100 protein-coding genes and 3 pseudogenes are annotated in these 113,538 nt (G+C 73.3%); 63 read left to right on the top strand and 40 right to left on the bottom strand.

The features are described 5' to 3' along the window. Positions 1-334 precede the first annotated feature (334 nt). The 4 genes and pseudogenes from ABFX46_RS33325 to ABFX46_RS33315 all read left to right on the top strand — a co-directional run bounded on the left by ABFX46_RS33325 (position 335) and on the right by ABFX46_RS33315 (position 3,950). Positions 335-964 carry a hypothetical protein gene (locus ABFX46_RS33325; protein ID WP_346047900.1) on the top strand — a complete coding sequence of 210 codons (630 nt, stop codon included), beginning with the start codon at positions 335-337 and terminating at the stop codon, positions 962-964. After that, a pseudogene (gene bufB / locus ABFX46_RS43625) lies at positions 961-1,793 on the top strand (MNIO family bufferin maturase). Before ABFX46_RS33325 ends, bufB begins: the two are co-directional and overlap by 4 nt. Beyond that, entirely contained in the window at positions 1,786-2,583 is a 798-nt protein-coding gene (locus tag ABFX46_RS43620; protein WP_428831336.1) for an HvfC/BufC family peptide modification chaperone, read from the top strand. Before bufB ends, ABFX46_RS43620 begins: the two are co-directional and overlap by 8 nt. Then, a pseudogene (locus ABFX46_RS33315) lies at positions 2,469-3,950 on the top strand (ferritin-like domain-containing protein). The gene ABFX46_RS43620 and the pseudogene ABFX46_RS33315 overlap by 115 nt, the downstream one beginning before the upstream one ends. A gap of 39 nt (positions 3,951-3,989) precedes the next feature. Here ABFX46_RS33315 and ABFX46_RS33310 read toward each other — a convergent pair. After that, positions 3,990-5,579: a DEAD/DEAH box helicase gene (locus ABFX46_RS33310; RefSeq protein ID WP_428831335.1), complete on the bottom strand. Its 1,590-nt coding sequence runs from the start codon at positions 5,577-5,579 to the stop codon at positions 3,990-3,992. Between the two features lie 195 nt (positions 5,580-5,774). Next, positions 5,775-5,978 carry a cold-shock protein gene (locus tag ABFX46_RS33305; RefSeq protein WP_067460243.1) on the bottom strand — a complete coding sequence of 68 codons (204 nt, stop codon included), beginning with the start codon at positions 5,976-5,978 and terminating at the stop codon, positions 5,775-5,777. Positions 5,979-6,244: 266 nt separating this feature from the next. On the opposite strand from ABFX46_RS33305, the gene ABFX46_RS33300 reads away from it, so the two are divergent. After that, positions 6,245-6,472, top strand: coding sequence for a hypothetical protein (locus ABFX46_RS33300; RefSeq protein ID WP_131944141.1), 228 nt, complete (start codon positions 6,245-6,247; stop codon positions 6,470-6,472). A gap of 65 nt (positions 6,473-6,537) precedes the next feature. Here the strand turns inward: ABFX46_RS33300 and ABFX46_RS33295 are convergent, their stop codons facing one another. Continuing rightward, positions 6,538-6,693 (bottom strand): hypothetical protein, encoded by a 156-nt coding sequence (locus ABFX46_RS33295; RefSeq protein ID WP_346047898.1) that lies wholly within the window; start codon positions 6,691-6,693, stop codon positions 6,538-6,540. Between the two features lie 520 nt (positions 6,694-7,213). Between ABFX46_RS33295 and ABFX46_RS33290 the strand changes: the two genes are divergently transcribed. The 3 genes from ABFX46_RS33290 (at position 7,214) to ABFX46_RS33280 (ending at position 10,429) form a co-directional block, all read left to right on the top strand. After that, positions 7,214-7,741, top strand: coding sequence for a dihydrofolate reductase family protein (locus tag ABFX46_RS33290; RefSeq protein WP_346047897.1), 528 nt, complete (start codon positions 7,214-7,216; stop codon positions 7,739-7,741). A gap of 163 nt (positions 7,742-7,904) precedes the next feature. Next, on the top strand, positions 7,905-9,245 hold the full coding sequence (locus ABFX46_RS33285) for a hypothetical protein (protein ID WP_346047896.1): 1,341 nt from the start codon (positions 7,905-7,907) through the stop codon (positions 9,243-9,245). Then, a complete protein-coding gene (locus ABFX46_RS33280) occupies positions 9,242-10,429 on the top strand; it encodes a hypothetical protein (protein ID WP_346047895.1) in 1,188 nt (395 codons plus the stop codon). Before ABFX46_RS33285 ends, ABFX46_RS33280 begins: the two co-directional genes overlap by 4 nt. Positions 10,430-10,904: 475 nt before the next feature. Here ABFX46_RS33280 and ABFX46_RS33275 read toward each other — a convergent pair whose 3' ends face one another. After that, positions 10,905-11,441 (bottom strand): hypothetical protein, encoded by a 537-nt coding sequence (locus ABFX46_RS33275; RefSeq protein ID WP_346047894.1) that lies wholly within the window; start codon positions 11,439-11,441, stop codon positions 10,905-10,907. Positions 11,442-11,763: 322 nt separating this feature from the next. Here ABFX46_RS33275 and ABFX46_RS33270 point away from each other — a divergent pair, with 322 nt between their 5' ends. The 4 genes from ABFX46_RS33270 to ABFX46_RS33255 all read left to right on the top strand — a co-directional run bounded on the left by ABFX46_RS33270 (position 11,764) and on the right by ABFX46_RS33255 (position 14,638). Continuing rightward, entirely contained in the window at positions 11,764-12,756 is a 993-nt protein-coding gene (locus tag ABFX46_RS33270; protein ID WP_346047893.1) for an AraC family transcriptional regulator, read from the top strand. 105 nt (positions 12,757-12,861) lie between these two features. Then, positions 12,862-13,005 carry a hypothetical protein gene (locus tag ABFX46_RS33265; RefSeq protein WP_346047892.1) on the top strand — a complete coding sequence of 48 codons (144 nt, stop codon included), beginning with the start codon at positions 12,862-12,864 and terminating at the stop codon, positions 13,003-13,005. Continuing rightward, entirely contained in the window at positions 13,006-13,917 is a 912-nt protein-coding gene (locus ABFX46_RS33260; protein ID WP_346047891.1) for an alpha/beta fold hydrolase, read from the top strand. It begins immediately after the preceding gene. A gap of 76 nt (positions 13,918-13,993) precedes the next feature. Beyond that, the gene (locus tag ABFX46_RS33255) at positions 13,994-14,638 is read left to right on the top strand and encodes a dihydrofolate reductase family protein (protein ID WP_346047890.1); all 645 of its coding nucleotides are present in this window, start codon (positions 13,994-13,996) and stop codon (positions 14,636-14,638) included. A gap of 135 nt (positions 14,639-14,773) precedes the next feature. Here the strand turns inward: ABFX46_RS33255 and ABFX46_RS33250 are convergent, their stop codons facing one another. The 5 genes from ABFX46_RS33250 to ABFX46_RS33230 form a co-directional block, all read right to left on the bottom strand. Then, entirely contained in the window at positions 14,774-15,430 is a 657-nt protein-coding gene (locus ABFX46_RS33250) for a hypothetical protein (RefSeq protein WP_346047889.1), read from the bottom strand. After that, a complete protein-coding gene (locus ABFX46_RS33245) occupies positions 15,427-15,777 on the bottom strand; it encodes a hypothetical protein (protein ID WP_346047888.1) in 351 nt (116 codons plus the stop codon). Before ABFX46_RS33245 ends, ABFX46_RS33250 begins: the two co-directional genes overlap by 4 nt. Continuing rightward, positions 15,774-18,284: a tetratricopeptide repeat protein gene (locus tag ABFX46_RS33240; protein ID WP_346047887.1), complete on the bottom strand. Its 2,511-nt coding sequence runs from the start codon at positions 18,282-18,284 to the stop codon at positions 15,774-15,776. Before ABFX46_RS33240 ends, ABFX46_RS33245 begins: the two co-directional genes overlap by 4 nt. 64 nt (positions 18,285-18,348) lie before the next feature. Beyond that, the gene (locus ABFX46_RS33235; protein ID WP_346047885.1) at positions 18,349-19,200 is read right to left on the bottom strand and encodes an SAM-dependent methyltransferase; all 852 of its coding nucleotides are present in this window, start codon (positions 19,198-19,200) and stop codon (positions 18,349-18,351) included. A 191-nt stretch (positions 19,201-19,391) separates the two neighbouring features. After that, positions 19,392-19,520 carry a hypothetical protein gene (locus tag ABFX46_RS33230; protein WP_346047884.1) on the bottom strand — a complete coding sequence of 43 codons (129 nt, stop codon included), beginning with the start codon at positions 19,518-19,520 and terminating at the stop codon, positions 19,392-19,394. A gap of 39 nt (positions 19,521-19,559) precedes the next feature. On the opposite strand from ABFX46_RS33230, the gene ABFX46_RS33225 reads away from it, so the two are divergent. The 6 genes and pseudogenes from ABFX46_RS33225 (at position 19,560) to ABFX46_RS33200 (ending at position 23,515) form a co-directional block, all read left to right on the top strand. After that, positions 19,560-20,297 carry a cyclase family protein gene (locus tag ABFX46_RS33225; RefSeq protein ID WP_346047883.1) on the top strand — a complete coding sequence of 246 codons (738 nt, stop codon included), beginning with the start codon at positions 19,560-19,562 and terminating at the stop codon, positions 20,295-20,297. A 7-nt stretch (positions 20,298-20,304) separates the two neighbouring features. Next, positions 20,305-20,793 (top strand): annotated as a pseudogene (locus ABFX46_RS43615) (FAD-dependent monooxygenase); the annotation flags it as partial. A gap of 197 nt (positions 20,794-20,990) precedes the next feature. Further along, on the top strand, positions 20,991-21,269 hold the full coding sequence (locus ABFX46_RS33215; RefSeq protein ID WP_346047881.1) for an FAD-dependent monooxygenase: 279 nt from the start codon (positions 20,991-20,993) through the stop codon (positions 21,267-21,269). Then, a complete protein-coding gene (locus ABFX46_RS33210; RefSeq protein ID WP_346047880.1) occupies positions 21,266-22,078 on the top strand; it encodes an amidohydrolase family protein in 813 nt (270 codons plus the stop codon). The genes ABFX46_RS33215 and ABFX46_RS33210 overlap by 4 nt, the downstream gene beginning before the upstream one ends. A gap of 1 nt (position 22,079) precedes the next feature. Next, the gene (locus ABFX46_RS33205; protein WP_346047879.1) at positions 22,080-22,949 is read left to right on the top strand and encodes a VOC family protein; all 870 of its coding nucleotides are present in this window, start codon (positions 22,080-22,082) and stop codon (positions 22,947-22,949) included. Between the two features lie 182 nt (positions 22,950-23,131). Next, complete coding sequence (locus ABFX46_RS33200; protein ID WP_346047878.1) at positions 23,132-23,515, top strand: fumarylacetoacetate hydrolase family protein; 384 nt, start codon at positions 23,132-23,134, stop codon at positions 23,513-23,515. 10 nt (positions 23,516-23,525) lie between these two features. Here the strand turns inward: ABFX46_RS33200 and fdxA are convergent, their stop codons facing one another. Continuing rightward, positions 23,526-23,882: a ferredoxin gene (gene fdxA, locus ABFX46_RS33195; protein ID WP_346047877.1), complete on the bottom strand. Its 357-nt coding sequence runs from the start codon at positions 23,880-23,882 to the stop codon at positions 23,526-23,528. Between the two features lie 91 nt (positions 23,883-23,973). Here fdxA and ABFX46_RS33190 point away from each other — a divergent pair, with 91 nt between their 5' ends. Next, positions 23,974-24,471: a DUF2249 domain-containing protein gene (locus ABFX46_RS33190; protein ID WP_346047876.1), complete on the top strand. Its 498-nt coding sequence runs from the start codon at positions 23,974-23,976 to the stop codon at positions 24,469-24,471. A gap of 50 nt (positions 24,472-24,521) precedes the next feature. Here the strand turns inward: ABFX46_RS33190 and ABFX46_RS33185 are convergent, their stop codons facing one another. Then, positions 24,522-24,974, bottom strand: coding sequence for a hemerythrin domain-containing protein (locus ABFX46_RS33185; protein ID WP_346047875.1), 453 nt, complete (start codon positions 24,972-24,974; stop codon positions 24,522-24,524). Between the two features lie 84 nt (positions 24,975-25,058). Here ABFX46_RS33185 and ABFX46_RS33180 point away from each other — a divergent pair, with 84 nt between their 5' ends. From ABFX46_RS33180 to ABFX46_RS33170, 3 genes are all read left to right on the top strand, one after another. Beyond that, positions 25,059-25,412 carry a metal-sulfur cluster assembly factor gene (locus tag ABFX46_RS33180; protein ID WP_346047874.1) on the top strand — a complete coding sequence of 118 codons (354 nt, stop codon included), beginning with the start codon at positions 25,059-25,061 and terminating at the stop codon, positions 25,410-25,412. 32 nt (positions 25,413-25,444) lie between these two features. After that, entirely contained in the window at positions 25,445-26,551 is a 1,107-nt protein-coding gene (locus ABFX46_RS33175) for an NAD(P)/FAD-dependent oxidoreductase (RefSeq protein ID WP_346047873.1), read from the top strand. Between the two features lie 152 nt (positions 26,552-26,703). Next, complete coding sequence (locus ABFX46_RS33170; protein ID WP_346047872.1) at positions 26,704-27,114, top strand: cold-shock protein; 411 nt, start codon at positions 26,704-26,706, stop codon at positions 27,112-27,114. A gap of 18 nt (positions 27,115-27,132) precedes the next feature. Here the strand turns inward: ABFX46_RS33170 and ABFX46_RS33165 are convergent, their stop codons facing one another. The 7 genes from ABFX46_RS33165 to mftG form a co-directional block, all read right to left on the bottom strand. Further along, positions 27,133-27,849, bottom strand: a complete 717-nt coding sequence (locus ABFX46_RS33165) for a TVP38/TMEM64 family protein (RefSeq protein ID WP_346047871.1) — start codon at positions 27,847-27,849, stop codon at positions 27,133-27,135. A gap of 158 nt (positions 27,850-28,007) precedes the next feature. Further along, complete coding sequence (locus ABFX46_RS33160) at positions 28,008-28,790, bottom strand: class I SAM-dependent methyltransferase (protein ID WP_346047870.1); 783 nt, start codon at positions 28,788-28,790, stop codon at positions 28,008-28,010. Positions 28,791-28,814: 24 nt separating this feature from the next. Further along, on the bottom strand, positions 28,815-29,570 hold the full coding sequence (locus ABFX46_RS33155) for an SDR family oxidoreductase (protein WP_346047869.1): 756 nt from the start codon (positions 29,568-29,570) through the stop codon (positions 28,815-28,817). A 236-nt stretch (positions 29,571-29,806) separates the two neighbouring features. Continuing rightward, entirely contained in the window at positions 29,807-30,331 is a 525-nt protein-coding gene (locus tag ABFX46_RS33150; protein ID WP_346047867.1) for a DUF488 domain-containing protein, read from the bottom strand. A gap of 93 nt (positions 30,332-30,424) precedes the next feature. Next, positions 30,425-32,878, bottom strand: coding sequence for a M4 family metallopeptidase (locus tag ABFX46_RS33145; protein ID WP_346047866.1), 2,454 nt, complete (start codon positions 32,876-32,878; stop codon positions 30,425-30,427). Between the two features lie 155 nt (positions 32,879-33,033). Further along, positions 33,034-35,838 (bottom strand): LuxR C-terminal-related transcriptional regulator, encoded by a 2,805-nt coding sequence (locus ABFX46_RS33140; RefSeq protein WP_346047865.1) that lies wholly within the window; start codon positions 35,836-35,838, stop codon positions 33,034-33,036. Positions 35,839-35,906: 68 nt separating this feature from the next. Beyond that, positions 35,907-37,475 carry a mycofactocin dehydrogenase MftG gene (gene mftG / locus ABFX46_RS33135; protein ID WP_346047864.1) on the bottom strand — a complete coding sequence of 523 codons (1,569 nt, stop codon included), beginning with the start codon at positions 37,473-37,475 and terminating at the stop codon, positions 35,907-35,909. 138 nt (positions 37,476-37,613) lie between these two features. On the opposite strand from mftG, the gene ABFX46_RS33130 reads away from it, so the two are divergent. Both ABFX46_RS33130 and ABFX46_RS33125 read left to right on the top strand, forming a co-directional pair. Beyond that, positions 37,614-39,647 carry a SpoIIE family protein phosphatase gene (locus ABFX46_RS33130; RefSeq protein ID WP_346047863.1) on the top strand — a complete coding sequence of 678 codons (2,034 nt, stop codon included), beginning with the start codon at positions 37,614-37,616 and terminating at the stop codon, positions 39,645-39,647. A 138-nt stretch (positions 39,648-39,785) separates the two neighbouring features. Then, positions 39,786-45,248, top strand: coding sequence for an ATP-binding protein (locus tag ABFX46_RS33125; RefSeq protein WP_346047862.1), 5,463 nt, complete (start codon positions 39,786-39,788; stop codon positions 45,246-45,248). 47 nt (positions 45,249-45,295) lie between these two features. On the opposite strand, the gene ABFX46_RS33120 is transcribed toward ABFX46_RS33125, so the two are convergent. Genes ABFX46_RS33120 through ABFX46_RS33110 form a run of 3 tightly spaced genes read right to left on the bottom strand, consistent with a single transcriptional unit; the run spans position 45,296 to position 49,194 of the window. After that, positions 45,296-47,242, bottom strand: a complete 1,947-nt coding sequence (locus ABFX46_RS33120; RefSeq protein ID WP_346047861.1) for a DUF6807 family protein — start codon at positions 47,240-47,242, stop codon at positions 45,296-45,298. A gap of 5 nt (positions 47,243-47,247) precedes the next feature. Further along, entirely contained in the window at positions 47,248-48,294 is a 1,047-nt protein-coding gene (locus tag ABFX46_RS33115; protein ID WP_346047859.1) for a mandelate racemase/muconate lactonizing enzyme family protein, read from the bottom strand. Between the two features lie 12 nt (positions 48,295-48,306). Further along, positions 48,307-49,194, bottom strand: coding sequence for an NAD-dependent epimerase/dehydratase family protein (locus tag ABFX46_RS33110; RefSeq protein ID WP_346047858.1), 888 nt, complete (start codon positions 49,192-49,194; stop codon positions 48,307-48,309). A 145-nt stretch (positions 49,195-49,339) separates the two neighbouring features. Here ABFX46_RS33110 and ABFX46_RS33105 point away from each other — a divergent pair, with 145 nt between their 5' ends. From ABFX46_RS33105 to ABFX46_RS33065, 9 genes are all read left to right on the top strand, one after another. Further along, positions 49,340-50,302 carry a LacI family DNA-binding transcriptional regulator gene (locus ABFX46_RS33105; RefSeq protein ID WP_346047857.1) on the top strand — a complete coding sequence of 321 codons (963 nt, stop codon included), beginning with the start codon at positions 49,340-49,342 and terminating at the stop codon, positions 50,300-50,302. Then, complete coding sequence (locus ABFX46_RS33100; protein ID WP_346047856.1) at positions 50,299-51,261, top strand: aldose epimerase family protein; 963 nt, start codon at positions 50,299-50,301, stop codon at positions 51,259-51,261. The genes ABFX46_RS33105 and ABFX46_RS33100 overlap by 4 nt, the downstream gene beginning before the upstream one ends. Before the next feature lie 208 nt (positions 51,262-51,469). Continuing rightward, the gene (locus tag ABFX46_RS33095) at positions 51,470-52,477 is read left to right on the top strand and encodes a carbohydrate ABC transporter permease (protein WP_346047855.1); all 1,008 of its coding nucleotides are present in this window, start codon (positions 51,470-51,472) and stop codon (positions 52,475-52,477) included. Further along, the gene (locus ABFX46_RS33090) at positions 52,461-53,336 is read left to right on the top strand and encodes a carbohydrate ABC transporter permease (RefSeq protein WP_428831334.1); all 876 of its coding nucleotides are present in this window, start codon (positions 52,461-52,463) and stop codon (positions 53,334-53,336) included. The genes ABFX46_RS33095 and ABFX46_RS33090 overlap by 17 nt, the downstream gene beginning before the upstream one ends. A 40-nt stretch (positions 53,337-53,376) precedes the next feature. After that, on the top strand, positions 53,377-54,639 hold the full coding sequence (locus tag ABFX46_RS33085) for an ABC transporter substrate-binding protein (protein WP_346047854.1): 1,263 nt from the start codon (positions 53,377-53,379) through the stop codon (positions 54,637-54,639). Between the two features lie 26 nt (positions 54,640-54,665). Then, on the top strand, positions 54,666-56,021 hold the full coding sequence (locus tag ABFX46_RS33080; protein WP_346047853.1) for a Gfo/Idh/MocA family protein: 1,356 nt from the start codon (positions 54,666-54,668) through the stop codon (positions 56,019-56,021). After that, positions 56,021-57,079 (top strand): dienelactone hydrolase family protein, encoded by a 1,059-nt coding sequence (locus ABFX46_RS33075; protein ID WP_346047852.1) that lies wholly within the window; start codon positions 56,021-56,023, stop codon positions 57,077-57,079. The genes ABFX46_RS33080 and ABFX46_RS33075 overlap by 1 nt, the downstream gene beginning before the upstream one ends. 325 nt (positions 57,080-57,404) lie before the next feature. Continuing rightward, positions 57,405-58,988: a carbohydrate-binding protein gene (locus ABFX46_RS33070; RefSeq protein ID WP_346047851.1), complete on the top strand. Its 1,584-nt coding sequence runs from the start codon at positions 57,405-57,407 to the stop codon at positions 58,986-58,988. Positions 58,989-59,020: 32 nt separating this feature from the next. Next, complete coding sequence (locus tag ABFX46_RS33065; protein ID WP_346047850.1) at positions 59,021-60,580, top strand: pectate lyase family protein; 1,560 nt, start codon at positions 59,021-59,023, stop codon at positions 60,578-60,580. A 35-nt stretch (positions 60,581-60,615) separates the two neighbouring features. On the opposite strand, the gene ABFX46_RS33060 is transcribed toward ABFX46_RS33065, so the two are convergent. The 3 genes from ABFX46_RS33060 to ABFX46_RS33050 form a co-directional block, all read right to left on the bottom strand. Next, positions 60,616-62,106, bottom strand: a complete 1,491-nt coding sequence (locus ABFX46_RS33060; protein WP_346047849.1) for a serine/threonine-protein kinase — start codon at positions 62,104-62,106, stop codon at positions 60,616-60,618. Between the two features lie 122 nt (positions 62,107-62,228). Beyond that, entirely contained in the window at positions 62,229-62,966 is a 738-nt protein-coding gene (locus ABFX46_RS33055) for a glucose 1-dehydrogenase (RefSeq protein WP_346047848.1), read from the bottom strand. Between the two features lie 24 nt (positions 62,967-62,990). Next, on the bottom strand, positions 62,991-64,076 hold the full coding sequence (locus ABFX46_RS33050; RefSeq protein ID WP_346047847.1) for an NAD(P)H-dependent amine dehydrogenase family protein: 1,086 nt from the start codon (positions 64,074-64,076) through the stop codon (positions 62,991-62,993). A gap of 108 nt (positions 64,077-64,184) precedes the next feature. Between ABFX46_RS33050 and ABFX46_RS33045 the strand changes: the two genes are divergently transcribed. Further along, entirely contained in the window at positions 64,185-65,444 is a 1,260-nt protein-coding gene (locus ABFX46_RS33045) for a hypothetical protein (protein ID WP_346047846.1), read from the top strand. 5 nt (positions 65,445-65,449) lie between these two features. Here the strand turns inward: ABFX46_RS33045 and ABFX46_RS33040 are convergent, their stop codons facing one another. After that, entirely contained in the window at positions 65,450-66,280 is an 831-nt protein-coding gene (locus ABFX46_RS33040; protein ID WP_346047845.1) for a M20/M25/M40 family metallo-hydrolase, read from the bottom strand. An 18-nt stretch (positions 66,281-66,298) separates the two neighbouring features. On the opposite strand from ABFX46_RS33040, the gene ABFX46_RS33035 reads away from it, so the two are divergent. From ABFX46_RS33035 to ABFX46_RS33020, 4 genes are all read left to right on the top strand, one after another. Beyond that, on the top strand, positions 66,299-66,523 hold the full coding sequence (locus ABFX46_RS33035; protein WP_346047844.1) for an IclR family transcriptional regulator domain-containing protein: 225 nt from the start codon (positions 66,299-66,301) through the stop codon (positions 66,521-66,523). Positions 66,524-66,651: 128 nt separating this feature from the next. Then, positions 66,652-67,716 (top strand): agmatinase, encoded by a 1,065-nt coding sequence (speB, locus tag ABFX46_RS33030; protein WP_346047843.1) that lies wholly within the window; start codon positions 66,652-66,654, stop codon positions 67,714-67,716. 116 nt (positions 67,717-67,832) lie between these two features. Beyond that, complete coding sequence (locus ABFX46_RS33025; RefSeq protein ID WP_346047842.1) at positions 67,833-69,662, top strand: glycoside hydrolase family 15 protein; 1,830 nt, start codon at positions 67,833-67,835, stop codon at positions 69,660-69,662. Beyond that, entirely contained in the window at positions 69,659-71,062 is a 1,404-nt protein-coding gene (locus ABFX46_RS33020; protein WP_346047841.1) for a glucose-6-phosphate dehydrogenase, read from the top strand. Before ABFX46_RS33025 ends, ABFX46_RS33020 begins: the two co-directional genes overlap by 4 nt. 1 nt (position 71,063) lies before the next feature. Here ABFX46_RS33020 and ABFX46_RS33015 read toward each other — a convergent pair whose 3' ends face one another. From ABFX46_RS33015 to ABFX46_RS32995, 5 genes are all read right to left on the bottom strand, one after another. Continuing rightward, complete coding sequence (locus ABFX46_RS33015) at positions 71,064-71,864, bottom strand: enoyl-CoA hydratase/isomerase family protein (RefSeq protein WP_346047840.1); 801 nt, start codon at positions 71,862-71,864, stop codon at positions 71,064-71,066. Continuing rightward, on the bottom strand, positions 71,861-73,495 hold the full coding sequence (locus ABFX46_RS33010) for a GMC family oxidoreductase (protein WP_346047839.1): 1,635 nt from the start codon (positions 73,493-73,495) through the stop codon (positions 71,861-71,863). Before ABFX46_RS33010 ends, ABFX46_RS33015 begins: the two co-directional genes overlap by 4 nt. Positions 73,496-73,665: 170 nt before the next feature. Beyond that, a complete protein-coding gene (locus ABFX46_RS33005) occupies positions 73,666-74,532 on the bottom strand; it encodes an LLM class flavin-dependent oxidoreductase (RefSeq protein ID WP_346047838.1) in 867 nt (288 codons plus the stop codon). 166 nt (positions 74,533-74,698) lie between these two features. After that, entirely contained in the window at positions 74,699-76,690 is a 1,992-nt protein-coding gene (gene ligA / locus ABFX46_RS33000) for an NAD-dependent DNA ligase LigA (protein WP_346047837.1), read from the bottom strand. Between the two features lie 79 nt (positions 76,691-76,769). After that, on the bottom strand, positions 76,770-77,459 hold the full coding sequence (locus ABFX46_RS32995; RefSeq protein ID WP_346047836.1) for a TetR/AcrR family transcriptional regulator: 690 nt from the start codon (positions 77,457-77,459) through the stop codon (positions 76,770-76,772). Positions 77,460-77,572: 113 nt separating this feature from the next. Between ABFX46_RS32995 and ABFX46_RS32990 the strand changes: the two genes are divergently transcribed. Further along, positions 77,573-78,259, top strand: coding sequence for a PaaI family thioesterase (locus tag ABFX46_RS32990; protein ID WP_346047835.1), 687 nt, complete (start codon positions 77,573-77,575; stop codon positions 78,257-78,259). 88 nt (positions 78,260-78,347) lie between these two features. After that, the gene (locus ABFX46_RS32985) at positions 78,348-79,226 is read left to right on the top strand and encodes an SDR family NAD(P)-dependent oxidoreductase (RefSeq protein WP_346047834.1); all 879 of its coding nucleotides are present in this window, start codon (positions 78,348-78,350) and stop codon (positions 79,224-79,226) included. Positions 79,227-79,395: 169 nt separating this feature from the next. On the opposite strand, the gene ABFX46_RS32980 is transcribed toward ABFX46_RS32985, so the two are convergent. Continuing rightward, entirely contained in the window at positions 79,396-80,139 is a 744-nt protein-coding gene (locus ABFX46_RS32980) for a class I SAM-dependent methyltransferase (RefSeq protein WP_346047832.1), read from the bottom strand. A gap of 104 nt (positions 80,140-80,243) precedes the next feature. Between ABFX46_RS32980 and ABFX46_RS32975 the strand changes: the two genes are divergently transcribed. Beyond that, the gene (locus ABFX46_RS32975) at positions 80,244-81,179 is read left to right on the top strand and encodes an AraC family transcriptional regulator (RefSeq protein WP_346047830.1); all 936 of its coding nucleotides are present in this window, start codon (positions 80,244-80,246) and stop codon (positions 81,177-81,179) included. Positions 81,180-81,209: 30 nt separating this feature from the next. Here the strand turns inward: ABFX46_RS32975 and ABFX46_RS32970 are convergent, their stop codons facing one another. Both ABFX46_RS32970 and ABFX46_RS32965 read right to left on the bottom strand, forming a co-directional pair. After that, positions 81,210-82,172 carry a YihY/virulence factor BrkB family protein gene (locus ABFX46_RS32970; RefSeq protein ID WP_346047829.1) on the bottom strand — a complete coding sequence of 321 codons (963 nt, stop codon included), beginning with the start codon at positions 82,170-82,172 and terminating at the stop codon, positions 81,210-81,212. A 115-nt stretch (positions 82,173-82,287) separates the two neighbouring features. Further along, a complete protein-coding gene (locus ABFX46_RS32965) occupies positions 82,288-83,268 on the bottom strand; it encodes an arginase family protein (protein ID WP_346047828.1) in 981 nt (326 codons plus the stop codon). A gap of 224 nt (positions 83,269-83,492) precedes the next feature. Here ABFX46_RS32965 and ABFX46_RS32960 point away from each other — a divergent pair, with 224 nt between their 5' ends. From ABFX46_RS32960 to ABFX46_RS32910, 11 genes are all read left to right on the top strand, one after another. Next, positions 83,493-84,695 carry a Rieske 2Fe-2S domain-containing protein gene (locus tag ABFX46_RS32960; protein WP_346047827.1) on the top strand — a complete coding sequence of 401 codons (1,203 nt, stop codon included), beginning with the start codon at positions 83,493-83,495 and terminating at the stop codon, positions 84,693-84,695. 5 nt (positions 84,696-84,700) lie between these two features. After that, a complete protein-coding gene (locus ABFX46_RS32955) occupies positions 84,701-85,723 on the top strand; it encodes an FAD-binding oxidoreductase (RefSeq protein ID WP_346047826.1) in 1,023 nt (340 codons plus the stop codon). A 40-nt stretch (positions 85,724-85,763) separates the two neighbouring features. Then, the gene (locus ABFX46_RS32950; protein ID WP_346047825.1) at positions 85,764-86,678 is read left to right on the top strand and encodes a VOC family protein; all 915 of its coding nucleotides are present in this window, start codon (positions 85,764-85,766) and stop codon (positions 86,676-86,678) included. A 65-nt stretch (positions 86,679-86,743) separates the two neighbouring features. Next, positions 86,744-87,598 carry an alpha/beta fold hydrolase gene (locus ABFX46_RS32945; RefSeq protein ID WP_346047824.1) on the top strand — a complete coding sequence of 285 codons (855 nt, stop codon included), beginning with the start codon at positions 86,744-86,746 and terminating at the stop codon, positions 87,596-87,598. A 109-nt stretch (positions 87,599-87,707) separates the two neighbouring features. Continuing rightward, a complete protein-coding gene (locus ABFX46_RS32940; RefSeq protein ID WP_346047823.1) occupies positions 87,708-88,880 on the top strand; it encodes an ABC transporter substrate-binding protein in 1,173 nt (390 codons plus the stop codon). Further along, positions 88,858-89,607, top strand: coding sequence for an ABC transporter ATP-binding protein (locus tag ABFX46_RS32935; RefSeq protein ID WP_346047822.1), 750 nt, complete (start codon positions 88,858-88,860; stop codon positions 89,605-89,607). The genes ABFX46_RS32940 and ABFX46_RS32935 overlap by 23 nt, the downstream gene beginning before the upstream one ends. After that, complete coding sequence (locus ABFX46_RS32930; protein WP_346047821.1) at positions 89,604-90,374, top strand: ABC transporter ATP-binding protein; 771 nt, start codon at positions 89,604-89,606, stop codon at positions 90,372-90,374. Before ABFX46_RS32935 ends, ABFX46_RS32930 begins: the two co-directional genes overlap by 4 nt. After that, positions 90,362-91,246, top strand: coding sequence for a branched-chain amino acid ABC transporter permease (locus ABFX46_RS32925; RefSeq protein ID WP_346047820.1), 885 nt, complete (start codon positions 90,362-90,364; stop codon positions 91,244-91,246). The genes ABFX46_RS32930 and ABFX46_RS32925 overlap by 13 nt, the downstream gene beginning before the upstream one ends. A 5-nt stretch (positions 91,247-91,251) precedes the next feature. Continuing rightward, complete coding sequence (locus ABFX46_RS32920) at positions 91,252-92,358, top strand: branched-chain amino acid ABC transporter permease (RefSeq protein WP_346047819.1); 1,107 nt, start codon at positions 91,252-91,254, stop codon at positions 92,356-92,358. Next, positions 92,355-93,257 (top strand): NAD-dependent epimerase/dehydratase family protein, encoded by a 903-nt coding sequence (locus ABFX46_RS32915; RefSeq protein ID WP_346047818.1) that lies wholly within the window; start codon positions 92,355-92,357, stop codon positions 93,255-93,257. Before ABFX46_RS32920 ends, ABFX46_RS32915 begins: the two co-directional genes overlap by 4 nt. Positions 93,258-93,425: 168 nt before the next feature. Beyond that, positions 93,426-94,082, top strand: a complete 657-nt coding sequence (locus tag ABFX46_RS32910) for a response regulator (protein ID WP_346047817.1) — start codon at positions 93,426-93,428, stop codon at positions 94,080-94,082. 23 nt (positions 94,083-94,105) lie between these two features. Here the strand turns inward: ABFX46_RS32910 and ABFX46_RS32905 are convergent, their stop codons facing one another. Further along, positions 94,106-95,659 carry a GAF domain-containing sensor histidine kinase gene (locus tag ABFX46_RS32905; protein WP_346047816.1) on the bottom strand — a complete coding sequence of 518 codons (1,554 nt, stop codon included), beginning with the start codon at positions 95,657-95,659 and terminating at the stop codon, positions 94,106-94,108. 270 nt (positions 95,660-95,929) lie between these two features. Here ABFX46_RS32905 and ABFX46_RS32900 point away from each other — a divergent pair, with 270 nt between their 5' ends. Further along, entirely contained in the window at positions 95,930-97,147 is a 1,218-nt protein-coding gene (locus ABFX46_RS32900) for a PP2C family protein-serine/threonine phosphatase (RefSeq protein ID WP_346047815.1), read from the top strand. Positions 97,148-97,175: 28 nt separating this feature from the next. Here the strand turns inward: ABFX46_RS32900 and ABFX46_RS32895 are convergent, their stop codons facing one another. Continuing rightward, positions 97,176-98,387, bottom strand: coding sequence for an agmatinase family protein (locus ABFX46_RS32895; protein ID WP_346047814.1), 1,212 nt, complete (start codon positions 98,385-98,387; stop codon positions 97,176-97,178). Between the two features lie 251 nt (positions 98,388-98,638). Between ABFX46_RS32895 and ABFX46_RS32890 the strand changes: the two genes are divergently transcribed. From ABFX46_RS32890 to ABFX46_RS32880, 3 genes are all read left to right on the top strand, one after another. Then, on the top strand, positions 98,639-100,063 hold the full coding sequence (locus ABFX46_RS32890) for an aldehyde dehydrogenase family protein (protein ID WP_346047813.1): 1,425 nt from the start codon (positions 98,639-98,641) through the stop codon (positions 100,061-100,063). Positions 100,064-100,219: 156 nt separating this feature from the next. Beyond that, positions 100,220-100,771 (top strand): TetR/AcrR family transcriptional regulator, encoded by a 552-nt coding sequence (locus ABFX46_RS32885; protein ID WP_346047812.1) that lies wholly within the window; start codon positions 100,220-100,222, stop codon positions 100,769-100,771. Further along, positions 100,768-102,297 carry an MFS transporter gene (locus ABFX46_RS32880; RefSeq protein ID WP_346047811.1) on the top strand — a complete coding sequence of 510 codons (1,530 nt, stop codon included), beginning with the start codon at positions 100,768-100,770 and terminating at the stop codon, positions 102,295-102,297. Before ABFX46_RS32885 ends, ABFX46_RS32880 begins: the two co-directional genes overlap by 4 nt. A gap of 4 nt (positions 102,298-102,301) precedes the next feature. On the opposite strand, the gene ABFX46_RS32875 is transcribed toward ABFX46_RS32880, so the two are convergent. After that, entirely contained in the window at positions 102,302-102,934 is a 633-nt protein-coding gene (locus tag ABFX46_RS32875) for an enoyl-CoA hydratase/isomerase family protein (protein WP_428831337.1), read from the bottom strand. A 91-nt stretch (positions 102,935-103,025) separates the two neighbouring features. Beyond that, entirely contained in the window at positions 103,026-103,796 is a 771-nt protein-coding gene (locus ABFX46_RS32870) for an SDR family NAD(P)-dependent oxidoreductase (RefSeq protein WP_346047810.1), read from the bottom strand. Positions 103,797-103,952: 156 nt separating this feature from the next. On the opposite strand from ABFX46_RS32870, the gene ABFX46_RS32865 reads away from it, so the two are divergent. The 5 genes from ABFX46_RS32865 (at position 103,953) to ABFX46_RS32845 (ending at position 110,337) form a co-directional block, all read left to right on the top strand. Further along, positions 103,953-104,561, top strand: coding sequence for a TetR family transcriptional regulator (locus ABFX46_RS32865; protein ID WP_346047809.1), 609 nt, complete (start codon positions 103,953-103,955; stop codon positions 104,559-104,561). 99 nt (positions 104,562-104,660) lie between these two features. Then, a complete protein-coding gene (locus ABFX46_RS32860) occupies positions 104,661-105,890 on the top strand; it encodes a sensor histidine kinase (RefSeq protein ID WP_346047808.1) in 1,230 nt (409 codons plus the stop codon). A gap of 391 nt (positions 105,891-106,281) precedes the next feature. Continuing rightward, positions 106,282-106,617 (top strand): hypothetical protein, encoded by a 336-nt coding sequence (locus ABFX46_RS32855; protein ID WP_346047807.1) that lies wholly within the window; start codon positions 106,282-106,284, stop codon positions 106,615-106,617. A gap of 143 nt (positions 106,618-106,760) precedes the next feature. Next, entirely contained in the window at positions 106,761-108,812 is a 2,052-nt protein-coding gene (locus ABFX46_RS32850) for a right-handed parallel beta-helix repeat-containing protein (RefSeq protein ID WP_346047806.1), read from the top strand. 160 nt (positions 108,813-108,972) lie between these two features. Further along, positions 108,973-110,337 carry a wax ester/triacylglycerol synthase family O-acyltransferase gene (locus tag ABFX46_RS32845; RefSeq protein WP_346047805.1) on the top strand — a complete coding sequence of 455 codons (1,365 nt, stop codon included), beginning with the start codon at positions 108,973-108,975 and terminating at the stop codon, positions 110,335-110,337. Between the two features lie 15 nt (positions 110,338-110,352). Here ABFX46_RS32845 and ppk2 read toward each other — a convergent pair whose 3' ends face one another. Together ppk2 and ABFX46_RS32835 are read right to left on the bottom strand one after the other, a co-directional pair. After that, the gene (ppk2, locus tag ABFX46_RS32840) at positions 110,353-111,156 is read right to left on the bottom strand and encodes a polyphosphate kinase 2 (protein WP_346047804.1); all 804 of its coding nucleotides are present in this window, start codon (positions 111,154-111,156) and stop codon (positions 110,353-110,355) included. Positions 111,157-111,210: 54 nt separating this feature from the next. Beyond that, positions 111,211-112,089: a universal stress protein gene (locus ABFX46_RS32835; RefSeq protein WP_346047803.1), complete on the bottom strand. Its 879-nt coding sequence runs from the start codon at positions 112,087-112,089 to the stop codon at positions 111,211-111,213. A gap of 212 nt (positions 112,090-112,301) precedes the next feature. On the opposite strand from ABFX46_RS32835, the gene ABFX46_RS32830 reads away from it, so the two are divergent. Further along, positions 112,302-112,754, top strand: a complete 453-nt coding sequence (locus ABFX46_RS32830; protein ID WP_346047802.1) for a pyridoxamine 5'-phosphate oxidase family protein — start codon at positions 112,302-112,304, stop codon at positions 112,752-112,754. 76 nt (positions 112,755-112,830) lie between these two features. Here ABFX46_RS32830 and ABFX46_RS32825 read toward each other — a convergent pair whose 3' ends face one another. Next, on the bottom strand, positions 112,831-113,073 hold the full coding sequence (locus ABFX46_RS32825) for a universal stress protein (RefSeq protein ID WP_346047801.1): 243 nt from the start codon (positions 113,071-113,073) through the stop codon (positions 112,831-112,833). A gap of 113 nt (positions 113,074-113,186) precedes the next feature. On the opposite strand from ABFX46_RS32825, the gene ABFX46_RS32820 reads away from it, so the two are divergent. Further along, positions 113,187-113,381: a universal stress protein gene (locus ABFX46_RS32820; RefSeq protein ID WP_346047800.1), complete on the top strand. Its 195-nt coding sequence runs from the start codon at positions 113,187-113,189 to the stop codon at positions 113,379-113,381. The last annotated feature ends 157 nt before the right edge of the window (positions 113,382-113,538 follow it).

Below are 113,538 nucleotides of genomic sequence, written 5' to 3'. Positions count from 1 at the left end.
GAGGTGGAATCTAGTCTGGACAACTGTCCACAATCAAGGGGGCCACACGACCTGGGCGAACCCCCGCATCCGGTCGCGAGCCGCTCATGGTCGACACCGTCGGAAGCCGGAAGAACCGCTCGCACCCGCAGACGAGGATCCCGAACCCGTTCACGGCCCCAACCCGTCCGACTGATGTGACCAATCAGCGCCCGGCGCGGGCGCGGCCGGGTCGCCTTCCGGCACTGATTCGGCCATGCCCGCGCCAACGCGCCCGCCCGCCGGCTTATCGATCTTGCCTTTCGGCAAGGGTGACCTGCGAAAACGCGTCGGTCCGGAGAATTCGGGGGCAGGCATGGGCAGCAAGGGGCAGCGGTACGACGGGCATGGGGAGGACGCGGGAACGGAGGTGCTGTCCGCGCCGGAGTACGCGGAGGCGCTGAGATACGACATGAGCGGAGTGAGCCCCGGCACACCCGCGGCGAGTTCCGGCGAGAGCTCGTGCGGCTCGCCGGTCAAAGGACTCGAGCAGCACGTCTGCATGGGCCTCAACTCGTGCGGCGGCTTCGACATCGACCGGAGCGCCCGCATGGCCGGGGCCGGCAACTGCGCGACCGTGCGGCACGTCTGCCACGGCGAGGGGAACTGCCGCGGCCAGGGCGGCTGCGGCTACGCCGGCAGCGACGAGCAGCAGTGGCGGCCCGGTGAGCAGGCGTGCCGGTACAACGGCAGCTGCGCCGTCCCGATCAACGTCAGCCGGGTCTTCAGCAACGGGCCGATGAAGGGCAAGAGCGTCTGGGAGCAGGCGCGGCGGCTGATGGAGGACCGCATGTACCGGGCCGGGCTGGCGTTCGCGCCGTCCCCGGGCGAGGGCATACCGGACGGCATGATCCCGCATTACGACATCGACGACGAGAAGATACCGCCGCCGCCGCAGTCCACCGCGAAGAAGCGGGGCGACGGCACGACGCAGTCCAAGAAATGACGGCCGCCCGCTCACTCGGATTCGGCATCGGACTTCGTTCACCGCATATCGGATATGTACTGCGGCACACCCCGCCGGTGGGATTCTTCGAGGCGGTCTCGGAGAACTATATGGACTCCGCGGGGCGGCGCCGCCGCGACCTCGCCGAGGTCGCCGAGCGGTACCCGGTCGTGCTGCACGGCATCTCGCTGTCGATCGGCGGCACCGACCCGCTCGACTTCGGCTACCTCGCGCGGCTGCGGGCGCTCGCCCGCGACGTGCGGGCCGTGCTGGTGTCGGACCACCTGTGCTGGACGGGCGTCCTCGGCCGCAACACCCACGACCTGCTCCCGCTGCCGTTCACCGAGGAGGCGCTGGCGCACGTCACGGCGCGGGTCCGGGTCGTCCAGGAGTTCCTGGGCCGCCGGCTGCTGCTGGAGAATCCGAGCACCTACGCCGGGTTCACCGCGTCCACGATGCCCGAGCAGGAGTTCCTGTCCCGGCTGGCCGAGGACGCCGACTGCGGGCTGCTGCTGGACGTCAACAACGTCTACGTGTCGGCGGTGAACCACGGCTTCGATCCGGTGGAGTACCTGCGCGCGCTGCCGTTCGACCGCGTCGGGCAGATCCACCTGGCCGGGCACACCGACTACGGCACCCACCTCATCGACAGCCACGACGCGCCCGTCGCCGACCCGGTGTGGGCCTGTACCGGACGGCGGTGCAGGCCGCGGGGGACGTCCCGACCCTGCTGGAGTGGGACGACCGGCTCCCCGCCTTCCCCGTGCTGGAGGCCGAACTCGGCAAGGCGCGGCGGATCGCCGCGGCGGCCCCGGCGCACCATGGGTGAGCTGGCGGAACTCCAGGCGTGGATGCACGCCGCGATCCTCGACCCGGACGGCCCGGCCGAAGACGCCGCCGGCGTCGTCACCGCGTCGGCGCGGCTGACCGCGCGGGAGCGGCTCGCGATCTACTGGCGCGGCTACCGGCTGCGGCTCCTGGAGTGCATGCGCGGCCTGCATCCGGGCCTGGTGCACCTGCTGGGCCGGGACGTCTTCGACGGGTTCGCGCTGGATTTCCTGGACGCCCACCCGCCCCGCGCCTACACCCTCTTCCGGCTGGACGAGGGCTTCGCCGCCCACCTGGCGGAGACCCGTCCGGACGGCGCCGAGCACTGGCCCGACATGATCATCGACCTGGCCCGGCTCGAGCGGGCCGTCACCGAGGCCACCGAGGCCCCGGGGACCGAAGACGCCGGCCCGCCGGGGACGCGGGACGCCGCCCCGCCGGAGGCGCCCCTGCGGGCCGCGCCCTGCCTGCGCCTGCTGCGGCTGACCTGGCCGGCCCACGAGTACCTGGCGGCCGTCCAGGACGGCGCGGACCCGCCGCTGCCCGCACCGCGACCCGTCCACCTGGCCGTCTCCCGGCGCGACTACGCGCTCGTGGTGCGCGAGCTCGGCCCGCGCCCCTTCGCGGCCCTGGACGCCCTCGCCGGGGGCGGGGCCGCCGGCCCCGTGCCCGCCGGATGGCTTCGGGAGTGGACCGCGCTTGGCTTCCTGACCCGCGCCGAACGGCTCGGCGCGGCGCACGACCCGGCCGGGGCCGTCCCGGCTCCGATGGAAAGGAACACCGCACGATGAACGCCATGAGCACGGCCGAGGGCACGCGGCAGGACCCGTCGATCGCCCCGGTCGACGCGCAGCGGGGGATCGAGACCGTCAAGGACCTGATCGACCACCTGCACGCCGCGGCGCAGGTGGAGATGTCCACGATCCCGCTGTACCTGTTCTCGCTCTACTCCCTCAAGGTCGGCGGCCACTCCCAGTGGTCGGCGCCGCGCGGCGTGCTGCGCTCGCTGACCGGCATCGCCATCGAGGAGATGCTGCATCTCGCGCTGGTGCGCAACCTCATGGTCGCGATCGGGGCCGGGGACCGGATCACCTTCTACGACCGCAAGTTCCTCCCCGGCTACCCCGGCACCATGCTCCACCGGTACAACGACAAGGACCCCGACGGGCGGGAGATCGAACTCGCCCTGAAGCGCCTGTCCAAGAGCCACGTGAAGACGTTCCGCCGGATCTAGATGCCCGACGACGTCAACGTGAAGGCGAAGTCGTTCAAGGGCCATCCCGAGCGTCCCGGGCAGTACGCCAGCCTCGGCGAGTTCTACCGCGCGATCGAGCTCGGCTTCGTGCTGCTCGACGACCAGATCAAGTGGGACATCGCCAACGTCCGCAAGCAGTACAGCCGCGGCTTCTGGAACGAGTACGGCCACGGCAAGCCGATCCGCGTCTACAACCTGGAGACGGCGCTCCAGGCCCTGGAACTGATCATCGTGCAGGGCGAGGGGTCGGCCGAGAACCGCGAGCGGACCCCGACCGGCGTGGGGATGGAGGACTTCACCCACTACGAGAAGTTCCTCCGGATCGAGCAGGGTGAGGAGGGCATCGGCGCCGGCAACGGCAGTCCCGAGCACGAGCTCAGCATCGACGACCCGGCGGTCACCTGGCCCGTCATCGCCAACCCGAAGATCGCGGCGTTCAAGACGGGCCACCCCGGCATCCACAGCCTGATGGAGCTGTTCAACGCCGCCTACTGCTACACGCTGTGCCTGCTGGACGAGACCTACAAGCACTCGACCGACGACCTGGAGGAGAGGGTGGTCTACACTCCCCCGGCCCACCAGGGGGACGAGGCCGGGAAGAAGGCGGAGAAGAGGGTGCCCCGCACGGAGCGGTTCAGCCATCGCTACCGGCTGGAGCGCAACGACATCGCCGCCATGCAGGGGATCCTCTACCCGATCGCGCAGTGCCTCGTCAGCACCCCGATCGACCCGCGCGACCCCGCCTCGCCGCACGCCGCGCCGTCCTTCGAGTTCTACGACTTCGGCGCCGCACCGAAGAAGCGGCAGCTCGAGCAGCTGTGCGACAAGGCGATCCAGCACTTCCCATCGCTGGGCGGCCCCGACGGCGTCCGCCGCCAGATCTCCCTGCTCGCGGAGGTCTGACCCGGCCCGCCGGCAGCACCGCGGGGCGCGTGCGCGACGTCAGGTGTTCAGGGAGGAGCGGCGGCGGCGCGGGCCGCGTTCGCGGGACGTCCGCGGCGTGCCCGCCTGCCCCTCCGCGCTCTGAGACCTGCCGCCCTGGGCCCGCGCGGACTCGGACCCGCCGGACTGGGACCGCGCGGACTCGGACCGCACCGACCGGGTCTGCGCGGACCGGGTCTTGGCGGCCCGGGGCGCGTCCCCCTGCGGCTTCGCGGTCTGGGACCTGCCGCTCTGGGACTGCGCGGACTGGGACCGCGCGGAGCGGGTCTTCGCGGACCGGGTCTTGGCGGCCCGGGGCGCGTCCCCCCGCGGCTTCGCGGCCTGCGGCCTCCCGGCCTGGGCGGCGGCGGGCGCGGCGGGGGTACGGGCGCCGGTGATGCGGGTCAGTTCGGGGTCGCCGGGGCGGACCTGCGTGGTGTGCGGGGTGATGCCCGCCTTGTTCATCAGGTCCTTCATCTCGCGGCGCTGCTCGGGCAGGACGAGGGTGACCACGGTGCCCGTGCGTCCGGCGCGGGCGGTGCGGCCGCCGCGGTGGAGGTAGTCCTTGTGGTCGGCCGGCGGGTCGACGTTGACGACGAGGTCGAGGTCGTCGATGTGGATGCCGCGGGCGGCGACGTTGGTGGCGACGAGGACGGTGACGTCCTCGCTGTGGAAGCCGTTCAGCGCGCGGTTGCGCTGCGACTGCGTCTTGCCGCCGTGCAGGGCGGCGGCCCGCACGCCGCGGGCCGTCAGCTTGCGGACCAGGCGGTCGGCGACGTGCTTCTTGCCGACGAACATGATCACGCGGCCGGCGCGGGACGCGATGTGCGCGGTCGTCTCCTGCTTGTCGGTCTCGGTGACGTGCAGCAGGTGGTGCTCCATCGTGGCGACGGCACCGGCCGACGGGTCGACCGAGTGGGTGACCGGGTCGCTGAGGAAGCGGCGGACGAGCTGGTCGACGTTGCGGTCGAGCGTCGCGGAGAACAGCATCCGCTGGCCGCCGGGCGGGGTCTGCTCCAGCAGCCGGGTGACCTGCGGCAGGAATCCCATGTCGGTCATCTGGTCGGCCTCGTCCAGCACGGTGATCCGCACCTCGCCGAGCCGGCAGTCGCCGCGCTCGATCAAGTCGGCGAGCCGTCCGGGGGTGGCGATCAGGACGTCGGCACCGCTGCGGAGCGCGTTCGCCTGGCGGGAGAGCGACAGGCCGCCGACGACGGTGGCGAGCCGCAGCCGCACGGCGTCCGCGTACGGGGTGAGCGCCTCGGTGACCTGCTGGGCGAGTTCCCGCGTGGGGACGAGGACCAGGGCGAGCGGGGCGCGCGGCTCCGCCCGGCGGCCGGCGGTGCGCGACAGCACGGCCAGGCCGAAGGCGAGGGTCTTGCCGGAGCCGGTGCGTCCCCGGCCGAGGACGTCCCGTCCGGCGAGGGCGTTCGGCAGGCTCGCGGCCTGGATGGGGAACGGGGCCGTCACCCCCTGGCGGGCCAGCTCCGCGAGGAGCGGCGCCGGCATCCGCAGGTCGGAGAACGACTCGACCGCGGGGAGCGGCGGCGTGGACGGCCTCGGCGGGCCGGCCTCGGACCGCTTCGCGGTACCGGCGTCAGACCGCTTCACGGGGCGGCGACGGCGGTGTTCTCGTGCTGCGGGCGGGGCGGTGCGAGGCATGGGAGGCCTTCCTCGAAAGCGGTGCGTGTCGAGGAAAGTGCTCTCAAGACGAACCGGAATGAAGCCGGCGGCACGGACGCGGCCGGCGGGGGCGCGAACGCGCGGCGGGCGTGCCCGGAGGGCCGCCCACCGCGCTGCGTGCCACTAGGCGGGGACGATGTTCTCCGCCTGCAGGCCCTTCTGGCCCTGGGTGACGTCGAACGACACCTTCTGGCCCTCCTGGAGCTCACGGAAGCCCTGGGCCGCGATGTTGGAGTAGTGGGCGAAGACGTCGGCGCCGCCGCCGTCCTGCTCGATGAAGCCGAAGCCCTTTTCCGCGTTGAACCACTTCACGGTACCGGTGGCCATGGTCGTTCTCCTTCTGGTCGGTCCCGGACGCACACCGTGTGCGGCCGGGGCGCCGCGATGGCCCATCCGGAAATTCCAGAGCAACAAAAAATGCGCCTGCCGAAGTAGATCCGCAGGCGCATGCACATGTCTTGGGAACCGCAACTACGTCGACGCTACCACACGGTTCGGACGACGGCGCCGGAACCCGGGTTTTACTGTGATGAATTCCATATCACCTGCTGAACACGGTCCGCGAGGGCCCCCGGAGAGCGCATACTGCAAAGGTGAAGTCCACTGAACCCAGCAGACGGCGACACCTGCCCACCAGCCCGTTCAAGCCGCCGCCCGCCGCTCCGCCGGCCAAGATCTTCGCGCTCGACGAACGCGTGACGCACGACAAGTACGGCCTCGGCCGCATCGTGGAGGTCCACGAGGGCCGGTCCGTCCTGGTCGACTTCGGGACGCAGAAGGTCAAGATCCTCGCTCCTTTCGCCAAGCTCTTCAAGCTCTGACACCCGCCTGAGCCGCGGGCGGTTCCCGCCTTCCACATGGCCGGCAGGGCCGTGAGTGCTGCCCATCAGCAGCCCGGCCACTGGTCGCGCACGAGAGCGGGCAGGTCGTTCATGCCGCAGTAGTCCTGCCCTTCGTCCGGCGTGCGCCACTCGCCGCCCTCGAAGCAGATGACGAAGGTGAACGGGACGCCGGGCGATGGAGTTGCGCATCGCTCGGGCATGACGGGGCCTCCGCCACGACGGTCACGCGCGGTGTGTCGGTCAGTGTGAGCCGGATGCCGTTCCAAGCGCGCTCCAGCGTGGTCTTCAGCCGGCCGCCCAGGTCCCACTCCGCCCGGGCGCGGTGCCAGAGATCGAACGCCTTGGCCGCCTCATCGGCGCCTTCGCCGATGAACACGGCGGACATGACGTTGAGGGACGCCCGGTTCACTGTCGCCGCCGAACAGCAGATCGGCCCGTCCCCTCCAGGCTTCGGCGGGGGCGATGAGCGTGACCACCCTGCTGTCCATGGAGCGGAGCCTGGGTCTCATGGCCCGGGCCATCGCACAGAGCGGCGGGGCGCTGCCGCTTCCCCTCCCCGACCTTCATCGAGCCCTTCGTCTTCTCCGACCTCATCGCGGGCAACGACCCGGCGGTCGGCGCACTTCTGCGGCACGGCGCATCCGCGGGCGCTGAAGCCGAGACGATGAATTCCGGGGCCGGGCGTGGTCTCCTTGCCGGGAGACCCCGAGAGGAGAATCCGTGGCGAAGCTTCTGTACTCGGCGACGATGTCGCTCGACGGCTTCATCGCGGGGCCGGGCGGAGACATGTCCTGGCTCACCGAGCACCTGAGTGAACCGAACCCGACCGCCGATCGCCTGCTCGCGCAGATCGGCGCCCTTCTCGTCGGCAACCGCACGTTCGGCGGCGGCGACCCGAACAAGGGCACCGACAAGGAGGGCGCGTTCGGCGGCCAGTACGAGGGGCCGGTGATCGTCCTGACGCACCGGCCGCCGGCCGAGCCCGTGCGGGGCGTCACGTTCGCCGGCGACCTCGAGACGGCGGTCGCGGAGGCCGAGGCCGCCGCCGGAGACCGCTATGTCAACGTCTTGGGCGCGGACGTCGCCCGGCAGTGCATCGAAGCGAAGGTCCTGGACGAGGTGCTCGTCTTCATCGCCCCGGTGCTCCTCGGGGACGGGGTGCCGCTGTTCGACGCCCCCGGCGGCGAGCGGGTGCGGCTGGAGCCGCTCGCGGGCGAGTCCGCGCACTGGTACCGCGTCGCGTACTGACCCGGCGCCGCTGCTTCGCGGCGAGGCCGCGCGGCGCGAGTGAGGGTCGGCGCCGCGGTTCCCGGGAATTCGGCGTGGCCGAAACCGGACAAGGGGCCGTGGAACCGTTCCCTGCCCCGTGGGGTCCAAGCGCGTCAGCACTCGCCCCCGGCCTGGAGTTCGTATGCCCGCTCCCGATACCGATCCCGAATCCACCGGTCTCGCGCACCGGTTGCGGACAGACCGCAAGTGGCGGCGCGGGGCGGTGGCCGCGGCGCTCGCCCTCGTCCTCGGCGTCGCTGCCGTCGTCGTGGTCGTCGCGGCCGCCGCGCAGCGGTCCGGACCGGGCGGGATCTCCGACGGGCCGCTGACCGCCGCGCCCGCGACCACCGATCCCGTTCCGGCGGGCCGGATCGTGACGAAGGTGCCCGCCAACTGCGGCGTCTCGAAGGGCACGGCCGCCAGGCTCGCCCCCGGCTCCGACCCCGACGCCGAGAAGCGCGGCCTCTTCCGGAAGGGCGGCCCCGGCAGCTGCATGTGGTACTCGCTGGACGACGGCAAGACCACATGCGGCTTCTGCATCGGCGACTTCCGCAACGAGCGCGTGCTCAACGTCGACATCGCCCTCGCCGGAAACCGCCTCCAGTCGCCGATCAGCGACGCGCTGCGGCAGATGGACGAGACGACGGGCGTCACACGGAACTCCGTCCCGCCCGAGATCGTGGAGGGGCTGGGCGAGGAGGCCACCGCCCGCTACTCGGCGGAGACCGAGACCGAGGGCGCGATCGTCAAGTTCCGCGTCGGCAACGCCGTCGCGACGATCCGCTACCGGGGCTGGGACGCCCCGGGCGGCGAGCGCAGGACGATCCCGAAGAAGACCGCGCTGGACGGCGCCTTCGCGGCGGCGTCCGAGACGGCGAAGAGCCTGGGAACGGCGGCGCGGCCCGTGCTGAGCCGGGTGAAGCGTCCGGTCACGCCGCCGGTGCGGCACGTCCCGAAGCCCTGCGACGCCGTCCCGGCGGCCACGGTCGAGAAGGTGGCGCGCGGCGCGTACCGGAGGCGGGCCACCTCGTCCCTGTTCCCCGCCCTCAACTGGCCGGGGACGTCCACCGATGCCTGCGCTTGGAAGGCGCGGACGTCCCGGTACTCCGGCGAGGGGCGGTCGCGCACCCTCACGGTCGCGATCACCGCCGAGGAGGACCGCCTGCCGGGTGTCGGGGCCTTCACGGCGACGCGCCGGTACCTGGGCCTCTACGAGAACCTGCGGGCCGGCAACACCCCGGGATCGGACCGGTTCAGCGGGTTCAGGCCCCTGGCCGGGCCCGGCGACCGGGCGTTCGCGGTCACGCGGGGCGCGCGGACGTCGTCGAGCGGCGACGAGGGATTCGTGGTCTTCCAGAAACGCAACCTACTGGTCGAGGTGTCCTACCAGGGCGCCGATGAGGAGACGCCCTTGAGCGGGAGCCGGCTGGTCGACAGCGCCTACACGGTCGCCGTCGCGGTGGAGAGGTCGTTGCGGTCATGACGGGAACGCCGCGGTTCGCCGCATCGCCGAAGGGGACCGGCGGAGCCGTCCTGTTCGCCGCCGTCGTCGTCCTCGTGCTCAGCGTCGTCCTGGTGAAGGCGCTGCCGTCGCCCGGGAGCCTCGACCGGCTGCCCGACCCGCCGGCCGGGCCCGACCGGGTGCCGGCGGGGACGATCGTCGACGCGTATCCGGAGCGCTGCGGGATCTCCGCCGCCACTCTCGCCCGGCTGGTGCCCGGCGCGCGGACCGCGAGGGACGGCGGCCAGGGCACCTGCACGTGGTCGTCGCAGAAGGACGACCGGAAGTCCGAGCGGCACCTGTCGGTCGGCTTCACCCTGTTCCCCGGCAGCGCGCTGCGGCCGGGGATGCCGCAGACCGGCCGGGCGCCCGTCGCGGCGGCCATGAAGTCGCTGGGCCCGAAGTGGTCGAACGTGCCCGGCAGGGCCGTGACGGGCCTGGGCGACGAGGCGTTCATGCAGGTCTCGCCGGCCACCGGCGCGACGGTGGTGATGCGGGTGGGGAACGCGAACGTCTCCGTCCAGTACCGCTCGCTGTTCTGGCCGATCCCGGAGGCGACGGCGCGGGACGGCGCCTTCGCCGCCGCGTCCGAGGTCGCCGCCGCCCTGGGCGCGCGCACACCCGCGCGCCCCGCGGTCGCCCCGGCGCCGCAGCCGACCCCTGCCCGGAAGGTCCCCGACCTGTGCGCCGCCGTGTCCGAGCGGACCCGGCAGCGGCTGGTGGAGGGCGACTCGGTCACCGGCGAACCCGCGTCGCGCGGCGGCGCCCTCGCCATCAAGGACGCCAAGGTCGGCAACTGCTCGTGGACGTCGACGGACCGCGAACTCGCGGTCTCCGCGGCGGTCGTGCCGGGCTCGGGCCTGTTCGACGGCGCCCTGCTCGCCACCCGCGAGTACGTGATGCGGCACGACGACGCCCGCGCGGAGAAGACGCTCAGCGTCCATGACGAGAAGTACTTCCGCGCCGTGACCGGCTTGGGCGATCAGGCGTTCGCCATCCAGGTGCCCGAGGTCATCCCCGGCGAGGTCGTCTTCCGGGACGGGAACGTGCTGGTCCGGGTGACCTACGAGGCGGCGGACGAGCGCCACCCGCTCAGCAGGAAGCATGCCGTGCGGGGCGCGTACGCGGCAGCCCAGGAGGTGGCCCAGGCGCTCGCCGCACACTGACCGCTCGCCCGGTCCGGACGTCCCCCGCCCGACCTCTCACGGCACTGCCGCGTGGCGTCCGGTCCGTGCTACCTGCCACCCGCCATTGCCGCGCCTGACCGGCCCATGCCCGTGGCCAGTCCAAGCGCGTCCCTCACACTGGCTCGGACGCGGTGGAGGGGGCCGCCCCGTGGAGGGGCGGCACCCAGTCGTGCGGGACGGCGGACGCGCAGGCGGCACGGCGAGGCGGCGCAAGGCGGTGCGGGGTGGCGCCGGAGCACGAGGTTGCGCGCGTCGCGCGGGGCGGCGTGGGTGGCACAGCGCAGCATGGCGCGGTTGCAACTGCGGAGGGCACGCATCCTGCTAGGGGCGGCGCAGGGTTGGCGTGCGTGGCCAAGGTGGCACGAGATGGCATGGGACGGCGTGGGCGTGCGTAGTGAACCGGTTGGCCTGGCGGGGGTTACGGGCGCGGGGCAGTTGGAGGTTCTGGGACGGGTCAGGGGGTGTCGTGTTTTGCGAGGAGGTCGATCATCGCGGTCCTGATCGCCTCGACGGTGTGGCCGAGGGTGGGGTTGGGGCGGGTGACGGGTGCGTCCATGCAGACGAAATCGCCGGATGGCCAGTAGCCCCGGAGCTTTCCCCGCCTGCGGCGGCTCAACGAGTTGGGCATGACGGCTCGGGCGAGCGTGGCGCCGTCGCTCATCAGCACCAGCCAGTTCCAGGGGTTGTCGTCCTTGGAGGTGTTGAACAGCCAGCCCTCCCCCAAGACCTTCCGGGTCGGGTACCTGGACGTGTTGGCCCACCTGGGCCCCAGGTCTTTGTGGACGACCTTCATCTCGTGGACGGGGAGGAGGGGAACCGACCGCTTGCGAAGCGCGGCGGCGGACTCCTCCAGGAGGGGCGGCAGCTCGGCCGCCATCCGCTCTTCCTCCAGCCGCTCGCGGTCCTGTTCCGCGGCACGCGCACGGTTCTCTTCACGCGCCCGCTCGGCGTTGCGCCGTTTGAGCCGCTCAACGTCGTCCTCCAGACCCATGCGCGGATGCTACACGGGCTGGTCGTCCCGGCCTGGGCGGGCAGGCCAGGTCGAGGGTGCCGGTCTTGACCCGCGTCGCGAACGCCGGTCCCGGTGCTGCGACTGCTTTTCTGCCACTGCGCGGCCGCGACCGACGCGAAGGGGCCAACTTCCACGCAGGAGCCCCCAGAAGAGTCGCGCCAGCGGGTGACGTCAACGTCCCACATCTTCACAGCTCCTCGATAACTCTTCTGATGAGGCGCTCGGACTCTTCGGCCGACAATATCGCCGACCTGCAAGGGCCTTTTATGCTCGCCATCATGGCGAGTTTCGTGGGCCGGGCATGACGCAGGGCACCGTCTCGACGGCGTTGGTGCGGTTCGTCCTCGGTTCGCTGCGCGGGCTTGGCGCCGACTCCGACAGGCTGGCCGGGCAGGCCGGGCTACCGGTCTGGGCCCTCGGCGACGACAGGGCGCGGGTTCCGACGCTGCACCTGTCCCGGCTGTGGCGGCTCGCCTCGGTCGAACTGGACGACCCCCGCCTCGGCCTGCGCATGGCCCGCCAATGGAGCCACGGGCGCCTCCACCTGAACGACTACCTGTTCGAGACGGCGTCGACCCTTGGGGAGGGTCTCAGCACGGCCGTGCGCTACGGCTACATCGTCAGCGACAGCACCGGCGCCAACGACGTCGGCGTCCTGGACGAGGACGACCGGGTGACGTTCCGCTACCAGGTCCGGACGCCCTTCCCCGAAGTGGACGCCCTGGGAAGCGAATTCTCGCTGGGAGTCCTGCTCTACAGGGCCCGGCGGACGCTCGGCATCGCGGTGTCGCCGTCGCACGTCGGCTTCACCACCGGCGCACCGCGCAGCCGCCGGGATCGGTCCGAGGCGTTCGGGACCGATCGCGTCGACTTCGGCCAGGAGCAGACCACGATGACCTTCGCCCGGAGGGATCTGGCGCTGCCTCTGCCGGGGGCCGATCCCGGGCTCGCCGCCGTGCTGCGTGCCCATGCCGACTCGATCATCACCGCGCCCCCGCGCGCCGTCCGGTGGCGTGAGCTGCTCCGGCGGTCCGTGGCGGTCCGCCTTCAGGACCGGGACGTGTCGGTGGCGGCGGTGGCGCGCGAGCTGGCGATGAGCCCCCGGTCCCTGCAGCGCCGCCTGGAGGAGGAGGGCACCAACTGGCGGGCGGAGGTCGACGCCGTGCGCCGGGAGGAGGCCGTCCGGATGCTGCGCGAAGGGATCTCCCGATCGGCCATGGCGGCGCGGCTGGGCTATTCGGACACTCGTGCCCTGCGCCGCGCCTTCACCCGCTGGAACCTCCGGGGCGCCTGACATCTGGCGTGCGCCGTCCCCTGGTCGGCGTGTGCGGTCCTCCCCTGCGGACACGTCCCGGGACGAGGCTTTCCTGTGCATCCCAGCAGCCGGAGGAGCAGGAAGATGGCATACCAGTGGCCGATCGACCCCCAAGACCTGTTCGAAGAGCGCTCACCCCAGATGGTCGGCCTCGGCCTTCCCGGGCCGGACGTCGACGCCGTGCGCGGCGCCATCACCGACATGTGGCCGGACGCGCCGGGCGGCTGAGTGCACGAATGGTCCGTCCTCGCCGAGCGCTACGCCGCGCAGGGGCGGCACGACCTGGCCTACCTCGCATATGGATGGGCCAAGTTCCCCGCGCTGTCAGACGGCGCCAAGCGGAGGGCGCTGGCCGCGCAGATCCGGGAGTACGAACTGGCGTCCCCGGCCTTCCCGGTCTCCTTCGAGCGCCGCGTCCTGGACGTCCCCTACCGGGGCGGCACCACACGGGTCCCCGTCCACCTCCTGGGCGACTCCGGACGTCCCGTACTGATCGCCAGTGGCGGCGTGGACTCCTGGAAGATGGACATCCACCCGCTCCTCGTGCAGTTGGTGCTCAACGGCGGTGTCCGGGTCCTGGCCTTCGACCACGCCGGCACCGGCGAGTCCGCCGTCCCGATGACGGCCGCCGGCGGCATCGAGATCGTCCAGGGCCTGATCGCCGCCGCACGGGCCCTGGGCGACGGCGGGGTCGGCCACTTCGGCTTTTCCATGGGCGGCTACTTCGCGGCCCACTCGGGCCTGGCGGGCCTGGTCGACGGCGCCGTGGTCCTCGGCGGGCCGGTTCAGGACTCCTTCACCGAGGACAACATCGACGGGCTGCTGTTCGGCATGGCCGACATCGTCGGCAACGCCCTCGGCATGGACCACCGGCCCACGGTCGACGAGATCTCCCAGGAGATGAGCGACTTTCCCCTGACCGCACTCCTGGACCAGGACATCAACGCCCCCATGCTGGTGATCAACGGCGCCGACGACGTCCACCTTCCCGCCGCCGACACCCTCGTCTTCACCGGCCGCCGCGACACCACGGTCGACCTGGTCCCCGGCACCGGCCACGTGGCCGCCTCCAAACTGCCCCAGGTCATCCCGGTCATCACCGCCTGGCTGGCGCAGCACTTCGGAACGGGACCTTTGTGACCGGTCGAGCGATGAGTCTCCGGGCGCCGGGCAGTCCATCCCCTGACGGAGACAACCGACTCACCGGGAGTAGATCATGGGCCTCATCCACATCGAGATGTTCGCGACCCTCGACATGGTCGCGCAGGCGCCCGGCGGCCCCGACGAGGACCCGGTGGGGTTCCCGTTCGGCGGCTGGCAGGCGCCCCTGATCGACGAGGTCGCCGGTGCGCAGATCGGCGCGGCGTACGAGGGGACCGACGCGCTGCTGCTCGGCCGCCGCACGTACGACATCTTCGCCGCCTACTGGCCGCACCAGGAGGGCGGCCAGGACGACGACATCGCCACGCTCTTCAACAGCGTCCCCAAGTACGTGGCCTCGCGCGGCAGGCCCGACCTCTCGTGGGCCGGGTCCACCCAGCTCGGCCCTGACCTGGGCGACGCGATCCGCGAGATCCGCGACCGGCACGAGCACATCAAGGTCGTCGGCAGCCTGAACCTGGTGCAGACCCTCCTGCGCGAGAGGCTCTTCGACCGCCTCGACCTGTGGGTGCACCCGATCGTCCTCGGCGTCGGGAAGAAGGTGTTCGACGGCGGCGCGGTCCCGGCGAACGTCACGCTCCTCGAACCGCCGGCCGCCAGCCCGAAGGGGACGGTGTACCTCCGCTACGGACTCGCCGAGGGCACGCCCGGCACGGGAGACATGAGCGCACCCGACCGCGGTACCGAGCGCGACGGCTGAACCATCCCCTACGGGTCGCCCAGGGCGGCTCACCGAAGCCCGCCGTCGCGAAGCCCGCGGTCGCTGAGATCGCGATGCCCGCGCCGATGCGGTACCAGCGAGGTGAGCCCCCCATGAGCGACGACGTCCTGCCGCTCACGGGCAGGTGGTGGGGACGCGCATGTTCTCTATCCGGGCAAAGGGAATCGTGGTGGGACGGGACGTCCCCGGCTGCTTCACGACGGCCGCCTGAGCGTCGGCGGAGGACAGTTCGCCGCAGACGGTCTTCGTGCCGGACGCGCCCGGCGGGCGGTATTCGATGCTGATCAGCGACTTCGCCGGGTTCGCGGGCGCCCACCACCAGGTGAGCATCCCGGCCACCAGCAGGCTCAGGGCCGGGACGAGGAGCCGGCGGGCGTGCGTGAGCTGGACGGCGGCGCGCTGCGCCTGGGCCACGCGGAACGCGGTGACGGTGCCGTGGCGGGCGCGGATGTCGGCCAGCCGCACGAGGCCGGGCTCGCCGGCGGCGGCCTGCAGGGCGCGCCACAGCGCGGCGATGGCCAGCACCAGGCCGAGACCGAGCAGGACCGTCAGCGCGAGGCGCCAGCGGACCGGCAGGTCGGCGGCCTTCTCCGGCCCCTTCAGCAGGAGCGCGGTCGTGACGAGGGTGACCAGGGCGGCCATGCCGGTGCGCCAGCGCTCGGCGCTCTCCCTGACGTTCCGCACGGACTCGGCGGTCAGCGCCGCGAACTCGTCGGCGTCGCGCATCGCGGCCGGGTCGGGGCCGCGGGCGGGCTTCGGCGGCGTCGTCATGGCGTCCGGACGGCCGCCGGGACCCGGTAGGCGACGCCGCAGCCCTTGCCGTTCTCGGGACGGTCGGGGTGCTCCCGGCCGCAGTCGCACCGCAGGTCGATCTCCTTGAACGCGGACTCGACCTCGTCGGCGCCGAGCGTGCCCCGCTCGGTGACGGCCGTGTGGACCTGGTCGTCGGTGAAGTCGTGCTCGCACCGCGGGCAGGGGCCCGTGATGACGCTGACCTCGACACCGTCGACGACCTTCACCTCCGCCTTGATGCGGCCGGCGAGGAGGAGGTCGTACGCCTTCTCGGTCCAGGTGTAGTCGTACGCGTCGTCGGCGCTCCAGGGCATGGGCGCGGTCATCGGGCGTCCCCCTCGGTGTAGGCGCCCAGGCACACCAGCGGAGCCCAGTGGTAGAGGGCCTGGGCGCGCAGGGCCGGGTGCTTGAACAGGTTCTCGGACGCGTCCCGCACCGCTTCGGGCAGGGGCAGGCGGTCGAGGCGGTGCAGGATCCGGTTGACGAGCATGGTCGCCTCGGCGGTGTCGGCCAGCTCGTCCAGGCAGGACAGCACCTCGTGGCTGCCGCGCAGCAGCGCCACCAGGCCGAACGAGACGGGGTCGGCGGGGATGTCGCCGGGCGGGGCGCCGCCCCAGCAGCACACCAGGGCGAGCCGCCGGGGCGGGCGGGCCGCCAGCATGTCGGCGAGCGGCAGCACCTCCCCGGGCGCGAGCTCCAGGTAGACGGCGCCGCCGTCGTGGCGGCCGTGCGCGACGACGGCGAGCAGGTCGGGGCCGCCCTCCAGCAGCGCCGTCCGGACGTCGGACGGGCCGGACGCCGACCGCCAGGCCGCCGCGGCCGCGAGCTGGTGAGCGGAGAGGTCCGGGTTCCGCCAGGACATCCGCTCGCCCGTGGCCACCGCTCCCCCGGCCGTCCGGCGGACGAGGGCGCGGTGCACGGTCAGCGACGGGCAGAGCCTGAGCCGGGCGTGCCCGGCCAGGACGCGCCCGGACGGCAGCCGGACGGCGGGCCACGGCAGCCGCCACAGCGCGCCGATCGGCAGGACGACGAGGTCGGCGGGTTCGGTGACGTCGAGCGCCTCGGCCAGGCCGGGTGGCAGGACGTCCCTCCAGGAGGGGCCGCGCACGGACGGGCCGAGGCGTTCGGCCACGGTCGGGGCGGCGGCGCGGTCGATCAGCGACCGCAGATGCGCGGTCGCGGGGGCCCGGCCGCAGCTGGTGGCCCCGGACGGGTCGCGCCACAGCCAGGCCAGTTCCGGCTCCGGCGTGCCGGTCAGGCCGTACCCGCAGAACAGGACGTGGCAGCCGGGCGGCACCGCGCCGAGCAGGTCGCTCGCCTCGGCGGGGTCGGCGGGCAGGTACAGGGCGGCGGCCGCGTCGTCGGCCGCCGCCGCGGCCTGATCGGTGAGGCCCTCGCGCAGGGCGGTGGCGTCCAGCAGCCGCTTCACGCGCTCCCGCCGGGACGTGCCGTCCGCCTGCGGCAGGCTGCCGAGGAGGCGCTGGTCGGCGCGGGCCAGCATGTGGGCGGCGAGCCCGTCGTCCGGGGCCCGGGCGTCCTCTTCCACCATCCCGGCCAGGCGCCGTCCGGCGAGGCATTCCAGCAGGTAGACGGCGGCGTCCAGGTCGGCGAGGTCGACCGCGCAGCGCAGCGCCGCCCCGTACATCCCGGTGAACCGGCTCCGGTACTCCACCTGGACGTCGTGGCGGTCGCCGCCCGCCCGCAGCCGCTCCAGCTCCTGGACCGACCGGACGCGTTCGGCCAGCTCCGCCGCCGGCCCGGCGTTGGCCCCGCGGCTCAGCGCGAGCCCGTCGAAGGCGCGGACGGTGCCGACGACGTCCTCCATGCCGCGGTACCCGTCCAGGGCCTCGCGGTAGAGGGCCTCGGCCTCCGTCCACGCGCCCTGCTCCCTGGCCGTCCGGGCGAGGCCCTCCAGCGCGTTGAGCCGGCCGCGCCGGTACCCGTGCCGCGCGGCCTCCCGCTCGGCCCGCCGGTACGCCTCCTCCGCCTCGCCGTACCGGGCGCGGGCGGCCGCGACATCGCCGAGCTGCTCCAGGACGTTGACCCGTCCGATGACGGTTCCCGCCGCCTCGAAGCCGACCTCGGCCTCGCGCAGCATGTCGGCGGCGTCCCGCAGGCGCCCTTCGCTCTTGAACACCGAGGCGAGCCGCTCGTGGACGTTGCCGAGGCCGATGGGCGAGCCGAGCCGCGCGAAGGCGCGCCGGGCCGCCCACATGTGCCGCCGCGCGGCGGGCAGGTCCCGCTGCCGCATCCGCGTCTCGCCGAGGCCGAGCAGCGCGTTGGCCCGGTAGGTCCGGTCGTCCAGCTCCGCCGCGAGCCGGGCCGCCTCCTCGAAGTGCGCGCCGGCCTCCACCAGCGCGGCCTTCACCATCAGCGCGTAGCCGCACGAGACGAGGGCGCGGACCAGGCCGGGGCGGTAGCCGTCCGCGCGGGCGATGGCGATCGCCTCGCCGAACAGGTCGAGGCACCTGTCGTCGTCCAGCTGCCTGGCGGCGTCGCCCAGGCCGAACAGCGCGTGGACGGTGACGACCCTCAGCCGCGCGGAGTACTCCAGGCCGGCCAGGTCGCGGAACGGCCCGGCGGCCTCGTTCGGGGAGCGGCCGAGAGCGACGTCGCCCTCGTGCTCCAGCCGGATGATCTCCTCCCACCGCACCTCGTCGAGCGGCTCGCCGAGGGCCGCGGGCGGGACGGCCGACGCGTCGCGCAGATGCAGGTACCTCGAACGGAGCTCGACCCGCCCGGGGACCGGGAGGCCGTCGAGCGCGCGGTGGACGTCCGCGCGCTCCGCCGCCCCCGTCCAGGCCCGGTAGAGGATCTTCGACACGTGGTCCATGCGCCCATCCTGGCCGCCGCGCACCGGCGGCAGGGGGTGGAACCGGCAGGTGTGCCGGACCCGGTCAGGCGGGTTTGACGGCGACGCCGCCGAAGGCGCCGGCCTGGGCCTGGGTGAGGGCGGCGTCGTGGGGGTTGCCGTCGGGGCGCCAGTCGGTGACCGGGACGACGCCCGGGTCGAGGAGATCCCACCCGGCGAAGAACCCGGTGACGCGGTCGCGGCCGCGCGGGGTCAGGTTCACCCCGCCGGCCCGGTAGGTGGCGACGACGCGTGCGGCCTCCTCCGGGTCGTCGACGAGGTCGGTGGTGGAGTGGGAGAAGATCATGACGCTGCCGGGGGGCAGGGCGGCCTTGTAGCGCTCCAGGATGCCGCCCGGCTCGTCCTCGTCCGGGACGAAGTGCAGGAGGGCCACGGTCAGCAGCGCGACGGGCCGAGTGAAGTCGATCAGCTCGCGCGTCTCCGGCGCACCGAGGATCTTCTCGTGGTCGCAGAAATCGGCGTCCAGGTAGGCGGTGCGGCCCTCGGCCGTCCCGGCGAGGAGGGCGCGGGCGTGCGTCAGGACGATCGGGTCGTTGTCGACATAGACGACGCGGGAGTCGGGGGCGACGCCCTGGGCGACCTCGTGGGTGTTGTCGGACGCCGGGATGCCGGTGCCGATGTCGAGGTACTGCCGGATGCCCATACCGGCCGCGAGCCGGACCGCGCGGCCGAGGAAGCGGCGGTTCGCGCGGGCGCCGGTCGCCACGTCCGGGAAGATCTCCAGGACCTGCTCGGCGGCGGCGCGGTCGGCGGCGTAGTTGTCCTTGCCGCCGAGGTAGTAGTCGTACATGCGGGCCGAGTGCGGGACGTCGGTCCGCAGGTCGAGGGACGGTGCGCGGTCGCCCGGCCACTCGGATCGTGGATCGTTCTCCGCCACCGCAACCCCACCCGATTCATATGTTGTCCGACATAACCGATCTTCACCGACATGCTATCCCGGCTCCCCCCGCCCCGCCGGGATCGCCGAGCCGTGGGAACGACGAGGGGAAGGAGTAACGTCGTGGCGGGGGCGGTCGCCGTCGTCTTCGGCGCCGCCGCGATGGGCCCGGCGGTCATGCGCAGGAACGCCTAGACCGCGCGCGTCCGATCGGGTCCGGGGAGACCGGCGGCGACGCGGGCGGCGGTCTCGCGGAGCCAGATGTGGGCCGCGTCGCGGGTGTGGACGGGGTGCCACCACAGCGCCTCCTGGACGGGCACCGCCTCGAACGGGCAACGGTGCGTGGCGGAGGACGCCTGATGCCCGACCGCACCGACCCCGAGGGCGCCATCACCGAGGCCGCCGCCGCGTACTCCAACTGGGGGCGCTGGGGCGAGGACGACGTCATCGCCATGCCGCTCCAGTGGTCCACCCAGTGGGACGGCCTCGGCCACATCTTCGACCACGCGAAGGCGTGGAACGGGCGTCCGGCGGAGAAGGTCGTCACGTCCGAGGGCGACCTCGTCACCGGCATCGAGCATCTCGCGCCGCACGTCGCCGGGCGCGGCGTCCTGCTGGACGTCGGCCGCGTCATCGGGGACGGCGGCGAACTGCCCGACGGGTTCGCCATCACCGAGGAGCACTTGCAGGCCGCCATCGACGCGCACGGTGTCGCGGTGGGGCGCGGCGACATCGTCTGCGTCCGGACAGGGCAGTTCTCGCGCGCGCGCCGCGACGGCTGGGGCGACTACGCGGGCGGCCCCGCACCCGGCCTGTCGTTCACCACGGCCGGATGGCTCCACCGGACGGAGATCGCGGCCATCGCCACCGACACGTGGGGCTTCGAGGTGCGCCCGAACGAGTTCGACGCGGCGTTCCAGCCGCTGCACCAGGTCGTCATCCCCCACCTCGGCCTGCTCGTCGGCGAGATGTGGGACCTGGACGTCCTCGCGGGCGACTGCGCCGGCGACGGCGTCCACGAGTTCTGGCTCACCGCCGCGCCGCTGCCCGTCACCGGCGCGGTCGGCTCCCCCGTCAACCCCATCGCGGTGAAGTGAGGTCGGCATGCCATCGGTAGGCAGGGTTCTCATCGTGGGCGGCGGCACGGCCGGGTCGGCGCTCGCCGTCCTGCTGGCGCGGGGCGGGGTCGAGGTCGACGTCGCGGAGGCGGCGCCGGGGCCGGTCGCGCTCGGGTCCGGGATCACGCTGCAGGGCAACGCGCTGCGCGTCCTGCGCGACCTCTGGGTCTGGGACCGGGTCGAGGCAGCCGGGTTCGGGGTCGACGTGCTCGGGCTGCGGGCGCCGGACGGCGCGCTGATCGCCGAGATCCCCGACGCCCGGACGGGCGGCCCCGATCTGCCGGCGACGCTCGGGATGAACCGCCCCGAGCTGGCCGCGATCCTGGCGGACGCGGTGCGGGACGCGGGCGCGCGGGTCCGGTACGGGCTCACCGCGGACGCGCTCGCGGACGGCGGCTCCTCGGTCACCGCGCACCTGTCCGACGGGACGTCCGCCGAGTACGACCTGGTCGTGGGCGCCGACGGCATCCGCTCCGCCGTGCGCGGCCTGATCGGCATCGAGGACGTGCCGAAGCCGACCGGGATGGGCATCTGGCGCGTCCACACCCAGCGGCCGAGGGATACGGCGGGGCGTGGGAGGAGATCCGCGCCGACATCACCGACCCCGGCCGGATCAACTACACGTGGTTCGAGTCGCTGCTCGTCGACCGTCCCGGGAACCGGGGGCGCGTCGTGCTCGTCGGCGACGCGGCGCACGCCTGCCCGCCCACGCTCGCGCAGGGCGCGGCGCAGTGCCTGGAGGACGCGTCCGTCCTCGCCGAGCTGCTGCTGGCCGCCGGCGCCGTCGACCAGGCGCTGTTCGACGCGTTCATGGACCGGCGGTTCGCGCGGGCGAAGGCGGTCGTCGAGGCGTCGGTGCAGCTCGGCGAGTGGCAGCTGGACCCGTCCCCCGGCGCGGACGTCCCCGGCCTCATGGGGCGGATCGCGGCGATGGCCGCGGAGCGGCCGTGAAGACCAACATGGACGCCGCCGGCGTGGACGTGCAGATCGTCAGCCCCTCCCCGTCCCAGTACCACTACTGGGCCGGGCCCGGCCTGGCCCGGACGGTGTTCCGGCTCGCGAACGAGGGCGTCGCCGGGCACATCGCGCGGGCGCCCGAGCGGCTGTACGGGCTCGGGCTCGTCCCGCTCCAGCACCCCGGCCTGGCCGTCGAGGCGCTCGACCACGCGCTCGGCCTCGGGCTGCGCGGCGTGGAGGTCTCCTCGCACGCGCCGGGGCTCGAACTGTCGGACGCCGCGCTGGAGCCGTTCTGGGCGCGGGCCGAGGAGTCCGGCGCCGTGGTGTTCCTGCACCCGTTCGGCTGCACGCTGGACGAGCGGCTCGACCGCTTCTACCTGTCCAACATCGTCGGGCAGCCGGCGGAGAACGCGGCCGCGCTGTCGCACCTCGTCTTCTCCGGCGTCCTGGACCGCCATCCGGGGCTGCGCGTCCTGGCGGCGCACGGCGGCGGCTACCTGCCCACCTGCCTGGGGCGGTCCGACCACGGGTGGCGCATGCGTCCCGAGGCGCGCGGCTGCGCCGAGCCGCCGAGCACCTACCTGCGGCGGCTCTGGTTCGACTCGCTCGTCTACGAGCCGGCCGCGCTGCGCGCGCTGATCGGCGCGGTCGGCGCGTCCCGGGTCGTCCTGGGGTCGGACCACCCGTTCGACATGGGCGTCCCCGACCCCCTCGCCCGGCTGCGCGCCGCCCTCCCGCCCGGCCCGGACCTGGACGCCGTGCGCGGCGGGAACGCCGCCGCCCTCTTCGACATCGAGGAGTGACATGCCCGACCGGCTCATCACCCATCTGCGGCACGTGGACCTCGCCGTCCCCGACTACGCGAGGCAGCGCGAGTTCTACGCCGGCGTGTGGGGCCTCACGGAGGTCGCCGGCGACACCGGCATCTCGTTCCCGGCCGCCGAGGGGTCGCCGGAGCAGTACATCGTCCGGCTCCGGAAGGCCGGGGAGAAGCGCCTCGGCCTCGTCTCGTTCGGCGCCGCCTCCGCCGCCGACGTGGACGCGCTCGCCGAACGCCTCGGGGCGGCGGGCGTCCGCCTGGTCGGCGAGCCCGGGGGGCTGGCCACGCCCGGCGGCGGGTACGGGTTCCGGTTCTTCGACATCGACGGGCGGACGGTCGAGGTGTCGTCCGACGTCGCCGTCCGCCCGCACCGGAGGCTGGAGGAGCGCGAGGCGGTGCCGGTGCGGCTGTCGCACGTCGTGCTGAACTCCCCCGGCCTCGGCGCGACCCGCGCCTGGTACGAGCGGCACCTGGGCTTCGCGCTGTCGGACACGCCGGCGTCCCCGCACATGGGCGAGGTCATGCACTTCATGCGCTGCAACCCGCAGCACCACAGCATGGCGATCGCGGTGGGGCCGCACACGTCGCTGCACCACATCTCCTTCGAGATGCGCGGCCTGGACGAGTACATGTACGGGACGGGGCGGCTGCTGCGCGCCGGCGTCCGCATGATCTGGGGGCCGGGGCGCCACAAGGCGGGGACAACACCTTCTCCTACTTCCTCGACCCGCACGGCAACACCGTCGAGTACACGACCGAACTGGAGCTTCTGGACGAGGACGCCTGGCACCCGCACCTGTACGACTTCTCCGACCTCGACGTCACCGACCAGTGGGGCACCGCCAACCCGATGAACGAACTCATCGCGAAGGAGTCGTTCAACGACCCCGACCGCGGCGTCTTCGTCGCGCCCCCGGTGTGACCGTGAGACTCGCCGCATACCTGCACGGCGGGACGCGCCGGAGCGGGCTGGTCGACGGCGACCGCCTGCTGCCGTTCCCCGCCGGGACCGGTCTCCTCGACGTCGCCGTGTCCGGTGCCCCGCCGCCCACCCGGGAGGCGGTGGCGCTGCGAGGACGGGTTCCTGCGCCTCGCGCTGACCGCCGAGGTCAACGGCGAGGTCGTCGGGCGCGACCTGCTCTCCAACATGGGCCGGCCGTTCGAGGACCTCGCCGCCTACGCCTCGCGCGGCGCCGCGCTGCGGTCCGGCGACGTCCTCGGGTCCGGGACGTGCGGGAACGGCGGCTGCCTCGCCGAACTCTGGGGGCGCGGAGACGGCCGGGAGCCGCCGCCGCTGAAGCCCGGCGACACCGTCACCCTCACGGTCGAGGGCATCGGGACGGTCTCCAACACGGTCGTTCCCGGCCGTCCGCCCGTCCCGCTGCCGCGCGCCCGCACGCGGCCGCGCGAGCGCCCGTGACGCACGGGGGTCAGGGGCGGCCCGCCTCTTCGCGCTTCGGCTGGGACGCGACCAGGGGCGTGTCGACGCCGATCGCGCCCAGCTTCGTGGCGCCGCCGGGCGTGTCGAGCGGCGCGTCGCGGCCGGGCAGCGTCTCGCTGAAGAACCGCGCGTTGTCCTCGCGGTAGGGCTCCAGGGCGGCGGGCAGGTCGTCCTCGTAGTAGATCGCCTCGACCGGGCAGACCGGCTCGCAGGCGCCGCAGTCGACGCACTCGTCCGGGTGGATGTAGAGCGAGCGCTCGCCCTCGTAGATGCAGTCGACGGGGCATTCGTCCACGCAGGCGCGGTCCATCACATCGATGCACGGCTCACCGATCACGTAGGTCACGGCTGGTCTCCTCGGCGACGTTGATAGCGGAACCTATTTTGCACTACTGTCCTTGTATAAACAATTCAGGGTTGGACAAACCCGGAGGGAGGTGGGTCCGACGACCACGGCCGACCGCCCCGCCGCGGCCCCGGAGCCGGTGGCGGCGCTCACCCGGCTGCTCTCGCGCGCGGTCCGCGCGCTCGGGCAGGCGGGGCGTCCCGACCAGGCCAGCCGGCTCGCCGCCGACGCCTGGTCGGCGCTGCGCCGCGAGCATCCCGCCGAGGCCGAGCGCATCAACGGCGTCATGCACTACCTGGCCCGCCTGCCCGAGGGCGAACGACACGACACCGCGAAGGAGACCGCCATGACCGCCGAGGACCGTCCGCTCGACGTCCGCTCCGAGGCCCCCGCGCGCCGCCACACGCTCATCTTCGAGACGTGGACGGGCCTCGGCGCCGGGGAGGGCTTCGTGCTCATCAACGACCACGACCCGAAGCCGCTGTACTACCAGTTCGCCGCCGAGCACGACGGCGAGTTCACCTGGGACTACCTGGAGGAGGGGCCGGAGACCTGGCGGGTCCGCATCGGCCGCACCGCCGCCGCCTGAGCAGCGGAAAGAGGGGCCCGGTCATTGCGACCGGGCCCCTTCGCCGTGCCTCACACGCCGGCGCCCTGGCAGACCCAGCCCTCGGGGGTGCGGCCGGAGGCGAGGAACCCGCGCAGGCGGTCGGCCGCCTCGGGCGTCAGCACCGCGTCGGCCTGCGGGTAGAGGATCGGCTCCTCCTTGGAGTTGTGCCGCTCCAGGACGGCGAGCAGCTCGCGCGCGGCGGCCTGCCCGGCCTCGCCGCCGAGCGCGCCCTCCAGCCGGTCCATCGCATGCCAGATCTCGCCGTGCTCGCGCAGCATGACGAACACCGGGGCCATCAGGCCGCCCTCCCGCAGCGGCGGGAACAGGAACTCCTCTTCGAGGTAGATGTGGCGGCGCAGCGCGTCCAGTGCGCGCTTGAGCGGCCCGGTCTCCTGCCCGCCGCTCGCCGTGAACGCCTCGATCCCCTCGTCGATCTCGCGGTGCTCGCGCTCCAGCGCCGCCGCCAGCGTCTCGCTCGCCATGTGGCCTCTCCCTCACTCCTCGGCTCTCCCTTGTTTTTATACAACAGGCTCTGTAAAAACTAGGTGTGGAGAGGACGTGATGACATGAGCGAGCCCGCGACCACGGGACGGCCGATGACGGCATGGCTCGCCGGCACCCCCGACGAGCAGTTGCTCCGGGAGATGCTGCGCGAGGTCCTGGACCCCGAGCTCGGGGTCAACATCATCGACCTCGGCCTCGTCTACGGCGTCGGCGTGGCCGACGGCGTGGCGCGCATCCGGATGACTATGACCACCCCGGCCTGCCCGCTCAACGACTACTTCGAGGACACGATCCGCACCACGCTGTGGGGCGCGCCCGGCGTCGACGACGTCGAGACCGAGTTCGTGTGGGACCCGGTCTGGGAGCCCGGCATGATGTCCGACGCCGCCAAGGAAATGCTCGGCTGGCGCGGCTGACGATCCGGTCCGCAGATGCGACGCTGGAGGGCGTGCGCATCCTCATCGTCGGCGGCGGGATCATCGGGGCCGCGCTCGCCGACCGGCTCACCGGCGGGGCGAACGCCGCCGAGGTGACGCTGGTCGAGCAGGACCGGCCCGCCGCGGGCGCCTCCGGAGCGAGCTTCTCCTGGCTCAACGCCAACGACCCGGAAGACCCCGCCTACCATTCGCTGCGCGTCGCCGCCCTCGGCGCCTGGCGCCGCCTCGCGGGCGAGTTCGGCGACCCCGGCTGGTTCCGCGTCTCCGGCAACACCGCCTGGGCCGCCGCGGCCCCGGACCGGGACCGGCTCGCCGAGCGGGTCGCCCGGCTGTCCGCCCTCGGCTACCCGGCCGCGCTGGTCACGGCCGACCGGCTGCGCGGCCTCGAACCGTCCCTGCGCCCGGCGGCCGGGGCGGTCATCGCCCACTTCCCCGGGGAGGGCTGGGCGCACGGCCCCGACGCCGTCGCGGCCCTCACCGCACGGGCCCGCGAGGGCGGAGCGCGGCTGGTCACCGGGGCCCCGGCGACCCGGCTCACCCTGCGCGGCGAGCGCGTCACCGGCGTCCGGCTCGGCACCGGCGAGGACCTGGACGCCGACCTCACGATCTGCGCGGCGGGCCGGCACAGCCCCGCCCTCCTCGCCACCGCCGGCCTCACCCTCCCCGTGGTGGACGCCGAGGCGCCCGGGTCGTCCGCGCCGGGCCTCACAGCCACCACCACCCCGGCGCCGGGCCTGGTCAACGGGGTCGTCCACTCCCCCGGCCTCGACTTGCGCCCGACACCGTCGCAGGGCCTCGTCCTGGAGGCCGCCGACCTGGACGACGCCACCGACCTCGCCACCCCGGCGGCCGAGCTCGACGCCCGCGGCGCCGAACTCCTCCGCCGCGCCCGCGCGCTCCTGCCCGGGTTCACCGCCCGCCTGGAGGCGGTGCGGCGCTGCGTCCGGCCGCTCCCGCTGGACGGGCGCCCCCTGGCCGGCCCCCACCTGCCCGGCCTCTACACCGCCGTCACCCACAGCGGCATGACGCTCGGCCCCCACCTGGCCGACCTGATCGCCGCCGACCTCGACCACGGCGAGCCGGCCCTGGCCGCCTACCGCCCGGACCGGTCCGGCTAGGACGCCGGGGCCGCCCGGCATCGGCCTCCCGCACGCCGGACGGCTCCTTGGCTACTCTGGGGGCAGACGGCCGGAACGACGTGGCGCGACCGGGGAGCCCACCGCGCATTCCGGTGCAGACGGTGCAGATGCGTTCGGTGAAGGATGTCGTCGTGGTACATGTGGGCAGGATCGCGCGGTTCGACGAGGTTCGCGGGTACGGGTTCATCACCCCCGACGAGGGCGGTCCCGACGTCTTCGTCCACGTGAACGACCTGAACGACGACAAGAGCCTCATCACCACCGGGACGTCGGTCGAGTACGAGCTGATCGACGGTGAGCGGGGCCTGAAGGCGTTCGACGTCAGCGTCATCGGCGACCGCCTCGTCCCCGGCGGCGGTGGCGGGCGCGTCTCCTCCGCCGACGACGAGGCCCTCTGCGACGTCCTCACCACGACGGAACTCCGCATCGAGCTGACCGAGCTGATCCTCGACACCGTCCCGGACCTCACCGGCGCCCACCTCGTCAAGCTCCGCGAGAGCCTCCTGTCCTTCGCCCGCAAACACGGCTGGAGCGAAGACTGACCGCCTGCCCGGCGCCCGTCAGGCGGCGGGGGTGTTCTCGGGGGTCGGGTGGTCTTGGGTTGTGCGGGAGCGGACCAGGCGGGCCAGCCACCAGCTGAAGGCGCTGAGGGCGATGAGGCCCGCCGGGGCGATCCAGACCAGGGGGGAGCCGGGTTCGCGCAGGGCGTCGCCGAGGCCCGTGTAGACGAGTGTGCCGGGCACGATGCCGAGCGCGGTTCCGGCGAGGTACGGGGCGAAGCGCACGCCGGCCACGCCGGCGCCGTAGTTCACCGCGCCGAACGGGAACACCCCCGCCACCCGCAGGACCAGGACGGACTCGAAGGCACGCCGCGACAGGAGCGCGTCCAGGCGGGCGATCCGGCCGGTCCCGAGGTACCGGGACATCGCCGGGCGGCCGAGGGCCCTGGCGAGGCCGAAGGAGAGCGCCGCGCCCGCGGTGGCGCCCGCGAGCACCGCCAGGCTGCCGACGCCGACCCCGAACAGCGCTCCGGCGGAGGCGTTCAGCACCGAGCCGGGCACCAGCGCCGCCACCGCCAGGACGTAGCAGAGCGCGAACACCAGCGGCCCCCACAGGCCGAGCGACTCGACCCAGGCGCTGACGTCGTCCCACAGCGCGCCGCCGGTCAGCGCCGCCAGCACCCCCAGGCCCAGCAGGATCGCGGCCAGCACCAGCAGCCGCACGAGCGCTCCCCGCGATCGTGCGGACGCGGCCGGCGCGGCGGGGTCGGGGCTCATGCGGGGCTCCTGCCGGGGACGGGTCTGGTGTGCCTCCCCATTTCATCGGAACCGCCGCCGCATCCCAAGCACCGCCCCCCGCCCCTGGCCGCGGCGAGGGCGGGGTAGGACGGCGGCCCGTCGGAGACGGGTACGGGCACCGGTTACCGCGCGTGCTGTCACGGTTCACGCTCGTCTCCCCTCGCGGGGCCTCGGCCGGCGGCGTGGATCAGCTGCATCGACAGCTGCCCGGAGGCGAGCAGCCGGGAGAAGCGCTCGCCCTGGTGGACGGCCAGCGCGTACGCGCGGTCGCCGCCGTGCCGGGCGGCCACGACCGCGGCCACCCGCTCGGCGCGGCGGGACCAGGCCAGCGGCGCGCCGTCGGGCCGGTCGATCTGCTCGACGAGGTCGAAGCCCGCGCCGTCCAGCAGCCCGGCGAGCTCGCGCTGGGTGGGGAAGTGGTTGCCCGCGGGGGCGGCGAGCGCGAGCGGGGTCCGCGCGACGGCCACCAGCAGCCCGAGTGGCGCGCCCGGCGCCACGACGCGCCGGATCTCGCCGAGCAGCGCGGCCTTGTCCCGGACGGTGTCCAGCACGCCGAGGCACCAGGCGGCGTCCACCGACCCGGTCCGCAGCGGGATCCGGGTGCCGTCGGCGGTGATCACCGGGAGCCCGAACAGCCGGGCGGCGGCCCGGCACGCGGCCGGCATCCGCTCCAGCAGCACCGGCCGGACCCCGAACCGCCGGGCCGCCCAGGCCGCCGGGCCGCCCGCCCCGGCGCCGACGTCCAGCAGCGTCGCCCCGGGCGAGAGCTCGCACGCCTCGCCCAGCCAGGCCAGCGCCGCCGGGCTCGCGCTGCCGCGGCAGGCGGCCGGGATCGCGTGCCGCTGCCCGAGCAGCTCGACCGCCTCCGCCGTCCAGCGGGCGACGTCGTCGAACTCGGCGGTCATCGCGGCCACGGTCACGGCGCTCCCCCCGTCCTCCCGGCGCTACGTGGCGGCCGGGACGCGCCCCGGCCACTCGCTGTAGCGGATCGAGCCGAGGACGGCGTCGCCGAGCGGGACGAGGCTCCGCTCCTCGACCTCGGCGCCGAAGTAGTGCGCGTGCGGGTCGGTGACCACCTCGCGGGGGTCGTTCCAGAAGGCCAGCGCGTCGCGGAAGAACTCGTCCATGCGGAACCGTTCCGGCCCCGCGATCTCGACCCGGCCGTTCAGCGGCGCGGCCGCGGCGACCTTCCCGACCTGCGCGGCGACGTCGTCGCCGGCCATCGGCTGGTACAGGACCGGCGCCATCCGGACGGTGCTCCCGTCCGTGGCGTCGTCGGCGATGCCCCGGGTGAACTCGAAGAACTGCGTGGCGTGCACGATCGAGTACGGGACCGGCGACGCCGCGATCAGGTTCTCCTGGACGTTCTTCGCCCGGAAGTAGCCGCGGACCGGCGGCCGGTCGGTGCCCACGATCGACAGCCCGACATGGTGCCCGACGCCCGCCTTCTCCTCGGCGGCGAGCAGGTTGCCGGTCGAGGTCTCGAAGAACTCCAGCACGGCGGCGTCCTCGAACGACGGCGAGTTCGCCACGTCGATCACCACCGACGCCCCGGTCAGGACGTCCGCCAGCCCCTCGCCGGTCAGGGTGTTCACCCCGGTGTTCGGCGACGCCGCGACCGCCTCGTGGCCCTGCTCGCCGAGGTTCGCCACGAGCTTGGAGCCGATCAGGCCGGTACCGCCGATGACCACGATCTTCATCTCTGTTCCCTCCTGTGTCCGCCGGGGCGCCCCTGCCGCCCGGTCGCCATCAAGGACAGGGCGGCCGGGCGCCCTGTGACGGCTCCGCCGAACTTCTTCCCGGAGGCCCCGTCCGCCGCGAGCCGATACCGACCACTGTCACGGCCCCGGGCCGCGGGGGCACCAGGGTCGGGCACTGGCCGGCCCCCTGGACTCCCGTGCCCCGGGAGTCCGCGGGCCCGCCGGGGCGCCGGGCGTCACTCTCCGTCATAGACGAGCAACCCGTCGTCGCGCAGCCGCGCCCCCGGGGTCGGCGGATGCTCGGTGAGGCGGCCGTCATGGGCGAGGTGGAGGACCGGACGGCCGCGCGCCAGCACGGCGAAGTCGGCGATGAGCCGGCGGTGGCAGCGCCACCACACCGATTCGCTGCACATGACGGCCGTGCGGGTCCCCTCGGCCTCGGGCAGGAGATCGTCCATGGCGGCCGCGAAGTCGGGGTCGCGGGTGTGACCGGCGTATCCGCGGAAGGAGTCGTTGCGCCAGAACGTGTCGGGCGAGTCGGGCGCGGCCCGGCGGAAGCCGCCGAGCCGCTTGTCCCACCGGTAGCCGATGCCCGCGGCCGGGAGCCACTCCTCCAGGGCGTCGCGCCGCACGTCCGGGTTGCGGCGGCTGCCGGGCGCGGTGCGCACGTCGACCACGGACCGCACCCCGGCGCCGCCGAGGAGGGCGGCCAGTTCCTCCCGGCCCGCGGTCCCGTGCCCGAACGTCAGCAGCGGCTCCATTCCGTCCAGGCTGCCCGGCAGGGGCGGTGCCACACCTGCGGGAACACGGCCGCCGCCGGCCCCCGGGTGAGGGCCGGCGGCGGGGTGTGTCCGTCAGCTCGCGTTCACGGCGACGTCGTCGACGACGAAGCTCGTGTACAGGGCCGCGTCCTCCGTGCCGGAGAACGAGAGCGTGACGGTCCTGCCCGCATAGGCGGACGCGTCGACGCTCTTCTGGACGTACCCGGAGTTGGCGTCGAGGTTGGAGTAGGTCGCGACGGTGCTACCGCCGATCTTCACGGTGAGGTTGTCGTAGGCCGTGACACCGGTGGTCTCCGCGGTGTCGATGTGCACGTAGAAGGTGAGGGTCGCCTTGCATCCGGCGGGGATCGTCACCGACTGGGTCGCGGAGTCCGTGTGCGACCTGCCGTAGCCGTCGAGCCAGGCGTAGTGCGTCCCGGAGTGGGCGCTTTCACCGTCGCTGTTGGACGACACCACACCGGACGTCGTCGTCCACGGCGACGTGCCGCTCTCGAACCCGCCGTTGGAGACCTTGTTGCCCGGCGAGGAGCAGCCTCCGCCGGGCGGGTTGACCGTCCAGGTGAAGGTGGCCGTGCCGGAGAGGCCGGAGGTGTTCGTCGCGGTGACCGTGACGGTGCTCGTGCCCGCCGTGGTCGGCGTGCCGGAGATCACACCGCTGGACGCGTTGATCGACAGCCCGGCCGGCAGCCCGGTCGCACCGTAGGACAACGTCTGCCCGTTCGGGTCGCTGGCGTAGACGGGCAGGTTGACCGCCGTCCCGACCGTGGTGCTCTGGTTGCCGGGGCTGGTGACGACCGGGGCGCCGCCCTGGCCGGGGCAGGTTCCCGGCACCGGGTCCGAGCCGGTGACGCTGACGGCCGCCCACGCGGCCATCACGGTGTTGTACTCGGTGCAGTGGGTGCCGTACAGGTCGGCCGCCGCCTTCAGCGAGTCGACGCGCGCGTCGGCGTAGTCCTCGTTGCTGTTGGCGTAGGACGCGAGGGCCTTGAACCAGATCTTGGCGGCCTTGTCGTTGCCGATCCCGGTGACCATGGAGTTGTTGCAGGTCGGGCTGTTGCCGTACCCGTGGTCGCCGCTGCCGACCGCGGTCAGGAAGAACCAGTGGTTCAGCGGGCCCATGGAGTAGTGCGGGTCCAGGCCGCCGTTGCCGCTGTCCCAGCAGTTCGGCGACTGGCCGTCCAGCGACGGGTTGTACATGTAGCGCAGCGGGTCGCCGTTGCCGAAGATGTCGATCAGCTCGCCCATGGTGTAGTCGGGCGTGTCGACCGGATTGTTGGCGTAGAACTCCACCATCGTCCCGAAGATGTCGCTCGTGCCCTCGTTCATCCCGCCGGTCTCGCCGTTCTCGCCCCAGCCGACGATGGCGCCGCTCACGCCGTGGCTCATCTCGTGCCCGGCGACGTCGATCTCGACCAGCGGCCTGGCGTTGTTCTCACCGTCGCCGTAGGTCATCTGGGAGCCGTCCCAGAAGGCGTTGACGTAGGCGTTGCCGTAGTGCGTGCGGGACGGGACGCCCTGGCCGTCGCCGAAGATGCCGTTCCGGTCGTGGACGTTCTTGAAGTAGTCGTACGTCATGGCGGCGCCGTAGTGGGCGTCCACCCCGGCCGAGGCGGGATCGGAGTTGCTGCCGTTCCCGAAAACGCCGGTGGAGTTGCTGAAGACGGTGCCTGTCCCGGACGTGGCGTGGTTCAGGTTGGTGGTGTACCCGTTGCCGTGCGACGGGTCCCGCATCGTCCAGGTGCTGCCGGACTGCGTCAGGTCCAGGTTGACGGTGCCGACGTAGATGCCGTGGCCGCTGCCCTGGGTCAGCGCGGTCCGCGTGGCGGCCGCGGTGGCGGGGGCCGACCGGACTCCGGACGGCACGAACGTGTGGACTTCGTCATTGCTCTGGACGACGCTGCCCTTCCGCGCGTCCACCATCACGTGCAGCTTGCTGGGCGTCCGGTCGGCGCGGACGCCGGTCACGACGGTCTGCCACACGAGCGTGGCCGACCGGCCCCGCACCGTGATCGCCAGCTTCGGCTTCGACACGGACGACACCGTGCCCTTCAGCTGCTTGCGGGCGAGTCTCGCGGCGGCCGAGGCGCGCACCGACGGCGTCGTCCCGATCGCGCCGGAGGTCTCGGACGCGGTCTCCAGCCCCTGGTAGGAGCCGTTCGGCTTGAGGTGGACGACGAGGTCCCCGCCGTAGACGGGAAGCCCGCGGTAGGTGCGGTCGAACCGGACGTCGGCCGAGCCGTCGCGGTCGACGGCGACCGACCGGACCGTGAACTCCTGCCCGCCGGCGCGGTGCGCGCGCCCGGGATGCGCGGCGAGGGCCTCCTTGGCCTTGCCGACGGCCCGCTTGCGGACGGACGGCGACGGATCGAGCGTGAAGGGCGCGTCCGTGAACGCGGAGTGCCCGGCGGGTAGGCGGGGATGGGGCGGGGCCTGCGGGGTGGCCGCGGCCGGCTGGGCGAGGGCGACGCCGGTCAGCGCGACGACTGCCGCCGCCGACGTGGCGATCGCGAGGGTCCGTTGGGACATGGGGATGGATGTCCTTTCACCACTGAGAAGGGGAGCCCGTGGTGACGGGGGTGGATATGCGCGAGTCTGAGGAGGTACCGGCCGCCGAAAAAGCCTGCTGAGGAATGCATAGGGATATCCCTATGCGTGGGGGTATGTGTGGGGGTTCGCGGGCCTCAGCGGCCGGAGACGGCGAGCCGCGCGACGTCCACCCGGGAGCGGACGCCGAGCTTGCGGAACGTCCGGGTGAGGGCGGCCTCCACCGTCTTGGTGCTGAGGAACAGGCGCGCGGCGATCTCCCGGTTGGTGGCGCCCTCGGCGACCAGGACGGCGACCCTGCGCTCGACGTCGGACAGCACGCCCAGCGCGTCGTCGCCGGACGCCCGCCGGAGCGGTGCCTCGCGGTCGAGCCGCTGGAGTTCGGCCTGGGTGCGGGCCAGCCAGGGCTTGGCCTCGGCCTTGGCGAAGACGCGGCGCGCGCGCAGCAGGTCGGCGCGGCCGTGCGCCGGGTCGTCCCGCCGGGCGCGGAGCATGCCGAGCTCCAGCCAGGCCCGGCCCTCCTCCAGCCGGTAGGGCAGGGCCTGGAGCAGGTCCGCCGCGCGGACCAGGCCGTCCTCGGCGGCGCCGGGGTCGCCCTCGGCCGCGCGCACGAGCGCGGCGGACCGCTCCAGCACGGCGAGGACGCCGCGCCGCCCGAGCCGCGCCGCCCGCGCCCTCGTCTCGGCCACCAGGGCGGCGGCCTCCGCGACGCGGCCGACGGCGACGAGGGCGTCCGCGAGGTCGGCGTGCCAGCGGCGCAGCGACGGGTCGCCGAGCCCCTGCGCGGTCTCCAGCGCGCGGACCTGGCCGAGCACCCGCGCCGCCGCGGCCGCGTCGCCGAACTGCCACCGGACGAGCCCCTCGGCGTGCAGCGCGCGCGGCAGGAACAGCTGGTCGCCGTCGTCGGCGCTGTGCTGGACGGCCTGCTCGGCGGCCGACAGCGCGCGGCCGAGGTCGCCGCCGGCCGCCTCCGCAAGCGCGAGCGCGTACCAGGACGGGCCCTGGCTCAGCCCGGAGTCCTCGGCCAGGTCCAGGCTCTGCCGGGCCAGGGCGAGCGCATGCCGGCAGCGGCCCTGGTAGATCTCCACCTGGGCCATGCAGTACAGGCACATGCACAGGCTCTCGACCACGCCGCGCTGGCGGACGCCGTAGATCAGCGCCCGTAACTCCGCGCGGGCCTCGTTCACCCGGTCGTGCATCAGGTGGTGGCGGTGCTTGAGGTAGACGGGGCCGTTGTGGTGCCACATCACCTGCGGCTCCTGCGGCTCGGCCAGCGCCCGGCGCAGCGTCCGCTCGGCGTCCGGATGGCCGAGGAACAGCTCGATGTTCGCCTGCTTGGACAGGGCGAACAGCTCCGTCCTGCGGTCCCCCGCGAGGGCGGCCAGCTCGGCGGAGCGGCGGGCGTGCACGTGCGCGGCCCGCGCCGAGCCCCGCACCATCCACGCCCGCCAGCTCAGCCGGTAGTGCAGCGGCGCGAGCAGCAGCGGCTCGCCGCGCGCGTCCTCCATCGCCTTGGGGAAGACCTCCTCCACCTCGGCGAGCGCCTGGCCGGAGGAGTCGAGCACCACGATCCAGGCGCGGACCCGCTCCTCCGGCCGCACCGTCATCTCCAGGACGAGCCGGGCGAGCCGCCTGGCCAGCGGGTAGTCGCCCGCCGCGACGGCGTCCTCGGCGGCGCGGAGCCGCCGGGCGACCGCGGTGCCGCGCGCCGCCTCGGGGGTGCGGTCGGCGGCCAGCTCGCCGAGGTGCGCGGCGGTGGACATGCCGCCGCGGCGGCGCGCGACCGCCGCGGCCCCGTCCAGCGTGTCGGCGATCCGCCGGTCCCGCCCCGACGTCAGCCGGGCCAGGTGCAGGGCGCGTTCCACCGGGTCGCGGACGGCCTGGGAGAGCGCCCGGTGCACCGCCTTCCGCTCGGTGGACTCGGCCTCCGCGTAGATGACGGCCGACAGCAGCGGGTGGGTGAACCGGATCTTCCCGCTCGCGTCGACGTCGACGATGCCCCGCCGCTCGGCCTCCGCGAGGCCGCCGCGCCCCGTCCGGCGCAGCAGCTCGACCGACGGCCGGCTCGCCGCGCTCGCCACCAGCAGCGCCTCGCGGGTGGCCGGGGACAGCGCCGCGACCCGCTTGCGGATCAGCACCGACAGGCTCTGCGGGATGAGCAGCTCGTCGCTCTGCGGGTTCTCCAGCACGCTGCGCGCCAGTTCCACCGCGAAGAACGGGTTGCCGCCGCTCACCTCGTGGATCCGGGTGAGCTGCGTCCGCGGCCAGGACCGGCCGAACCGGTCGCCCAGCAGCACGGCCAGCTCCGGCACCGACATGGGCGGCACCCGGACGGTCAGCACCGGCTTCGGGCACAGGGCGGACGCGTCCCGCCAGCTCCCGCCGTCCTCCCCCGGTCCGCCGGGGCCGGGCTCGGGCCGCACGGAGGCGACCATCCGGAGCGGGGGCGCGAGCCGGGCGGCGCGGCGCGCCACGAACGCGAGCAGCTCCCCGGTCGGGCGGTCCAGCCACTGGGCGTCGTCGATCAGCACCAGCCCGGGCCGGTCGGCGCACAGCGTCCGGAAGGCGTGCAGCAGGCCGAGCCGCAGGCACAGCAGGTCGCGCTCCCCGGTCGGGACGTCCTGCAGGAGCAGGGCGGAGCGCAGGGCATGGCGCTCGGGATCCGGAAGGCGGTCGATGACCTCGTCGGCGACCTGCGAGATCAGGTCGATGAGGCCGAGGAACGGCAGCCGGTGCTCGGTCTCGGCGGGGCAGCAGGCGAAGATCCGGTAGCCGGCCGCGGCGTGCTCGGCCGCCAGCGTGGCGAACAGCGTGGACTTCCCGATGCCGACGGGCCCGGTCAGCACGACGCCGCCGCCCGCGGCGAGGTGGTCGCGGACGCCGCCGAGCACGTCGGCCCGGCCGAGCGCCGGGGTGGCACGGACCCGGACCCGTTGTGTCATCGCGCGGCCTCCGGACGCCAGGCCCCCGAACGACCCCGTGCGGACGGTAAACCCCTCCGCACCCGCCGTCAAGATCCGGCGGCGAGCGCGTCGGCGAGGAGCTCGCCGACGAGGACGGCGGTGGCCGCCGGGCCGCGCAGCGGGGCGGTCGGCAGGATCGAGGTGTCGGCGACCCGGAGCCCGGCCAGGCCGTGCACGCGGCCCTGCGCGTCGACCGCGCCGGACGGGCCCATCGGCACGGTGCCGCAGGTGTGCTGGGACGTCCCGATGCGCCCGCGGATCCAGGCGTCCAGGAGGCGGTCGTCGTCCAGCGGCACCGTGTCCGCCGGGCCGCCGCTCACCTCGCCGAAGGCGTCGGCGGCCAGGATCGCCGCGGTCGCCCGGACGGCCTCGCGCATCCGGCGCCGGTCGCCGTCCGTGCTCAGGTAGCCGTAGTCGATCCGGGGCGGGACCCCGGCGTCGGGCGAGACCGTGCGCAGGGTGCCGCTCGTCCGGGGGGTCTGCGCCGAGACGAGGAAGGGCAGCGGCGCGCCCGGAACGCTCGGGACGCCCGCGATCAGGCCCGCGATCGGCACGAGCGACTGGAGGATCTCCAGATCGCCGGCATCGCCGCCGGACGACGACGACACGTGCAGGGCGCCGCCGAGCCAGGAACCGGAGGGCCCGTCCATCGGGCGCCGGGGCGCCCACTCCACGACGACCTGCGGATGGTCGCTGAGCCGCGCGCCCACCGCCGGCAGGTCGTGGACGACGGTGATGCCGGCGCGCTCCAGGTCCGCCGCCGGGCCGATCCCCGACAGGTGCAGCAGGTGCGGGGTGGCGAGGGAACCGGCGGCGAGGACGATCTCGCCGGCTTCCAGGACCGTCCGCCGGCCGGCATGGTCGGCGACCACGCCCGAGGCGCGTCCTCCGCTGACGGCCACGGACCGCACCGAGCAGTCCCCCAGCACGGTGAGATTGGGCCTGCCGGCCGCGGCCCCCAGCAGGTACGCGATGCCGGTGTTGATCCGCCGCCCGTCCACCGTGTTCGACGGGACCGGGCCGAACCCCGGCGGATCCTGGGCGTTCTTGTCCGGCTCGTCCGGGTGCCCGAGTTCGCGGGCGGCGGCCTGGAACGCGGCCGCCGCCGGATGCCCCAGACCGGTCCGGCGGACGGGGACCGGGCCGTCGCCGCCGTGCTCCGGTCCCGGCCCGAGGTCGAGGTCGGTCTCCAGGCGGCGCAGGAGCGGCAGCACCCGCTCGTACGACCAGGCGGGATCGCCCGCGGCGTCCGACCAGCGCGCGAAGTCCGCGCGCCGCGCCCGGACGAAGTAGCCGCCGTTGACCGACGTCGAGCCCCCGAGGATCCGCCCCCGCACCGCGAGGTAGGACGTGCCCGGCACCAGCCGCGCCGGGTACGCCCGGACGGCGGGGTGCCCCGGCCGCGCGCCGGGGACGAGCCGGGCGTCGAGCAGGTCGGCGGCGAAACCGGAGGCGTCCCGGGGCACCGGCCCGGCCTCGGCCACCAGGACCCGGCGGCCGGGGTCGGCGCTGAGCCGCGCCGCCAGCGCGGCCCCCGCCGCGCCCGCGCCCACCACCAGGACATCGGGCCGCCGCCGCCCCGGCGGGCGGGCGCCCCGGCCCGCGGTCATGCTCATCCGCGCCTCGTTTCGCGTCTCGCGACTCCGGTGCTGCCACTATGGCGCCCCCGCCCGCGTGAGAGAACGGGCAGGTCACATAACCGGCCGATTCCCGGGGTACGGCGATCAGGAGGACGGCCGGCCGACGGGGGGACCATGGACGACGCCCGGGAGGAGGGGCCGGCCAGGCCGACGCTGCAGGTCTTCGACCTCGCGCCGGTCGGCGTGCTGGTGACGCGCGGCCGGGACCACCGACTCGTCTACACCAACACCGCCTACCGCGCGACCTTCGGGGACCGCCCGCTCGGGACGCCGATCCGGGAGGCGTTCGGCGACCTGATGCAGCAGGACTACCTCGACCTGTTCGACGGCGTGCTGGCCACCGGTCGGACGGTCAACGTCACCGATGCGCCGGTGCGCCTCGCCTTCCCCGGCACCGGCCGCCGGGAGCGCTTCTTCTCCTTCAGCCTCTCCCGGTTCGAGGACGGCGAGCCCGGGGTGCTGGCGGTCGCCGCGGAGGTCACCGAGCAGGTCATCGCGGCCCGGCGGGCCGGCGACATGGCCGAGACGCGGCGCCGGCTGCTGCACCGGTTCCAGAGCCTCGTCCAGGTGAGCGCGGAGATCGTGTGGGTGACCGGGACGGACGGCGAGCCCATCGAGCCGAGCCCCGGCTGGGAGCGGGTGACCGGGCAGGGCTGGGAGGAGTTCCGGGGCACGGGCTGGCTGGGGGCGCTGCATCCCGAGGACCGCGAGCCCACCCGGCGGTCGTGGGAGGAGGCGCGGCGCTCGGCCGACCCCTGGCGGCACGTCTACCGGCTGCGCACCGTCGAGGGCGACTACCGGCATTTCGAGGTGAACGCCGCGCCGGTGTACGAGGGCGGCGAGGTCACCGAGTGGGTGGGCACCTGCACCGACGTGGAGCAGCGCTGGCGGCGGCAGCGACGGCGGGAGCTGCTCGGCCGCGCCGCCGTCGCGACCGCCGAGCACACCGGCCTGCGGGAGATGCTCGGCGCCCTCGCGGACGTGCTCGTCCCGGCCCTCGCCGACGGCTGCGGCGTGCACCTGCTGCCGGAGTTCACCGAGCGCCCCGCGAACGCCCCGGTCCTCGTGCGCCGCATCGCCACCGCCGCGCGGTCCGGTCTGGCGGGCAGGATCCCGCTCGGCGAGGAGTGGTTCGCCTCCGACAGCGGGTTCATGGCGGCGCTGCGGCGGCGGCGCCCGCTGCGCCGCACGTTCCCGCCCGGGCGGCCGCCGATGGACCTGCTGCCCGCGAGCACCGCGCAGTGGATGGCCGACGCGGGCGCCCACAGCATGGTCCTGCTGCCGGTGATCGTGGACGGCGCCGTCGCCGCGGTGGTGACCGCGTCCGCCTGCGGCGACCGGCCCCCGATGAGCGACGACGACGTCGACCTGATCGGGCAGATGTTCGACCACGCGCACGACGCGCTGAGCACCGCCATGCGCTACCAGCGCACCCAGCGGGTGGCGCTCGCGCTGCAGCACAGCCTCCTTGCGGACCCGCCCGAGGTCGCCGGCCTCGACATCGTCGCCCGGTACCGCGCCAGCCCGGCCGCGGCCGACGTCGGCGGCGACTGGTACGACTCGTTCGTGCTCCGCGACGGCGCCACCGTGCTGGTCATCGGGGACGTGGCCGGGCACGACCTGGCCGCGGCCGTCGGGATGAGCCAGCTCCGCAACATGCTGCGGGGGCTGGCGGTCGACCGCCAGGAGCCGCCGGGCGACATCCTGCGCCGGCTGAACATCGCGATGGAGGCGCTGGCGCCCGAGAGCACGGCCACCTGCGTCCTCGCCCGCATCGAGGAGACCGAGGAGGGCGGGCGGCTGCTCAACTTCGCGGTGGCCGGGCACCCGCCGCCGGTCCTGGTCGCCCCCGGCGCCGGCGCCCGCCTGCTGGACGAGGCCGTCAACCCGCTCCTCGGCCTCCTCGTCGACCAGACCTACCTCAGCGCCGTGGAGCCCCTGCCGCCCCGCTCCACCCTCCTGCTCTACACCGACGGCCTGGTCGAGCACCCGGGCGAGAACCTGGAGGTGGGCCTCGCCCGGCTCCGGCGCAAGGCGTCCGAGCTGGCCGCCGCTCCCCTGCCGGCCTTCTGCGACGGCATCCTCACCGGCCTGCCCACCACCGGCACCGACGACATCGCCGTGATCGCCGCCCGCATCCCGGGGTGAGCGCGGCTTTGCACGATTCCCACAACTCTCGGCGCTCAGCGTGCGATGTCTGCGACATGGCGCTACGGGCCGGTAGGCGGAAAGGTGGCACCGTCGGGGCCGCCGTCACGCGGCGTGGTCAACAGGAGGGCTCGGTCGGTGTTCAGTCGTGTCGCCATCGTCAACCGCGGTGAGGCCGCCATGCGGCTCATCCATGCCGTCCGGGCCCTTTCGGCGGAGACCGGCGCAAGGATCGAGACGGTCGCCCTGTACACCGACGTCGACCGCGCCGCCACGTTCGTCCGCGAGGCCGACCTCTCCCACGACCTCGGTCCCGCGTCGGCGCGCCCGTACCTCGACCTGGAGGTGCTGGAGCGCGCGCTGGTCGAGACCGGGGCGGACGCGGCGTGGGTCGGCTGGGGCTTCGTCGCCGAGGACCCGGCGTTCGCCGAGCTGTGCGAGAGGATCGGCGTCACCTTCATCGGCCCGAGCCCGGACGCCATGCGCAAGCTCGGCGACAAGATCGGCGCGAAGCTGATCGCCGAGGAGGTCGGCGTGCCGGTGGCGCCGTGGAGCCGCGGCGCGGTCGCGACGCTGGACGAGGCGCTGGCGTCGGCGGCCCGGATCGGCTACCCGCTGATGCTGAAGGCGACCGCGGGCGGCGGCGGGCGCGGCATCCGCGTGATCACGAACGAGGACGAGCTGGCGGACGCCTACGAGCGCACCAGCCAGGAGGCCGCGCGGGCGTTCGGCAGCGGCGTGGTGTTCCTGGAGCGCCTGGTCACCGGGGCCCGGCACGTCGAGGTCCAGGTGATCGCCGACGGCCAGGGCACGGCGTGGGCGCTCGGCGTCCGCGACTGCTCGGTGCAGCGCCGCAACCAGAAGGTCATCGAGGAGTCGGCGTCGCCGGTGCTGAGCGCCGAGCAGGCCGCCGAGCTGAAGGCGTCGGCCGAGCGGCTCGCCGTCGCGGTCGGCTACCGGGGCGCGGCGACCGTCGAGTTCCTCTACCACCCCGGCGACCGGCTGTTCGCGTTCCTGGAGGTCAACACCCGGCTGCAGGTCGAGCACCCGATCACCGAGTCCACCACCGGGTTCGACCTGGTCCGGGCGCAGCTGCACGTGGCGGCCGGCGGCCGGCTGGAGGGCCCGCCGCCGCAGGAGCGCGGGCACGCCATCGAGGCCCGGCTGAACGCCGAGGACCCCGACCGCGACTTCGCGCCCGCCCCCGGCCGCATCGCCCGGCTGGTCCTGCCCGCCGGGCCGGGCGTCCGGGTCGACACCGGCGTCCGCGAGGGCGACACCATCCCCGCCGACTTCGACTCGATGATCGCCAAGATCATCGCCTACGGCCGGGACCGGGACGAGGCGCTCGGCCGGCTGCGCCGCGCGATGGCGCAGACCACGGTGATCATCGAGGGCGGCGCGACGAACAAGAGCTTCGTGCTCGACCTGCTGGACCGGCCCGAGGTGATCGGCGCGAGCGCCGACACCGGCTGGATCGACCGCGTCCGCGCCGAGGGCGGGCTGGTCTCCCACCGGCACTCCGCCGTCGCGCTCGCCGCCGCCGCGATCGAGGCGTACGAGGACGGCGAGCGCGCCGCGCGGCGGCGGCTGCTGGCGACCGCGTCCGGCGGGCGCCCGCAGGTGCGGCACGAGAGCGGCCGGCCGCTCGACCTCAAGCTGCGCGGCGCCGGGTACCGCGTGCGGGTCGCGCGGGTCGGCGCGCGGCGGTTCCGCGTCGGCATCGAGGCGGGCGAGGACGTCCGCACCGCCGACGTCGAACTCGACCGCCACGACCGGCACAGCGGGCAGATCGTCGTCAACGGCACCCGGTACCGGCTGCTCACCGGCACGCACGGGCCGGTCCACCTGGTCGAGGTGGACGGGGTGACGCACCGCGTCAGCCGGGACGAGGGCGGCGTCGTCCGCTCCCCCGCGCCCGCGCTGGTCGTCGCCACGCCGCTGGAGCCGGGCGCCGAGGTCGAGGCGGGCGCGCCGGTGCTGGTGCTGGAGAGCATGAAGATGGAGACGGTGCTGCGGGCGCCGTTCCGGGCGCGGCTCAAGGAGTGCGTCGTGTCCGTGGGCAGCCAGGTGGAGACCGGCGCGCCGCTGCTGCGGCTGGAGCCGCTCGCCGACGGCGCCGCCGAGGAGGCCGCGTCCGCGGGCGCCGTCGAGCTGGACCTGCCCGCCGCGCCCGGCACCGTCCCGGCGCGGGAGCGCGCCGCGCGCGGCCGGGAGGACCTGCGCAGCCTGCTGCTCGGCTTCGACGTCGACCCGCACGACGAGCGCCGCGTCCTCGACGACTACCTCGCCGCGCGCCGCGCCGCCGCCGCCGAGGGCCACCGGCCGCTGGAGGCGGAGCTCGCGCTCATCGACGTGTTCGCCGACCTCGCCGAGCTGAGCCGCGACCGGCCGGCGGGCGGCGGCGACGCGGGCGACGGCGGCCACGTGCACAGCGCCCGCGAGTACTTCCACACCTACCTGCAGAGCCTGGACGTCGAGCGGGCCGGGCTGCCGGCGGCCTACCAGGCCGCGCTCGCCAAGGCGCTCGGGCACTACGGCGTCACCGAGCTGGAGCGCTCCCCCGCGCTGGAGGCCGCCGTCTTCCGGATCTTCCTCGCCCAGCAGCGCGCGTCCGCGGACGCGGCGGCGATCACCGCGCTGCTCGGCGCGTGGCTGCGGGAGCCGCCGCCCGCCGAGGCGCTGCGCGAGCCCGCCGGCCTCGCGCTGGAGCGGCTGATCGCCGCGGCGCAGGTCCGCTTCCCGGTGGTCTACGACCTCGCGTGCGGCGTGGTGTTCGCCTGGTACGCCCAGCCGCTGCTGCGCCGCAACCGCGCCCGCGTGTACGCCGACGTCCGCCGGCACCTGCGGCTGCTCGACCTCCAGCCGGACGTGCCCGACCGCACCGAGCGCATCGCCGAGATGGTGCGCAGCACCGAGCCGCTCGTGCGGCTGCTCGGCCAGCGCCTCGACCGCGGCGACCCGGACAACACGGTCATGCTGGAGGTGCTGACCCGGCGGTACTACGGCAACAAGGGGCTGACCGGCGTCCGCACCAGCGAGGTCGGTGGCTGCACGTTCGTCGTCGCCGAGCGCGCGGGCTCCTGCCTCGCGTCCGCCGCGGTGGGCTTCGAGGCGTTCGGCGGCGCGCTGCGCGGCCTCGCCGAGCTCGCGGACGGCGACGCCGCCATCGACGCCGACATCTACCTCTCCTGGGAGAACCAGCCGGAGGACTTCGACGCGATGGCCGCCGCGCTGCACGAGGTCGTCGCCGCCCATCCGCTGCCCGACCGGGTCCGCAGGCTCACCGCCACCGTCGCGGGCAGCCGCGGCGCGGTGATGCACCACCACTTCACGTTCCGCCCGTCGGCCGCCGGGATGGCCGAGGAGCGGCTGATCCGGGGCCTGCACCCCTACATCGCCGAGCGGATGCGGCTGGAGCGGCTGCGCAAGTTCGACCTGACGCGGCTGCCCTCGTCCGACGAGGAGGTCTACCTCTTCCAGTGCGTGGCGCGGGAGAACCCGTCCGACGACCGCCTCGTGGCGTTCGCGCAGGTCCGCGACCTGACCGAGCTGCGCGACAACGACGGCAACCTGCGCACGCTGCCGACGGCCGAGTTCACCCTCGCCACCTGCCTGGACTCGATCCGCCGCGCCCAGGAGCGGCGGCCGTCGAAGAAGCGGCTGCCCACCAACCGGATCGTGATCTACGTCTGGCCGCCGAGCGACCTCACCCGCGCGGAGCTGGAGATGCTCGTCGAGCGCACGCTGCCGACGGCCGCGGGCGCCGGGCTGGAGGAGATCGAGTTCATCGCGCGGCGCCGCGACCGGGAGACCGGCGAGCTGTCCAAGGTCGCCGTGCGGATCTCCTTCGACGCCGCCGGCGGCACCACGCTGACCGTCGGCGAGCCGTCCGACGCGCCGATCGAGCCGGTCGACGGCTACCGGCAGAAGGTGCTGCGCGCCCGCAGCCGCAACACCGTCTACCCGTACGAGCTGACCGGGCTGCTCGGCGACTTCGCCGAGCACGACCTGGACGAGCGGCACGCGCTGGTGCCGGTCGACCGGCCGAAGGGGGGCAACACCGCGGCGATCGTCGCGGGCGTCGTCACCACGCCGACCGAGCGGCACCCGGAGGGCGTCACCCGGGTCGTGCTGCTCGGCGACCCGACGAAGGCGCTCGGCGCGCTGTCGGAGCCGGAGTGCCGCCGCGTGATCGCCGCGCTCGACCTGGCCGAGCGGATGCGGGTGCCGCTGGAGTGGTACGCGCTGTCCGCCGGCGCCCGGATCTCCATGGAGTCCGGCACCGAGAACATGGACTGGGTGGCGGCGGCGCTGAAGCGGATCGTCGAGTTCACCCAGGACGGCGGCGAGATCAACGTCGTGGTCGCGGGCATCAACGTCGGCGCGCAGCCGTACTGGAACGCCGAGGCGACGATGCTCATGCACACCAAGGGCGTCCTCGTCATGACGCCGGACTCGGCGATGGTGCTCACCGGCAAGCAGTCGCTGGACTTCTCCGGCGGCGTGTCCGCCGAGGACAACTTCGGCATCGGCGGCTACGACCGGGTGATGGGCCCGAACGGGCAGGCGCAGTACTGGGCGCCGAACCTGATGGCGGCCCGGGACGTCCTGATGGCGCACTACGACCACACCTACGTCGCGGCCGGGGAGGAGGCGCCGCGCCGCGCCGCCACGTCCGACCCGGTCGACCGCGACGTGTCCGACTTCCCGCACACCGTCGAGGGCAGCGAGTTCACCACGGTCGGCGAGATCTTCTCCGCCGAGGCCAACCCGGACCGCAAGAAGCCGTTCGACATCCGCACCGTGATGCGCGCCCTGTCCGACCAGGACCACCCGGTCCTGGAGCGCTGGGCGGGCATGGCGGACGCGGAGACCGCAGTCGTGCAGGACGTCCACCTCGGCGGCATGCCGGTGTGCCTGCTCGGCATCGAGTCGCGCTCGGTGCCGCGGCGCGGGTTCCCGCCGACCGACGGCCCCGACTCCTACACGGCCGGGACGCTGTTCCCGCAGTCGTCGAAGAAGGCGGCGCGGGCGATCAACGCGGCCAGCGGCAACCGGCCGCTGGTGGTGCTGGCGAACCTGTCGGGCTTCGACGGCTCGCCCGAGTCGCTGCGCAAGCTGCAACTGGAGTACGGCGCCGAGATCGGCCGCGCGATCGTGAACTTCCGGGGCCCGATCGTGTTCTGCGTGATCTCGCGCTACCACGGCGGCGCGTTCGTGGTGTTCTCCAAGGCGCTGAACCCGAACATGACCGTCCTCGCGCTGGAGGGCTCGTTCGCGTCGGTGCTCGGCGGCGCCCCCGCCGCCGCGGTGGTGTTCGCCCGCGACGTGGACGCCCGCACCGCGGCCGACCCGCGCGTCCGCGACCTGGAGTCGCGCGTCGCGGCCGCCACCGGTCCCGACCGCGCCGCCCTGCTCGCCGAGCTGGACGAGCTGCGCTCCTCGGTCCGCGCCGAGAAGCTCGGCGAGGTGGCCACCGAGTTCGACGGCGTGCACGACATCCGGCGCGCGGTCGAGGTCGGCTCCGTCGACGCGGTCATCCCGGCCGCGGAGCTCCGCCCGCGGATCATCGAGGCCATCGAGGCCCGGCTGCCGTGACGACCGCGCCCTCGTCCTTCCCGCTCAGGGGAGGGCGAGGGCGCCGTTCACCCGGCGCGGAAGGTGCCAGGGTTCTCCTCGCGCATGGCGGCCGTCCCCGCCTCGGCGGCGAGGTCGCGGGCCCGGCCGGGGGCGAGGCGTCCGTCGGCGACCACCACGGTGATCGCCCGGTCCACACGGTCGGGGACGGCCAGCGGCTCGTCCCAGGCCAGTGCCGGGCCGACGCCCGGGTACTCGGCGACCCGGACGAACCAGGGGTCGAGCCCGGTGGTCTGGACGAACAGCAGGCTCCACGCGTCCGAGGTCAGCGCCAGCCACGGCGTGACGCTGCCGTGCACGGCCTCTTCCCCGGACGCCTCGGCGGTGAAGACGGCCAGGCCGGCGGAGTCCTTGGGCGCCCGCCAGAAGAACCCGCCGTAGCCCGCGCCCGCCCGGCCCTTGCAGGCGGAACTCCGCAGGACGAGCGGCTTCCCCGTGCGGCCGGCCAGCGTGAACGCGAAGTCCAGCGCCCACGCACCGGCGACGGGACGGGCGGTGAGGGTGCGTTCCTCGGCGGCCAGGACGGTGCCGTCCGGGCCGACCCAGTCGAGGCTCTCCGCATGGCCGCCGTCGATGGGGCGAAGCGTGCGCCGCCGCTGCCGCCCGTGATTGGGGAGGATCTTCGGGCCCTCGCCGGGGACGTAGGTGGAGCCGCCCCAGAAGTTGGCCCCGTCGACGTCGGAGATCGCGACGCCCGCCCCGAGGTGGTGGACGTGGTCGTCCGGCCGGGTCTCGGTGACGACCGTCCCGCCGAGGGTCCGGACGGGGTGCAGGTGGGGCCGCGGAGCATCGGCGGCCTGCAGGTCCCCGCGCTGGACGTAGGAGGCCACCTCCCGCGCGCCGACCCTCAGCACCGTCTCCGGCCACGGCCTCGCGACCGAGCCGAGGCTGCCGGGGAAGCCCAGTTCGGAGAGGGTCGCGAGGTCCTCCGCCGCGCGGACGGCCAGGCCCTCGATGCCGGGCAGCACCAGCCGGGACGGCTCGGCCCGGACGTACCGCCCCCCGACCGGGCGCGGTTCGGGGGCGCGCCGGATCGCGTCGAGCAGCCGGGTGAAGCCGCCCGTGCGGGCGAGCGGCACCAGCAGGTCCGCGCCGTCGCGGATGTGCGCGATCAGGTTGCCGAGCAGGTCGGTCCGGGCGAAGCCGGTCCTGACGCCGCCGGCCTCGATCTCGTCGAGGGTGTAGAACAGCCGGGCCGAGCGGGTCTCGCCGTGCAGGTGCAGGTACGGCTCGGTGCGCCGGCCGGAGCAGAGCGAGACGGTGATCGCGATGACCGTCCCGTCGGCCAGCCGGAGCCGGGCGCTGGAGGTGTCGTCGGACTCGATCGCGTTGGCGCGGTACAGCTCCAGCTCGATGCCGCCGACCGAGTCGACCGTGTCCGCGCCGGCGACCGCCAGGGCGGACGCCACCGCGTGGGCGAAGGGGTTGGTGAGGGCCCCGTCCATGACGTCGACGCCGTCCAGCCGGCGGCGGCCCGCCCAGGCCGAGCGGGTGTAGTAGGCGAGCGGGCGGGTCCACGCCCCGGCCACCCCGATGGCGCGGACCGGCTCGCCGAGCACCTCCCGCGCGGCCGCGATCGCGTCCGAGCCGAGCGACTGGAAGCCGACCTGGCAGGAGAGGCCCGTCTCGGCCACCGCCGCGGAGATCGTCTCGAACTCCCCGACCGACGGCGCGGGCGGCTTCTCCAGCAGCACGTGCGCCCCGGCGCGCAGCGCGGCCGCGGCCAGCGGCGCGTGCGTGTGGATCGGGGTGGCGACCACCGCGACCTCGGCCCCGGTCTCCCCGACCAGCGCGGCCAGGTCCGCCGAGACGGGCACGTCCAGCCCGGCCGGCGGCCGGATGTCGCACACCCCGGCCAGCTCCGCCCGGCCCGCCGCCGCGAGCCGCCGGACGTTCTGCAGATGGTGGCGCCCGTAGCCGTTGGCCCCGGCGACGACGACCTTCACCGGTCTCATCCCGCTCATCCCTTCGACCAGCGCGTCGGCGCGCCCGTTGCGCGCAGCTCGGTACCGGTGATCTCCACCGGGGACGGGTCGGCGAGCAGCCCGAGGTCGGTGAGCGTGGCATCCTCGGGGACCTCCACCATCGCGGGATGGTGCAGGGCGAGGGCGAGCTGGCCCGACAGCTCGGTCATCAGGTGCGGGTGCACCGGCACGTCGAACACCCGGGCGAGCTCGGCGATGCGCAGGAACGGGGTGATCCCGCCGACCCGGACCACGTTCGGCTGGACGACGTCGCAGGCCCCGGCGGTCAGCAGGTCGCGGAACCCGTGGGCGGTGGCGACGTTCTCGCCGACCGCGATCGGCGTGCCGGTGCTCCGCCGCAGCTCCACGTGCGCGGCGAGGTCGTCGGCTGGCAGCGGCTCCTCGACCCAGAACAGGTCGAACCGCTCCAGCGCACGCAGCGCGACCCTGGCCCGGTGCAGGTCCCACAGCTGGTTGGCGTCGACCATCAGCGCGGTGTCCGGGCCGACGACCTCCCGGACGGCGGCGACGCGCGCGACGTCCTCGGCGAGCGAGGGCCGCCCGACCTTGATCTTGACGGCGGGGTACCCGGCGGCGGCCCAGCGCGCGGCCTGCGCGGTCAGCTCGTCCGGCGGGTAGTGGCGGTTGATGCCGCTGCCGTACACCGGGACGCTGTCGCGGCGCGCCCCGAGGACGTCCACCAGGGACCGGCCGCCGCACTCCAGGTCCCACAGCGCGAGATCGACGCCGGCCATCGCGATCGGGACGATCCCGGACCGTCCCGCCTCGCCGAGACGGGCGGACAGCCTGTCCCACACGACGCCGGGGTGCGCCGGAAGCCCGATCACCGCGTCGCGGACGTCGTGCTCCAGCAGCGCCTTGACGGCGTGCGCCCCGATCTGCGGGGTCCAGGAGATCCCGGTCCCCGAGCGTCCGTCGTCCAGCGTGAGCGTGACGAGCAGGACGTGGTTGCAGGGCACGTCCGCGCCCCAGGGCCGGGCCAGCGGCACCGACCGCGGCTCGACCGACAGATCCTTGATCACGTCGAGGCCCCTTCAGGCGAGTTCGGTGCGCCAGCTGCGCTTGGCGGTCCAGCCGAGCAGCCGCTCGGCCTTGGCGGAGGAGAACGCGGGGGACGTGCCGGCGAGCGCGGCGGCGGCCTCCCGCGTCGCGGGGAAGAAGCGGGGCAGCAGCTCGGCCAGCGGCTCGCGGGCCAGCGCGTCGCCGGCCCCGGCGAAGAACACCTCGCCGTTGCGCTCCAGCCCCGGCAGCTGCGCGAGGAGGGCGCCGATGAACTCGCCGGCGTCGCGGGCGTCGAGGTAGTTGAACAGCGAGACGCTGCCGATCTCGGGCCGGTCCAGCCGCTCGCGGAGGGTGTGCCCGGACTGGGTCGGGGCGCCCTCCCACTCCTCGGGCGCGATGACGAAGCAGGGGCGGAACGCGGCCATCCGCGTGGCCGCGGCCGTGCGGGCGAACGTCTCCATGGTCTGCTCGGCGACCAGCTTCGACAGGCTGTAGACGTTCCAGGGACGCGGCGGGTGCTCCTCGTCCAGCGGCAGGTACTCGGGCGTCCAGCCGCCCGGCGCGCCGTAGCCCATCACCGTCGGGCTGCTCGCGACGACCAGCTCGGGCACCTCCAGCGCCACCGCGGCCGCGCAGACGTTGAACGCCAGCTGGGTGTTGACCCGGAACGTCGTGGCGTCCGTCCGGCCGAAGGGCACCGCGATGGCGGCGAGATGGACCACCGCGTCCGGCCGGAACCGGGTGACCACCGAATGGGCCTCGCCCAGATCGGTGAGATCGGCGGGCAGCTCCGCGGCGGCCTCCCCCGGCGTGCCGGGGGCGCTGTCGACGCCGATCACCTCGTGGCCGGCCGCCGCCAGCGTGGTGACGACGCTGCGGCCCAGCCGGCCCGCGCTTCCGGTGACGAGCACTCTGCTCACCGCATGGACTCCTCAACTCGCTGCAACCAGTTGCAGTAACCATCGCGCCGATATCACCGGCACGTCAAGTGAACAGTGCACGACCAGCAGAAACAGTGAGAGCGATCATTACGAACGTGCAAACGGTTGCGTTAAGCTAGAGGCCATGGCAGTGACTATCCGGGACGTGGCGCACGCGTGCGGCGTGCACGTATCGACGGTTTCGCGAACCTTCTCCGCGCCGCACATGGTGAACGCCGAAACGCGGACCCGGGTGCTGGCGGTCGCCGAGTCGCTCGGCTACCGGCCCAACCGGGCGGCCCGCTCGCTCACCACGGGCCGCACCAACAACCTCGGGCTGATCGTGGCCGACCTCGCGAACCCGTTCTTCCCGCCGCTGATCAAGGCCGCGCAGGCCGCGGCCCGCGCCCGGGACTACCACCTGTTCGTCGCCGACACCGACGAGGACCCGGCCAAGGAGGAGGAGCTGGTCCTCGCCTTCTCCAAGCAGGTCGACGGCATCGTGCTGTGCAGCCCCCGCTCCTCGAACAAGGCGCTGGAGAAGCTGGTCGAGACGATCCCGTTCGTCCTGGTCAACCGGCGGCTGCGCGGGGTGACGACCGTCGTCATGGACGTCGCCCGCGGCGCCCGCACCGCGATGGAGCACCTCGCCGGGCTCGGCCACCGGCGCGTCGCGCTCGTGTCGGGGCCGGCCGGCTCGTGGACCAGCGGCGAGATCCGCAAGGCCGTCGCGGACGTGCCCGGCCTCGACACGGTCGTCATCGGCCCGAACGCGCCCACCGAGGAGGGCGGCCTCGGCATCGCCGCCGAGGTCGCGGCGGCCGGGGTGACCGGCGTGCTCGCCTACAACGACCTCGTCGCCATCGGCCTCATCGAGGGCCTCGACGAGCTCGGCGTCGGCGTCCCCGGCGACATCAGCGTGATCGGCATCGACGGCAGCATCACCGGGCGCCTGTACCGGCCCAAGCTCACCACGGTCGCCATGCCCACGGCGGACGCCGGGCGCATGGCCGTCGACCTGCTCATCACGTCGATGAGCGCGGCCACCGTCCTGGAAACGCACCTGGTGGTCCGCGAGTCCACCGCTCCCCCGAAAGGACTCCCATGACAGATCACGGCACCGCCTTCGGCGTCACGCCCGACGGCGAGAAGGTCGAACGGCACGTCCTCGACAACGGGCGGCTGCGCGTCGCCGTCCTGACGTACGGCGCGACCGTCCAGCGGCTGGAGGTGGCCGACGGCACCGACGTCGTCCTCGGCCTCGGCACCCTGGAGGACTACCTCCTCCGCAGCCGGTACTTCGGCGCGGTCGTCGGCCGGTACGGCAACCGCATCGCCCGCGGCAGGTTCACCCTCGACGGCACCGAGTACCGGCTCCCGGTCAACGACGGCGAGAACAGCCTGCACGGCGGCGTCCGCGGCTTCGACAAGCGGGTGTGGCAGGTCGAGTCGGCGGGCCCGGCGGAGCTGCTGCTCGGCCTGGTGAGCCCGGACGGCGAGGAGGGCTACCCCGGGGAGCTGACGGCCCGGGTCCGGTACGTCCTGGACGGCGACACCCTGCGGCTGGAGTACCGGGTCACGACCGACGCGCCCACCGTCGTCAACCTGACCAACCACTCCTACTTCAACCTGGCGGGCGGCGGCGACGTGCGAGGCCACGTGGTGACGCTGGAGGCCGACCGCTACCTGCCGGTGGACGAGGGGAAGATCCCCACGGGCGAGCTGGCGCCGGTCGCCGGGACGCCGTTCGACTTCACCGCCCCCAGCCGGGTCGACGCGCGGCTCGGCGGCCGCTACGACCACTGCTACGTCCTCCAGGGGCGGGCGGCCGTCACCGATCCGGTCAGCGGGCGCTGGATGGAGGTCACCACCACCGAACCGGGCGTGCAGTTCTACACCGGGCACATGCTGGGCGGCGACGGCACCCCCTACGGCCCGTTCGCGGGCCTGTGCCTGGAGACGCAGCACTTCCCCGACGCGCCGAACCGGCCGGCGTTCCCCTCCCCCGTTCTGCGGCCCGGCGAGGAGCGCGTCTCGACCACCGGCTACCGCTTCGGCATCGCATGACCGACTGCAAACGGTTGTAGTAACAAGCAGACGAGGACGGAGATCGTTAGGCGACGCTCCGTCCTCGACTACTGCGTTGACCTGGGTTTATAGGAAAACGGTCCACGATGAGCAGTGAGGAATCTCACTGCAAAGGGTTGACGTCATCTCTGGCTTCGCGCTAAGAAAGCGCTATCTCAACCACCTCCGACTCATCGAAGGGCCAGTGATGACGCTGAGGCCCGCCGCGGCCGAGACGGCACCGGGGGCGGCCGGACCCCCGGTCACGCCCCCGGCGAAGGCGCCCGCACGACGCCGTCTCCGGCACCGCCCCGGACGCCGCACGAGTTCCCGCGCCCGCTCGCAGGCATGGGCCGCCTACCTGTTCCTGGCCCCCTGGTTCATCGGACTGTTCGTCATCACGCTCGGCCCGATGATCGCCTCGCTGTACCTGTCGTTCACCGACTACAGCCTGCTGGCGCCGGCCCACTGGGTCGGCATGGACAACTACGACAGGCTGTTCACGGCCGACAACCGGTACATGAACTCGCTCAAGGTCACGACCACCTACGTCTTCGTGTCCGTCCCGCTCCAGCTGGCCTTCGCCCTCGGGCTGGCGCTGGCGCTGGACAAGGGGCTGCGCGGGCTGTCGTTCTACCGGTCGGTCTTCTACCTGCCCTCGCTGCTCGGCGGCAGCGTGGCGATCTCGATCCTGTGGCGGAAGATCTTCGGGGTCGACGGGATCGTCAACACCTTCCTCGGCTGGTTCGGCTACACGGGCCAGGGGTGGGTGACCAGCCCGGACACCGCGCTGTGGACGCTGATCATCCTGCACGTCTGGACGTTCGGCGCCCCGATGGTCATCTTCCTGGCCGGGCTGCGGCAGATCCCGCAGAACCTCTACGAGGCGGCCCGGGTGGACGGCGCCGGCCGGCTGCGGCAGTTCCGCTCGATCACGCTGCCGCTGCTCACGCCGATCATCTTCTTCAACGCCGTGCTGGAGGTCATCAAGTCGTTCCAGTCGTTCACGCAGTCGTTCGTGGTCAGCGGCGGCAACGGCGGACCGGTCGACTCGACGCTCTTCTACACGCTCTACCTCTACATCAAGGGCTTCAAGAACTACGAGATGGGATACGCGGCCGCCATGGCGTGGGTGCTGCTCCTCATCATCGGGGCCCTGACCGCCGTCAACTTCCTCATGTCTCGATTCTGGGTCTTCTATGGCGACGACAACTAGGCGCCCGCCGAGCGGCCGTATCCCGGTCCTGTTCCGGCCCGCCTCCCGGCTGACCAAGCACCTGCTGCTGATCGCGTTCGGGCTGTTCATGCTCTACCCGCTGCTCTGGATGATCTCCAGCTCGCTGAAGCCCGAGGACGTGATCTTCCGCGAGCCGGGCCTGATCCCCGGCGAGGTGACCGGCCGCAACTACGCCGACGGCTGGGGCGCGCTCAAGCACTCCTTCGGCTACTACCTGTGGAACTCGGCGGTCATCACCTCGCTCGCGGTGGTCGGCAACCTGCTCGCCTGCTCGCTGGCGGCCTACGCGTTCGCGCGGCTGGAGTTCCCGCTCAAGAGGCTCTGGTTCGCGATCATGCTGGTCTCGATCATGCTGCCGCACCACGTGACGGTCGTGCCGCAGTACATCGCGTTCAGCAAGATCGACTGGATCAACACGATCTGGCCGATCATCGTGCCCAAGTTCCTCGCCACCGACGCGTTCTTCATCTTCCTGATGGTGCAGTTCATCCGCACCCTCCCCCGGGAGCTGGACGAGGCGGCGGCGATCGACGGCGCCGGGCACTTCCGCACGTTCCTGCAGGTGGTGATGCCGCTGTGCGTCCCCGCGCTGGCCACCACGGCGATCTTCACCTTCATCTGGACGTGGAACGACTTCTTCACCCAGAACCTCTACCTGACCAACTCCGACAACCTCACGGCCCCGGTCGCGCTGCGCCAGTTCCTGGACTCCAGCGGCGACTCCTCCTGGGGGCCGATGTTCGCGATGTCGATCATCTCGCTCGGCCCGATCTTCGGCTTCTTCCTGGCCGGCCAGAAATACCTCGTCCGAGGAATGGCGACCACCGGCCTCAAATAGCCCCTTCACACCTTCCCTTCCCCCCGGAGGTACAGCAGAAATGAAGCGCATCCTGGCGGCCGCCGCCGTGACCGCGATCGCCTTGTCGGCGACCGCGTGCGGCAGCGGCGGCGACGGCGATTCCGGCGGCAAGACCAAGATCGTCTTCTCCTACTGGGGAAGCGACTCGCGGCAGAAGCTGACCGAGTCGGCCATCGCGGCGTTCGAGAAGAAGAACCCCGCGATCGACGTCGAGGGCGACTTCTCCGACTGGGACAGCTACTACGAGAAGCTGGCCACCAAGACCGCGGCCGGCGACGCCCCGGACGTCATGTCGATCGAGATCCGCGGCCTCGCGGAGTACGCCGGGCGCGGCGTCCTCGCCGAGCTGAACGGCAAGGTGGACACCGCCGGCCTCGACCAGGACGTCCTCAAGGCCGGGCAGGTCGGCGGCAAGCAGTACGCGATCCCGACCGGCGTCAACGCGTTCCCGATGGTCGTCAACGAGAAGACGCTGGAGAAGTACGGGCAGAAGGTCCCCGACGACAAGACCTGGACCTGGGACGACTACATCGCGATGGCCCAGAAGGTGACCGAGGAGAGCGGCGGCGACGTCTGGGGCACCGAGTACAACGAGAACCCGGCGTTCCTGCAGATCTTCGCCGCCCAGCGCGGCGAGCAGTACTACGCGAACGGCAAGGTCGCCCTGTCGGAGCAGACGATCAAGGACTGGTGGGCGCTGATCAAGAAGATCATCGACACCAAGGCGGGCCCCGGCGCCGACGAGATGCTGGAGACCGGCACCAAGCCCGACCAGGCGCTGATCGGCACCAACAAGAGCGCGTTCGGCATCTGGTGGAGCAACCAGCTGGACACCCTGACCAAGGGGTCCGGCCAGGAGCTGGACCTGCTGCGCATGCCGAAGGCGCCCGGCGCGACGACGTCCGGCATGTTCCTGCAGCCGGCGATGTACTACACGATCTCGTCCAAGAGCGAGGAGGCCGCCGCCGCCGGGAAGTTCGTCGACTTCCTGGTGAACGACCCGGAGGCGGGCGCGATCCTGCTCAGCGACCGCGGGCTGCCCACCAACGCGAAGGTCGTCACCGCGATCAAGGACAAGCTGTCCCCGGCCGACCAGAAGGTGCTGGCCTTCATGGACGCGATCAAGGGCGACCTCAGCCCGATCTCCATCCCGCCGAAGGGCGCGATGGAGATGGAGGACATCCTCAAGCGCGCCACCGACTCGGTGCTGTTCGGCAAGGCGTCGCCGGACCAGGCGGCCAAGACCTTCCTGACCGAGGCGAACAACGCCCTGTCCCAGTAGGGGGACGTCCCCGCGGGGACGACCCGATGACGAGCCGTGCGGCCCGTGAACAGGCCGGGCCGCACGGCGCCACCCCCGCTCCCTGGAGTTCCCGCACCATGCGATACGCCTTCGTCGGGCTCGGCCACCGGGCGCAGATGTACGTCGACGCGCTGCTCGGCGGCTGGAGCGACACCGGCGAGATCACCGCCCTCTGCGACCCCAACCGGACGCGCCTCGGCTACTACCTCGACCGCATCGGCCGCGACGTGCCGTGCTTCGCGCCCGGCGACTTCGGCGCGATGCTCGGCCGCGCCGACGCCGTCGTGGTCGCCACCGTCGACGCCGCCCACGCCCGCTACGTCGTCGCCGCCCTCGACGCCGGCAAGGACGTCGTCGTCGAGAAGCCGCTGTGCACCACCGCCGAGGACTGCGCGGCCATCGCCGCGGCCGCCGAGCGGAGCACCGGCAGGCTCATCGTCACCTTCAACTACCGCTACTCCCCGCGCAACAGCGCCGTCCGGCGCCTCATCGCCGCCGGCGCGATCGGCGAGGTCACCTCGGTGCACTTCGGGTGGTCGCTCGACACCATCCACGGCGCCGACTACTTCCGCCGCTGGCACCGGGACCGGGCGAACTCGGGCGGCCTCCTCGTGCACAAGGCCACCCACCACTTCGACCTGGTCAACTGGTGGATCGCCGACGCCGCCGCGTCCGTCTACGCGCAGACGTCGCTGCGCTTCTACGGCGCCGGCAACGCCCGCGCGCGGGGCCTCGCCGACCGCCCCGGCCGGGCGCACCGCGCGCCGGGGCTCGGCACGGACCCGTTCCTGCTGGACATGTCCGCCGATCCCCGCCTGCAGCGCCTCTACCTGGACGCCGAGCACGAGGACGGCTACATCCGCGACCAGGACGTGTTCGGCGAGGGCGTCACCATCGACGACAACATGGCGGTCCTCGTCCGGTACGAGCGCGGCGCGCTGCTCACCTACTCCCTCAACGCCCACGCGCCCGCCGAGGGGTACCGGGCCGTGATCAACGGCACCGCCGGACGGCTGGAACTCGACGTCGTCGAGCGGGCCTGGACGCCGCCGCACGCGGCGATCGACCCGACCGCGTCCGGGAAGGAGCACGCCGAGGGCGCGTCCGAGCGGCTCGTCCTGCACCGGCACTGGCAGCGGCCGGAGGAGATCGCCATCGAGAGGGGCGCGGGCGCGCACGGCGGCGGCGACGCGCTGCTGCTCGACGACGTGTTCCGGGGGCCGTCGGAGGACCCGCTCGCCCGCCGGGCCGGATACCGCGCGGGGGTCGCGAGCGTGATGATCGGCGTGTCCGCGAACCGGTCGGCGGCGACCGGCGCCCCCGTCGCGCTCACCGCCGGCGGCACCCGGGCGGCGGACTGATGCTCGGCGCGTTCTCGGGCCTGGCGGAGATCGCGGCGCGCGAGCGCGGCCTGTTCCCCCCGCCGGGCCCGGACCTGCCCGAACGCCTGCGCGACGCGCTGGGCGTCCTCGGCCTGAGCGCCGCGGACGTCCGGGTCGAGCGCCGCTGGACGGACAGCGGCCTCGCCGGGGAGGAGCTGTCCTGGACGGTCGGGTTCGGCCCGCGCACCCGCGCCTACCTGCTCCGCCCGCGCGGCGCCGCGGGCCCGCTGCCGGGCGTGCTCGCGATGCACTGCCACGCGGGCATGAAGCGGGCGGGCAAGGACAAGATCGCGGACGGGCCGGACCCGCCCACCGCCGAGGTCGCCCGGCTGCGCGACCGCCTCTACGGCGGGCGCGCCTACGCGGGCGAGCTGGCGCGGCGGGGCTTCGCCGTCCTGGCCCACGACGTGTTCGCCTGGGGCAGCCGCCGCTTCCCGCTGACCGGGCCGGACGGCGACCCCGGCCGCTACGAGGAGGCGGCCCGCGACCACGAGCACGTGCTGGCCAAGGCCTGCACGCTGCTCGGCACCTCGTTCGCCGGCGTGCTCGCCTCCGAGGACCTCGCGGCGGCGGCGTACCTGCGCTCCCGTCCCGACATCGCGTCGGTCGCCGCGATCGGCCTGTCCGGCGGCGGGGCGCGCGCCGCGCTGCTGGGCGCGCTCGACCCCGGGATCGGCGCGGTCGCCGTGGCCGCGATGGTCTCCTCCTTCCGGGACTTCCGCGACGAGCACGTGGCCGCGCACTCCTGGATGCTGTTCCCGCCGGGCCTGACCCGCCTGGCGGACTGGCCCGGCGTGGTCGCCGCCCGCGCCCCGGCCCCGCTGATGGTCCTGTACGCCACCGCCGACCCGCTCTTCCCCGCCGCGGGCACGGCCCGCGCCCACCGCCAGATCACCGCCGCCTACCGGAATGCGCCCGGCCATTACACCGGCGTTTTCTTCGACACCTCCCACCAATTCGACCGCGCCATGCAAGACGCGGCGTTCACCTGGCTCGCCGACACGGCAGCGCCAATCCGACACCGCCGGACCTCATGAAAACAATGGCGACGCCATTGACGTTCCAGGGTTAAACGCATACCGTTTCAGAAAGCGCTTTCTGTAGCACCGGACAACGGAACGTCCGGCTCGCTCCCCCCGCCATCGAGCGGCCGCAACGGCGCAGCCGCGATCGCCACAGAAGGGCCCGCTCCCATGTGCCCGCTCCCCCGCCGGCGAGCCCGGCCGCCCCCATTGACGACAGTTCCCGCAGCGATCCGACGCGCCGGCACGCGCGGCTGATCCGACCATCACCGCGGCGCCATCCCCCCGCCCCTTTTTCTCGAATTCCGGTCGGCCGGGCCGGCCGAGCTTGGAGACAGCAATGCCCATGAAACCCGTCATCGCCTGCGGCGGCCTGGTGGCCGGCGCGCTGGTCGCGCTGTCCGGCACCACGGCGCACGCCGCGACCGTCCGGTACGAGGCCGGCGAATCACCGGCGGTGTGCTCCGGAACCATCGACTCCGACCACGCCGGCTACTCCGGCGGCGGATTCTGCAACACCGAGAACGAGACCGGCGCCTACGCGCAGTTCACCGTGGCCGCCCCCGCCGCGGGCACGGCGACGTTAAGCGTCCGCTTCGCCAACGGGACCGGCACCGCCCGTCCCGCGACCGTCACCGTGAACGGCTCGACGGTGTCGACGGCGCAGTTCGCGGGCACCGGCTCGTGGGACTCCTGGACGACGGCGGCGATCGCGGTGCCGGTGAACGCGGGGTCCAACACCGTCCGGTTCACGGCCACCACCGGCAACGGCCTGCCGAACATCGACTACATCGACGTCGAGACCGACGGCGACGACACACCGCCTCCCACCGATGCCGGCACGCTGTACGTGGCGCCGAACGGCACCGACGGCGCGTCCGGAACCCAGTCCGACCCGACCACGCTCGCCTCTGCGATCGACCGCGTCGCCCCCGGCGGGACGATCTCCATGCGCGGCGGGACGTACCGCTACTCGCAGACGGTCACGATCCCGCAGGGCAACAGCGGCACGTCCGGCGCCCGCACGCAGCTGTCCGCCTACCCGGGCGAGACCCCGGTGCTGAACTTCTCGGCGATGAGCGAGAACTCCGCCAACCGCGGGCTCGCCGTGAACGGGTCGTACTGGCACGTGTACGGCATCGTCGTCGAGTACGCCGGCGACAACGGCATCTTCGTCAGCGGCAGCGACAACGTCATCGAGCGGACGGTGACGCGGTTCAACCGCGACACGGGGCTGCAGCTGTCCCGGATGGCGTCCGACACGCCCGAGAGCCAGTGGCCGTCCAACAACCTCATCCTCAGCGCGGAGTCGCACGACAACGCCGACTCCGACGGCGAGGACGCCGACGGCTTCGCCGCCAAGCTGACCTCCGGCCCCGGGAACGTGTTCCGCTACGACGTGTCCCACAACAACATCGACGACGGCTGGGACCTCTACACCAAGGACGAGACCGGCCCCATCGGCGCGGTGACCATCGAGGACTCGCTGTCCTACGGCAACGGCACGCTCAGCAACGGCGGCCAGGCCGGGAGCGGCGACCGCAACGGCTACAAGCTCGGCGGCGAGGACATCCCCGTCGGCCACGTCGTCCGCCGCTCGTTCGCGGTGGGCAACGGCCACCACGGGTTCACCTACAACAGCAACCCCGGCTCGATGACGATCTCGGACAACGTCGGCATCGACAACGCCGAGCGCAACTTCTCCTTCGACGAAGGCGGCTCGACGTTCCGCGACAACACCTCCTGCCGGTTCGACGGCGACGGGTCCAACGACAAGACGGCCGGCGACGCCGACGGCTCCAACCAGTTCTGGACCGGCTCGAACGGCTCCCGGTGCTCGTCCTACGCCGGCGCCCTCGGCTGGTACTTCGGCTCGGACGGCCACCTCGTCGTGACCTTCGGCGGCAGTACCGCGACCCCGTGACCCCCAGCGCGCGAACGAGAGAAGAGGCAAGGATGAGACGACAAGTCGCACTGCGGCTCTCCGCGGCGGCGGGCGCTGCGGCCCTCGCGGCCGCCACCGGCGCGGTCCTGTCGACGCCCGAGGTGTCGGCGGCGGCCGGCGGCGCCACCGGCTACGCCACCCAGAACGGCGGGACGACCGGCGGCGCCGGCGGCCAAACTGTGCGTGCCACCACGGGCACCGCGATCCACGCGGCGCTGTGCAACCGGGCCAGCAGCAGCACCCCGATCACCATCGAGGTCGAGGGGACGATCGACCACGGCAACACCAGCAAGGTGTCGGGAGACAGCTGCAACACCGCCGACGACAGGATCGAGCTCAAGCAGATCAGCAACGTCACGATCATCGGGGTCGGCGGTGGAGCGGTGTTCGACCAGCTCGGCATCCACATCCGCGAGGCGAGCAACATCATCATCCAGAACGTGACGGTCCGGAACGTCAAGAAGTCGGGCTCGCCCACGTCCAACGGCGGCGACGCCATCGGCATGGAGAGCGACGTCCACAACGTCTGGGTCGACCACGCCACCCTCGAAGCCTCGGGCGGCGAGGACGAGGGGTTCGACGCGCTCTTCGACATGAAGGACGGCACCCGGTACGTGACGCTGTCCTACAGCATCCTGCGCAACTCCGGGCGCGGCGGGCTCATCGGGTCGAGCGACAGCGACACCGGGAACGGATTCGTCACCTTCCACCACAACCTGTACCAGAACATCGACTCCCGGACGCCGCTGCTGCGCGCCGGCACCGTCCACACCTACGACAACCACTTTCTGGGCCTCGTCAAGTCCGGCATCAACTCGCGGGTCGGGGCGCATGTGAAGGTCGAGAACAACTACTTCGAGGACTCCAAGGACGTCCTCGGCACCTTCTACACCGACGACCTCGGGTACTGGCAGGTCAGCGGCAACATCTTCGACAACGTGACGTGGACCGAGCCCGGTGAGGAGAACCATCCCGCCGGGCCGGACCCCCAGTCCAACACCTCGGTGAGCATCCCCTACTCCTACAGCCTCGACGACGCCGCCTGCGTGCCGGACATCGTGGGCCAGACGGCAGGCGCCGGCAAGGGCCTGCGGGTGTCGGACGGCAACTGCTCCGCGCAGAGCCCCACGCCCACCCCGACCCCGACCCCGACCGATCCCACGCCGACGCCCACCGACCCGACGCCGACCCCGACGCAGCCGAGCGGGACCAACCTCAGCATCGGGGCGGGCTCCGACGGCTCCAGCAAGGCGAGCGGGACGAGCTACGGCAACGTGCGGGACGGCGACATGGGCACCTACTGGTCGCCGGCCGGCCCGACCGGCGCGATCTCGATCAAGTGGGACTCGGCCACCACCGTCTCCAAGATCAACATCCGGGAGGCGTCCGGCGCCGCCGGAGCCATCGGCTCCTGGCAGGTGCTGAACCACGACACTGGCGCCGTGCTCGCCTCCGGCAGCGGCGCGGGCGTCATCACCTTCGCCCCCGTCTCCCTGCGCAAGATCACCTTCAACATCACCGACTCGACCGGTACCCCCCGGGTCGCCGAGTTCGAGACCTACGCCGGCTAGCCCACCGCCCCCCGCACCCGCCGCCCGTCCCCCGGTCAGCCCTGATGGGCGCCCCGGTGGGCGGGCGGCGGCCCGGCGCCGGGAAGGCACCAGCGGCCGGTGGCCGGGCGCAGCGCCATGACCACGGCGCTGCCCGCGCACACGGCCAGGGACGGGGCGACGACCAGCATCGTCACGAGCACGGAGAAGTCCACGTTCGTGAAGGTCCCTCCCGTCATGAAGAACTGGACGACGGCGGCCGCGCCGTGCACGGCCGTCACGCCGCCGGCCCCGGCGATCATCCAGCGCCCGGCCGCGCTGCGCCGGAGCAGCAGCCGCACGCCCGCGGCGAGCACCGCCCCCTCGGCCATGGCGATCATGATGTTCACCAGCAGCATCGCGGTGTACCCATCGGGGAAGGGCCGGTTCTGCATCATGGTCGCGCCCTTGAAGATCATGAAGAGGATCCCCGGGAGGCACAGCAGGGCCAGCGAGATCGCGCCGGTCGCGCTGCCGCCGTGCTCGGGCACCTCCGCCGCGCGCGGGGCGGCCGACACCTGCGGCACGGGCCGCGGCGTCGCCTGCGACACGGGCTGCTGCGCCTCCGGCGGCGGGGGCTGGGGAGTCGCAGGCTGCGGGAGCCGCGACGGCATCGCGGCGGGGGCGGGAGGCGGCGGCGACGTCGGGGCCTGCGTCATCCGTTCGGTGACCATCGTCGTGACCGGAGGCGGGAGCCACTCGGGCGTCGCCTGCGCGACGTCGGAGAGGTCGTCGAGGACGTCGCACAGGCCCGGCCGCGCGCCCGGGTCCTTGGCCAGGCAGCGGCGCACCAGGTCGGCGAGAGATGCGGGCAGGCCGGTCAGATCGGGTTCGTCGTGGACGATGCGGTAGACGATCGCCTCACCGGGACCGGCACCGAACGGGCCGCGCCCGCCGGCCGCGTACGCGAGCACGCAGGCGAGCGAGAACACGTCGCTCGCCGGGCCCACCGGCCGCCCGCGGGCCTGCTCGGGGGACATGAACCCGGGGGTGCCGACCACCGCGTGCGTGTGGGACGTGGCGTCCAGCGCGCGGCTGATGCCGAAGTCGATGACGCGCGGGCCGTCGCCGGCGAGGATCACGTTGGACGGCTTGAGGTCGCGGTGCACGAGGTCGCACGCGTGGATCGCGGTGAGCCCCTCGGCCAGCCCCGCGCCGAGCACGGCGACCGTCTCGGCGGGCAGCGGCCCGTGCGCCGCGACGGCCTGCTGCAGGGACGGGCCGGGGATGTAGGCGGTGACCAGCCACGGCGGGTCGGCGTCCGGGTCGGCGCCGACCACCTGCGCGGTGTAGAAGCCGCCGACGCGGCGGGCCGCCTCGGCCTCCAGCGCGAACCGGCGGCGGAAGCCCGGATCGTCGGCGAACTCGGGGCGGATCAGCTTCACCGCGACCCGGCGGCCGCCGCGCGACCGCCCGAGGAAGACCCGCCCCATCCCGCCGCCGCCCAGCCGGCCCTCCAGGCGGTACGGCCCCGCCTCGCGCGGATCGTCCTGCCGCAGCGGCTCCATCCGGGACACTCCGTTCAAAAAGACGGCACTGTGCGTACGAACCTCCGATCATTCCAGAAGCACGGCGGGTCCCGCTCCGCCCCCGCGCCGGGAGCACGAGCGTCCGCGGGTCCGGGGTGCGGTCAGGCCTTGTGGGGGATCTGGTTGACCGTGCCGCCGTCGATGACGAACTCGGATCCGGTGGCGAAGGACGACTCGTCGCTCGCCAGGAAGACCACGAAGGAGGCGACGTCCTCGGGCTGCCCGGGGCGTCCCAGCGGGATCGGGACCATGTCGTCGGGGATGCCCTCGGTGATCGGGGTGCGGATCAGTCCCGGATGGAGCGAGTTGACCCGGACGCCGTGCGGGGCGAGTTCGATGGCGACCGACTTCGTCAGGCCGCGCAGGCCCCATTTCGAGGCCACGTACCCGTGCGCCCACGACGTGCCGCGCAGGCCCTCGATGGAGGAGTTGTTGATGATCGAGCCGCCGCCGGCCGCGATCAGCGCGTCGGTCGCGGCGCGGATGCCGAGGAACGGGCCGGTGAGGTTGACGTCGATGATCCGCTGCCACTTCTCCAGCGAGAAGCGCTGGATGGCGGCGCCGTTGGCGATGCCCGCGTTGTTGAAGAGCACGTTCAGGGCGCCGAACTCGCGGACGGTCGTCTCGACCGCGGCCGTCCAGTCGTCGGGACTCGTCACGTCGAGGTGGACGTAGCGGGCGGCGTCGCCCAGTTCGTCCGCGACGGCCCCGCCCTCGTCGTCCAGCACGTCGCCGAGCACGACTTTGGCGCCCTCGGCGGCCAGGGCCCGCGCACTGGCCGCGCCGATGCCGCGCGCGCCTCCGCTGATCAGCGCGATCTTCCCGTCCACGCGTCCCATCGTGGGTCTCCTCTTCGCCGGGTCTCAGTCGGCCAGCGCCGCCGCGAAGACGCCGCGGGCGGTGGTGAAGGGCAGGTCGAGCGGCGTCCGCAGCCCCGGCGGCGCCGCGACGACGTCGGGGATCGCGTTGACGATGCGCCCGGCGCCGGAGGCGATCGCGGCGTAGTTGTGGTCGCCCCGGGCGCTGGACGGGCAGACGTCGACGCGGTAGGAGGGCTCGCCGACGATCTCGACCCGGTAGGAGCCGCCGTCCTGCGCGGGCTGCGGCCAGTCGGGGCGCAGGTCGCCGCGCAGCCGGGTCGTGTGGTCGATGACCAGGACCTCCCTGCCGCCGACGACGCCGCGGACCTGGAAGCGCATGGCCGCGACCCCGCCCGCGGGGATGTGCCCGGCGGCCACGTCGAACGCCTCCGGCGCGGGCTCCTGCTCGAACCACTCGGTGATCTCGTCCAGCTCGAACCCGAACCCCCGGGCCAGCATCCGCAGGCTGACGCCCCAGGACGCCGCCAGGATCCCCGGCCTGAACATCCTCGGCAGGTCCCCGACGGGCCGGCCGAAGCCCATGAAGTCGAAGATCACCGGGCCGCCGTCGTAGCTGGCGTAGTCGGCGATCTCCGAGCAGCGCACCTGCTCGACGCGCTGGCAGGTGCCCGCGATCGCGAACGGCAGCAGGTCGTTGACCCAGCCGGGGTCCACCCCGGTGGCGAAGAGGCTCGTCCCGCCCTTCCGGCAGGCGTCCTCCACGGGCTCGATCATGCGGTCCGGCAGCACGCCCCACGGGTAGATGAGGGGCACCGGCGAGGACGCCACGACGTTGCTGCCCGAGGCGAGGATCCTCTGGACGTCGCCGAGCGCCTCGACCAGCCGGGTCTCCCCCAGCGCGCAGTAGACGGTGCACTCCGGACGCAGGGCCAGTGCCGCGTCCAGGTCGCCGGTGGCCGCCACGCCGGTGACCACGTCCAGGCCGGCGAGTTCACCGGCGTCCCGGCCGGCCTTCTCCGGGCTCGACACGACCAGTCCGGCCAGTTCGAAGCGGGGGTCCTCGATCAGCTGCGCGAGGGCGATGCGGCCGACGTTGCCGGTCGCCACGTGCAGGACGCGGATGGCCATGCTGCTCCTTCGCCGGCCGGCGTGCTGGACAGCTGTCCAGTCACTGTTCCACAATAGTAGAACACGTTCTACCACGGCGCCGCGCGCAACGGAATCGGAGACCGGCAGATGCCCCACTCGCCAGTGACACCCCGGAGCCGCTACGCCGGCCTGACGCGGGAGCAGCTCGCGGTCGCCGTGCCCGAGCTGCTGCTGATCGGGCAGCTCATCGACCGCTCCGGGATGGCGTGGTGCATCTCGGCGTTCGGCCGGGAGGAGATGGCGCGGATCGCGATCGAGGAGTGGGCGGCCTCGAGCCCGATCTACACCCGGCGGATGCAGCGGGCGCTCGGCTACGCCCCCGAGGTCCCGGGGAAGGGCGACGTCCCGACCATCTTCAAGGGCCTCCAGCTCGACATCGGCGCTCCGCCGCAGTTCATGGACTTCCGCTACACGGTCCACGACCGATGGCACGGCGAGTTCCACCTCGACCACTGCGGCGCGCTCATGGACGTCGAGCCGATGGGCGAGGACTACGTCCGGTCCATGTGCCACGACATCGAGGACCCCACGTTCGACGCGACCGCGGTCGCCACCAACCCCAGGGCGCAGGTGCGGCCGATCCACCGGCCGCCCCGCACGCCGGCCGACCGGCACCCCCACTGCGCCTGGACGGTGGTCATCGACGAGTCCCACCCGGAGGCGGTGGGCATCCCCCTGCTGGCCGTCAACGAGCGGTCCCGCGCCGCGCGCCTCGACCTGGCCCCGATCGACCGGGCCGGCGAGGGCCTCGCCGACTACTCCGGGCCGCTGCTGTCCGACCTGGACTTCGCCGCCTTCTCCCGCTCCGCGCTCGTCCGGATCGCCGACGAGGTGTGCCTGCAGATGCACCTGCTGGACCACGCCTTCGCGCTCGCCGTCGCCAAGCGGGCCGCCGACGCCGACCAGCTGCTCCGGATCCGCCGCAAGCAGCTGGTGGGCATCGCCGGCGTCGCCGCCGGACGGCTCGCCCGCGCCCTGGACCTGCCCGGGAGCCCGGAGGGGGCGGCCCGCCTCCTGGCGGTCCACCCGCTCCTCAACCCGTCGGCCTACGTCGACGCCGACTTCGACGGCGCCGGCGTGGCCGTCCGCCCGTCCCCCGCCCATGAGGACGACGCCTGGATCTCGCTGTGCGGCCCCGGCTGGACGGCGCCGCTGCAGGCGATCGTCCGCGCCCTCGACGCGCATCTCGACGTCGAGGTCGCCGGCGGCGGCGACGCGTGGCGGCTGAGCGTCGTCCGTCGCGACGCCCCGGCCCCCGAGGCCGACGAGGTCGCCGTCGTGCGGTTCAGCACCGGTGCCGGCTTCACCTTCCAGCCCCGGCGCTCCCTGCCGATCACACCCGTCTGACGGGTTCAGGAGTAGGCCAGGCCGATGGCGGTCCAGGCCATCGCGGTGGCGCCGTCCAGCAGCGCCTTGTCGGCGGCCGGGGTGACGCAGGCCGCCGTGAACTCCGGCCGGTGGTTCACGGCGGGCAGGCAGTCGAGCCCGAGCAGGGTCGGGACGACGTGGGAGACGTTCCCCATGTCGGTGGCCGCGCCGACAGGGGAGCCGCCGGACAGGTCCGGGAAGACGCGCCCGAGGGCCTCGGCGTTGGCGCGGTAGAGGGACAGCATGGCGGCGTCCGGCCGCAGGTCGGCGTAGTCGAGGCCGACCGGCGCGGTCGCCAGGTCGCAGCCCGTGGCGAGCACCCCGGCCTCGAAGCGGCGCAGCACGCGCGCCTTCAGCTCGGCGAGCCGCCCGACCGCTGCCGGGTGGACCGTCATCGCCGCGTCCATCCCGTCGAACGCGCCGCGCTCCAGCATGATCTTGCCTCCGCCGCCCTCCTCCCCCGGGATGCCGAGGACGGTGACGGTAAGCCCGAGGCCGTCGGCCAGCCCGGCGAGGGCCGCTCCGGCGCCGACCGCGGCGGCGGCGATGATGGTGTGGCCGCAGGCGTGGCCGATCCCGGGAAGGGCGTCGCACTCGGCGCAGATCCCGACGTGCTCGACGTCGAACCCCGCGTCGGCCAGGGCCTGCGCGACCCACGCGCTGAGGTGGCGGACCGGCATCTCCGGACGCGGCGGACGGATGCCCAGCCGGTCGATCATGTCCCGGACGGTCGCGGCCCGCCGCCCGGTGTCCAGCAGCCCGGCCCGCGAGATCCGGGGCATCGTCGCGACCGTCGTGTTGTCGGTGACGCTCATGCCGAGGACGAGCCCGGTGTGCTTCCGGTCCTCGGTGTCCGCGACCAGGGTTACGCCATCGACGACGAGGAGAATGAGAAGACCATCCGCTGCGTGGGAGCGCCCGTTTTCGACCGGGCCGGCACCGTCGTCGGCGGCGTCAGCATCTCCACGGTGACCTTTCTCGTGCCCCGCGAGGAGCTGGTCGCCCTGGCCCCCGCCTTGCAGGATGCCGCAGCGTCCTTGGGGAACTTCATGAAGTAGGGCCGGGAAGGCGATGCAATCAATTCGACAAAACTTGATCAAGGGAACGGCGAATACGGACCGCTGGTCATCTACGCTGCGGTGATGCGGCCTGACTCTGCCGCCGCGCGAGCCTATGGAGAGCCGAAATGGCATTGCCGGAACGGTACGGGGCACAGTTCGGCCCCGACATCACCTTTCTGGGGGTGCCGCCCTGCACGTGGTCGGACCCGTCGACCTACGCCGGCGCCGACGTCGTCGTCCTGGGCGCCCCGTTCGACGGCGGCACCTCGCACCGGCCCGGCACCCGGTTCGGGCCGCAGTACATCCGGCAGACCTGCTACCTGCCGCAGGACGGCTCCCGGCCGTCCCTCGCGCTGCGGGTCGACGGGCTGCGGGGCGACCTCGCGGTGTACGACGCCGGGGACGTGGAGATGCACTCCGGCGACGCCGAACGCTCGGTGCGCGACCTCCAGAACGCCGTGCACACCCTCGCCCGCAACGGGGTGATCCCGCTGGTCCTGGGCGGCGACCACACCATCGCCTGGCCCGACGCCGCGGGTGTGGCCCGGCACCTGGGTGCGGGCCGGGTCTCGATGATCCACTTCGACGCGCACGCCGACACCGGCGACGTGCTGTTCGGTTCGCTGATCGGGCACGGCCAGCCGATGCGCCGGCTGATCGAGTCGGGCGCGGTGCGCGGCGACCGGTTCCTCCAGATCGGCCTGCGCGGCTACTGGCCGGGCCCCGACACCCTGGCCTGGATGGCCGAGCGGGGGATGCGCTCCTACGAGATGACGGAGATCGTCGCGCGCGGCCTGGACGACTGCCTGACCGAGGCGTCCCGGATCGCCACCGACGACTGCGACGGGGTGTTCCTGTCGGTCGACATCGACGTGTGCGACCCCGGGCACGCCCCCGGCACCGGAACCCCCGAACCCGGCGGCCTCACCGCCCGCCAGCTCCTGGACGCGGTCCGCCGCATCGCCTACGAGCTCCCGGTCGTCGGCATCGACCTCGTCGAGGTGTCCCCGCCCTACGACCACGCCGACATCACCTCCGCGCTGGCCAACCGCGTCGCGCTCGAAGCCCTCTCCGGCATCGCCCGGCGCCGCCGCGACGCCCGCGACGGCACCGCCTGGGATCCCCGCCGACCGCTCCTCGACGACCGCCGGCCCGGGTCGGGAGAAGGCGGTTCGACAGAGCGGCGGTGATCGGCGGTACCGCGCAAAGACTCGTCAAACTCGTGCGTGGGCCGGACCGGAGTGGAAATCGGCAGTGGCGTCCCCGAAGCGGTGGGGCGGTCCGTGCGCCGGAGGAGGAGTTCGCCATGCTCGATCCGGATCCGCCCTTCCGCCCGGTCCGCCGGCGGGACGGCTACCTCCCGCTGGAGGACCTGGGCCTGATCGGGGACGGCGCGACGGCGGCGCTGGTCGGCCTGGACGGTTCGATCCCCTGGCTGTGCCTGCCCCGCTTCGACGACGACCCGCTGCTGTGCGGCCTGCTGGACCACGAGCACGGCGGGCACTTCACCCTGACGGTCGAGGATTTGCGCGAGGCGCGCCAGTACTACGAGCCCGACACCGCGGTGCTGGTGACCGAGATGCGCGGCCCGGCCGGTCTGGTCAAGGTCACCGATGCGCTGGGGCTGCGCGCAGACGCGGACCTGTCCGACGACGCGGGCGCGAGCCGGGGCGAGCTGGTGCGGTCGGCCGTCGTCCTGGACGGGACCGTCCGCCTGCGGGCCGAGCTGCGGCCGCGCGGCGGCGCGCGGGCCCGGAACCTGGCCAGCGGCCTGGAGGTGCGGGCGTCCCGGCGGCCGGACCTGCGGCTGCACCTGCGCTCCGACCGTCCGCTGACCGGCCTGGACACCGTGCACGAGCTGCGGCACGGCGACCGCCTCGATCTGACGCTGTCGTGGGGGCGCGTGCACCGCCACCACCGGTTCGAACCCGGGGCGGTGCTGCGCGACACCGCGGAGGCGTGGCGCCGCTGGATGCGGACCTTCGGCTACCGCGGCCCGCAGGAGCCGCTGGTGCGGCGCGCCGCGATCACGCTGAAGCTGTGCGACGACTGGATCAACGGATCGCTGGTGGCGGCGCCGACCTCGTCGCTGCCCGCGCCGGTCGGCGGAGTGCGCAACTGGGACTACCGCTACGCCTGGATCCGGGACGCGGCCTTCACCGTGTTCGCGCTGCGCCGCGTCGGGTTCGCCAGCGAGGCGGACGCCTTCCTCGGCTGGGTCCTGGACGCCTTCGAGAACAGCCCGCAGCCGCGGATCATGTACACCCTCGGCGGCGATCCGGTCCCCGAGGAGGCCGAGGACGGCGCCCTGGAGGGCTACCGGCGCTCGGCGCCCGTTCGGTGGGGCAACGGCGCCGCCGACCAGCTCCAGCACGACATCTACGGCGAGGTCCTGGACTGCGCGGACCAGTGGCTGCTCTCCGGCGGCGACCTGCAGCCGGCGCTGTGGTCCGGGCTGGCGGAGCTGGCCGACACCGCCGCGACCGCGTGGCGCGAGCCGGACCAGGGCATTTGGGAGGTGCGCTGCGCGGGCCGGGTCTTCACCTACTCGACCGCGATGTGCCAGGTGGCCCTGGACCGGGCCGCCGGCATCGGCGAGCGGCTCGGCCTGCCGGGGCCGGTCGGCACGTGGCGCGCCAAGGCCGAGGAGCTGCGCCGGCTCATCCTGGAGCGGTCCTGGGACGAGGACGCGCAGTGCCTCAGCGAGCACCTCGACGGCGGCGGCGGCCTGGACGCGAGCCTGCTCGCGCTCCCGCTGCGGAAGGTCGTCCCGGCCGACCATCCGCGGATGGCCGCCACCACCGCGGCCGTGGCCGAGCGCCTGTCCGCCGGGGACGGCCTGCTCTACCGCTACCTGCACGACCGATCGCCCGACGGGCTGCCCGGCGACGAGGGGGCGTTCCTGCTGTGCAGCTTCTGGCTGGTCGACAACCTCGCCCTGCAAGGCCGGGTCGCGGAGGCCGAGGACCTGTACGACTCGCTGTGCGCGCGGGCCAGTCCGCTCGGTCTGCTGCCCGAGCAGATCGACCCGTCGACGGGAACGTTCATGGGCAACTTCCCCCAGGCGTTCAGCCATATCGGCGTCATCGCCGCCGGCGTCACCCTCGCCCGCGCGAGGGAGAGAGGGACACCATGATCAAGCGCCTCGTCGTCTTCGGCGCCACCGGCGACCTCAACGCCCGCTACCTGCTCCCGGGCCTGGCCGCCCTGTGCGCCGCCGGGCACCTCCCCGACGGGTTCCGGCTGGTCTGCGCCGACCGGAAGGGCTGGAGCGGGGACGAGTTCCGCGCCTGGGCGGCCGAGCAACTCGACCGGCACGCGGGCTCCGCACCCGCCGACGCGCGGGCCCGGGTCGCCGGCACCGCCGAGTACCGGCAGGCCGACGCCACCGACTCCGCCGACCTGGCCTCCCTCATCGGCGAGGAGGGGCCCGTCGCCCTCTACCTCGCGGTGCCCCCGGCGGTGTTCCCCGGCGACATCACCGCCCTGGGCCGCGCGGGCCTGCCGCCGGGCAGCCGGATCGTCCTGGAGAAGCCCTTCGGCGAGGACCTGGACAGCGCCCGGGAGCTGAACCGGCTGCTGGCCGAGGTCGTCCCCGAGCAGGCGGTGTTCCGCGTCGACCACTTCCTGGCCATGACCACCGTCCAGAACCTGCTCGGCAGCCGCCTGGCCAACCGCGTGCTCGAACCCCTCTGGAACAGCGCGCACATCTCCGAGATCGACATCGTCTGGGACGAGTCCCTCGCCCTGGAAGGCAGAGCCGGCTACTACGACGGCGTCGGCGCGCTCAAGGACATGGTGCAGAACCACCTCCTCCAGGTGCTGTGCCTGGTCGCGATGGAGCCGCCGCTCAGCCTCGGCGAGCGCGACCTGCGCGACCGCAAGATCGACGTCCTGCGCTCGATACGCCCCCTCACCGGCCAGGACGTCCGGCGCCAGACCCGCCGCGCGCGCTACCTCGCCGGCGGCGCCGGCGGCCGCGAGGTGCCCGCCTACATCGACGAGGACGGCGTCGACCCGCGCAGCACCACCGAGACCTTCGCCGAGGTGGAACTGCACCTGGAGAGCTGGCGCTGGTCGGGCACCACGTTCCGGCTCCGCAGCGGCAAGGCCCTCAAGAACGACCGCAAGGAGGTCGCCGTCCGCTTCCGGCCGGTCCCCCACCTGCCCTTCGGCCGCAACGGCGAAGCGCTGCCCAACGTGCTGCGTTTCGGGCTCGACCCCGAGGACATGACGCTGGCGCTCACCGGCATCGGCTCCGGCGCGCGAACCCTCACCCCGCTCACCATGACCGCGCAGATGGAGGCGCCCGACCTGCCCGCCTACGGCCGGCTGCTGCTGGACGTCCTGCACGGCAACGCCGCCCTGTCGATCCGGGGCGACGAGGCCGAGGAGGCGTGGCACGTCCTCGCCCCCGTCATGTCCGCCTGGGCCGGCGATCTCGTGCCGCTGCAGGGGTATCCGGCCGGCTCCGGCGGGCCCGCGGACGCGCTGGTCAGGGCCGACCCGCAGCACGGGCGCGAAACGCGGCCGTGAGCTACCAGCCCGGCGGCAGGGAGGTGAAGTCGGGGTCGCGCCCCTCGGCGAACGCCGCGAGCGCCTCGGCGTTGGCGGGGCCGCCCATGAGCCGCACGAACCCGTCGTTCTCCCGCTCCCGGGCCCGCCGGATCTCCTCCCGGAGCGGCGCGGTCATGTCGCGCTTGACCTCCCGCAGGCTGGAGATCGGACGCTTCGCCAGCGTGCCCGCGACCCGCCGCGCCTCGTCCATCAGGGCGGCGGGCTCGCAGACCCGCCAGACGAGTCCCATCTCCCTGGCCTCGGCCGCGGAGATCCATTCCGCGGACAGCAGGATCCACGCGGCGTTCTGGCGGCCGACCAGGCGCGGCAGCAGGTAGCTCGACGCGGCCTCCGGCGCCACGCCGAGGCTGGTGAACGGTGTCTTGAGCCGGGCGTCCGCGGACATCAGGACGAGGTCGGCGAACCCGATCACGGTCAGCCCGATGCCGAGGCCCAGCCCGTTGATCGCCAGGATGAGCGGCTTGTCGAACCCGGCGAGCGTGTCGATGAGGCCGATGAATCCGTGCTTGCCCGGCTTGAAGTCCGGGTCGGCCACCCGCTCGGCCATCTCCACGAGGTCGGTTCCGGAGCTGAACGCGCGGCCGGTGCCGGTCAGCAGCACCACGGCCACCGCGGGGTCCTCGGCCGCCTCCAGCAGGGCGTCGGTGAGCGCGTCGTAGAGGGCCTCGTTGAAGGCGTTGAGCGCCCCGGGCCGGTTGAGCGTGATCGTCCGGACGCGGTCGGCGTCCTCGACCAGCAGGATCGCGGTCTCCCCGGTCACTGCCGTCCCTCCGTCTCCAGCACCGTCTCCAGCACGAAGTCCGCGCAGCGCTCGCCGATCATGATCGAGGGCGCGTTGGTGTTGCCCCCGGTCACCGACGGCATGACCGACGCGTCGGCCACCCGCAGGCCCTCGACGCCGCGGACCCGCAGCCGTGGATCGACGACGGCGCGCTCGTCCGTCCCGATCCGGCAGGTGCCGACCGGGTGGTAGACCGAGTGGACGATGTTGGGCAGGATCCGGCGCAGCTCCGCGGGGTCGGCGTAGTCGGGCCCGGGACGGATCTCGCCCCGGTTGTCGCCGGTTCCCTCCATCACCTCGCGGACGATCGAGATGCCTTCGAGCAGCACGTCGGCGTCCTTGCCCGCCGACAGGTAGGCGGGGTCGATCAGCGGCGGCAGCGCGGGGTCGGGGCCGGCGATCCGGACCGTGCCCCGGCTCTCGGGGTAGATCAGCGTCGGGAACACGCTGAGGCCGGGCTTGGTCGTCGGCGGGCGCACCGCCTTGTCGCCGTCCTGGTTGGGGAACGGGTAGACCCAGTACAGCGCGTGCAGTTGCAGATCGGGGATCGCCCCGGCCTGGGACGTGCGGACGAACCCGGTGGCCTCGAACTGCGAGCCGCTGGCCCAGCCGGAGCGGCGCAGCCGCGCCTGGGCGAGCCCCCGCATGAAGTACGCCGGCGTCGGGCGCCGCAGCGCGGAGTCCATCTGGAAGGACACCGGCACGAACAGGTGGTCGTGCAGGTTGTCGCCCACCGGCAGGTCGCTGACCACCTCGATGCCGTGCCGCCGCAGGTGGTCGGCCGGGCCGATCCCCGACAGCTGCAGCAGCTTGGGCGAGCCGAACACGCCGGCGGAGACGATGACCTCCCGGTCGGCGGCGACGACCTGCGTCTCGCCGTCGGCGCCGACGACCTCGACGCCGGTCGCCCGGCCGCCGCTCACCACGATCCGGGTCGCGGAGGCGCCGGTGAGGACGAGGAGGTTGTCCGGCGGGTCGGTGCGCAGGTAGGCGCGGGCGGCGGAGTAGCGGACGCCGCGGTCCGCGCTGAGCTGGAAGACGCCGACGCCCTCCTGCTCGGGGCCGTTGTAGTCGTCCAGGAACGGGACGGACAGCCGGTCGGTCGCGGCGTCGATGAAGGCGCGGGCCGCGTCGGTGAGGCCCTTCTGGCGGCGCACCTTGACCGGCCCGCCGGCCCCTCTCACCTCGCCGGCGCCGTCCTCCCAGTCCTCGAGCCGCTTGAACGCCGGGAGGACGTCGTCGTACGACCATCCGGTGGCGCCGTCCGCGGCCCAGTCGTCGAAGTTCTGCCGGTTGCCGCGCACGAACAGCATGCCGTTCACCGAGCTGGAGCCGCCCAGCACCTTGCCGCGGACCTGCGGGATCACCCGCCCCCACGCCGACGTCTGCGGCACGGACTTGAAGCCCCAGTCCACGAGCCTCTTCAGCTGCGGCGTCGACATCAGCACCGCGACCGCGCCGGGGATCTCCAGCAGGTTCTTCACCCCGCGGGCGGTGTCCCGCCCGCCGGCCTCCAGCACCGCCACGCTCGCGCCGCTCTCGGCGAGCCGGCGCGCCACCGCGCACCCGGCGCTGCCCGCACCCACGACGACGTAATCGGCTCGGACCACGGGCTCCTCCGCGCACACCAGGGGGTTGGACAACTGTCCAGTCAACGTTCCAGAGCAAAGTAGAACACGTTCTACCAACTCCGCGCAACGGACCCCGCGCTCCTCCGTCCGGCGCGGTGCGCGCCCGCACCGGTCACCGGAGCGCGGTCCCCGCCAACCCCCTGGGCGGTCTACGCGCGGCCGGCGGCGACCAGTTCCCGCACCGCGGGCGCCACCTTCCGGCCGAAGACCTGGATCTCCGCGGGGTCGTCGCCGGCCAGGATGAAGGTGCCGAACCCATGCTCGAGAGCCAGCCCTGCGAGCTGCTCGGCCCACCGGCCGTCGTCGGCGTCCATCCGGTCGATGTTCAGCAGGCGCCGGATCTCCGCCGGTTCGCGGCCCGCCTCCCGCGCCGCCGCATCGATGACCGCGTTGCTCTCCGCGATCTCGTCCAGACCGGGGAGGTAGGACAGGGTCGGCAGCCAGCCGTCGGCCTTCGCGCCGGTCAGCCGCAGCATCCTCGGCTTGTAGGCGCCCAGCCAGATGCCGATGTCGTGCGCCGGCGCGGGACCGCGCTTGGCGCCGTCCACCTGGTAGTAGGTGCCGTCGATCCTGAACCGCGTGCGGTCGTCGGCGTCCCACACGCCGCGGATGACGTCGATCGCCTCGCTGAGCGCGTCGACGGCCTGCCCCGGCGCGAGCCGGCGGCCGCCCATGGCCTCGATGGCGTCCCAGAAACCGCCCGCGCCCAGGCCCAGCTCGAACCGGCCGCCGGACAGCAGGTCCAGGCTCGCCGCGGCCCGCGCCAGCACCGCCGGCGGCCGCAGCGGCAGGTTCACCACATTCCCCGACAGGCGGATGCGCTCGGTCCGCCCCGCCACGTAGGACAGCAGCGTCCAGGTGTCCAGGAAACGCGGCTGGTAGGGATGGTCCTGGAAGGTGGCGAGGTCGAGCCCGGCGTCCTCGGCGGCCCGCACCAGCCCCACCACCCGCTCCGGGTCCGCGTTGGACGGCGTGATGAAGGCCCCGAACTCCAGCCCGTGCCCGTAGTCCGACATGCCGTGATCCCCCTTGATCAGAATCGTGTCGTCCCCGCCCAACATGCCATCGGCCGCGTCCCAAAGCCACCGGCCGCGTGGGGTTCTTCCTCCGGGTGGACGATTCGGCCCGGCCGGCGGCCGGGCCGGTGATGACGCGTCCCCTTGATGACGGCGGGGGGTGGGGCTAGATCACGTTGGCTTCGGCCAGCCAGCGCCACAGCTCCTCTTGGGAGACGACCGTCACCCCCAGCTTCTCGGCCTTGGCGGTCTTGGAGGCACCGACGTTGTCGCCGGCGAGCAGGTAGTCGGTGTTGGCCGAGACCGAGGAGGCGGACGTCGCCGCCGCCTGCTCGACCAGGCGGGTGACGTCCGGGCGGCTGATCTTCGCGCCGGAGCGGGGGTCGGTGAAGGCGCCGGTGATGACGACGGACGTGCCCTTGAGCGGGGAGTCGCCCGCGGCGGCCGCGTCGACGGGGCGGTCCTCGGGGAGGACGTCGAGGTTCACGCCGCGCTCGCGGAGGGCCGCGATCTCCTCCCCCACGTCCGGGCGGGCGAAGAAGGCCACGATGCTCTCGGCGACCTTCGGGCCGATGTCGCGGATCGCCACCAGCTCGTCGGCGGTCGCCGCCGCGACGTCCTCGATGCGCTCGTAGCCGGCCAGGCACAGGCGCTTGGCGGTGCCCTCGGAGGCCATCGGGATCGCCAGCCCGATCAGCGCCCGCCGCAGCCCGATGCCCTTGGAGGACGCGATCGAGTCGACCATGTTCCCGGCGCTGACCTCGCCCATCCGCTCGTAGCCGAGCAATTGCTCGGCGGTCAGGTCGTAGAAGTCGCTGCGGCGCCTGAGCACGCCGTCCTCGGCGAGCTTCTCGATCCAGGTGTCGCCGACGCCCTCCATGTCGGCCGCCTGGCGCGAGGCCCAGTGCATCAGCCGGCGCGTCGCCTGGGCCGGGCACTGCAGGTTCACGCACCAGCGCTCCTCGCCGGTGCCGCGGACCTCCAGTTCGGCGCCGCAGGACGGGCAGTGCGCCGGCGGGACGATCTCGACCTCGCTCCCGTCGCGCCTCTCCGGCAGCGAGCGGCCCGCGAACGGGATCACGTCGCCGCGCCGCACGACCGCCACCGTGTCGCCGATCCGCAGGTCGCGCTCGCGGATGAGGCGCGGGTTGTGCAGCGTGATGTTCTCCACCGTCACGCCGCCGACGAACACCGGCGCGACCTTCGCGCGCGGCGGGACGCGGCCGATCTTGCCGACCGGCCACTCGACCGACAGCAGCGTCGTCAGCTTCTCCTCCGGCGGGTACTTGAACGCGATCGCCCCGCGCGGCTCGGCGCTGTTGAAGCCCGCCGCGTCGAACGCCACCGGTTCGTGCAGCCGCACGACCGCGCCGTCGATGTCGTAGTCGAGCCCGTCGCGGCGGCCGCCGATCTCGTGGATGGCGTCCATCACCTCCCCGGCGCTCGCGCACACGTACTGGGCGACCGGCTCGAAGCCCGCCGGGACGTCCACGGCGGCGCCGTCGCGGTCGGCGCCGAAGGCGAAGAAGCGCAGCAGCCGCCTGGCCTGCGCCGCGGCCTCGGGGTCTTTCAGCACCAGCGTCCCGGCGGCGCCCGAGCGCGGGTTGGTCAGCGTCCGGTCGGGGTGCGCCTCGTTGTAGGCCGCCCACACCGACCGGAGCATCACGGCCTCACCGCGGACCTCGACGCGCCCCGCCTCCTCGATCCGGGCCGGCAGGCCGGGGATCACGTGGCGCACCTTCTCGGTCACCAGCTCACCGACCGCGCCGGTGCCGCGCGTGGCGACGTAGTCGAGCTCCCCGCCGGTGTAGACGACGCTGAGCGAGAGCCCGTCGAGCTTCTCCGACACGCGGAAGACCTGGCCGCCGAAGCGCTCGCAGAACGCGCGGATCTGCTCCTCGCTCGTCGCCTTCGCGAGCGACAGCATCGGGCGCGCGTGCCGCACGGTCGGCCCGGTCAGCTCCGCCGGCGCGTTGACCCTGCCGAGCGGGCTGTCGGCCGGCTCCAGCTCGGGGTGCTCGGCGACGAGCGCCGCCAGCTCGTCCTTCAACGCGTCGTAGTCCGCGTCCGGCAGCGGGCTGTCCCCGGTGCCGTAGTACAGGTCGTTCAGCCGCTCGACCTCGGCGGTCAGCTCCGCGATGCGCTTGTCGACGTCCACTCTCCGATTAAACGCGAAGCCACCGACAGAGTCCGCGCCCCGATCTCCTGCGGCGGGCCGGCGGCGGCTTCCGGAGGCGTCAGGACGGGGATTCGAGGTAGCCGGCGATCGACTCGGCCAGCACGGCGCGGGCCTCGTCGATGTCGGTCCAGGTGCTCAGGCGCTGCTCCAGGTACAGCCCGTGGACGGCGGCCGGGAGCAGGTGGCGGACGCGCTCCAGGCGGTAGGCGTCGACGACGAGCCCGCGGAACGCCCGCGCGTAGGCGCGCCGCCACCGGCGGTCCCAGACGGCGAGCTGCTCGGCCGTGCGGGGGTGGGTCTCGGTGAACTCGGCGGTGCTGCGGGGCAGCAGGCCGCGCAGCGCCGCCACCGCGCGGCCGGCGGGCGAGTCGAGGCCCGACCAGAGCGCGTCGACGATCCGGCTCATCCGCTCGGCGACGGACCCGTCGTCCATCTCCGTCCACGGCAGCATGTCGCCCCGGTTCCCCAGCTCTTCGAGGACCGCGGCCCACAGCCCGTCGACATCGCCGAACTGGTGCTGGACCGTGCCCCAGGTGACTCCGGCGCGCTTGGCGATGAGGTTGGCGCTGACCTCGCCGCCGTGCTCGCCGTCGGCGAGCATCGCGATCGCGGTCCCGATCACGCGGGCGCGCGTCTCCAGGCCGCGCCGGTTGAGCCGGGCGCCCCGCGCGTTCAGCGGCGCGCCGGCGGTGCCGGGGCCCGCCGCGCCGTGCGGCTCCGCGGCCCGGTCGGTGGACGGCTCGGTCACGGTGCGATTGTAGATCGGGCGGGACGCCGGGCAGGGCGATACCGGCCGCAATGAGCATAGATATCTCTATGTGATGCTTGGTCACGCTGCCGCTTCCGGTATACGGTCGGCGCATGACGAGCCGCCCTCCCTTTCCCGAAGCGTCCGCGCTGAGCGTCGGCGGCTTCGTCCGCGACGACACGCCCACCCCCGAGGTGGACCGCCGGGAGGCGGTGCTGGCGTCGCTGGCCGGGACCGTCCGCGAGCTGGTCGACGCCGCGATCCGCACGACCGTCGACGACGACGAGGTGCACCGGATCCGCGGCGACCTCGCCGGGATCGTCGACCGGCTGCGGGCCTCCCAGCTGCCCGGCCCGGCCGGCGTCAGGTTCAACGGCGAGATGCGGGCCTGGAACTGGGGCAATGCCGTGGTGGGCGCGGCGAACGCGATCGCCCCGCCCCTCGAGGTGGTGCACGGCTCGTCGGGATGCCATGCCGACGTGGTCCTCGGCGCGGCCTACGAGGGCCCTCCCGGCCTGGTCCACGGCGGGGTCTCCGCGATGCTCCTCGACCACATCATGGGGGTGACGGCGTCCGCGATGCGCCGGACGACCTTCACGGGGACGCTCACCATGCGCTACCGGCGCGGCACCCCGCTCGGGCCCCTCCGGCTGGAGGCGAGCATCGCCCGCGAAGAGGGGCGCAAGGTGTTCGTCGTCGCCTCGATCGCCGATGCCGAGGGCGTGACCGTCGAAGCCGACGGGATCTTCATCGAGCCGGCGGGGCTGCGCACCGACCCGCGGGAGCAACCGTCAACATAGAGACCACTATGTCTTTGGCCGCCGTGGTCGCCGTCCGGAGGGAGCTGCCACCGATGTCCCCTGCACCTGCCGCCGGAGCCAGGCCCTCATGAGGCCGCTCGCGGACGGCGGCGTCGCCGTCGTCACCGGCTCGTCGCGCGGCATCGGGCTCGCGGTGGCCCGCGCGCTGGCGGACGCGGGAGCGTCCGTCGTGGTCAACGGACGCGACCCGGCGGCCCTCGACCGCGCCGTCGCCGACCTGGGCGCATCGGCGCGAGTCGTCGGCGTGCCCGGCTCCGCCGCCGACCCCGGCGTCGTCGACGCGCTCCTCGGCGCGGCGCGGCAGCTCGGAACCCCGGACATCCTCGTCAACTGCGCGGGCACCGCCGAGCCCGCCGCGTCCTCCATCCTGGATATCGCGGTGGACGACTGGCGCTCGCTCATCGACGTCCACCTCCACGCGACCTTCCTGACCTGCCGGGCCTTCGCTCCGGTCATGGTCGAGGCGGGACGCGGCTGGATCGTCAACACCGGTTCGCACGCGTTCACGGGGGCCTTCGGCGGGACCGGCTACCCGGCGGGCAAGGGCGGCGTGAACAGCCTGACCTACGCGCTCGCGGCCGAGCTCCGCGAGTACGGCGTCCGGGTGAACGCGGTCTGCCCAGGCGCGGAGACGCGCCTGTCCACCGGCCCCGACTACGCGGCCGCCATCGAGCGGCTGCACCGGCGGGGCATCCTCGACGACCTCATGCACGCCGGGGCGCTGGCGCCGCCGCCCGCCGAGTACGTCGCGCAGCTCTACCTCTACCTCGCGACGACCGGGTCACCCGACGTCACGGGCCGGGTCTTCGCCGGCGCGGGCGGCTACATCGGCGAGTTCCCGCGTCCGGCCGAGCAGTACCTCGGCTGGCGCGACCACGAGACGTCCCCGCCCTGGACCCCGGACGAGATCGCCGCGATCATCGAGCCGGACCACGGACCGCACTGAGCGGGGGCGGCATCGCAGCCCGGCGCCGGCGACCTGGTGGGCGAGCCGGCGATCTCCGCGCAGATGAGTCCGCAGGAACGGCCCCGCCGACGTGAGTGCCGCGGCCGGGGACACCCGCACGACCACCCCGCGCAGCCGCCCGGCCGCGCCGGGCGACGGCCATCGGGTCTCAGGGGCGGGTCGCCTGCACGAAGGTGATCCGCCCGAACCTGTGGTCGGCGTGCGCGACCTCCCGCGCGTCGCTGAACCCGGCCTCGGTGAGCAGCGCGGCGATGCCGGGGTCGTGGTCGCCGTCCCCGGCCGGTCCGTGCGCCGTCCTGGGGCGCCGGAGCCGGGGCAGGTGCCGGAGGGCGTGGGCCGGGCCGTGGCCGTGTGCGCCGTGGCCGTCGTCCCCCGCATCGGACGAGGGCCCGCCGAAGTCGACGATCGTGATCGTCCCGCCGGGGCGGAGGGCGCGCAGCGCCTCGCGTGCGAACGCGCTCCGGCCGTCGTCGTCCAGATGGTGCAGGGCCAGGGACGAGACCACGTGGTCGAAGGAGGCGTCCGGGGCGGGGATGCGGTCGGCGTATCCCCGGACGAGGGTGAGGGCCGCGCCGCGGCGGCGGGCCTTCCGCGCGGCCCTGCGCAGGGCGTCCCCGTCGGGGTCGAGTCCGGTCACCCGCGCGTCCGGCCGGGCGGCGAGGACGGCGAACGACAGGTTGCCCGTCCCGCAGCCGACGTCGGCCACCGCCTGGCCGGGCCGGACGGCGGCGAGTTCGACCGCGCGCTCGTGCAGCGCGCGGACGCCGCCCAGCCGGGTGAAGGCGTCGTAGAACGGCAGGAGCCAGGTCTTGCCCGCTCCGGGCAGGAACGGGCGGTCCCGCTCCTCCGGAGTCCGCTGGTCGAGGATGCGTACCTGGGTGGAAGCCGGCATGGGTGCCCCTTGTGCGATCGGTGGCGGGTCTGCCCGCGGTCGGTGTCGTCACCAGCCAGTCTTGGACATTCCGCGTTCGCCGAGCAGGACATACCTTGGGCGTCATGGGACATTCTTCGGTCGGTGCCGCGCCGGGGTCCGGGTCGAGGCTGCGCACGGTGCGGCTCGACGGGACGCCCGTCTACCGCTACCAGCAGCGCCCCGGCGCGCCCGCCGTCTCGGTGACCCGGTTCGACACCGCGACCGCCCACTCCGCGCTCCCGCCGAACCACCGGCACGCCCACGACTTCCTCGTCCTGGTCTACATCGAGGAGGGCACGGGCTCGGTCGCCATCGACGGCGCCGACCGGCCGCTGCGCGGCGGCGACGTCCACGCCCTGTCGCCCGGGCAGGTCATCGGTGTCAAGACCGTCACCGAACTGGCCCGCTGCGACGCCTGGTCGGTCGCGTTCACGCCGGACGCCGTCCCGGCCCTCGCCTCGGTGTCCCCGCTGACCTGGATGCACCACCCCCTCCTCGCCCTGTTCGCCCCGGCCACGGGACGCGGCCGGGTCGCCGAGGCCGACCGGGCCGCCTGGTCGGCGTGGCTGGCGGACCTGGCCGGGGAACTCGCCGACCCGGGCCGCCTCGGGGCCCGCGAGGCCGTCGCCGCCACGCTCACCCGGCTGCTGGTCGCGTCCGCGCGGCTGGCCCCGTCCGCCCCGGCGGCGCCGGACCCGCTCGTCGAGCAGGTCTTCGCCGAGATCGAGTCCACGTTCCGCGATCCGGTCTCCGCCGCGGACGTCGCCCGCGCGCTCGGCTACACCCCCGGGCACCTCACGACCGTCCTCCGCAAGCGCACCGGACGCCCCCTGCTCGAATGGATCACCGAACGGCGCATGATCGAGGTCCGGCGCATGCTGCGCGAGACCGACCTGCCCCTCGACGCCGTCGCCGCCCGGACCGGCCTGCGCGACGCGACCTACCTCGTCCGGCGCTTCCGCAACCGCTACGGCATCACGCCGCAGCGGTGGCGCCGCACCGAACAGTCCTGGCCCTGACGACCCCCGGCGGCCAGAGCGGCGGGAACGTCAGTCCGGGTGGTCGCGGGACGGCGGGTCGAAGTCGACGTCGACGTTCTCGAAGCCCTTGTGGCGCTCGGTCTCGGCGTAGGAGGCGTAGGCGCGCCGATCCGCCGCCGTCAGCTCGACGTTGTCGGTGAAGGGCGTCAGAAGGCTGCGGGGCCACAGCCTCCGGTCGCGGACGGCGTTGATCTCCGCGCCGGCCACGAACGTGACCGCGCCCAGGTAGATCCACGTCAGCAGCCCGAGCACGATGCCGAACATGCCGTAGGTGGCGGTGGCGCCCTTGAGCATGTGACCCAGCAGGAACGTCCCGGCCCACTGCAGGACCTGCCAGACCAGCGCGGCCGCGATCGCCCCCGTCCGGACCTGGGCGATCGTCAGGGGCCGGGCACTGAGCACCCGGTACACCACCATGAACAGCAGGGTGTTGACGGCCACCGCGAACACGACGGCCCCCGACCGCACGGCGACGCCGAAGACACTGGCGTAGGCCGTCACCGCCGACAGCAGCGTCGTCGCCAGGAGAACCCCGCCGCCGACGGCCAGAAGCGCCAGGCTGCGCACCCGGGCCGCCACGGGGTTCGGCCGGGAGTTGCGCGGCACCCCCCACACCTTGTTCAGAGCGTTCTGGGCGGCCTGCACGACGCCCAGGCCGCCGTACAGACTTCCCACGACACCCGTCACCAGAGCGAGGACGTTCCCCTGGAGCGAATGGATGTTCGCGCCGATCTGGTCGCCGATGACGGGAAACTGCGCAAGCGCGGAATCCAGGACCCGCTCCTGCAGACCGGGGTTGCCCTGCAGCGCGAACCCCAGCCCGGTCACCAGCAACAGCAGCAGCGGGAACAGCGACACGAACCCGTAGTAGGTGATCATCGCCGTGAGGTACGCGCCCTGGTCGTCCACGAACTTGTACACCACCGCGAGCGGCAGCCCCACCCAGCCATGCCGCCTCTGATAGGCGTCCACGCGACCGACCACTCCCACGGGCCTCCCCTTCCCCGCGCACCAGCACCGAACCCGCGCGCCGCCGGCGCGCGGCGGGGTGCGGCCCGCAGCCGGGCGGCCGCCTCGCGCTCCGCCGTCAGCGGCGGGAGCGGGAGGCGGCGAGGTCCAGGCATTCGAAGATGACCCGCGCCGCCAGGTTCCCCGTGGTCTCGTGCAGATCGTGCGGCGGGCTCACGGTGTTGACGTCCACGTGGACGATGTCGAGCCGCCAGAGCAGCCGGAGGAACGCCAGCGCGCTCCGGACGTCGGGTCCGCCCCACTCGGGTGAGGCCACACCGGGCGCGGCGGAGGGGTCGAAGAAGTCCATGTCCCAGCACAGGTAGACCGGGCGGCCGCTCAGCATGGCGACGACGTCGTCCGCGACGGCCTCCGGCCCGTGCGCGCAGAACTCGTCGCTGCCGATCACGCGATGCCGTCCCGCGGCGACGGCCGACGCGGTCCCGTCCGGTGCGATGCCCAGGCCCCGGGGCCCGACGTGGACGACGCTCTCCCTGCCGACCAGGCCCTCCTCTTCGGCGCGCAGGAACGTCGTCGACGTCGTGTAGAGACCGGCTCCGGGGACGTCGAACGCGTCGGTGTGCGCGTCGACGTGGACGACGGCCAGATCCGGGAACCTCCGGCTCACCGCGCGCAGCTGAGGGAGGCTGACCGACCCGTCGCCGCCCATGGTCACGGGCAGCGTGCCGTGGTCGAGAATGGCCGACACGGCGCGCTCAATGGCGGGGAACGCCTGCTCCACTTTGCCGGGGACCACGTCGGCATTGCCGTAGTCCACGACGTTGAGTTCCGCGATGGCGTCGCGGTCGGAATGGAAGAGGAATCGGCGTTCCGGAGGGGCGCTCCGGCGAATGTGCTCGGGTCCTTGGCGGCATCCGATCCGGCGCGCGTTCGTTCCGGTGTCGAAAGGGATGCCCAAGATCGCCGCGCGGGCCCGCGCGCGGTTCCCGGAATTCGCCCGGGGTACGCCGGCGAACGTCCCGACGTCGTACGGGCTGAACGGGTCTCCCCCGGGGAGCGGGTCCCCCGCCGCGATCGGGGCCGGTCCGGGATCGGTCATGGCTGTCCTCCTCGGTCGCGCGGAGCTCGCACGATGCCGGTCCGCACCTTGCCAGGAACGGCCGAGCGCGAGCGCGTTCCTGCCCTCATGGGCAAGCGGGCCGCCCGAAAGGGCATCCCGACAGTGCCCGACGGGCGCAGGTGCGCGGACGGCCGGCGAACCTAGCATCGCCGTATCGGAAAAGGCCTTCACCGGGCATGAGGAATAGAGCAGGAGAACGAGCCATGACGGAGACCTCCGCGCGCAAGTCCGCACCGGGCGCATTGGCCCGCCGGCAGTTCGAGCCGTATACGAGGGCCTCCTGGGGCCTCATGAACCACTGGTACCCCGCGTTCTTCAGCGAGGAATTGGCCGAGGACGAGGCGAAGGGCACCAGGATCTGCGGAATTCCCATCATCCTGCGCCGGTCCAACGGCAGGGTGTTCGCGCTGCGCGACCAGTGCGCGCACCGCGGGGTGCGCCTGTCGATCAGGCCGGCCTGCCTGACGAAGGACACGCTGACCTGCTGGTACCACGGCTTCACCTACGACCTGGAGTCCGGGAGGCTGGTCACGATCGTCGCGGCGCCCGACGACGAGATCGTCGACGGGGTGCGCCTCCAGGTGTTCCCCGTCGAGGAGCGCAACGGCCTGATCTACGTGTTCGTCGGGGACGAGGGGTACAGCCCGGTGCCCGGCCTCGCCGACGACCTGCCCCCGAAGGTGGACCCGGACTACGAGCACCAGGTGCCGCACCTGCTCGACGAGGACGCGGTCGTGCTCGGCCTCCGGCGCACCGTGGCGTCCAACTGGCGGCTGGGCGTGGAGAACGGCTTCGACCCGGGGCACAACTGGCTCCACCGCGACAGCCCCATCGTCATCGCGCTCGACACGGCCCTGCCGCTCGGGCTCGTCCCGACCGGCCCCGGCGCGCTGACCACGTTCGAGGGCGCTGGCCCCAAGGGCATCCGCAACGAGTGGGACTCGGGCGACTACGACGTGGTGATGCGGTCGGAGAAGCTCGGCCTGGAGGCGCGCGGCAAGAACACGATCCCCGGCCTGCGGACCTCGATCTTCCTGCCGGGCGTGCTGATGGTGGAGAACTGGCCGGCGTCCGGGCTGGTGCAGTACGAGTGGTACGTCCCCATCGACGCCGAGCACCACGAATACTGGGCCGTGCTGGCCGCGAGCTGCCCGACCGCCGAGGCGCGGGAGAAGTTCGTCTACGAGTACGAGCACCTCTGGAAGGACGCGGCGCTCGGGGTGTTCAACGACGACGACCTGTTCGCCCGGGAGGCGATGGAGAACTTCTACGCCGAGGGCGGCACCGGCTGGGACGACGAGCAGCTGTGCTCCATGGACGCGGTCATCGTCGGCTGGCGCAAGATCGTCTCCCGCTACGCGCGCGGGTACCAGACGCCGCAGACCAACCCCTCACCGAAGCTCTGACCACCGTGAACGCTCATGTGGCGACGATCCGGTTCGAGGACGGCGAGGATGTCGCGTTCCCGGTGCCGGAGGGCGGCAGCGTGCTCGACGCCGCCGACGGGGCCGGCTGCTTCCTGGCCTCCCAGTGCCGCGCGGGCAGCTGCGGGACGTGCGCGGCGACGCTGACGCGGGGGCGGACGCGCGACGTCCCCGGGCGCGCGCAGTCGCTGCTGCCGTCCGAGCGGAGCGGCGGGACCCGCCTGCTCTGCTCGACCCTCCTCGACGGCGACGCGACCTTCGAGGTCCCGTACCCGATCGGCCTCGTCCTGGACCGCCCGGCGAAGGGGCGGGCCCGGGTCACGTCCGCGGAACGGCTGTCCGGCACCGTGACCGAGCTGGCGCTGGAGCTCGCCGACCCCCCTGAGGCCGGGTTCCTGGCCGGGCAGTACGCGCGGCTGAAGGTGCCCGGCACGGACGAGTGGCGCTCGTACTCGATGGCGACGTGCGGCGCGCGGCTGCCGGAGATGCGGTTCTGCGTCAAGCTGATCCCCGGCGGCGCGATGACCGGCTACCTGGAAGAACGCTGCGAACCGGGCGACGAGATCGAGCTGGAGTACCCGCTCGGGGCGTTCACGCTCCGCGAGTCGGCCGGGCCGCACATCTTCGTCGCCGGCGGAACCGGGCTCGCGCCCGTCCTGGCGATGCTCGACGAGCTGCGGACGCGGCGCGGCCCGAAGCCCCCGGTGACGCTCTGCTTCGCCTGCCAGTCCGAGAACGACCTCTTCTACCTGGACGAGATCGAGATGCGCGGCTTCTGGATGCCGTCCCTGCGGGCCAGGGTCGCGGTGACCGAGGGCGCGCCGGAGTCCCCCGGCGTCGGGACGGGCACGCCCGTCTCCCTGCTCGGGCCCGAGCCGCTCGCGCCGGAGAGCCGCGCCTACGTCTGCGGACCGCCCGGAATGATCACCGCGGCCGTCGCCCGGCTCGGCGAGCTCGGCGTCCCGCCGGACCGGATCCACACCGAGAAGTTCGTCGCGACCGATGTGTGAGCGCGGCAGGCACCCACCCGGAAGGAGACATGACGTGGGCATGTCCGAACGTCCTGACCACACCGCGGCAGGCGAGGGCCGGCCGAGCCCCCGGCAGCTCGGCTACGTCGGCATCGACGCCACCGACGTGGGCGAGTGGCGGCGGATCCTCGCGCTGCTCGGCTGCGAACTCGACGGCGGGGGCGACGGGCCGGTCCGGGCCGCGGTCGACGACCGGCTGTACCGGCTGTCCGTCCACCCGTCCGAACGGGACGACGTCGCCCACCTGGGCTGGGAGCTGGAGGACCGCGCGGCCCTGCACGGCCTCGTGGACGGGCTCCGGCGGGCCGGCATCGAGGTGGAGCACGACGCGGAGTGCGCGGCCGAGCGCGGCGTCGCGGAGCTGTACCGCACCACCGACCCCGCCGGCACCAGGGTGGAGCTGTACCGCGACGCCAAGCGGGCGACGTCGGACCGGTCCGGACTGGCCGAGCGCTTCGTGGCGGGCCCCATCGGCTTCGGCCACGCCGTGCTCGTCACCGCGGCCTACGAGGCGGCCCAGGCGTTCTACGTCGACCACCTCGGCCTGCGCGTCAGCGACCGGATCGTCACCGACCAGGCGATGGACGCGACGTTCCTGCGGTGCAACGCCAGGCACCACAGCCTCGCCCTGGTGGACGGGTCCCGCTCCCCCGGGGCGCGGAAGCTGCACCACGTGCTGCTCCAGGTCGCGGACCTGACCATCGTCGGGCAGACGCTCGACCGGTGCCTGGACGCCGGCGTCGAGATCGCCCAGTCCGTCGGCAAGCACACCAACGACCTGATGACGTCCTTCTACGTCGAGACGCCGGCCGGGATCCAGATCGAGTTCGGGACCGACGGACGGCTGATCGACGAGTCGGCCTGGCAGGTCACGACCTACTCGTCCCCGTCGATCTGGGGCCACCGCTCGGACGAGGGATTCCGCATCGGGTGACCCGGGGCGCGCCCGCGCGCCCGGCACCTCCGCACACGCACGCGAACGACCAGCGAAGGAAGACCATGAGCTCAGCGACCGAGGCCTGCACCGGCCGCACGATCCAGGTGTCCGGCGGCATCGAACTGTTCTACCTGGACGCCGGGGAGTCCCGGGACCAGCCGCCCCTCCTGCTGCTGCACGGCGGCGGTCCGGGCGCCGGCGGGTGGTCCAACTTCAGCAGGAACATCGGGCCGCTCAGCCGCAGCCGACGGGTCCTGGTGTTCGACCTGCCCCAGTACGGGCGCAGCACGAAGGTCCGCCTGCCCGACGACGAGGTCTACCCCTCGTCCTACGTGCACGCCCTCACCGAGGCGCTGGAGCAGCTCGGGGTGACGCGGCTCGACGTCGTGGGCAACTCCCTCGGCGCCGGCGTGGCGTGCCTCCTCGCGCACCGGTCGCCGCAGCTCGTCCGCCGCATGGTGCTCATGGGCCCCGGCGGCGTCCAGGAGTCGGTCATGACGCCGGTCCCGATGGACGCCCTGCGGCGCATGTTCACCTACTACAACCCGGGGCCGCCGTCCCGCGCCGCGATGAAGGAGATCCTCGAAAGCCTGCTGTACGACCGCGAGTCGCTGACCGAGGAACTGCTGGACGAGCGGTACCGGGCCAGCATCGAGCCGGAGACGGTGGAGCTCTTCGGCGGCATGCGGAAGCAGAACCTCACGAACGTCACCGAGTTCATGCACACGCTGACGCAGCCCACGCTCGTGGTCTTCGGCCTGGACGACCGCGTCACCCCCTTCGACTCCGCGCTGAAGTTCGTCAAGACCCTCCCGAACTGTGAGCTGCTGGTCCTCCCCAAGGCGGGCCACTGGGTCATGTGGGAGCTGCCCGACCGGTTCAACAAGGCCGTCGACGACTTCCTGCTGGCGGACTGACGCCGGCCGGCGCCGGACCGGCGAACTCCGCGGACGCTCCCGACCACCCCACCGCCACCCCCACCCGACGTCCCAGCTCGCACCGGGAGAACCCGTGAAGATCCCACGCATGATCCGATTCGGAATCGCCGCGACGACGGCGCTCGCGCTCGGCGCGTGCGTCAGCACCGCCGACGGCGAGGACGACGCCGACGCCATCGTCATCGGCGCCGCCATCGCCAAGACCGGCTTCATGGCGTCGTTCGACATGCCCGTCCACCACTCGCTGCAGATCGCCGTGGACAAGGCGAACGCGAGCGGCGGAATCGACGGGCGCCCGATCCGGCTCGAGGCCATCGACAACAAGAGCGACAGCACCCAGTCCGCGAACGCCGCCTCCCGGCTGATCGAGCAGGGCGCCGACCTGCTGATCGTCACGTGCAACTTCTCCACCGGCGGCCCCGCCGCGACGGTGGCCCAGAACGCGGGCGTGGTGTCCTTCGCGCCGTGCGCGTCCGACACCCGCTTCGGCCCCCTCGGCCTCGGCGACCTCGTGTTCAACCTGGGGATGTCCATCCCGACCGAGGGGGCGGCCCTCGCCGACTACGCCATGAAGAAGGGCTGGAAGAGCGTCTACACGCTCACCGACACCGAGCTCGACTACCCCAAGAACACGTGCGAGGCGTTCGAGAAGCGGTTCACCGAGCTCGGCGGGAAGATCGCCGGCAAGGACGTCTTCCGCAACTCCGACCAGGCCATCGCCTCGCAGGTCTCGCGGGCGGGCGAGGGCGCCGTCGACGCGCTCGTCCTCTGCTCGTACCCGCCGGGCGGCGCGATGGCCACCCTGCAGCTGCGCCAGGGCGGCATCGACCTCCCCATCCTCGCCAACTTCGGCATGGACGGCGACTACTGGGCCAAGTCGCTGCCGCAGCTGTCGGACTTCTACGTCATCTCGCCCGCGTCCCTCTTCGGCGACGACCCCAAGCCCGAGGTCAACCAGCTGCTCGCCGACTACCGGAAGAAGGCCGGCGGCAACCCGCCCACGGGCTCGTTCGTCTACGGCGCCACCACCTTCCAGCTCATCAAGCAGGTCATCGAGGAGACGGGCGGCACCGACGGCACGAAGATCGCCGCCGCGCTGGAGCAGTCGAAGAACCTGCGGACCATCACCGGGCCGATGAGCTTCGGCACCGACTACCACGTCGACTTCGAATGGGACGTCCGCGTCCTGAAGGCCACCGGCGGGCGGTTCTCCTATGTCGAAACGGTGGTGCCACGCAATGCTCGCGCGCTCGTCAAGTGACGCGGACGGAATCCGCACCGAGAACCTCTGCCTCGACTACGCCGGCGTGCGCGCGCTCGACGACGTGACGGTGTGCTTCCCCGGCGGGAAGTGCACGGGCCTCATCGGACCGAACGGGGCGGGCAAGACGACGCTGGTCAACGTCCTGACGGGCTTCGCCCGGCCGGACCGCGGCCGGGTGCTGCTCTTCGGCGCCGACACCGGCCGGTGGAGCCCGGAGCAGCGGGCCCGCCGGGGCCTCGCGCGGACGTTCCAGAACGCGCGGATCTTCCCCGACCTCTCGGTGTTCGAGAACGTCGAGGTCGCGGCGCTGTGCGGCGGGCTGAGCCGGCGCGACGCGCGGCGGGAGGCGGACCGGATCCTCGCGCTCAGCGGCCTGCGGCCGTTCCACGACCTGCCGGCCCGGCAGCTGCCCTACGCCCACCGGCGGATCCTCGGGATGGCCCGGGCGCTCGGCCTCCGGCCCCGGTTCCTGTTCCTGGACGAGCCGGCGGCGGGCATCGACGACCTGGAGCTGCCGGAGTTCATCCGCCTGCTCGGCACGATCCGGGAGGACTCCGGGTGCGGCGTGATCCTCATCGAGCACAACGTGGACCTGGTCTTCCAGATGTCCGACCACGTGGTGGTCCTCGACCACGGGGCCGTCATCGCCCAGGGCGGCCCCGCCGAGATCCGGCGGCACCCGGACGTGATGGCCGCCTACCTGGGGGCGGAGGCGTCGCCATGACACCGGCACCCGGCACGGCTCCGGCACCGGACGTCCTCCTCGACGTCGACCGGCTCACCGTGGAGTACGGCACCGTCCGGGCACTGCGGGGCGTCTCGCTCCAGGTGTTCGCCGGCGAGCTGCTGGCCATCGTCGGCCCCAACGGCGCCGGGAAGTCCACCCTGCTGATGACCATCGCGGGCGGGCTGAGGCCCCGCGCGGGCAGCGTCCGGTTCGACGGGCGGGACATCACCCGCGCCGCGGCGGAGGACGTGGCGCGGGCCCGGCTGAGCCTGGTGCCCGAGGGTCGGCACATCTTCGGCAGGCTGACCGTGGAGGAGAACCTGCGCGTGGTGCCGCTGGGCTCGCGCGGCGAGCGCAGGCGGCAGCTGGAGGCGGTCTACGAGCTGTTCCCGGTCCTCGGCGAGAAGCGCCGCCGGATCGCCGGGCACCTCTCCGGCGGCCAGCAGCAGCAGCTGGCGATCGCCCGGGCGCTGATGGGCCGGCCCCGGCTGCTCCTGCTGGACGAGCCGTCGCTCGGCCTGGCGCCGGCACTCGTCGACACCGTCTTCGACGCGATCGACGGGCTGCGCCGGTCGGGCACGACCGTGGTGCTCGTCGAGCAGCGCCTCCACCAGTCGCTGCGCATCGCCGACCGGGCCTACGTGCTCAACGGCGGGCGGCTGCGGTACCAGACGGCCGACCTCGGCGAGGACGCGCGGTCGCGCATCGTCGACGCCTACTTCGCCACGGAGAGGGAGGGGGTGCGGAAGGCATGGGCGGAATGATCCAGCCCCTGATCGACGCCGTCAGCGTGGGCGCCCTGTACGCGCTGGAGGCCCTGGGGATCGGGCTCCTCTTCGGGATCATGCGCCTCGCGAACTTCGCCCTCGGCGCGGTGACCATGGTCGCCGCGTACGCGCTGTACCTCACCCGGGACCTGCCGCCGGCGGCCTCGGTCCTGGTCGCGCTGCTCGTGGCGGTCGGGGTCTCGCTGCTGCTGGAGCTGGTGGTCTTCCGCCGGCTCAAGGGGGCGAGCGAGGCGACCCTGTTCATCGTCTCGTTCGCGATCGCGTTCGGGCTGGAGCACCTCGCCCTGGCGGTGTTCGGCGCGAACACGCGGGGGTTCTCGCTGTCGCCGTGGCTGTCGTCGTCCAGCCGCGTCGGCGGTCTCCGGGTGTCGCACCTCAGCATCGTGACCATCGTGACCGTCGTGGTGCTGCTGGGCCTGTTCGTGCTCTTCCTGCGCCGGACCGAGACCGGGATGCGGCTGCGCGCCGCCTCCGACGACTTCCGGATGGCCACCATGCTGGGCGTGCCGGCGAACCGGATGATCGGCCTGGCGTTCGCGCTCAGCGGCGTGCTCTGCGCGGCGGTGGCCGTGATCGTGGTCGGCCAGACCGGCGGCGTCTCGCCCGGCATGGGCTCCAACGTGATCATCATCGCGCTGCTCGGCGCGGTCATCGGCGGCATGGACCGGTTGTCGGGCGCGGCGGCCGGCGGGTTCGTCGTCGGGTTCGCCCTGTCGATCCTGAACTCGTGGCTCGTGCTGGACGTCCGGCCCTACCGCGACGCGTTCGCGATCCTCGCGGTGATCCTGGTGCTCATCGTCCGGCCGCACGGGCTGCTCCCCGGCGCGACCCTGCGCGAGAGGGTGTGAGAGGCATGCCCGCACTGAAGGAAGCCCTGCCCCGGGTGCGGTCGCACCCGCTGGCGTTCCCGCTCCTGGCCGTGACCCTGCTCGCCGCGGCCGGCGCCCTCGCCGGGCCCGGCCTGGAGCGGACGGTCATCGAGTGCATGGTGCTGATGCTCGTCGTGGTGTCGCTGCACCTGTTCAGCGGCAACTCCGGGGTCGTCTCCGTCTGCCATGTCGCGTTCGTGCAGCTCGGCGCGTACGTCTCGGCGCTGGTGACCATGGACGCCGAGCGCAGGTCGGTGATGCTCCCCGACATGCCGGGAGCGATCGCGGGCGTGCACGCCGGGCTGCCCGTGTCCATGCTCATCGCGTGCGCGCTGTGCGCGGTCGTCGCGGCCGTCACGGGTCCCCTGCTCATGCGCCTGAACGGCCTCCGGTCCGCGATCGCCACCTTCTCGCTGCTGCTGATCGTGGATAACGTGGTCATGAACTGGGGGGCGGTGACGGGCGGGCCGAGCGCGCTGATCGGCGTCACCGAGTCCACGACCGTGCTCCAGGTGTGGCTCGCGCTCGTGGCGGCGGCCGTCCTGTGCCACGGGTTCGCCCGCTCCAACGCCGGCCTCCGGCTGCGCACGTCCCGCGAGGACGAGGTCGCGGCCCGGGCCCTCGGCATCAACGTGCCGCGCGAGCGGCTCACGGCGTTCGTGCTCAGCGCCGTGATCGCGGGACTGGCCGGCGCGCTGTTCGCGCACCGGCTGAGCACGCTCAACCCCGAGGACTTCGGGCTCAAGATGACCTTCTTCGTGCTGGCGATGCTGATCATCGGCGGCATGCGCAGCCTGTCCGGCGCCGTGCTGGGCGCCCTGGTCGTGACGGTGCTGACCGAGGCGCTCCTCCGGTTCGAGGGGGGCGTCGAGATCGGCCGGTACGTGGTGACGGGGCCCGCCGGCCTGCGCGAGCTGGGCCTGGCCGTCGTGCTGATCGTCATCTTGATCCGGCGTCCCGAGGGCATCACCCGCGGCCGGGACATCACCCTGCCGCGGTGGCGGGGCGCACGTGCCCGCCGCGGTGGACCGGTGGCGCGGCAGGGGTCGGGCGACCCCGAGCCGCTCGACGAAGGAGCGCGGGTTCGATGAAGGTGATGCTGACGGGCGCGACCGGCTGCATCGGCGGCGCGATCGTGGACGCGCTGCTCGCCCGCGACCACGAGGTCCACGCCCTCGTGCGCAGCGAGGAGAAGGCGGCCGGGCTCGGACGGCGCGGCGTCCACGCCCATGTGGGCGGCCTGGCGAGCCGCCGCCTGATCCTCGGCCTCATGCGGGAGACGGACGGCCTGATCCACACGGCCTTCGCCGTGGGGGACGAGGACGGCCGCGCGGAGCTCGACTTCATCTCCGCCGCGATCTCCGGCCTGTCCGGGACCGGCAAGCCGTTCGTCTACACCTCGGGCCTGTGGGTCCTCGGCGAGTCGTCCGGCCCGGCCCTCGACGAGACGGCCCCCTACAACCCGACGCCGCTGGTCGCCTTCCGCCCGAAGGCGGAGCGGCTCGTCCTCGAAGGGGCGAACTTCGGGATCAGGGTGGCGATCGTCCGGCCCGGGGTGGTGCACGGCGGCCCGGGCGGGCTGCTGGAGATGCTCGCGCGGAGCGTCGACGGCGACGGCCGCGTCGTCCATGTGGGCGACGGGACGCAGCGCTGGCCGATGGTGCACCGCGACGACCTGGCCGACCTCTACGAGCGCGTCCTCGTGCGCGCGCCGGCGGGCAGCATCTGGCACGGGGTCGCCGAGCCGGGCGTCCCCGTCCGCGACATCGCCGCCGCCGTCGCCACCGCCGTCGGATGCGAGGGCAGGGTGCGCGCACGCGGGGTGTCCGACGCGCGCGCGGAGTACGGCCTGCTCGCCGACGCGCTCGCCGAGAGCCAGGTGGTCTCCGGGGCGAAGGCCCGGGAGCTGCTCGGCTGGCGGCCCCAGGCGCCGGGCGTCCTCGACGCACTGGCGCGCGAGGACCGCTACCTCCGGGCGCGGGGGTCCTGAGACCGGGTGTGTGACGGGCGCCGGAGAGCCGTCGCGGCCGGGCCCTTCCCCCGCGGAGGGGCCCGCTGGCCTGGTCTTTCGGCGACCCGACTGGATATGGTGTCGGCCCGGAGGAGCGGCGCGCGTCCAGCACGGGCGCAGCTCCCCTGCGAGCGGGAGGTCAGTGGCGTGAAACAGGCCGGAGTGGAGACCATCAGGGTCGTCCTCGTCGACGACCACCCGGTGGTCCTGTCCGGACTGCGCACCCTCCTGGGCGAGTTCGACGACCTGGAGGTGGTCGGCGCGGCGACCACCGGTACCGAGGCGCTGAACGTCTGCCGGGCCGCGCGGCCCGACGTGGTCGTGCTCGACCTGCGCATCCCCGCGCCCTCCGGGCCCGGGCTGGTCGCCCGGCTCAGGGACACGGCGCCGGAGACGCGGATCGTGCTGCTGTCGACCCAGCTCGACGCCCGCGACGTGTCGTGGGCGAGCCAGTCCGGCGTGTCCGGCTTCGTGCTGAAGGGCGACGACCCGAGCCAGATCGCGGTCGCCGTCCGCCGGGTCGCCGCCGGCGAGTCCTTCGTCTCGGCGGAGCTCTCGGGCGCCCTGCTCAGGTCCGTGCGCGCCGAGGAGCGGACGCGGCCGGAGTTCACCCGGCGCGAGTTCGAGGTGCTGCAGCACCTCGTCAGGGGAGCGAGCAACCGCCAGATCGCGCGGTCGCTGTCGGTCTCGGAGCGGACCGTCAAGGCCCACCTGACGGCCGTGTTCGGCAAGCTCCAGGTGCGGGACCGGACCGGAGCCGTCGCGGAGGCGTTCCGCCAGGGCATCGTGACGCTCGAAGACTGACCGGATCCGGGGCCGGGCCCCGGTCAGGTGCCGGCCGTGAGCTGCCGCCGCAGGTCCGGCACGACGAGCTGGATGCGGGTTCCGCCGGTGCGCCGCACCACCCGCATCTCTCCGCCGAGCTCCTCCATGCGCTCGGCGACCCCGGTCAGGCCGTAGTGCCCCGCGGCGGCTGCCGCGCGGCCGATCCCCACCCCGTCGTCGGAGACCGACAGCTCGAGCCGGCACCCCTCGACGGAGACCTCGATCTCGGCCGTCCGCGCACCGGCGTGCTTCTCGACGTTGAGCACCAGTTCGCCGACGCAGCGCAGCAGGCTCATCCGCGCCGCCGAGGACAGCACCGGCTCCGCGCCGCGCACGGTCACGGCGCACTCGACGCCGGTCCTGCCCGTGAAGTCGTCCGCGATGAGCCGGACGGCCGGGAGCAGCCCACCGGTCGGGGGCTCGCGCCGCAGCTCGACGATGGCCTGGCGGCCCTCGCGGACGCCCGTCCGCGCCTGCTCCCGGGCGTCGGCGACCAGCTGGGCCGCGCGTGGACCGCCGTCGGGCCGCGCCATCGCCATGACGGCGGAGGCGAGGCTCAGGTCCAGGGCGTAGAACCGCTGGACGAGCCCGTCGTGGATCTCGCGCGCGAGGCGGGTGCGTTCGGCGAGGATGCCCAGCCGCTGGTTCGCCTCGGCGAGCCTGCGGTTGTAGAGGGCGAGGGCGAGCAGGTCGGCCAGCGAGGCGAAGAACTGCGGCGAGACGAGGTGCGCCCGCTCGTCCACGGAGAGCGTCCCCAGCTCCAGGCCGGCACGTTCCAGGCGCGTCTCGACCACGGACCCGTCCGCCGTGGACGCGGCCGCCATCCGCGGGCCGATCCACAGGTGGGAACCGTCCTCCTGGCGTACGCCGACCCGGCACGACCGGGCGCCGAACTGCCGGCGGACCCGGTCCACGATCTCCTGCAGGGCCTCCTCCACGGCGTTGCGCGCCGCCAGCTTCTGCCCGAACAGGTAGAGCGCCTCGGACTCGGCCGCGCGCTGCTTGGTGTCCTCGTACAGCTGCGCGCGCTCGATGGCGACGGCCACCTGCCCGGCGATGACCTGCGTCAGGGCGATGTCCTCGGGGCTCACCGAGTGGGAGGGGTCCGTGCTGCACAGGACGAGGCAGCCGTAGGTGCGCCGTGTGGAGCTCAGCTGCGCCGCGACCGCGCTCCTGATGCCCTCGCGCACCACGGCGCGCCGCTCGTCCGGCGCCAGGCTGGCGTACCCGGTCCGCGGGTCCCGGGCGTTGAACGTGACCGGGTCGCTCGACCGGAAGGCGCGTCCGGCCAGCGTCCGGGACGTGTGCAGTTCGTGGACGTCGATCCCCGGGGAGAGCCCGCGGGCGAAGCCGCGGTCGCTCTTCCCGACGAGCTGCTTGGTCCGCTCGTCGGCGAAGTAGATGACGCCGCTGCTCAGCCCGGTCAGCTCGATGCTCGACCGGACCGAGATGTCGAGCACCTGCTCCAGTTCGAGGGCGCTGTTGAGCGCCGTCGTGACCCGGCTCAGCGCCGCGACCTGGGGCCGCGTCATCACCGGATCGTCACTGTGCGTCATGGCCGCCTCCCCTCGCGGCGTCCCGGGGCCCGCCGCGGTGAACAGGCAGGATACGCGCGCCGGGCCCCCTGTCTCGATGGCAGGTAACCGGCGGGCGGTGGACGCGCGGCGCGGGTGGGAGGTTCAGAAAGGGACGGTCCCGGACCGTTCCATAGTCGGCAAAGGAGAAGCGCGACCGCGGATCGGGCCCGGCGGTGAGGGCAGGGGTCCTCGTGTCACACGACGACCCGTTCGTTCGCCGAGGTGGCGCACCACGACCCGGGGGCGTGCATGGAGGCGGCTGCCAGCCAGAGGCAGGAGCGGACCCTGCTCCAGCTGCTGGAGAAGATGCACTTCGTGTCGCCCGACCGGCTGCCCGCGCTCTTCAACGCCCAGGCGGCCGACCTCGGCGTCCGGGCGATCACCATCTACCTGGCCGATCTCCGCCAGACCACCCTGGTCTCGCTGCCGGAGGGGCCCGACCAGCCGTCGCTGCGGCTGGAGGTGGACACCACCGAGGCCGGCCGCACCTACCGCACCGGCCGGCTGCAGACGGCCGAGCACCGCGCCGGCGGCCTCCAGCTGTGGCTGCCGATGAACGACGGGATGGACCGCATCGGCGTCCTGGAGGTGCGGTCCGACACGCTCGACCAGGCCACCCTGCAGGTCTGCCGGACGCTGGCCTCGCTGCTGGCCCTGGCCGTGATCGGCAAGGGCGGCCACAGCGACGCCTACTCCCGGCTGCAGCGCAGCGCGCCGCTGAAGCTCGAGGCGGAGATGGCGTGGGCCTACCTGCCGCCCCGCACGATGGGGACCGAGCAGGTCACCTCCAGCGCCGTCCTCGAACCCGCCTACGACCTGGGCGGCGACGTCTTCGACCACTCGCTGATCGGCGGGGACCTGCACATCACCGTCCTGGACTCCATGGGCCACGACCTGCTGTCGGGGCTGACGTCCACGGTCGCCATGGCCAGCTGCCGGAACGTGCGCCGCAGCAGCAGCGGGTCCCTGCAGGAGATCGTCACCACCGTCGACCAGAACCTCGCCACCTGGTTTCCCGACCGGTACATCACCGGGGTCTTCGCCCACCTCAACCTCGCCAGCGGAGCGATGACCTGGATCAACTGCGGCCACCCGTCCCCGCTGCTGCTGCGCGACCAGAACCTGGTGCTCGGGGCCCTCGACCGGGCGCCGCAGCTGCCGCTCGGCCTCGGCCGGCTGCGGACCGACGGCCCCGGCGGGCCCGCGTGGCGGGTCGACACCGTCCAGCTGCAGCCCGGCGACCGGGTCCTGCTCTACACCGACGGCGTCACCGAGGCCGAGGCGCGGGACGGGACGCGCTTCGGCCAGGACCGCTTCACCGACTTCATCATCCGCGCCATCGCCGCCGGCGAGCCCGCGCCCGAGGCGCTGCGCCGCCTGGTCAACAACATCATGGCCTACCAGGACGGCCGTCTCACCGACGACGCCACCATCCTGATGTTCGAATGGCACCCGACCCGGGCCTGAGCCGGCACACCCGCCGGAGGCGGGGCGCCTAGCCGGACGAGCCGGTGTCCGAGCGCTCGTCGATCCGGCGGGCGCGCTCGGTCTGCGGTGCGCCGGACCGGTCGCGTCCGAGCCTGCCCTCGCGCACCGAGGTCGCCAGCACCTCGCAGATCAGGCGCACGCCGAGCAGGCTGGTGATGTCGGACGAGTCGTAGGGCGGTGAGACCTCGACGACCTCCATGCCGAGGAGCCCTTCGGCCGCGATGGACCGCACCAGCCTGAGCACTTCGCGCGGGTACAGGCCGCCGGGCTCCGGCCAGCCGGTCCCGGGCGCGAAGCCGGGGTCGACGGCGTCGATGTCGAAGGAGAGGAAGACGCCCTCCACGCCGTTGCTCCACGCGACCTCGAGGGCGAGCTCGGCGGCCCTGTCCTCGCCCATGCGCTCGACGTCCTCGGCCGTCATCACGAGCGTTCCGCCCTTGCGCGCCTCCTCGACGCCGGGCCTCGGCACCTGCCAGCCGCCGATGCCGATCTGCACCAGGTTCCCCATGTCGAAGTGGTACTCGTGCGCGGCCCAGTACCAGGGGGTGGTGTGCATCCGCTCGTCCAGGTCGAGGCGCTGGGTGTCGAGGTGGCGGTCGAAGTGGATGACGCCCATCTTGCGGCCGAAGGCGTTCATCACCCCGCGCGAGGTCGGGAAGCCGATGGAGTGGTCGCCGCCGAGGATCACGGGGAAGACGCCGGCCCCGACGAGGTGCTCGACGCCCTTGGTGATCTGGTCGAAGGACTTCTCCAGGTTGCCGGGGGTGATGAAGATGTCGCCGACGTCGACGATGTCGAGCTGCTCGCGCAGGTCGACGCCCATCTCGTAGTAGTAGGGCGAGTACAGCGAGGAGATCCGGCGCATGCCCTCGGGACCGAAGCGGGGCCCGGGCCGGTAGGTGGTGCCGCTGTCCAGCGGCGCCCCCACGACGGCGACCTCGTGCTCACCGACCCGGTTGACGTCCTCCAGGAAGGGCGCCTTGAGGAAGGTGTTGATGCCGGAGAAGTGCGGCAGCTCGCCGCGCTGGAAGGTGGAGGCGGCCTCCTTCTCCCGGATGGAGTCGGCGGGCGGCAGGCCGTGGGCGTGGATCCGCCGCATTTCCTCCCGGTGCCCGCGGTCGGTCAGCTCCGTCTCGTACTGCTTGGCCTTCTCGCCCTGCAGGCCGGCGGTGCGCTCGTCCCGTCCCCGGTGCGCCGCGGACTCGCCGGGCTCCGCCATCACGACCTCGATTCCCCGTGGCAGGTGATCAGCTTCTCTCGGGACACCACTGCCCGGCTCGCGTGCGGGCAAGGGCCGCAAGGGGCAAAGGGGCGGTCATCGTTGGTCGCGGCCTCGGATCGGAAAGTCCGCTTCCGCCATGGTCTTCCCCGCGGCGAGCGGCCTATGCTGAGGCCCCGGGAGCTAGTAGAACCCCGTTCGGATTCGGTCGGCGGCGGCCTCGGGCGCGCCGCGCCGCAGGGAGGGTGTCCGTGGACCACGTCCAGCAGTTCTACATCGGCGGCCAGTGGGTCGCACCGCGCGGCGGCACGACGGCCGAGGTCGTCAACCCCGCCACCGAGCAGCCGATCGCGTCCATCGCCATGGGCGGCCCGGACGACGTGGACGCCGCCGTCGCCGCCGCCAGGGACGCGTTCGAGTCGTACTCGCTGACCGGCAGACAGGAACGCCTCGACCTGCTCGACGCCATCATCGCCGTGTACGGCCGGCGGATGGAGGAGCTCGCCGACATCATCAGCCAGGAGGTGGGCGCGCCGCTGTCCCTGGCCCGGGCGGCGCACGCGCCCGCGGGCCTCGGGCACTTCGCCACCGCGCGCACCGTGCTGGCCGGCTACGAGTTCGAGCGGCAGATGGGCTCCACCACGATCGTCCGGGAGCCGGCGGGCGTCTGCGGGCTCATCACCCCGTGGAACTGGCCCCTCAACCAGATCGCCTGCAAGGTCGCGCCGGCCCTCGCCGCGGGCTGCACGATGGTGCTCAAACCGTCGGAGGTCGCGCCGCTGAACGCCGTCCTGTTCGCCGAGATCCTGGACGAGGCGGGAGTGCCCGCGGGCGTCTTCAACCTCGTCAACGGCGACGGCCTCGGCGTCGGCGCGCCGCTGTCGGCGCATCCGGACGTCGACATGGTGTCGTTCACCGGCTCCACCCGCGCCGGGATCGAGGTCGCCCGCTCGGCCGCCCCCACCGTCAAGCGCGTCGCCCAGGAACTCGGGGGCAAGTCCGCCAACATCATCCTGGACGACGCCGACCTCCCGGCCGCCATCGCCCGGGACGTGGCGGGCATGTGCACGAACTCCGGGCAGTCCTGCAACGCCCCGACCCGGATGCTCGTCCCGGCCGCCCGCATGGACGAGGCCGCCGCGATCGCCGCCGAGGCGGCCCGGAACGTCGCGGTCGGCGACCCGCGCGCCGAGACCACCGCGATCGGCCCCGTGGTCTCGGCCACCCAGTACGGCCGGATCCAGCAGCTCATCGAGAAGGGCATCGGCGAGGGCGCCAAGGTCGAGGTCGGCGGCCCCGGCAAGCCCGAGGGCCTGGAGACCGGGTACTACGTCCGCCCGACGGTCTTCTCCCACGTCACCAACGACATGACGATCGCCCGCGAGGAGATCTTCGGACCGGTGCTCGTCCTGATCGGCTACGAGGACGACGACGACGCCGTGCGCATCGCCAACGACACCCTCTACGGCCTGTCCGGCTACATCTCCGGCGACGCCGGCCGCGCCCGCGCGATGGCCCGCCGCATCCGCACCGGCAACGTCCACCTCAACGGCGCCGGCCTCGACTTCAACGCCCCGTTCGGCGGCTACCGCCAGTCCGGCAACGGCCGCGAATGGGGCGAGTTCGGCTTCGAGGAATTCCTGGAGACCAAGGCCATCATGGGCGACAACACCTGACCCCGACCCCGAGCCGATCTCGCCGCCCACCAGTCGGCGAGATCGGCTCACCCATGCCACGCCTCAGTACGCCGTGACCGCCCCTCTCTTCCGGTGTGTTCTGGCGCACTCCCTTGTGGTGAGACATTGGTGTCTCATGTGACCTAGTCTTGTCTCATGGCTGTTGATCGCGATCATGTGCTGCGTACTGCTGCGGCGCTGCTCACCCGGAAGGCCACGGCGACCATGGACGAGGTCGCGCGGGCCGCCGGGATCAGCCGGGCGACGCTGAACCGGCACTTTCCGGGGCGGGACGCCCTCATACGGTCGCTGGAGGCGCACGGCATCGCCGAGTGCGAGGCCGCGCTGGCGGCGGCGCGGCTGGACGAGGGGGCGGCGGCCGACGCCGTCCGGCGCCTCGTCCGCGAGATCCAGCCCGCCGCCGGGCTGCTCGCCTTCCTCTACACCGAGAACCAGCTCTTCGAGGGCGAGGAGATGAACCCGGGCTGGGTCCGCATCGACGCCCGGCTGGCCGCGCTGTTCCGCCGCGGCCAGGAGAGCGGCGAGTTCCGCCTCGACCTGAGCCCGGCCTGGCTCACCGAGGCGCTCTACGGCCTGCTGGCCTCGGGCGCCTGGGCGGTGAGCGAGGGCCGCGTGGCCCGCAACGACATCACGTACATGATCGTCGAGCTGATGCTCGGCGGCGCCGCCCGCACGGGGGAACCGTGACCGGGACGCTGCGGCCCGCCCGCGAGTCCCCTGCGGTGACGCGCGGGCGCTGGACGGCGCTCGCCGTCCTGGTCCTGGCCGTGCTGCTGGTGGCCGTCGACACGACCGTACTGGGCCTGGCGACCCCCTACCTCAGTGAGGACCTGCGTCCGTCCGGCACCCAGCTGCTGTGGATCGGCGATGTTTATTCGTTCGTGATCGCCGGCCTGCTGGTGTCCATGGGCAGCCTCGGCGACCGCATCGGGCGCAAGCGCATCCTGCTGGCCGGTGCCACGGCGTTCGGCGCGATATCGGTGCTCAACGCCTACGCGGCGACCCCCGAGATGATGATCGCGGCCCGCGCGCTGCTCGGCGTCGCCGGCGCCACGCTGATGCCCGCCACGCTGGCCCTGATCCGCAACCTCTTCCACGACCCGCGCGAGCGCAGCCTCGCCATCGGCATCTGGGGAGCCGCCGCCTCCGCGGGCATGGCGGTCGGCCCGATCGTGGGCGGCGCGCTGCTGGAGCACTTCTGGTGGGGCTCGGTGTTCCTGATCAACCTGCCGGTGATGGCCGTCCTGGTGCTGGTCGGCGGCAGGCTGCTGCCGGAGTCGCGCAACCCCGACGCCGGTCCGTGGGACCCGGTCAGCGTCGTGCTGTCGCTGGCCGGCATGGTCGGCGCCGTGTACGCGGTCAAGGAGACCGCCGCGCACGGGTTCGGATGGTTCCCGCTCGCGGCGGGCGTGCTGGGCACCGCCGCCCTGTACGGGTTCGTCCGCCGCCAGCAGGCCCTGCCGACCCCGCTGCTGGACATGCGGCTCTTCCGCAGCCGCGGCTTCAGCGGCGCGGTCGCGGCCGACCTGATGACCGTCCTCGGGCTGTCCGGGCTGATCTTCTTCCTCTCCCAGTACCTGCAGCTGGTCCAGGGCAGGCCACCGCTCGAGGCCGGCCTGGCCGAACTGCCCGCCGCCGTCGGCGCGGTGGCGGCGGGGCTGGTCGCCGGACGCGCGGCGCGGCGCCTGTCCGTCCGCGCCGTGGTGTCCGGCGGGCTGGCCGCCGTCGGCCTGGCGCTCGCCGCGCTCACCGCGATCGACGAGTCCACCGCCTACCCGCTGCTCGGCGGCGCGTTGCTGGTGGTCGGTCTCGGTGCCGGGTTCTCCTTCACCGTGACCGCGGACGTGATCCTCTCCAGCGCGCCCAAGGAGCAGGCGGGTGCCGCCTCCGCGGTGTCCGAGACCGCCTACGAGCTCGGCGCCGCCCTCGGCATCGCGCTGCTCGGCTCCGTGGTGACCGGCGCCTACCGGGGCTTCGCCGGGCCGCCGGGGACGCCGGCGTCCGCCCATGAGTCGCTGGGCGGTGCCGTGGAGGCCGCCGCGCACCTGCCGCCCGGCGCCGCCGCGGAACTCCTGGACGCCGCCCGCCGGTCCTTCGCCGACGGGCTGGCCGTCGCCGCCGGCGCCGGGGCGGCCGTCCTCCTGGCCGCCGCCGTCGCGGCCTGGTTCCTGCTGCGCGGACAGGCGCTCGAAACCCGGCCGGCGGACCGCTGACCGGTCAGGAGTCGGTGTACTCCGGGGGACGGCGCTCCAGGAAGGACGTGATCTGCTCGGTCTGGTCGCGGGTGCAGGAGGTCATGACCTGGGTGCGGTTCTCCAGGTCGATGCCGGCCTGGAGGCTGCCGACCTCCAGCCGGCTCCAGGCGACCTCCTTGGTCATCCACACGCCCATGGGGCTGTTGGCGCAGATGAGCGCCGCGGTCTCCAGGGCCGCCCCGACCACCGCGCCGTCCTCGGTGACGCGGCTGACCAGGCCGATGCGCAGGGCTTCGGCGGCGTCCACGAAGCGGCCCGTGAGCAGCAGTTCGTGGGAGAGCCCCGCGCCGATCAGGCGGGGCAGCAGCCAGCTGACGCCGATGTCGCAGCCGGACAGGCCGATCTTCACGAACGCCGCGTTGAACCGGGCGGACGCGGCGGCGATCCGGATGTCACTGGCCAGTGCCAGGGCGAAGCCGCCGCCGGCGGCCGGGCCGTTGACGGCGGCGATGACCGGCTGCGGCAGGCTGCGCAGCTTCGGGACGAGTGAGGCGATGGCCTGCTGGACGTGCAGGGCCGCCTGGGGGCTGCGGCGCCGTACCGCGTCCTCCTCCGACGCAGGCGGAGCGGCATCGCGGGCCGGGGGCTCGTGCAGGTCGAGGCCCGCGCAGAACGCCCGTCCCGCCCCGGTGAGGACGACGGCGCGGCAGCCCGCTGCATGATTCCCATGGACCCGTGGACGGCGGTCAGCGCGGGACGAGGCCCCCGTCGGCGATGAGGACCTGGCCGGTGACGAAACTCGACGCGTCGGAGGCCAGGAACAGCGCGGGCCCGACCATCTCGTCCGGGTCGGCCATGCGCTGCTGCAGGGCGGCCTGCTCCATGGCCTTCTGGAACTCGGGCGGGTTGTTGCGGACCATGTCGGTGTCGACGGTGCCCGGCGCCAGGGCGTTGACCCGGATGCCGCGCGGGGCGAACTCGGCGGCCATGGACCGGGTGTAGGCCATCATGGCGGCCTTGGCCGCCGCGTACATCGACACGTACGGGGAGAACAGGAAGGCCCCGGCGGACACGACGTTGACGACCGACGCGCACGGGCTCTCGGTGAGGTGGTCGAGCGCCCGCTGCACAAGGAACACCGGCCCGCGGACGTTGACCTCCTGCGACTTGGCGAACGCCTCGGGGGTGATGGCCCCCAGTGGCAGCGCCAGGGGGTTGGCAGCGTTGTTGACCAGGACGTCGAGCCGCCCGAAGGTGTCGACGGTGCGCGCGACCAGGGCGTCCAGCGCGTCCAGGTCCCCCAGATGGGCGGGGACGCCGAGCGCCGATCCGCCCATCGCCGCCAGGTGCGCCTCGGTCTCGGCGCAGGCCTCGGGTTTGCGGCTGGCCACCACGACGCTCGCTCCGGCGGCGGCGAACCCCTCGGCGATCGCCCGTCCGATGCCGCGCGTGCCGCCGGTCACGACCGCCACTCGTCCGGACAGATCGAAGAGCGTGCGCAGGCGTTCAGCGTCCATGCGGACCGTCCAGTGAGAGCAGAGTTCCGCACTCTGAGCTGGAACACCGTTGATCGAGCAACACGGACGCCCTCTCTCCCGACTCCCCCGGCGCCCGCGGCCCGGGCGCCTGCGGAGACTTTGCATCAATTGAGACATAGTGTCAATATGCATCCTATGAACGAGCTGGGCCTGCGGGAGCGCAAGAAGCAGCGCATGTACACCGCGACCGCGCAGGCCGCGGTGAGGCTCGTCGCCGAGCGCGGCATGCAGGCGGTCCGCGTCGAGGACATCTGCGAGCGCGCCGAGATCAGCCGCTCCACGTTCTTCCGCTACTTCGACTCCAAGGAGAGCTGCTTCGTCATCGGCCTGCACTACGGCCGCCTGGACGCGGTGCTGGCCGCCTTGGACGCGCGCCCGGCGCACGAGGACGCCTTCACCGCCCTGTGCAACGCGTTCGTCGACATCACCGCCAACTGGCGCCGCTACCGGGAGATGACCCGGCTCGAAGCCCGCATCCGCGCGGAAACCCGCACGGCGCGGGCCCACGCCGACGCCGAACTGGTCTCCTGGGAGAGCACCCTGGCCGCCGCTCTCGAAGCGCGCTGCGCCGGCATCGCCCCGGGCAGCCGCTCCCTCGCGCCCCGTCTCGTGGCCGGCATCGTCCTGTGCGCCGTGCGCCTGGCCACCGAGCGCTGGCTGGACGAGGGCGCCGCACGATCTCCGGCGGAGAAGTACACCGAGGCCTTCACCGCCCTCCGCGCGGTGATCGACGTCAGCCGCTGAGAGGCGCGGCCGCCGAGGGCGCCCGGCCGCCTCCGGCGCGGACTCCCCCGCCCATGTGGGAGTTCGCCCAGGTCGGGGTAGGTCGGCAGGATGGCGGAGGTGGACTTCGCGGCAGTGTTCGAGGAGCTGCCGGTGGCGTGCGCGCTGATCTCGCCCGACCTGGTGTTCATCGAGATGAACCGGGCTTACGAGCAGCTCGCGCGGCGGCCCCGGGACGAGCTGATCGGCCGCAACGTCTTCCAGGCGCTGCCCGGCGATGCCTCGGGCGCCAACGCCCGGCACTGGCGGGCCGCGCTGGAATGGGTGCTCACCGAACGCCAGCCCTACATCATGCCCTGGACGCGCTACGACCTCTCCGCGCCCGACCGGCCGGGGCACAGCGACAGGCGGTTCTGGAGCACCGTGAACGCGCCGCTGCTCGGCCCGGACGGCGAGGTGGCGCTGGTCATGCACCGGGTCGAGGACATCACCGCGTTCATCGAACAGCTCGGCGAGCCGCCGTCCATCACCGACGAACCCTCTCGGTTCCTGGAGATCGAGGGCGAGGTGTACGCCCGCTCGAGTGAACTGCAGGAGGTCAACCGCCGGCTGCGGTACGCCCAGGCGGAGAAGCGCCAGGCGATCCAGGCGCTGCGCGAGACCCTGAAGCGGCAGCGGCAGGAGGTCGCCGACGCCTCCCATGACCTCCGCAACCCGCTCACCGGGCTTCAGGCCCGGCTGGAGGAGGCCCTGTCCGACCCCGACGTCGACTCGCATCGCGTCCTGCAGGCCACCCTGGCCGACGCCGAACGCCTGGGCGACATCGTCTCCGACCTGCTGGAACTGGCCCGCCTGGACGCCGGCACCCCCACCGACACCGAACCACTCGACATCTGCCGGCTGATCCGCGACCTGCTCGGGGAACGCCCCAGCCGGCGCGTCCTCGACGTCCGCCTGGACCAAGCGGCCATCGTGGACGGCTGCCGCTCCCGCCTGATCCGGCTGCTGGCCAACCTGCTGGACAACGCCGAGCGGCACGCCCGCACCCGCATCGAGGTGTCGGCCACCACCGAACGGGACGGCACCGGGCACCGGCGGGCGATCGTGCGGATCACCGACGACGGCCCCGGCATCCCCGCGGACGAACGCGAAACCGTCTTCCAACGCTTCTACCGCCGTCCGGACGCCCGCCGCGCCGACCCCCACGGCACCGGCCTGGGCCTGGCGATCGCCCGCCAGACCGCCGAGACCCACCACGGCACCCTGTACATCGCCGACCGCCCCACCGGAACCTGCATGGTCCTGTGCCTGCCCCTGAGCGACTCACCCCTCGATCAAGATCAGACATGACCGACGAGCAACTCCACGGCCCAGGCGGGGCCGGGCACCAGCCGTTCAGGCGCGCGTCCGGCCGCCCTGTGGCCGCTCACAGCTGCTTTCGGCGAAGATTCACAGGAGGGGCGTTTCACCGGGGAGGGAACGATGCTGTTCAGGCGTGAGGTCCTGGAGGGGATCGCGGGCGGGCGGATCGACCGGGTATTCCGGGTGTGGGCCGAGCCCCGGGTCCGCGCGGGGAGCACACAGCGCACCTGGGCGGGGATCATCGTCATCGACTCGGTCACCCCGGTCGCTCCCGAGGAGATCACCGAGGAGAACGCGCTGCGTTCGGGCTTTCAAAGACCGCGCGGCCCTGCTCACCGCCCTGTCCAAGAGCACCAAGGAGGGCGGCTACCACCGCGTCATGCTCCATCTGGGCGGCCCCGACCCCCGGTCGGAACTGGCCGCCAACGCCGACCTGAGCGCCCGGGAACTGGCCGACCTCAAAACCGCCCTGGACGCCATCGACGCCCGCAGCCGCCGCGCCCCCTGGACCCGCGAGGTCCTCCGCCTCATCGAGGAACACCCCGGCCTGCGCGCCCTGGACCTGGCCGAACGCCTGGGCCGCGACAAACTCCCCTTCAAGGCCGACGTCCGCCGCCTCAAGGCCCTCGGCCTCACCGAAAGCCTGGAGACCGGCTACCGCCTCTCCCCCCGCGGCAAAGCCCTCATGACCCACCTGAACTCCACGACCGAATGACCCGTGGTCGTTGCGGGGGTGGCCTCTAGCGGTCATCGGAGGACGGGCCGGTTGTGAGACTTCCTCGGGTTTGGTGATCGTGGTTCCATGGGCACCGAGCACGCGTCGGGGATCACGTGGAGCGCTGAGCGAGGGAGTTCCCGATGGGCCTGCGGTATCTCAGGAGACTATGGGTGCCCGTGGCGGCGGCCGCGCTGCTGGTCCTCGGCCTGGTGCAGGGCGCGCAGGCGCACATCGAGCGGCCGTCGTACTGGCCGGCTCCCGGTCCCGACTGCTCCGTCAGCCCGTGCGCGGGCGGGGCGGTGCCGACGCCGCGGAGCCTGGCGTCGGCCGTCGAGACCGTCCCGGGGAGCACGACCCGCGTGGTGTGCCGTCCGGACTCGCTGGAACGGCTGGACGCCTCCATCAAACGGGCGCTGACGTCGGGCTACGACGTCCGGCCGCACGACCACCGGACACTCAGCGCCGCCCAGGCGCGGGACCTGAAGCGGATCAACCGGGCGCTGTTCGACCGGTGCCTGTACAGCGAGATCCAGCCCGCGGTGACCGATTCGCGTAACAACGACCGGGTCGTGGTGCTGCCGGGCGTCTACACCGAGCCCACGGCGCGCCGGAAGCCGACCCATGATCCCGCGTGCGACCAGTACAAGCTGAGCACGGGCGCGTACTCCTACCTCGGCGAGTACACCTGCCAGAACGACGCCAACCTGATCGCCGTGCTCGGCCGGGCCCCCGGCGGCGGCCAGGACCCGGACCCGCCGCTCGTCGACCGGCACGGCATCCCCAACCGGGGCGCGTGCGTGCGCTGCAACCTCCAGCTCGAAGGCTCGGGCGTGAGCGCCGACGACGTGGTCGTGGACGCCGGTGACCCGTCCTCCGGCAACGGCGGGCCGCGCGACTCGGCGAAGGACGTGGGCATCCGCGCCGACCGGGCGGACGGCTTCGTGCTGCGGAACGTGACCGTCCGGCACGCCGACGAGCACGACATCTACGTCCTGGAGACCAACGGGTACCTGCTGGACGGCTTCAAGACCTTCTACGCGGGCGAGTACGGCGTGCTCACCTTCGTCGAGGACCACGGCGTGATCCAGAACTGCGAGGCGGCCGGCAACGGCGACTCCGGGCTGTACCCCGGGTCGGGCGCGAAGACCGGGGCCGGACGCGACGAGCGCGTCTACCCGAAGGCGCGCTACAGCCAGGAGATCCGCTACTGCGACTCGCACCACAACACCAGCGGCTACTCCGGCACGGACGGCAGCGCCACCTGGGTGCACCACAACAACTTCTACGACAACGCCCTCGGCTTCACCACCGACGTGTTCACCGCCGCCGGGCATCCCGGATTCCCGCAGCAGGGCGACCTCGTCGAGGACAACGACTTCTTCTCCAACAATTTCAACCCGTACCTGGCCGGCAGCGACGTGGTGCCGACGGTGCCGGTCCCGGTGGGGACCGGGATGTGGATCGCCGGCGGTGACGACAACGTCGTCCGGAACAACGCGTTCCGCGACAACCGGCGGCGCGGGGCCATGCTCTTCGCCGTCCCGGACGCGTTCGTCTGCGCCGACCAGCCCATGACGGGCTGCGACCCGCTGAAGCTGTCCACCTCGCACCGCAACCGGTTCTACGGCAACCGGATGGCCGGCAACGGCGTGGACTTCTGGTGGGACGCCTTCCCCGGCAACACCGGCAACTGCTGGTATGCCAACGGCACCGTCACCAGTTCGCCCGGTAATCTGCCGGACTGCCTGAACGGCAAGGCGCCCTTCCTCAGCTTCGGATTCGGCAACCTGGGCAACGAACTCGAACTGCTCACCTGCATGGCCAATCTGAAGCCCGGCGGCCCGTGCCCGTGGTTCACCACCCCGAAGGCCGCCGCCGGGGCCGCATTCCGGACGGCGCCGGTCGGCGACCACGAGCACCCCGGGACGAGCGAACTCGACGACGCGATGCTCGCCGCGATGACCTGCCATTCCTGGCAGGAGATGACGACCGGTCAGCGCGACCACATGCTGGCCAGGATGGCGGTGTTCATGGGCGGCCAGATCGACCATCCGGGTGCGCGCGGCACGACGCTGACCGAGCAGCACGCGACCAGCATGCTCGACAACGCCTGCGGACTGCCCTTCGCGGGGCCGTTCAAGCTCTACAAGCTCTACGCCAGAGCGGCGGCCTTCCCCCTGCAACTCCCCTAACGACACGTCCGGGTGCCGGACGGGAGAACGCGGTCGGTTTCGCCTGGGACGCGGCAGGGACCTTCGGCCCGCGGCGCGGGGACGAACGCCGGATGGGACGGCGGCCCGCCCCGAGGTTGGCTCGGAATGAGACCTCACAGGGCGGTGCACGATGCAACGGATGAACGCGCTCGACGCCGGGATGTTCTTCGCCGAGAACGACACGAGCCCGCTGCAGATCGGGACGGTGACCGTGTTCGAAGGTCCCGCACCCGGCTATCCGGACCTCGTGCGGCAGGTGTTCGCGCGGCTCCGGCTCGCGCCGCGCTGCCTGCAGCGCGTCCGGACCGTCCCGTTCAACCTCGCGCACCCCGTCTGGGTGGACGACCAGCGCTTCGCGATCGGCGACCACGTCCTGCACGCGACCGCGACCGCGCCCGGCGGCCCGGAGGAACTGCACGAGCTGGCCGGCCGCCTCCTTGCCCCGCCGCTGGATCTCACCCGGTCGCCGTGGCAGGTGTGGCTGGTCGACGGGCTCGCGGACGGCCGCTGGGCACTGGTCTTCAAGGTGCACCACTGCATGGTGGACGGGCTGGCCGGCATCGACCTGCTGGCGGTGCTGCTCGACACCGATCCGGACTGGGCGCCCGCGAAGCCCCGGGTGTGGATGCCCGAGCCCGAACCGTCCGCCGCATCCGTGCTGCGCGACGGCGTCGTGGACGGGTTGAAGGGCTTCGGACGGCAGGCGACCCGGCTGTTCCTGCCCGCGATGCGCGACGCGTTCGCCGTCGCGAGCGCGGTCCCCGGTTACGCGACGCGGCTCATGGCGTCCGGGGCGCCGGCGCTCAACGGGCCGACCGGCCCGCGCCGCCGCTGGACCCGGACCTACGCCGGGATGGACGAGGTCGACCGCATCCGGCGCACGTTCGGCGGGTCGGTCAACGACGTCGCCCTGGCCGCGACCGCCCGCGGGTTCCGCGATCTCCTCGAGGCGCGGGGCCTGCTCGCCGAGGAGTCGATCGTCCGGGCCATGGTGCCGGTGTCGGTCCGGTCGGCGGCCGAGCGCGGCGTCCCGTCGAACCGGGTGTCGGCCGTGCCGGTGGACCTGCCGTGCGGGGAGGCCGACCCGGTGCGGCGCCTGCACCTCGTCAGGGAGCAGATGGACGGGCTGAAGAGCCGCGGCCGGGCCGCCGGCCTCGACGCGTTCGTCCAGCTCTTCGGCAGCGCCCCGAGCCTGCTGGCCGCGGCCGCCCGCACGGCGCTGCGGCTGCGCCAGCCGCTGATCCACACGATCGTCACCAACGTCCCGGGTCCGTCCTTCCCGCTGTACGCGATGGGCCGCCGGATGCTGGAGATCGCCCCCTACATCCCGATCACGGCGGGCCTGCGCATCGCCGTCGGCATCGTGTCCTACGACGGCGGCCTGTCGTTCGGGCTCACCGCGGACCACGACGCCGTCCCCGACCTGGAGACCCTGTGCGCGGGAATCCGCGAGGGAATCGACGAACTCCTCAAGGAGGCGGCACAGACCGCACCCGCGGCCTGACGGGCACGTACGGGATCAGCTGAGCAAGGTCGCCGCGTGGTCCGGAACGTAGGTCTGCTCGTCTCGCGGGGGCCGCTCGTATCCCTTGGACGGGGGACGGTCGGGCAGGTGGAGCCGCGGGCGCTCCACTTCGCGGTAGGGAATGGTCGACAGGAGGTGGGAGATCATGTTGATGCGGGCGCGGCGCTTGTCGTCGCTCTCGACCACATTCCAGGGCGCCTCGGGAATGTCGGTGTGGACGAACATCTCGTCCTTGGCGCGCGAGTACTCCTCCCAGCGCGAAATCGACTCCACGTCCATGGGGGACAGTTTCCATCTCCGCATCGGATCGTCCAGCCGGCTGCGGAAGCGGCGCTCCTGCTCGGCGTCGCTGACCGAGAACCAGTACTTGCGCAGCAGGATGCCGTCCTCGACGAGCAGCCGCTCGAAGATCGGGCACTGGTGCAGGAAGCGCCTGTACTCCTGAGCGGTGCAGAACCCCATGACCCGCTCGACTCCCGCCCGGTTGTACCAGGACCGGTCGAACAGGACGATCTCACCGGCCGCCGGAAGGTGTTCGACGTACCGCTGGAAATACCACTGGGTCCGCTCCCGGTCGTTCGGCGCCGGCAGCGCCGCGATGCGGGCGACGCGGGGGTTGAGGTATTCGGTGACGCGCTTGATGGTGCCGCCCTTGCCTGCGGCGTCCCGCCCTTCGAACACGACGGCGACGCGCGCGCCCTCCGTGCGCACCCACTCCTGCAGCACCATCAGCTGCTCTTGCAGCCGCAGCAGTTCACGCTCGTAGACCCGCCGGGGCAAACGCCGAGGACCGCCCATACCGCCTCCAAGCATCGGGTACGCCCCACAGTCTGGCCGATGCTCGCCGCTTCGCTAGTCGCCGGGCTCCTCGGGCGCGTGGACGACCGCCACCGGGCACGGTGCGTGCTGGACCAGGGCGTGGCTGACCGATCCGAGCAGGAGGCCCCGGAAGCCGCCCATTCCCCGCGAGCCGACGACGAGCAGACGCGCGTCCTGCGCGGCGTCCAGCAGGACCTCGCGCGGTGCGCCGATCTTGACCTCGGCCTGTGCGTCCACGCCCGGGTGACGGTCCCGCAGGGGGATCATCAGCCGATCCAGCCGCGTTGCGGCCGCCTCCTGTATGCCCGCCTCGTCGACCAGGGGCGGCACACCCTCCACGGGTGCCGGCTCCCAGGCGACCACCGCGCGGACGGACAGTCCGTGCAGTTCGGCTTCGGTGAACGCCATCGCCAGCGCGGCCCGGGACGCCGGTGAGCCGTCGACGCCGACCACGACGCGGCCGGGTTCCGTTCCCGGACGCCGGTCCAGGTCGCCTCTGGCGATCACCACGGGGCGGGAGGCGTGCGCGACCACCTGGGCGCCGACCGACCCGAGCACCAGGCCGGCGAACCCGCCGAGGCCCCGCGGCCCCAGCACGATCAGGGCGGCGTTCCGTCCCGCGTCGATCAGTTCGGCGGCCGACTGCCCGCATCTGAGGACGCCCTGCACGGGCACGTCGGGCGCCTCCTTCCGGACGTGCTCGACACCGCCGTCCAGCGTCTCCTGCGCCAGGGACCGCAGGTCCACCATCGGCATGGCCATCGAGCCGCCGACATTGAACTCCCACGCGTGGACCACGGTCAGCGGCAGGCCCCGGGCCCTGGCCTCGCCGGCGGCCCATTCCAAGGCCCGGACGCCGTTCTGCGAACCGTCGTAACCGGCGACGATTCCGGTGATCGCCTCTGTGCTCATGTCTTCCCCCCACCGCATGAATGCCCATCGGGCTCGTACATCACCACCCTTTCTCGGGACGCCCCGTCTGCAAGAGGGCCGAACGGCCGCGCGGACGATGACGAACGTCCCTGGATACGGCGTCCCCCCAGAGCGACGCTGAAGTCGGAGTCCTTTCCCGCCACCATCCGGAACGCGCTGCCGCCGCTGGAGCGGCTCTTCAAGGAGGGCTCATGAGCGACGAACCGCAGTACCTCGATCCGGCCGCCTGCCTGGCGCTCATCGAGCGGGTGACCGTGGGCCGGATCGCCTGGTCCGAGGACGACGGGACCGTCACCGTCCTGCCCGTCAACTTCGTCATGGACGGCGAGGCCCTCGTCTTCGCCACCGCCCCCGGCGCCAAACTCGACGCCGTCCGCGGCGGGCGCCCGCTCACCTTCGAGGCCGACGACCTCGAACCGGCGCTCCGGACCGCCTGGAGCGTCCTCATCACCGGCCAGGCCGAGATCGTCACCGCCCCGGACGAGACGGAACGCCTCCGGAAACTGCCCCTCAACCCGTGGATCCGCTCCCCCAAGGACCTCTTCGTACGGCTCACTCCTCGCAAGATCAGCGGCCGCCGCCTCCCCCTGCATCCCGGCGGTGTCACGACGGAGCGCATCGATATCGCAGACGAATCCCCGTGAGGGTCGCTCCGTGGCGCCCCCGAAACGCCACTGGTACGGACGGAACAGCCACGACCAGCCCAGCGCGCGGCGCCCTTCACCGGTTGCGGCTCGGCGCGACGGCCACCGTGCACGGGGCGTGCTTGAGCAGCGCGTCACTCGTCGCGCCGAGGGTCGGCGTCTCCACGACTCCCGTGCCGCGCGCACCCACCACCATCAACGCCGTCGAGCCCACGGGCATCGCGTCCGGCTCGTGCGAACCGGCCACGATCATGTCCGCGTCCCCGGCCTCGTTCAGCAGCGCCGGCGCCGCGCTGCCGTCCTTCAGCCGCCTGCGCACCGTCAGGGCGGGCGCCCATGCGGTGGACGAAGGTCCCGCGCTTGGGGGGACGGTCGGCTCTGACCCGTGCGCGGCCTCCAGGAGAGGCTCGAGGTGACTCAAGGAGGTCGCCGATGTGGGTCATGCCCGAGCACCGCTCCGTCGTCGTCGGGGTGGACGGCTCCCCCAACTCCCTCGCCGCGCTGCACCGCGCCGCCCGCGAGGCGCTCGAGCGCCGCGCGCGGCTCGACGTCGTCCGCGTGCTGGAGACCGACGGTGCGGCGGCGCCGCCCCGGTCGTGCGCGAGCGCGCACGCTGCTCGATCGTGATCTGCGCCGACCACTCCGCCGCTCCCGAGGCCCCGTGAGCCTGCGCAAGCCCGCGCGAGAACCCCCCAGGAGGAGACCATGAAGCGCCGGACCGTCCAGGACGTCATGACCACGAGCGTCGTGACGGTGACCGAACAGACCCCGTTCGCCGAGATCG

Origin of the sequence: Actinomadura chokoriensis, assembly GCF_039529475.1 — a bacterium.
GTDB lineage: Bacteria > Actinomycetota > Actinomycetes > Streptosporangiales > Streptosporangiaceae > Spirillospora > Spirillospora bangladeshensis.
This window is presented reverse-complemented; position numbering and strand designations above follow the sequence as displayed.

Excerpts from the sequence above, each read along its gene's own strand:
- ABFX46_RS33325 (WP_346047900.1), top strand. The coding sequence starts at position 335 with ATGGGCAGCAAGGGGCAGCGGTACGACGGGCATGGGGAGGACGCGGGA.
- ABFX46_RS43620 (WP_428831336.1), top strand. The coding sequence starts at position 1,786 with ATGGGTGAGCTGGCGGAACTCCAGGCGTGGATGCACGCCGCGATCCTC.
- ABFX46_RS33305 (WP_067460243.1), bottom strand. The coding sequence starts at position 5,978 with ATGGCCACCGGTACCGTGAAGTGGTTCAACGCGGAAAAGGGCTTCGGC.
- ABFX46_RS33295 (WP_346047898.1), bottom strand. The coding sequence starts at position 6,693 with ATGCCCGAGCGATGCGCAACTCCATCGCCCGGCGTCCCGTTCACCTTC.
- ABFX46_RS33285 (WP_346047896.1), top strand. The coding sequence starts at position 7,905 with ATGCCCGCTCCCGATACCGATCCCGAATCCACCGGTCTCGCGCACCGG.
- ABFX46_RS33280 (WP_346047895.1), top strand. The coding sequence starts at position 9,242 with ATGACGGGAACGCCGCGGTTCGCCGCATCGCCGAAGGGGACCGGCGGA.
- ABFX46_RS33275 (WP_346047894.1), bottom strand. The coding sequence starts at position 11,441 with ATGGGTCTGGAGGACGACGTTGAGCGGCTCAAACGGCGCAACGCCGAG.
- ABFX46_RS33270 (WP_346047893.1), top strand. The coding sequence starts at position 11,764 with ATGACGCAGGGCACCGTCTCGACGGCGTTGGTGCGGTTCGTCCTCGGT.
- ABFX46_RS33265 (WP_346047892.1), top strand. The coding sequence starts at position 12,862 with ATGGCATACCAGTGGCCGATCGACCCCCAAGACCTGTTCGAAGAGCGC.
- ABFX46_RS33255 (WP_346047890.1), top strand. The coding sequence starts at position 13,994 with ATGGGCCTCATCCACATCGAGATGTTCGCGACCCTCGACATGGTCGCG.
- ABFX46_RS33250 (WP_346047889.1), bottom strand. The coding sequence starts at position 15,430 with ATGACGACGCCGCCGAAGCCCGCCCGCGGCCCCGACCCGGCCGCGATG.
- ABFX46_RS33245 (WP_346047888.1), bottom strand. The coding sequence starts at position 15,777 with ATGACCGCGCCCATGCCCTGGAGCGCCGACGACGCGTACGACTACACC.
- ABFX46_RS33240 (WP_346047887.1), bottom strand. The coding sequence starts at position 18,284 with ATGGACCACGTGTCGAAGATCCTCTACCGGGCCTGGACGGGGGCGGCG.
- ABFX46_RS33225 (WP_346047883.1), top strand. The coding sequence starts at position 19,560 with ATGCCCGACCGCACCGACCCCGAGGGCGCCATCACCGAGGCCGCCGCC.
- ABFX46_RS33205 (WP_346047879.1), top strand. The coding sequence starts at position 22,080 with ATGCCCGACCGGCTCATCACCCATCTGCGGCACGTGGACCTCGCCGTC.
- ABFX46_RS33185 (WP_346047875.1), bottom strand. The coding sequence starts at position 24,974 with ATGGCGAGCGAGACGCTGGCGGCGGCGCTGGAGCGCGAGCACCGCGAG.
- ABFX46_RS33180 (WP_346047874.1), top strand. The coding sequence starts at position 25,059 with ATGAGCGAGCCCGCGACCACGGGACGGCCGATGACGGCATGGCTCGCC.
- ABFX46_RS33165 (WP_346047871.1), bottom strand. The coding sequence starts at position 27,849 with ATGAGCCCCGACCCCGCCGCGCCGGCCGCGTCCGCACGATCGCGGGGA.
- ABFX46_RS33155 (WP_346047869.1), bottom strand. The coding sequence starts at position 29,570 with ATGAAGATCGTGGTCATCGGCGGTACCGGCCTGATCGGCTCCAAGCTC.
- ABFX46_RS33150 (WP_346047867.1), bottom strand. The coding sequence starts at position 30,331 with ATGGAGCCGCTGCTGACGTTCGGGCACGGGACCGCGGGCCGGGAGGAA.
- ABFX46_RS33145 (WP_346047866.1), bottom strand. The coding sequence starts at position 32,878 with ATGTCCCAACGGACCCTCGCGATCGCCACGTCGGCGGCGGCAGTCGTC.
- ABFX46_RS33140 (WP_346047865.1), bottom strand. The coding sequence starts at position 35,838 with ATGACACAACGGGTCCGGGTCCGTGCCACCCCGGCGCTCGGCCGGGCC.
- mftG (WP_346047864.1), bottom strand. The coding sequence starts at position 37,475 with ATGAGCATGACCGCGGGCCGGGGCGCCCGCCCGCCGGGGCGGCGGCGG.
- ABFX46_RS33130 (WP_346047863.1), top strand. The coding sequence starts at position 37,614 with ATGGACGACGCCCGGGAGGAGGGGCCGGCCAGGCCGACGCTGCAGGTC.
- ABFX46_RS33120 (WP_346047861.1), bottom strand. The coding sequence starts at position 47,242 with ATGAGACCGGTGAAGGTCGTCGTCGCCGGGGCCAACGGCTACGGGCGC.
- ABFX46_RS33105 (WP_346047857.1), top strand. The coding sequence starts at position 49,340 with ATGGCAGTGACTATCCGGGACGTGGCGCACGCGTGCGGCGTGCACGTA.
- ABFX46_RS33100 (WP_346047856.1), top strand. The coding sequence starts at position 50,299 with ATGACAGATCACGGCACCGCCTTCGGCGTCACGCCCGACGGCGAGAAG.
- ABFX46_RS33095 (WP_346047855.1), top strand. The coding sequence starts at position 51,470 with ATGACGCTGAGGCCCGCCGCGGCCGAGACGGCACCGGGGGCGGCCGGA.
- ABFX46_RS33090 (WP_428831334.1), top strand. The coding sequence starts at position 52,461 with ATGGCGACGACAACTAGGCGCCCGCCGAGCGGCCGTATCCCGGTCCTG.
- ABFX46_RS33085 (WP_346047854.1), top strand. The coding sequence starts at position 53,377 with ATGAAGCGCATCCTGGCGGCCGCCGCCGTGACCGCGATCGCCTTGTCG.
- ABFX46_RS33080 (WP_346047853.1), top strand. The coding sequence starts at position 54,666 with ATGACGAGCCGTGCGGCCCGTGAACAGGCCGGGCCGCACGGCGCCACC.
- ABFX46_RS33075 (WP_346047852.1), top strand. The coding sequence starts at position 56,021 with ATGCTCGGCGCGTTCTCGGGCCTGGCGGAGATCGCGGCGCGCGAGCGC.
- ABFX46_RS33070 (WP_346047851.1), top strand. The coding sequence starts at position 57,405 with ATGCCCATGAAACCCGTCATCGCCTGCGGCGGCCTGGTGGCCGGCGCG.
- ABFX46_RS33065 (WP_346047850.1), top strand. The coding sequence starts at position 59,021 with ATGAGACGACAAGTCGCACTGCGGCTCTCCGCGGCGGCGGGCGCTGCG.
- ABFX46_RS33060 (WP_346047849.1), bottom strand. The coding sequence starts at position 62,106 with ATGGAGCCGCTGCGGCAGGACGATCCGCGCGAGGCGGGGCCGTACCGC.
- ABFX46_RS33055 (WP_346047848.1), bottom strand. The coding sequence starts at position 62,966 with ATGGGACGCGTGGACGGGAAGATCGCGCTGATCAGCGGAGGCGCGCGC.
- ABFX46_RS33050 (WP_346047847.1), bottom strand. The coding sequence starts at position 64,076 with ATGGCCATCCGCGTCCTGCACGTGGCGACCGGCAACGTCGGCCGCATC.
- ABFX46_RS33045 (WP_346047846.1), top strand. The coding sequence starts at position 64,185 with ATGCCCCACTCGCCAGTGACACCCCGGAGCCGCTACGCCGGCCTGACG.
- ABFX46_RS33040 (WP_346047845.1), bottom strand. The coding sequence starts at position 66,280 with ATGAGCGTCACCGACAACACGACGGTCGCGACGATGCCCCGGATCTCG.
- speB (WP_346047843.1), top strand. The coding sequence starts at position 66,652 with ATGGCATTGCCGGAACGGTACGGGGCACAGTTCGGCCCCGACATCACC.
- ABFX46_RS33025 (WP_346047842.1), top strand. The coding sequence starts at position 67,833 with ATGCTCGATCCGGATCCGCCCTTCCGCCCGGTCCGCCGGCGGGACGGC.
- ABFX46_RS33020 (WP_346047841.1), top strand. The coding sequence starts at position 69,659 with ATGATCAAGCGCCTCGTCGTCTTCGGCGCCACCGGCGACCTCAACGCC.
- ABFX46_RS33005 (WP_346047838.1), bottom strand. The coding sequence starts at position 74,532 with ATGTCGGACTACGGGCACGGGCTGGAGTTCGGGGCCTTCATCACGCCG.
- ABFX46_RS32990 (WP_346047835.1), top strand. The coding sequence starts at position 77,573 with ATGACGAGCCGCCCTCCCTTTCCCGAAGCGTCCGCGCTGAGCGTCGGC.
- ABFX46_RS32985 (WP_346047834.1), top strand. The coding sequence starts at position 78,348 with ATGAGGCCGCTCGCGGACGGCGGCGTCGCCGTCGTCACCGGCTCGTCG.
- ABFX46_RS32980 (WP_346047832.1), bottom strand. The coding sequence starts at position 80,139 with ATGCCGGCTTCCACCCAGGTACGCATCCTCGACCAGCGGACTCCGGAG.
- ABFX46_RS32975 (WP_346047830.1), top strand. The coding sequence starts at position 80,244 with ATGGGACATTCTTCGGTCGGTGCCGCGCCGGGGTCCGGGTCGAGGCTG.
- ABFX46_RS32965 (WP_346047828.1), bottom strand. The coding sequence starts at position 83,268 with ATGACCGATCCCGGACCGGCCCCGATCGCGGCGGGGGACCCGCTCCCC.
- ABFX46_RS32960 (WP_346047827.1), top strand. The coding sequence starts at position 83,493 with ATGACGGAGACCTCCGCGCGCAAGTCCGCACCGGGCGCATTGGCCCGC.
- ABFX46_RS32950 (WP_346047825.1), top strand. The coding sequence starts at position 85,764 with ATGTCCGAACGTCCTGACCACACCGCGGCAGGCGAGGGCCGGCCGAGC.
- ABFX46_RS32945 (WP_346047824.1), top strand. The coding sequence starts at position 86,744 with ATGAGCTCAGCGACCGAGGCCTGCACCGGCCGCACGATCCAGGTGTCC.
- ABFX46_RS32940 (WP_346047823.1), top strand. The coding sequence starts at position 87,708 with ATGATCCGATTCGGAATCGCCGCGACGACGGCGCTCGCGCTCGGCGCG.
- ABFX46_RS32935 (WP_346047822.1), top strand. The coding sequence starts at position 88,858 with ATGCTCGCGCGCTCGTCAAGTGACGCGGACGGAATCCGCACCGAGAAC.
- ABFX46_RS32930 (WP_346047821.1), top strand. The coding sequence starts at position 89,604 with ATGACACCGGCACCCGGCACGGCTCCGGCACCGGACGTCCTCCTCGAC.
- ABFX46_RS32925 (WP_346047820.1), top strand. The coding sequence starts at position 90,362 with ATGGGCGGAATGATCCAGCCCCTGATCGACGCCGTCAGCGTGGGCGCC.
- ABFX46_RS32920 (WP_346047819.1), top strand. The coding sequence starts at position 91,252 with ATGCCCGCACTGAAGGAAGCCCTGCCCCGGGTGCGGTCGCACCCGCTG.
- ABFX46_RS32915 (WP_346047818.1), top strand. The coding sequence starts at position 92,355 with ATGAAGGTGATGCTGACGGGCGCGACCGGCTGCATCGGCGGCGCGATC.
- ABFX46_RS32905 (WP_346047816.1), bottom strand. The coding sequence starts at position 95,659 with ATGACGCACAGTGACGATCCGGTGATGACGCGGCCCCAGGTCGCGGCG.
- ABFX46_RS32900 (WP_346047815.1), top strand. The coding sequence starts at position 95,930 with ATGGAGGCGGCTGCCAGCCAGAGGCAGGAGCGGACCCTGCTCCAGCTG.
- ABFX46_RS32895 (WP_346047814.1), bottom strand. The coding sequence starts at position 98,387 with ATGGCGGAGCCCGGCGAGTCCGCGGCGCACCGGGGACGGGACGAGCGC.
- ABFX46_RS32885 (WP_346047812.1), top strand. The coding sequence starts at position 100,220 with ATGGCTGTTGATCGCGATCATGTGCTGCGTACTGCTGCGGCGCTGCTC.
- ABFX46_RS32870 (WP_346047810.1), bottom strand. The coding sequence starts at position 103,796 with ATGGACGCTGAACGCCTGCGCACGCTCTTCGATCTGTCCGGACGAGTG.
- ABFX46_RS32865 (WP_346047809.1), top strand. The coding sequence starts at position 103,953 with ATGAACGAGCTGGGCCTGCGGGAGCGCAAGAAGCAGCGCATGTACACC.
- ABFX46_RS32855 (WP_346047807.1), top strand. The coding sequence starts at position 106,282 with ATGCTCCATCTGGGCGGCCCCGACCCCCGGTCGGAACTGGCCGCCAAC.
- ABFX46_RS32850 (WP_346047806.1), top strand. The coding sequence starts at position 106,761 with ATGGGCCTGCGGTATCTCAGGAGACTATGGGTGCCCGTGGCGGCGGCC.
- ABFX46_RS32845 (WP_346047805.1), top strand. The coding sequence starts at position 108,973 with ATGAACGCGCTCGACGCCGGGATGTTCTTCGCCGAGAACGACACGAGC.
- ppk2 (WP_346047804.1), bottom strand. The coding sequence starts at position 111,156 with ATGGGCGGTCCTCGGCGTTTGCCCCGGCGGGTCTACGAGCGTGAACTG.
- ABFX46_RS32835 (WP_346047803.1), bottom strand. The coding sequence starts at position 112,089 with ATGAGCACAGAGGCGATCACCGGAATCGTCGCCGGTTACGACGGTTCG.
- ABFX46_RS32830 (WP_346047802.1), top strand. The coding sequence starts at position 112,302 with ATGAGCGACGAACCGCAGTACCTCGATCCGGCCGCCTGCCTGGCGCTC.
- ABFX46_RS32820 (WP_346047800.1), top strand. The coding sequence starts at position 113,187 with ATGTGGGTCATGCCCGAGCACCGCTCCGTCGTCGTCGGGGTGGACGGC.